104 protein-coding genes, 3 tRNA genes and 8 pseudogenes (2 of these 115 cut by a window edge) are annotated in these 115,343 nt (G+C 43.9%); 74 read left to right on the top strand and 41 right to left on the bottom strand.

Annotation, left to right across the window (positions count from 1 at the left end; translation table 11 throughout):
* Nucleotides 1-1,760, top strand: the 3' portion of a protein-coding gene (locus tag AACL30_RS02975; protein WP_339057760.1) for a VENN motif pre-toxin domain-containing protein. The gene continues 88 nt to the left of window position 1, outside the view; 1,760 of the gene's 1,848 nt are visible here — the last part of the coding sequence; the start codon falls outside the window, past its left edge; its stop codon occupies nt 1,758-1,760.
* Nucleotides 1,761-1,763: 3 nt separating this feature from the next.
* Nucleotides 1,764-2,078, top strand: a complete 315-nt coding sequence (locus AACL30_RS02970; RefSeq protein ID WP_339057753.1) for a hypothetical protein — start codon at nt 1,764-1,766, stop codon at nt 2,076-2,078.
* A gap of 48 nt (nt 2,079-2,126) precedes the next feature.
* On the opposite strand, the gene AACL30_RS02965 is transcribed toward AACL30_RS02970, so the two are convergent.
* From AACL30_RS02965 to AACL30_RS02945, 5 genes are all read right to left on the bottom strand, one after another.
* Nucleotides 2,127-2,465: a hypothetical protein gene (locus AACL30_RS02965; RefSeq protein WP_339057752.1), complete on the bottom strand. Its 339-nt coding sequence runs from the start codon at nt 2,463-2,465 to the stop codon at nt 2,127-2,129.
* Between the two features lie 178 nt (nt 2,466-2,643).
* Nucleotides 2,644-3,441 carry an IS21-like element helper ATPase IstB gene (gene istB / locus AACL30_RS02960; RefSeq protein WP_339058365.1) on the bottom strand — a complete coding sequence of 266 codons (798 nt, stop codon included), beginning with the start codon at nt 3,439-3,441 and terminating at the stop codon, nt 2,644-2,646.
* Complete coding sequence (gene istA / locus AACL30_RS02955; RefSeq protein ID WP_339056344.1) at nt 3,438-4,616, bottom strand: IS21 family transposase; 1,179 nt, start codon at nt 4,614-4,616, stop codon at nt 3,438-3,440. Before istA (AACL30_RS02955) ends, istB (AACL30_RS02960) begins: the two co-directional genes overlap by 4 nt.
* A 75-nt stretch (nt 4,617-4,691) precedes the next feature.
* On the bottom strand, nt 4,692-4,940 hold the full coding sequence (locus tag AACL30_RS16305; protein ID WP_422389568.1) for a SymE family type I addiction module toxin: 249 nt from the start codon (nt 4,938-4,940) through the stop codon (nt 4,692-4,694).
* A gap of 77 nt (nt 4,941-5,017) precedes the next feature.
* Nucleotides 5,018-5,383, bottom strand: a complete 366-nt coding sequence (locus AACL30_RS02945) for a helix-turn-helix domain-containing protein (RefSeq protein WP_339057759.1) — start codon at nt 5,381-5,383, stop codon at nt 5,018-5,020.
* A gap of 149 nt (nt 5,384-5,532) precedes the next feature.
* On the opposite strand from AACL30_RS02945, the gene AACL30_RS02940 reads away from it, so the two are divergent.
* The 9 genes and pseudogenes from AACL30_RS02940 (at nt 5,533) to AACL30_RS02900 (ending at nt 13,812) form a co-directional block, all read left to right on the top strand.
* Nucleotides 5,533-8,382, top strand: a complete 2,850-nt coding sequence (locus AACL30_RS02940) for a CHC2 zinc finger domain-containing protein (protein ID WP_339057758.1) — start codon at nt 5,533-5,535, stop codon at nt 8,380-8,382.
* A complete protein-coding gene (locus tag AACL30_RS02935; protein WP_339057757.1) occupies nt 8,369-9,112 on the top strand; it encodes a tyrosine-type recombinase/integrase in 744 nt (247 codons plus the stop codon). Before AACL30_RS02940 ends, AACL30_RS02935 begins: the two co-directional genes overlap by 14 nt.
* Nucleotides 9,025-10,565 (top strand): IS3 family transposase gene (locus tag AACL30_RS02930; protein ID WP_339057458.1). Its coding sequence is split into 2 segments (ribosomal slippage): nt 9,025-9,499 and nt 9,499-10,565, totalling 1,542 coding nucleotides; the frame shifts between segments, so codons are not numbered across the junction. Before AACL30_RS02935 ends, AACL30_RS02930 begins: the two co-directional genes overlap by 88 nt.
* A 48-nt stretch (nt 10,566-10,613) precedes the next feature.
* Nucleotides 10,614-10,931: pseudogene (locus AACL30_RS02925) on the top strand (tyrosine-type recombinase/integrase); the annotation flags it as partial.
* Nucleotides 10,932-10,978: 47 nt separating this feature from the next.
* Nucleotides 10,979-11,239, top strand: a complete 261-nt coding sequence (locus tag AACL30_RS02920) for a type II toxin-antitoxin system ParD family antitoxin (protein ID WP_006707949.1) — start codon at nt 10,979-10,981, stop codon at nt 11,237-11,239.
* A 118-nt stretch (nt 11,240-11,357) separates the two neighbouring features.
* Nucleotides 11,358-11,600 carry a DUF4160 domain-containing protein gene (locus AACL30_RS02915; RefSeq protein WP_339057756.1) on the top strand — a complete coding sequence of 81 codons (243 nt, stop codon included), beginning with the start codon at nt 11,358-11,360 and terminating at the stop codon, nt 11,598-11,600.
* Nucleotides 11,584-11,832 (top strand): DUF2442 domain-containing protein, encoded by a 249-nt coding sequence (locus AACL30_RS02910; protein ID WP_339057755.1) that lies wholly within the window; start codon nt 11,584-11,586, stop codon nt 11,830-11,832. The genes AACL30_RS02915 and AACL30_RS02910 overlap by 17 nt, the downstream gene beginning before the upstream one ends.
* 126 nt (nt 11,833-11,958) lie before the next feature.
* Nucleotides 11,959-13,494: a VENN motif pre-toxin domain-containing protein gene (locus AACL30_RS02905; protein ID WP_339057754.1), complete on the top strand. Its 1,536-nt coding sequence runs from the start codon at nt 11,959-11,961 to the stop codon at nt 13,492-13,494.
* 3 nt (nt 13,495-13,497) lie between these two features.
* Nucleotides 13,498-13,812: a hypothetical protein gene (locus AACL30_RS02900; RefSeq protein ID WP_339057753.1), complete on the top strand. Its 315-nt coding sequence runs from the start codon at nt 13,498-13,500 to the stop codon at nt 13,810-13,812.
* A gap of 48 nt (nt 13,813-13,860) precedes the next feature.
* On the opposite strand, the gene AACL30_RS02895 is transcribed toward AACL30_RS02900, so the two are convergent.
* From AACL30_RS02895 to AACL30_RS02875, 5 genes are all read right to left on the bottom strand, one after another.
* Nucleotides 13,861-14,199 carry a hypothetical protein gene (locus tag AACL30_RS02895; protein WP_339057752.1) on the bottom strand — a complete coding sequence of 113 codons (339 nt, stop codon included), beginning with the start codon at nt 14,197-14,199 and terminating at the stop codon, nt 13,861-13,863.
* Between the two features lie 178 nt (nt 14,200-14,377).
* The gene (istB, locus tag AACL30_RS02890; RefSeq protein ID WP_339058365.1) at nt 14,378-15,175 is read right to left on the bottom strand and encodes an IS21-like element helper ATPase IstB; all 798 of its coding nucleotides are present in this window, start codon (nt 15,173-15,175) and stop codon (nt 14,378-14,380) included.
* Entirely contained in the window at nt 15,172-16,350 is a 1,179-nt protein-coding gene (gene istA / locus AACL30_RS02885; RefSeq protein ID WP_339056344.1) for an IS21 family transposase, read from the bottom strand. Before istA (AACL30_RS02885) ends, istB (AACL30_RS02890) begins: the two co-directional genes overlap by 4 nt.
* A 236-nt stretch (nt 16,351-16,586) precedes the next feature.
* Nucleotides 16,587-16,709 (bottom strand): hypothetical protein, encoded by a 123-nt coding sequence (locus AACL30_RS02880; RefSeq protein ID WP_339057048.1) that lies wholly within the window; start codon nt 16,707-16,709, stop codon nt 16,587-16,589.
* Between the two features lie 209 nt (nt 16,710-16,918).
* A complete protein-coding gene (locus AACL30_RS02875; protein WP_339057751.1) occupies nt 16,919-17,587 on the bottom strand; it encodes a hypothetical protein in 669 nt (222 codons plus the stop codon).
* On the opposite strand from AACL30_RS02875, the gene istA (AACL30_RS02870) reads away from it, so the two are divergent.
* The 4 genes and pseudogenes from istA (AACL30_RS02870) to ltrA (AACL30_RS02855) all read left to right on the top strand — a co-directional run bounded on the left by istA (AACL30_RS02870) (nt 17,586) and on the right by ltrA (AACL30_RS02855) (nt 22,008).
* Nucleotides 17,586-18,764: an IS21 family transposase gene (istA, locus tag AACL30_RS02870; protein WP_339056344.1), complete on the top strand. Its 1,179-nt coding sequence runs from the start codon at nt 17,586-17,588 to the stop codon at nt 18,762-18,764. The two genes, AACL30_RS02875 and istA (AACL30_RS02870), sit on opposite strands and share 2 nt — an antisense overlap.
* Complete coding sequence (istB, locus tag AACL30_RS02865) at nt 18,761-19,558, top strand: IS21-like element helper ATPase IstB (protein WP_339058365.1); 798 nt, start codon at nt 18,761-18,763, stop codon at nt 19,556-19,558. The genes istA (AACL30_RS02870) and istB (AACL30_RS02865) overlap by 4 nt, the downstream gene beginning before the upstream one ends.
* 58 nt (nt 19,559-19,616) lie before the next feature.
* Nucleotides 19,617-20,090: pseudogene (locus tag AACL30_RS02860) on the top strand (recombinase family protein); the annotation flags it as partial.
* A 586-nt stretch (nt 20,091-20,676) separates the two neighbouring features.
* Nucleotides 20,677-22,008 (top strand): group II intron reverse transcriptase/maturase, encoded by a 1,332-nt coding sequence (gene ltrA, locus AACL30_RS02855; protein WP_339057662.1) that lies wholly within the window; start codon nt 20,677-20,679, stop codon nt 22,006-22,008.
* A 1,136-nt stretch (nt 22,009-23,144) separates the two neighbouring features.
* Here ltrA (AACL30_RS02855) and AACL30_RS02850 read toward each other — a convergent pair.
* Together AACL30_RS02850 and AACL30_RS02845 are read right to left on the bottom strand one after the other, a co-directional pair.
* The gene (locus AACL30_RS02850; RefSeq protein ID WP_422389567.1) at nt 23,145-23,594 is read right to left on the bottom strand and encodes a helix-turn-helix domain-containing protein; all 450 of its coding nucleotides are present in this window, start codon (nt 23,592-23,594) and stop codon (nt 23,145-23,147) included.
* Nucleotides 23,591-23,902 carry a type II toxin-antitoxin system HigB family toxin gene (locus tag AACL30_RS02845; RefSeq protein ID WP_339057750.1) on the bottom strand — a complete coding sequence of 104 codons (312 nt, stop codon included), beginning with the start codon at nt 23,900-23,902 and terminating at the stop codon, nt 23,591-23,593. Before AACL30_RS02845 ends, AACL30_RS02850 begins: the two co-directional genes overlap by 4 nt.
* A gap of 1,099 nt (nt 23,903-25,001) precedes the next feature.
* Here AACL30_RS02845 and AACL30_RS02840 point away from each other — a divergent pair.
* The 6 genes from AACL30_RS02840 to AACL30_RS02815 all read left to right on the top strand — a co-directional run bounded on the left by AACL30_RS02840 (nt 25,002) and on the right by AACL30_RS02815 (nt 29,081).
* Nucleotides 25,002-25,175 carry a hypothetical protein gene (locus AACL30_RS02840; protein WP_339057749.1) on the top strand — a complete coding sequence of 58 codons (174 nt, stop codon included), beginning with the start codon at nt 25,002-25,004 and terminating at the stop codon, nt 25,173-25,175.
* Nucleotides 25,172-25,933, top strand: a complete 762-nt coding sequence (locus AACL30_RS02835; protein WP_339057748.1) for a replication initiator protein A — start codon at nt 25,172-25,174, stop codon at nt 25,931-25,933. The genes AACL30_RS02840 and AACL30_RS02835 overlap by 4 nt, the downstream gene beginning before the upstream one ends.
* Before the next feature lie 814 nt (nt 25,934-26,747).
* Nucleotides 26,748-27,311 (top strand): DNA distortion polypeptide 1, encoded by a 564-nt coding sequence (gene ddp1 / locus AACL30_RS02830; protein ID WP_339057747.1) that lies wholly within the window; start codon nt 26,748-26,750, stop codon nt 27,309-27,311.
* Entirely contained in the window at nt 27,292-28,455 is a 1,164-nt protein-coding gene (gene mobP1 / locus AACL30_RS02825; RefSeq protein WP_339057746.1) for a MobP1 family relaxase, read from the top strand. Before ddp1 ends, mobP1 begins: the two co-directional genes overlap by 20 nt.
* Nucleotides 28,456-28,537: 82 nt before the next feature.
* Nucleotides 28,538-28,768 (top strand): addiction module antitoxin, encoded by a 231-nt coding sequence (locus AACL30_RS02820; RefSeq protein WP_339057745.1) that lies wholly within the window; start codon nt 28,538-28,540, stop codon nt 28,766-28,768.
* Nucleotides 28,755-29,081: a type II toxin-antitoxin system PemK/MazF family toxin gene (locus tag AACL30_RS02815; RefSeq protein WP_176488728.1), complete on the top strand. Its 327-nt coding sequence runs from the start codon at nt 28,755-28,757 to the stop codon at nt 29,079-29,081. Before AACL30_RS02820 ends, AACL30_RS02815 begins: the two co-directional genes overlap by 14 nt.
* A gap of 181 nt (nt 29,082-29,262) precedes the next feature.
* On the opposite strand, the gene AACL30_RS02810 is transcribed toward AACL30_RS02815, so the two are convergent.
* Both AACL30_RS02810 and parA read right to left on the bottom strand, forming a co-directional pair.
* Complete coding sequence (locus tag AACL30_RS02810) at nt 29,263-29,496, bottom strand: plasmid partition protein ParG (protein ID WP_176488727.1); 234 nt, start codon at nt 29,494-29,496, stop codon at nt 29,263-29,265.
* Entirely contained in the window at nt 29,493-30,122 is a 630-nt protein-coding gene (parA, locus tag AACL30_RS02805) for a ParA family partition ATPase (protein ID WP_339057744.1), read from the bottom strand. The genes AACL30_RS02810 and parA overlap by 4 nt, the downstream gene beginning before the upstream one ends.
* Nucleotides 30,123-30,545: 423 nt before the next feature.
* On the opposite strand from parA, the gene AACL30_RS02800 reads away from it, so the two are divergent.
* Nucleotides 30,546-30,932 carry a hypothetical protein gene (locus tag AACL30_RS02800; protein ID WP_339057743.1) on the top strand — a complete coding sequence of 129 codons (387 nt, stop codon included), beginning with the start codon at nt 30,546-30,548 and terminating at the stop codon, nt 30,930-30,932.
* Between the two features lie 421 nt (nt 30,933-31,353).
* Here the strand turns inward: AACL30_RS02800 and AACL30_RS02795 are convergent, their stop codons facing one another.
* Nucleotides 31,354-39,987 carry a TcdA/TcdB pore-forming domain-containing protein gene (locus tag AACL30_RS02795; RefSeq protein WP_339057742.1) on the bottom strand — a complete coding sequence of 2,878 codons (8,634 nt, stop codon included), beginning with the start codon at nt 39,985-39,987 and terminating at the stop codon, nt 31,354-31,356.
* A 172-nt stretch (nt 39,988-40,159) separates the two neighbouring features.
* Between AACL30_RS02795 and AACL30_RS02790 the strand changes: the two genes are divergently transcribed.
* The 5 genes from AACL30_RS02790 to ltrA (AACL30_RS02770) all read left to right on the top strand — a co-directional run bounded on the left by AACL30_RS02790 (nt 40,160) and on the right by ltrA (AACL30_RS02770) (nt 44,598).
* Nucleotides 40,160-40,528 carry an IS630 transposase-related protein gene (locus tag AACL30_RS02790; protein WP_339057934.1) on the top strand — a complete coding sequence of 123 codons (369 nt, stop codon included), beginning with the start codon at nt 40,160-40,162 and terminating at the stop codon, nt 40,526-40,528.
* Nucleotides 40,437-40,985 (top strand): IS630 family transposase, encoded by a 549-nt coding sequence (locus AACL30_RS02785; RefSeq protein WP_339057741.1) that lies wholly within the window; start codon nt 40,437-40,439, stop codon nt 40,983-40,985. The genes AACL30_RS02790 and AACL30_RS02785 overlap by 92 nt, the downstream gene beginning before the upstream one ends.
* Complete coding sequence (locus AACL30_RS02780) at nt 40,986-41,843, top strand: IS5 family transposase (protein ID WP_339058383.1); 858 nt, start codon at nt 40,986-40,988, stop codon at nt 41,841-41,843.
* Between the two features lie 344 nt (nt 41,844-42,187).
* On the top strand, nt 42,188-42,343 hold the full coding sequence (locus AACL30_RS02775) for a hypothetical protein (RefSeq protein WP_162860129.1): 156 nt from the start codon (nt 42,188-42,190) through the stop codon (nt 42,341-42,343).
* A gap of 1,016 nt (nt 42,344-43,359) precedes the next feature.
* Nucleotides 43,360-44,598 (top strand): group II intron reverse transcriptase/maturase, encoded by a 1,239-nt coding sequence (gene ltrA, locus AACL30_RS02770; protein ID WP_339057740.1) that lies wholly within the window; start codon nt 43,360-43,362, stop codon nt 44,596-44,598.
* Between the two features lie 211 nt (nt 44,599-44,809).
* Here the strand turns inward: ltrA (AACL30_RS02770) and AACL30_RS02765 are convergent, their stop codons facing one another.
* The 3 genes from AACL30_RS02765 to AACL30_RS02755 form a co-directional block, all read right to left on the bottom strand.
* On the bottom strand, nt 44,810-45,454 hold the full coding sequence (locus AACL30_RS02765; protein WP_339058382.1) for a Qnr family pentapeptide repeat protein: 645 nt from the start codon (nt 45,452-45,454) through the stop codon (nt 44,810-44,812).
* Between the two features lie 312 nt (nt 45,455-45,766).
* Complete coding sequence (locus AACL30_RS02760; RefSeq protein ID WP_339057739.1) at nt 45,767-46,192, bottom strand: H-NS family nucleoid-associated regulatory protein; 426 nt, start codon at nt 46,190-46,192, stop codon at nt 45,767-45,769.
* A gap of 166 nt (nt 46,193-46,358) precedes the next feature.
* Nucleotides 46,359-46,664 carry a conjugal transfer protein gene (locus AACL30_RS02755; RefSeq protein ID WP_339057738.1) on the bottom strand — a complete coding sequence of 102 codons (306 nt, stop codon included), beginning with the start codon at nt 46,662-46,664 and terminating at the stop codon, nt 46,359-46,361.
* Nucleotides 46,665-46,915: 251 nt separating this feature from the next.
* Between AACL30_RS02755 and AACL30_RS02750 the strand changes: the two genes are divergently transcribed.
* A complete protein-coding gene (locus AACL30_RS02750) occupies nt 46,916-47,653 on the top strand; it encodes a hypothetical protein (RefSeq protein ID WP_339057737.1) in 738 nt (245 codons plus the stop codon).
* Between the two features lie 37 nt (nt 47,654-47,690).
* On the opposite strand, the gene AACL30_RS02745 is transcribed toward AACL30_RS02750, so the two are convergent.
* Genes AACL30_RS02745 through pilV form a run of 4 tightly spaced genes read right to left on the bottom strand, consistent with a single transcriptional unit; the run spans nt 47,691 to nt 50,578 of the window.
* A complete protein-coding gene (locus AACL30_RS02745; protein ID WP_422389566.1) occupies nt 47,691-48,197 on the bottom strand; it encodes a lytic transglycosylase domain-containing protein in 507 nt (168 codons plus the stop codon).
* Nucleotides 48,198-48,212: 15 nt separating this feature from the next.
* Complete coding sequence (locus AACL30_RS02740) at nt 48,213-48,839, bottom strand: prepilin peptidase (protein WP_339057736.1); 627 nt, start codon at nt 48,837-48,839, stop codon at nt 48,213-48,215.
* Nucleotides 48,836-49,267: a type IV pilus biogenesis protein PilM gene (pilM, locus tag AACL30_RS02735; protein ID WP_119797915.1), complete on the bottom strand. Its 432-nt coding sequence runs from the start codon at nt 49,265-49,267 to the stop codon at nt 48,836-48,838. Before pilM ends, AACL30_RS02740 begins: the two co-directional genes overlap by 4 nt.
* A gap of 39 nt (nt 49,268-49,306) precedes the next feature.
* Nucleotides 49,307-50,578 (bottom strand): shufflon system plasmid conjugative transfer pilus tip adhesin PilV, encoded by a 1,272-nt coding sequence (gene pilV / locus AACL30_RS02730; protein WP_339057735.1) that lies wholly within the window; start codon nt 50,576-50,578, stop codon nt 49,307-49,309.
* Nucleotides 50,579-50,647: 69 nt separating this feature from the next.
* Here pilV and AACL30_RS02725 point away from each other — a divergent pair, with 69 nt between their 5' ends.
* Nucleotides 50,648-50,938, top strand: a complete 291-nt coding sequence (locus AACL30_RS02725) for a CopG family ribbon-helix-helix protein (RefSeq protein WP_339056803.1) — start codon at nt 50,648-50,650, stop codon at nt 50,936-50,938.
* Nucleotides 50,926-51,225: a type II toxin-antitoxin system RelE/ParE family toxin gene (locus AACL30_RS02720; protein ID WP_339056802.1), complete on the top strand. Its 300-nt coding sequence runs from the start codon at nt 50,926-50,928 to the stop codon at nt 51,223-51,225. Before AACL30_RS02725 ends, AACL30_RS02720 begins: the two co-directional genes overlap by 13 nt.
* Before the next feature lie 288 nt (nt 51,226-51,513).
* Here the strand turns inward: AACL30_RS02720 and ltrA (AACL30_RS02715) are convergent, their stop codons facing one another.
* Entirely contained in the window at nt 51,514-52,845 is a 1,332-nt protein-coding gene (gene ltrA / locus AACL30_RS02715; protein WP_339057662.1) for a group II intron reverse transcriptase/maturase, read from the bottom strand.
* Between the two features lie 625 nt (nt 52,846-53,470).
* Here ltrA (AACL30_RS02715) and AACL30_RS02710 point away from each other — a divergent pair.
* From AACL30_RS02710 to AACL30_RS02700, 3 genes and pseudogenes are all read left to right on the top strand, one after another.
* Entirely contained in the window at nt 53,471-53,992 is a 522-nt protein-coding gene (locus tag AACL30_RS02710; RefSeq protein WP_339057734.1) for a hypothetical protein, read from the top strand.
* 167 nt (nt 53,993-54,159) lie between these two features.
* Entirely contained in the window at nt 54,160-55,500 is a 1,341-nt protein-coding gene (locus AACL30_RS02705; RefSeq protein ID WP_339057663.1) for a Tn3 family transposase, read from the top strand.
* Between the two features lie 505 nt (nt 55,501-56,005).
* Nucleotides 56,006-56,542 (top strand): annotated as a pseudogene (locus tag AACL30_RS02700) (reverse transcriptase domain-containing protein); the annotation flags it as partial.
* 52 nt (nt 56,543-56,594) lie between these two features.
* Here the strand turns inward: AACL30_RS02700 and istB (AACL30_RS02695) are convergent.
* On the bottom strand, nt 56,595-57,392 hold the full coding sequence (gene istB / locus AACL30_RS02695) for an IS21-like element helper ATPase IstB (RefSeq protein ID WP_339058365.1): 798 nt from the start codon (nt 57,390-57,392) through the stop codon (nt 56,595-56,597).
* Nucleotides 57,389-58,567, bottom strand: a complete 1,179-nt coding sequence (istA, locus tag AACL30_RS02690) for an IS21 family transposase (RefSeq protein ID WP_339056344.1) — start codon at nt 58,565-58,567, stop codon at nt 57,389-57,391. The genes istB (AACL30_RS02695) and istA (AACL30_RS02690) overlap by 4 nt, the downstream gene beginning before the upstream one ends.
* On the opposite strand from istA (AACL30_RS02690), the gene pilO2 reads away from it, so the two are divergent.
* Genes pilO2 through AACL30_RS02675 form a run of 3 tightly spaced genes read left to right on the top strand, consistent with a single transcriptional unit; the run spans nt 58,566 to nt 60,779 of the window.
* A complete protein-coding gene (gene pilO2, locus AACL30_RS02685; RefSeq protein ID WP_339057733.1) occupies nt 58,566-59,243 on the top strand; it encodes a type 4b pilus protein PilO2 in 678 nt (225 codons plus the stop codon). The two genes, istA (AACL30_RS02690) and pilO2, sit on opposite strands and share 2 nt — an antisense overlap.
* Nucleotides 59,230-59,673, top strand: coding sequence for a type IV pilus biogenesis protein PilP (gene pilP, locus AACL30_RS02680; protein WP_339057732.1), 444 nt, complete (start codon nt 59,230-59,232; stop codon nt 59,671-59,673). Before pilO2 ends, pilP begins: the two co-directional genes overlap by 14 nt.
* Nucleotides 59,670-60,779 (top strand): ATPase, T2SS/T4P/T4SS family, encoded by a 1,110-nt coding sequence (locus AACL30_RS02675; protein ID WP_339057731.1) that lies wholly within the window; start codon nt 59,670-59,672, stop codon nt 60,777-60,779. Before pilP ends, AACL30_RS02675 begins: the two co-directional genes overlap by 4 nt.
* On the opposite strand, the gene AACL30_RS02670 is transcribed toward AACL30_RS02675, so the two are convergent.
* A complete protein-coding gene (locus tag AACL30_RS02670; protein ID WP_339057730.1) occupies nt 60,744-60,872 on the bottom strand; it encodes a hypothetical protein in 129 nt (42 codons plus the stop codon). The genes AACL30_RS02675 and AACL30_RS02670 overlap by 36 nt on opposite strands.
* Here AACL30_RS02670 and istA (AACL30_RS02665) point away from each other — a divergent pair.
* The 3 genes and pseudogenes from istA (AACL30_RS02665) (at nt 60,871) to AACL30_RS02655 (ending at nt 64,208) form a co-directional block, all read left to right on the top strand.
* On the top strand, nt 60,871-62,049 hold the full coding sequence (gene istA, locus AACL30_RS02665; protein WP_339056344.1) for an IS21 family transposase: 1,179 nt from the start codon (nt 60,871-60,873) through the stop codon (nt 62,047-62,049). The two genes, AACL30_RS02670 and istA (AACL30_RS02665), sit on opposite strands and share 2 nt — an antisense overlap.
* Nucleotides 62,046-62,579: pseudogene (locus tag AACL30_RS02660) on the top strand (ATP-binding protein); the annotation flags it as partial. The gene istA (AACL30_RS02665) and the pseudogene AACL30_RS02660, both read left to right, overlap by 4 nt.
* A complete protein-coding gene (locus tag AACL30_RS02655) occupies nt 62,559-64,208 on the top strand; it encodes a calcium-binding protein (RefSeq protein ID WP_339058380.1) in 1,650 nt (549 codons plus the stop codon). The pseudogene AACL30_RS02660 and the gene AACL30_RS02655, both read left to right, overlap by 21 nt.
* Nucleotides 64,209-64,317: 109 nt before the next feature.
* Here AACL30_RS02655 and AACL30_RS02650 read toward each other — a convergent pair whose 3' ends face one another.
* Both AACL30_RS02650 and AACL30_RS02645 read right to left on the bottom strand, forming a co-directional pair.
* Nucleotides 64,318-64,446 (bottom strand): hypothetical protein, encoded by a 129-nt coding sequence (locus AACL30_RS02650; RefSeq protein ID WP_339057729.1) that lies wholly within the window; start codon nt 64,444-64,446, stop codon nt 64,318-64,320.
* Nucleotides 64,447-64,468: 22 nt separating this feature from the next.
* A complete protein-coding gene (locus AACL30_RS02645; RefSeq protein WP_339057728.1) occupies nt 64,469-67,045 on the bottom strand; it encodes a class I adenylate cyclase in 2,577 nt (858 codons plus the stop codon).
* Nucleotides 67,046-67,139: 94 nt separating this feature from the next.
* Between AACL30_RS02645 and AACL30_RS02640 the strand changes: the two genes are divergently transcribed.
* The 10 genes and pseudogenes from AACL30_RS02640 to AACL30_RS02595 all read left to right on the top strand — a co-directional run.
* Nucleotides 67,140-67,346, top strand: coding sequence for a hypothetical protein (locus AACL30_RS02640; RefSeq protein ID WP_339057727.1), 207 nt, complete (start codon nt 67,140-67,142; stop codon nt 67,344-67,346).
* Between the two features lie 173 nt (nt 67,347-67,519).
* Nucleotides 67,520-68,458: a hydroxymethylbilane synthase gene (gene hemC / locus AACL30_RS02635; protein ID WP_339057726.1), complete on the top strand. Its 939-nt coding sequence runs from the start codon at nt 67,520-67,522 to the stop codon at nt 68,456-68,458.
* Entirely contained in the window at nt 68,455-69,234 is a 780-nt protein-coding gene (gene hemD / locus AACL30_RS02630; RefSeq protein ID WP_339057725.1) for a uroporphyrinogen-III synthase, read from the top strand. The genes hemC and hemD overlap by 4 nt, the downstream gene beginning before the upstream one ends.
* Nucleotides 69,235-69,328: 94 nt before the next feature.
* Entirely contained in the window at nt 69,329-70,450 is a 1,122-nt protein-coding gene (gene hemX / locus AACL30_RS02625; RefSeq protein WP_339057724.1) for a uroporphyrinogen-III C-methyltransferase, read from the top strand.
* 2 nt (nt 70,451-70,452) lie between these two features.
* On the top strand, nt 70,453-71,646 hold the full coding sequence (gene hemY / locus AACL30_RS02620; RefSeq protein WP_339057723.1) for a protoheme IX biogenesis protein HemY: 1,194 nt from the start codon (nt 70,453-70,455) through the stop codon (nt 71,644-71,646).
* 211 nt (nt 71,647-71,857) lie between these two features.
* Nucleotides 71,858-73,357 (top strand): inorganic phosphate transporter PitA, encoded by a 1,500-nt coding sequence (gene pitA, locus AACL30_RS02615; protein WP_339057722.1) that lies wholly within the window; start codon nt 71,858-71,860, stop codon nt 73,355-73,357.
* A gap of 36 nt (nt 73,358-73,393) precedes the next feature.
* Nucleotides 73,394-73,840 (top strand): universal stress protein UspA, encoded by a 447-nt coding sequence (uspA, locus tag AACL30_RS02610; protein WP_006704916.1) that lies wholly within the window; start codon nt 73,394-73,396, stop codon nt 73,838-73,840.
* 21 nt (nt 73,841-73,861) lie between these two features.
* Nucleotides 73,862-74,818, top strand: a complete 957-nt coding sequence (gene rfaD, locus AACL30_RS02605) for an ADP-glyceromanno-heptose 6-epimerase (protein ID WP_339057721.1) — start codon at nt 73,862-73,864, stop codon at nt 74,816-74,818.
* Nucleotides 74,819-75,088: 270 nt separating this feature from the next.
* Entirely contained in the window at nt 75,089-76,144 is a 1,056-nt protein-coding gene (rfaF, locus tag AACL30_RS02600; protein WP_339057720.1) for an ADP-heptose--LPS heptosyltransferase RfaF, read from the top strand.
* 543 nt (nt 76,145-76,687) lie between these two features.
* Nucleotides 76,688-76,981: pseudogene (locus AACL30_RS02595) on the top strand (TolC family protein); the annotation flags it as partial.
* A 77-nt stretch (nt 76,982-77,058) separates the two neighbouring features.
* Here AACL30_RS02595 and AACL30_RS02590 read toward each other — a convergent pair.
* Nucleotides 77,059-77,772, bottom strand: coding sequence for a hypothetical protein (locus AACL30_RS02590; RefSeq protein ID WP_339057719.1), 714 nt, complete (start codon nt 77,770-77,772; stop codon nt 77,059-77,061).
* 272 nt (nt 77,773-78,044) lie between these two features.
* Between AACL30_RS02590 and ampC the strand changes: the two genes are divergently transcribed.
* From ampC to AACL30_RS02570, 4 genes are all read left to right on the top strand, one after another.
* A complete protein-coding gene (ampC, locus tag AACL30_RS02585) occupies nt 78,045-79,232 on the top strand; it encodes a class C beta-lactamase (RefSeq protein WP_422389589.1) in 1,188 nt (395 codons plus the stop codon).
* Complete coding sequence (locus AACL30_RS02580; protein WP_339057717.1) at nt 79,229-80,239, top strand: putative mucin/carbohydrate-binding domain-containing protein; 1,011 nt, start codon at nt 79,229-79,231, stop codon at nt 80,237-80,239. Before ampC ends, AACL30_RS02580 begins: the two co-directional genes overlap by 4 nt.
* A gap of 198 nt (nt 80,240-80,437) precedes the next feature.
* A tRNA-Val gene (locus AACL30_RS02575) sits at nt 80,438-80,513 on the top strand.
* 26 nt (nt 80,514-80,539) lie between these two features.
* A tRNA-Lys gene (locus tag AACL30_RS02570) sits at nt 80,540-80,615 on the top strand.
* An 82-nt stretch (nt 80,616-80,697) separates the two neighbouring features.
* Here the strand turns inward: AACL30_RS02570 and speD are convergent.
* A pseudogene (gene speD, locus AACL30_RS02565) lies at nt 80,698-81,249 on the bottom strand (adenosylmethionine decarboxylase); the annotation flags it as partial.
* 104 nt (nt 81,250-81,353) lie between these two features.
* On the opposite strand from speD, the gene istA (AACL30_RS02560) reads away from it, so the two are divergent.
* Nucleotides 81,354-82,532 (top strand): IS21 family transposase, encoded by a 1,179-nt coding sequence (gene istA, locus AACL30_RS02560; RefSeq protein ID WP_339056693.1) that lies wholly within the window; start codon nt 81,354-81,356, stop codon nt 82,530-82,532.
* On the top strand, nt 82,529-83,326 hold the full coding sequence (istB, locus tag AACL30_RS02555) for an IS21-like element helper ATPase IstB (RefSeq protein ID WP_339058365.1): 798 nt from the start codon (nt 82,529-82,531) through the stop codon (nt 83,324-83,326). Before istA (AACL30_RS02560) ends, istB (AACL30_RS02555) begins: the two co-directional genes overlap by 4 nt.
* A 57-nt stretch (nt 83,327-83,383) precedes the next feature.
* Here istB (AACL30_RS02555) and AACL30_RS02550 read toward each other — a convergent pair.
* The 4 genes and pseudogenes from AACL30_RS02550 to ubiD form a co-directional block, all read right to left on the bottom strand.
* Nucleotides 83,384-83,590, bottom strand: a pseudogene (locus AACL30_RS02550) (S-adenosylmethionine decarboxylase); the annotation flags it as partial.
* Between the two features lie 168 nt (nt 83,591-83,758).
* Complete coding sequence (gene speE / locus AACL30_RS02545) at nt 83,759-84,625, bottom strand: polyamine aminopropyltransferase (protein ID WP_339057716.1); 867 nt, start codon at nt 84,623-84,625, stop codon at nt 83,759-83,761.
* Between the two features lie 307 nt (nt 84,626-84,932).
* Nucleotides 84,933-85,634: an NAD(P)H-flavin reductase gene (fre, locus tag AACL30_RS02540; protein ID WP_339057715.1), complete on the bottom strand. Its 702-nt coding sequence runs from the start codon at nt 85,632-85,634 to the stop codon at nt 84,933-84,935.
* Nucleotides 85,635-85,649: 15 nt separating this feature from the next.
* A complete protein-coding gene (gene ubiD / locus AACL30_RS02535; protein WP_339057714.1) occupies nt 85,650-87,134 on the bottom strand; it encodes a 4-hydroxy-3-polyprenylbenzoate decarboxylase in 1,485 nt (494 codons plus the stop codon).
* Nucleotides 87,135-87,398: 264 nt separating this feature from the next.
* Between ubiD and AACL30_RS02530 the strand changes: the two genes are divergently transcribed.
* The 7 genes from AACL30_RS02530 (at nt 87,399) to smrB (ending at nt 95,282) form a co-directional block, all read left to right on the top strand.
* Nucleotides 87,399-87,851 carry a hypothetical protein gene (locus AACL30_RS02530; protein ID WP_339057713.1) on the top strand — a complete coding sequence of 151 codons (453 nt, stop codon included), beginning with the start codon at nt 87,399-87,401 and terminating at the stop codon, nt 87,849-87,851.
* 419 nt (nt 87,852-88,270) lie between these two features.
* On the top strand, nt 88,271-88,540 hold the full coding sequence (gene rpsO, locus AACL30_RS02525) for a 30S ribosomal protein S15 (protein ID WP_006704872.1): 270 nt from the start codon (nt 88,271-88,273) through the stop codon (nt 88,538-88,540).
* 179 nt (nt 88,541-88,719) lie between these two features.
* The gene (pnp, locus tag AACL30_RS02520; RefSeq protein WP_339057712.1) at nt 88,720-90,816 is read left to right on the top strand and encodes a polyribonucleotide nucleotidyltransferase; all 2,097 of its coding nucleotides are present in this window, start codon (nt 88,720-88,722) and stop codon (nt 90,814-90,816) included.
* Nucleotides 90,817-90,992: 176 nt separating this feature from the next.
* The gene (nlpI, locus tag AACL30_RS02515) at nt 90,993-91,874 is read left to right on the top strand and encodes a lipoprotein NlpI (protein ID WP_339057711.1); all 882 of its coding nucleotides are present in this window, start codon (nt 90,993-90,995) and stop codon (nt 91,872-91,874) included.
* A 508-nt stretch (nt 91,875-92,382) separates the two neighbouring features.
* Nucleotides 92,383-92,463 carry a protein YrbN gene (gene yrbN / locus AACL30_RS16300; protein WP_141553643.1) on the top strand — a complete coding sequence of 27 codons (81 nt, stop codon included), beginning with the start codon at nt 92,383-92,385 and terminating at the stop codon, nt 92,461-92,463.
* The gene (locus tag AACL30_RS02510; protein WP_422389565.1) at nt 92,438-94,342 is read left to right on the top strand and encodes a DEAD/DEAH family ATP-dependent RNA helicase; all 1,905 of its coding nucleotides are present in this window, start codon (nt 92,438-92,440) and stop codon (nt 94,340-94,342) included. The genes yrbN and AACL30_RS02510 overlap by 26 nt, the downstream gene beginning before the upstream one ends.
* A gap of 394 nt (nt 94,343-94,736) precedes the next feature.
* Nucleotides 94,737-95,282, top strand: a complete 546-nt coding sequence (gene smrB, locus AACL30_RS02505) for an endonuclease SmrB (RefSeq protein ID WP_339057709.1) — start codon at nt 94,737-94,739, stop codon at nt 95,280-95,282.
* A 151-nt stretch (nt 95,283-95,433) separates the two neighbouring features.
* Here smrB and tcdA read toward each other — a convergent pair whose 3' ends face one another.
* Nucleotides 95,434-96,273, bottom strand: a complete 840-nt coding sequence (gene tcdA / locus AACL30_RS02500) for a tRNA cyclic N6-threonylcarbamoyladenosine(37) synthase TcdA (protein ID WP_339057708.1) — start codon at nt 96,271-96,273, stop codon at nt 95,434-95,436.
* Between the two features lie 87 nt (nt 96,274-96,360).
* Nucleotides 96,361-97,443: a hypothetical protein gene (locus AACL30_RS02495; RefSeq protein WP_339057707.1), complete on the bottom strand. Its 1,083-nt coding sequence runs from the start codon at nt 97,441-97,443 to the stop codon at nt 96,361-96,363.
* Between the two features lie 291 nt (nt 97,444-97,734).
* Between AACL30_RS02495 and AACL30_RS02490 the strand changes: the two genes are divergently transcribed.
* Nucleotides 97,735-97,811 (top strand) — tRNA-Met (locus tag AACL30_RS02490).
* 64 nt (nt 97,812-97,875) lie between these two features.
* On the opposite strand, the gene amiC is transcribed toward AACL30_RS02490, so the two are convergent.
* The 3 genes from amiC to aroQ all read right to left on the bottom strand — a co-directional run bounded on the left by amiC (nt 97,876) and on the right by aroQ (nt 99,927).
* Complete coding sequence (gene amiC, locus AACL30_RS02485) at nt 97,876-99,102, bottom strand: N-acetylmuramoyl-L-alanine amidase AmiC (protein ID WP_339058379.1); 1,227 nt, start codon at nt 99,100-99,102, stop codon at nt 97,876-97,878.
* A 139-nt stretch (nt 99,103-99,241) separates the two neighbouring features.
* Nucleotides 99,242-99,379 carry a hypothetical protein gene (locus tag AACL30_RS02480; RefSeq protein WP_339057706.1) on the bottom strand — a complete coding sequence of 46 codons (138 nt, stop codon included), beginning with the start codon at nt 99,377-99,379 and terminating at the stop codon, nt 99,242-99,244.
* Complete coding sequence (gene aroQ, locus AACL30_RS02475) at nt 99,376-99,927, bottom strand: gamma subclass chorismate mutase AroQ (protein ID WP_339057705.1); 552 nt, start codon at nt 99,925-99,927, stop codon at nt 99,376-99,378. The genes AACL30_RS02480 and aroQ overlap by 4 nt, the downstream gene beginning before the upstream one ends.
* A 162-nt stretch (nt 99,928-100,089) precedes the next feature.
* On the opposite strand from aroQ, the gene AACL30_RS16295 reads away from it, so the two are divergent.
* Genes AACL30_RS16295 through AACL30_RS02460 form a run of 3 tightly spaced genes read left to right on the top strand, consistent with a single transcriptional unit; the run spans nt 100,090 to nt 101,923 of the window.
* A complete protein-coding gene (locus tag AACL30_RS16295; RefSeq protein WP_422389564.1) occupies nt 100,090-100,584 on the top strand; it encodes an ArsC family reductase in 495 nt (164 codons plus the stop codon).
* A 1-nt stretch (nt 100,585) separates the two neighbouring features.
* The gene (gene dapE / locus AACL30_RS02465) at nt 100,586-101,716 is read left to right on the top strand and encodes a succinyl-diaminopimelate desuccinylase (protein WP_339057704.1); all 1,131 of its coding nucleotides are present in this window, start codon (nt 100,586-100,588) and stop codon (nt 101,714-101,716) included.
* A 21-nt stretch (nt 101,717-101,737) separates the two neighbouring features.
* Nucleotides 101,738-101,923 (top strand): YpfN family protein, encoded by a 186-nt coding sequence (locus tag AACL30_RS02460; RefSeq protein WP_006704907.1) that lies wholly within the window; start codon nt 101,738-101,740, stop codon nt 101,921-101,923.
* A 77-nt stretch (nt 101,924-102,000) separates the two neighbouring features.
* On the opposite strand, the gene AACL30_RS02455 is transcribed toward AACL30_RS02460, so the two are convergent.
* A complete protein-coding gene (locus AACL30_RS02455) occupies nt 102,001-103,050 on the bottom strand; it encodes a leucine-rich repeat domain-containing protein (RefSeq protein ID WP_339057703.1) in 1,050 nt (349 codons plus the stop codon).
* A gap of 263 nt (nt 103,051-103,313) precedes the next feature.
* Between AACL30_RS02455 and carA the strand changes: the two genes are divergently transcribed.
* The 8 genes from carA (at nt 103,314) to sthA (ending at nt 115,024) form a co-directional block, all read left to right on the top strand.
* Complete coding sequence (carA, locus tag AACL30_RS02450; RefSeq protein ID WP_039907695.1) at nt 103,314-104,486, top strand: glutamine-hydrolyzing carbamoyl-phosphate synthase small subunit; 1,173 nt, start codon at nt 103,314-103,316, stop codon at nt 104,484-104,486.
* Nucleotides 104,487-104,519: 33 nt separating this feature from the next.
* A complete protein-coding gene (gene carB, locus AACL30_RS02445) occupies nt 104,520-107,771 on the top strand; it encodes a carbamoyl-phosphate synthase large subunit (RefSeq protein ID WP_339057702.1) in 3,252 nt (1,083 codons plus the stop codon).
* Nucleotides 107,768-108,250 (top strand): type 3 dihydrofolate reductase, encoded by a 483-nt coding sequence (gene folA, locus AACL30_RS02440; RefSeq protein WP_339057701.1) that lies wholly within the window; start codon nt 107,768-107,770, stop codon nt 108,248-108,250. Before carB ends, folA begins: the two co-directional genes overlap by 4 nt.
* Nucleotides 108,251-108,598: 348 nt before the next feature.
* Entirely contained in the window at nt 108,599-110,887 is a 2,289-nt protein-coding gene (gene nrdA, locus AACL30_RS02435) for a class 1a ribonucleoside-diphosphate reductase subunit alpha (protein WP_339057700.1), read from the top strand.
* A 15-nt stretch (nt 110,888-110,902) separates the two neighbouring features.
* Nucleotides 110,903-112,033, top strand: a complete 1,131-nt coding sequence (nrdB, locus tag AACL30_RS02430) for a class Ia ribonucleoside-diphosphate reductase subunit beta (RefSeq protein ID WP_339057699.1) — start codon at nt 110,903-110,905, stop codon at nt 112,031-112,033.
* Nucleotides 112,034-112,036: 3 nt separating this feature from the next.
* The gene (gene yfaE, locus AACL30_RS02425; protein WP_339057698.1) at nt 112,037-112,297 is read left to right on the top strand and encodes a class I ribonucleotide reductase maintenance protein YfaE; all 261 of its coding nucleotides are present in this window, start codon (nt 112,037-112,039) and stop codon (nt 112,295-112,297) included.
* Between the two features lie 132 nt (nt 112,298-112,429).
* Nucleotides 112,430-113,599, top strand: coding sequence for an IscS subfamily cysteine desulfurase (locus tag AACL30_RS02420; RefSeq protein WP_339057697.1), 1,170 nt, complete (start codon nt 112,430-112,432; stop codon nt 113,597-113,599).
* Nucleotides 113,600-113,620: 21 nt separating this feature from the next.
* Nucleotides 113,621-115,024, top strand: coding sequence for a Si-specific NAD(P)(+) transhydrogenase (gene sthA, locus AACL30_RS02415; RefSeq protein ID WP_339057696.1), 1,404 nt, complete (start codon nt 113,621-113,623; stop codon nt 115,022-115,024).
* Nucleotides 115,025-115,181: 157 nt separating this feature from the next.
* Here the strand turns inward: sthA and rcsB are convergent.
* Nucleotides 115,182-115,343: pseudogene (gene rcsB, locus AACL30_RS02410) on the bottom strand (response regulator transcription factor RcsB) (its annotated part continues 465 nt past the right edge of the window); the annotation flags it as partial.

Raw genomic sequence — 115,343 nt, 5'->3', positions numbered from 1 at the left:
CAGAAAAAATATTGTGCGCCGAGACTGTACCGGAGGAAAATACGGTCTTACAGCCTTTGCCACGACTGGAAAATAACTGTTTTTTGACGAAAGGTTTATCGGATACTCGCTATCAGTTCGCCGGCAATATGGCCAATAACCTGCTGAGCAATCAGAATAACCAAGGGCATGCGCGTTCAACGACGCAAGCGGCGTTGAGTGAAGGGGCGTTGATTATCCGCAATCAAGATAAGCAACAACAAAACCTGGCTGAATTACGTCGTGATGTGGAACAGGCTAACCCGCATCTCAGCGCGATCTTCGATAAAGAGAAAGAGCAGCAGGGGTTAAAAACCGCGCAGCTACTCGGGGAGATTGGCAATCAAGCGAGCGACATTGCTCGCACGGAAGGAGCGATAGCAGCAGAAAAAGCGCAGAGAAATCCGCAAGCACGTGAGACAGCAAAAGCCGCGTTGGTTGCAAAAGGCAATCACTCCCCTACGGAGAGACAAATCACCGAACAAGCCCGTCATACCGCGATGGCCGATTACGGCACCGGCAGTGCGCTTCAGCAAGGCATGCAAGCCGCGACGGCTGCAATACAAGGGCTAGCAGGGGGAGACTTGAAATCGGCCATTGCAGGCGGCTCAGCGCCCTACTTGGCCGAGGTGATTAAAAAGACCACACCAGATGAACCCAGTCGAGTGATGGCGCATGCGGTGGTAGCAGGGGCACTGGCGCAGATGCAGGGGAATAACCCTGTTGCAGGCGCTGCCGGTGCCGCAACGGGAGAAATCGCTGCCAGCGTGATCAAAGCGCAGCTGTATCCTGATAAAAAAGTCAGCGCGCTCAGCGAAAGTGAAAAACAAACCGTTAGTACCCTATCTACTTTAGCCTCTGGGCTGGCGGGCGGCATTGCAGGCGACAGTACTGCCAGCGCGGTTGCCGGGGCGCAGGCGGGTAAAACGGTGGTGGAGAATAATTATCTGAGCAATGCTCAGCAATCTCAGAAAGCAAAAGAACTTGCCGAATGCCAAACACTGGCTTGTAAAGCCGGTGCTCAGGCGAAATGGACAGCGATAAACCTCGGTCAGGATGGCAGTTTTGCGGCAGGCATGGTAACGGGTGTCCCCGCGGCGCTGTATGAGGCAGTGGATGGCATAGTGAAAGCGGGAGCGAGTCCGTTGGAAACCTACACCTCCCTAAAAGCCCTGTTTAACAGCGGTGATGTGTTAGGTAATGTCTCTGAAGCGGTGAAGACATCGTATATTGCACGCATTGATAAAATGGAAGCGGAATATCAAAAAGCCGGTGCCAGCGGTTCATTTAATGCCGGTGTTGAAGGTGGTAAGCTGGTCGCGGATGTTGCCTCTTTAGTTGCCGGGGGGGCTGGAATTGTCAAAGGCGGTGCGGCACTGACGGAGAAAATTGCGGCTACCATTACTAATAAGCAGATTATTAAAGCGGCTGAGAAGATATCAACGGCGAAACCGGGTAAACAGTTTACGGCACCGAGGGATCTGAATGAGCAGATATTCTGGAAGCAAACTCAGTCAAATCCTAAAAGTGGTAATAAACTGGATGGTATGAATAATGATCCTCGATTCCCTAAATCAGCTGGATTCCAGAAAATGGAAGCGACTCATAAATTACCTGATGGCTCAGCGATTAGTATCCATTATCAATACAACTCAAATACTGGTAAGGCCTATGATATGAAAATCATTACTCCGCAACGCAATTCATTGCAGCCAGGGGCTTCTATTACTGAGGGAAGATAAAAAATGAGAATACAAGAAAGTGATGGTGAACTTGTTGATATATATGCAGTATACATTATCGACGGGGATGCTATGTGTTTAGGTCTTCCAAAGAATTATGGAGGTCTCCGCTCTTATAAAATGAAAAATGTCACAGTTATTGATCCTGCTCTATCAGGTGACTTTATTTATTTCCATAATAATGGCTATGGTATTTATCATTTGGCACTTATCAAAGAAAGACTACTTGATGATCTATTAGAACTTGATGAAACGGCTTACCAACGCTTCCTTGAGATCTTAAAAGCAGAAGGTCGTATAGAAGCGGATTTTTATTAACTCTAAATTGTTAGTCTGACAATCCCGGCTCTCGCCGGGATCACTATTTTAAGCCAACAACGTCACCCCTTTACACTCTACTTTAATCACCCCCGGAGCAGCTGCGGTGATTTCCACGTGTTCGGCTTGGGTGATGCCTATATCAGTTAGCCAGCTGCCGCTAATAACCATCTCTCCCTTGTCGCGCACCCAGTCAGCGCCCAGTTCTGGCTCGTTGGCTTCGCAGAGTGCATTCCATGTTTCGTTATTACCGATGTGAGTGATCCAAAGTGCCTTGTCTTGTATTAGCAGCTTAATCCGTGTTTTTGATTTAAAGCCATGCTGTGCCAGTGTTTTGCCAGAGAGAATCAGCTCAGGAAAAGCGCCAGAGGTAAAATGTCGTTTCATCTTAACCCCCAATTTTTATGTCTTTCTGATGATAATCCCCCAGCTGCTCACGCAGTAGCATTGCTTCAATCATGATGGCTAACTCTTGCTGTCTCTCTTCAGAGAGTTGTTCTGCTGTTTGCTGTCAACGCTACTTTAGATTGACCACTTTTTGCTACTTTAAAATGTCCAGTTTTTGCTAATTTTCCTGTTGGGTTTCTATTCCAGGCGCCTGGATAATATCAGTCGTTTTTATAGGCAACATGCCTGCTTTGCGTTTATTTTTGAGTCGATAGCTTTCTCCTTTAATATTCAATGTGGTTGAATGATGTAAAAGCCTGTCTAAAATCGCAGTTGCTAAAATGTGATCACCGAATACGTCCCCCCAATCAGTAAAACTTTTATTTGATGTGAGAATGATGCTCGCCTTTTCATAACGACGGCTCAATAACCTGAAAAATAGGCTAGCTTCTTCGCGATTCATCGGTAAATACCCGATTTCATCCAGTATTAATACCCTGGCATAGCACAGTTGCTGAAGTTGGCGTTCCAGACGGTTTTCTTGCTTTGCCTTCATTAAGGTACAGCAGAGTCTATCCAGAGGCATAAACAATACCCGATGCCCAGCTGTAGCTGCCTTGACAGCCAGCGCTATCGCCAAATGCGTTTTCCCTACCCCAGGTGGGCCTAACAAAATGACGTTTTCATGATGTTCGACAAACCTCAGCCCCGCCAGCTCGCGGATAATTTTCCTGTCTATACTTGGTTGGAAAGTAAAGTCAAATTGCTCCAAGGTTTTTATCCACGGCAAACGTGCTTGTTTTAACCGCGATTCCAAGCCTTTTTGGTGACGCCCGTTCCATTCCTGGGCTAATGCCTGCTGGAGAAATTCACGGTAGTTCAGTGCTTTCTTGGTGGCTTCTTCACATAAACTCTCCAACGCATCGCCCAGGTAATCCATTTTTAACCGTATCAACAAGTTTTCCATTTCCATCAGAGTAGCTCCTCATACACACTGAGCGAACGAGACGCTACTCGATTGACCTGTTGCCAAAGGGCTTGATGATGTTCTGGCACCTTTTGCCAGCCCTGCGTTACCTCCTGCAAGAGATGCGTCGCGAGCAGTTGCTCATCGCCGTAAATACGTAGCGTATTATCTAAACCGATACGAATATTAACCGCACGACCACACCAGAATGAAGGCACGCTATAGCGATTACCTCTGACATCGATATAGCTGTCCCATGCCACTTGTCGTAGGTCGAAGTAGCTGGTATCGAAATCAGTCGCAGGGAGTGGCATCAAGGCTATTTTTTCCTCAGCAAAACGATTTTCCGGTGTCTGCTTGAATTGACGAAGATGACGCTGGTCTGCCACTTTCGCCAGCCACATCGCTAGCAGTTGATTAACATGAGCGAAACTCTCAAACTGACGGTAGCGAGTGAAAAAATTGTGTTTAACATAGCCCACCATCCGTTCGGTTTTGCCTTTCGTTTGCGGTCGATAAGGCTTACAGGCGCGAGGGCTAAACCCATAGTGATTAGCCAGTTGCAGGAAGCCCGCATTGAACTCGATGTGGCCATTTTGTCCATGTTTGATAACAGCGGCTTTTTGGTTATCTACCAAGACATTTTTTACGCTGCCACCGAAGTAATTGAAGCTGCGAACCAGCGATTCATACGTGTGCTCAGCATCTTGCTTAGGGGCAGCAAAGACATGAAAGCGACGCGAAAAACCGAGCGTATTAACGGCAAAATTAACCGTACAGGCAGAGCCTGCCACCTCAACGATGATTTCTCCCCAATCGTGTTGAAGTTGATAACCGGGGAGGGTTTCAAAGCGTACCGTGTTTTTCGAGGCCCTGAGCGGACGTTTGGGATGTATATAACGTCGGAGCATCGCACTCCCACCCCGGTAGCCTTTTTCACGGATTTCCTCAAAAATAACCGCCGCATTCCAAACCTGTTCACTCAACCTTGAATCGATGTAGTCTTTAAAGGGCTCGAGTTTAGCAACCTGTTTTTTACCGCGTTTTGCTGTTGGCGGCGCAGGATAGCTAATGTGCCGTCTCACCGTTTTTTCTGAACACCCTATCTGATGGGCAATATCAACAATAAATGCCCCCTGTTGATGGCGTTGTTTTATCATGTAGTGGTCCTCTCTTCTTAGCATGCTTATTTCCCTCATGGCTTTGTCACCACAAAGGAAACTGCATTCTGGCTTGAGTGGACAAATTAAATTAGCAATTTACGGTCTTTTATCATTAGCGCTGACATTTGCAGCATTGTCCATCAACGAAGGCTGTGAAGTAATGACTAAACAGCCGTCCATGACTCTGACGGTCAGGGGTGTACCGGTGGTAAATCCCGCCTGTTCAAGCCATTTTCCCTTAAGCTTAATCTGCGGATAACGGTAGGTATCTGGAACGTAACCCACAATACTCTGGCGCAAGGCTTGGGGTGTGGTGGGTTTTGACTTAAAATGCGTGCTAGCCATAATCAACTGCTCCGTAGTTGGTGGTGGTTAGCGGTGGTTATGGGCTGCAATCCCTTAACCGCCGCGTTAAATGTCAGTTAGTTACGTGAATTATTGATCATTGCACCTAACATCTCCGAAATTATCTTCTGCTTTGTTTTTGGCAAGCTGTCTATCTCTTCTATCTGCTGTTGCCACTTCGGTACAGGTCCGCGCTTACTCTTTATTTTTTCTGGCGCTTCACCAAATAGCTCTTCCAGCGAAATCGTGAAAATCTGTGCCACAGAGGGAAGAGAAGAAACCTTAATCCTTCTTCTTCCTGCCTCCCATGCTTGTACGGTCTGTTGCGAAACTTTCAACTTCTCGGCCATTTCTGTCTGTGTTATGCCGTTTTTTTTACGCAACTGAGTAATACGTTCACCCAGTGCAATGAAGAAATCACGTTCTTCGTTGCTGATAGCCATAGCTGTTACCGATGTTGAATGTAATAGGACAGCCATAATTTACCTCACGTTTTACTACAATATGTTGTATATACTACAATAAGTAGTATATTGGTGTCGAGTTATTTTTATTAAAACCCTATTGACAAGGTTTTTAAAGGAACAGTTTTATGCCCCGTATACCAAACCATGAATTGGAACGCCTAAAATGTGATGTCAGCTTGCTCGCACTGGTTGAATCCCAAGGGCATAAGTTACGCAAGCAGGGCAAGGATTACGTGATGCTGTGTCCGTTCCATCAGGAGAAAACACCGTCACTGGTGATCAGCCCGGTTAAAAATCTGTATCACTGTTTTGGCTGTGGGGCGGCGGGGTCGGTGATTGATTGGCTGATGAAGACACAATCGCTGTCATTGCCGCAGGCGGTGAAGGTGCTTCAGGGGGAGGGGGTGGTATCAACTTCTTCTTTAGCGGCTGCGGTGCCTCAGCCGCGGTTGCTGGATGTCGATGAATCCGGCCAGGCACTGTTGAATCAGATTGTTGATCATTATCACCAACACCTTCTTTCCTCGCCGGAAGTCTTAGCCTGGCTGGAAAAGCGCGGGTTAACGCACCCTGAAATGATCCGTTATTTTAAGCTCGGTTATTCCAATCAGACGTTGCCGCAATTACTGCCCTCCCCCTCGAGCAAAGACGGAAAGGCATTGCGTGAGCGGCTGGTGAGCGTAGGGGTGCTGCGGGAGACAACCAAACAAGAGCATCTGCGCGGTTGTTTTGTGGTGCCGGTGATTGGCAGCGCGGAAAGTCATGCGGTAGCCCAACGTGGCCGGGTATTGCAACTTTACGGGCGGCGGATAGGGGTGGATAGCCAAATTAGAAAGGGCAGCGCTAAGCATCTGTACCTGCCTTCGCCGCTCAGTGGGGTGTGGAACGAGGCGGCGTTAGCGGGCTGCGATGAAATTATTTTATGCGAAGCGCTGATCGATGCCTTGACCTTTTGGTGTGCAGGTTATCGTAATGTGATCAGCAGCTACGGGGTGCAGGGTTTTAATTCGGATCATCTGGCGGTGTTGCAATCTCACGGCATTAAAAAGGTGTTGATCGCTTATGATCGCGATGAAGCCGGTGATACGGCGGCACAAAAATTAGCGCCTGAGTTGCTGGAGCGGGGTATCGAGGCCTGGCGAGTACAATTCCCAAAGGGATTAGATGCCAATGACTATGCGGTCAAAAGCGGCAATGCCGAGCATGCGTTAGGGCTGGCGTTGCAACAGGCATTGTGGATGGGGCAGGGCAGTGAGCCGAATGGGGTGTTCGCCCATGAAAAACCGATGGTAGCAGCCACTTCTTCTTTAGCTGCCTTGCCAGAGGTGGCCGCAGAACAAACGGCCAGCGGAGAAGTGATTATCCCCTTTGGGCTGCGAATATGGCGAATACGCGGCTGGCAGAAAAATCATTCGTCTGAAGTGATGAAAGTTAACGTGCAGGTCAGGGATAACGGCAGCGGGGCGTTCCATGTGGATCAGCTGGATATGTATGCTGCCAAGCAGCGCGGGGTTTATATCAAAACAGCGGCGCTGGAGCTGAGTTGTGATGAAGCGATCATCAAACGTGATCTGGGCCGTGTGTTGCTAAAACTGGAGCAGTTACAGGATGCGGCGTTACAGGCGGCATTAGCCCCCCAAAATAGCACGGTGGCGGTATCGGCTGAGGATGAATCGTCGGCGCTGGCACTGCTTAAATCGCCTGATCTCATTGATCGGGTGGTGAGTGATTTAGCTTCCTGCGGCGTGGTGGGCGAATCCAGTAATTTACTGGCTGGTTATTTAGCGGCAGTCTCGCGCAAATTAGAAAGACCACTGGCAGTGCTAATCCAATCTTCTTCAGCAGCAGGAAAATCGAGCTTAATGGAGGCAGTGCTAGGCTTAATCCCAGAAGAAAAGTGGGTGCAATACTCAGCAATGACCGGGCAGCGCCTGTACTACTTAGGTGAAACCAATCTGCAACATAAAATCTTAGCCATCGCCGAAGAAGAAGGGGTGCGCCAAGCGGCTTATGCGTTGAAATTATTGCAATCGGATGGCGAGTTAAAAATCGCCTCGACCGGTAAAGATGAAGCCAGCGGTGATTTAATCACCCGTGAATATACCGTCAAAGACCCAGTGATGCTGATGCTCACTACCACCGCCATCGATGTAGACGAAGAGTTGCTAAATCGTTGCCTGGTCTTATCGGTGAATGAATCACGCGAGCAAACCCAGGCCATTCATGCGTTGCAACGGCATAAGCAAACGCTGGCAGGGCTGTTGACTGGAAAAGAGCACGATTATGTTAAAAATCTGCATCAAAATGCCCAACGGCTGCTTAAGCCGCTCAATGTGGTGAATCCCTTTGCTAGCCAGCTCACTTTCCTGAGTGATAAAACACGAACCCGCCGTGATCATATGAAATACCTGACGTTGATCCAATCGATCACCTTGCTGCATCAATATCAGCGGCAAGTCAAAAGGGTAAATCACCGTGGCAAGCCGTTGGAGTATATCGAAGTAGAGCGATCTGATATCGCGCTGGCTAATCGGCTAGCGCACGAAATATTAGGCCGTACGCTGGACGAGATGCCGCCGCAGACAAGGAAATTGTTGGTGTTGATACAAGCAATGGTGAAAGAGCAGGCTGGGGTGCAAAGCTGCTTGGCGAATGAGGTACGGTTCACGCGGCGGGATATCCGTGAATTTACCCACTGGAGCGACAGCCAGTTGAAGAATCACTGTCTGCGGCTGGTTGAAATGGAATATCTGTTGGTACATGGCGGGAGTCGGGGTCATCTATTGCAATATCAGCTGCTGTATGATGGCTTTGCGCCAAAGGGCGTACATTTATGCGGATTATTAGACGTGGAAAATACTGTTGATAATGAGGGCAATGAAAGCAAGTCTGGCTCTGATGAATGCAAGTCTAGGTTAGCCGCCGCCCTGCCTCAAGAAAACAATCACAGAGAGGTGAAGCATGGGATTGCGTGATAAACGGCGGGAGGAGCAGGTTATCGGCGATGCCACTGATCCGCGGGGATTTTATCAACGGATGCAGCATTATCTTGAATGGCAGCGAGAGCGTAACGGCACGGCCCAGACGTTGCGTAACAGGGAAAATCAGTTGCGTCATTTCCTGATCTGGTGCGATGAGCGTGGGTTGAATCGTCCAGATGAGGTGAGCTTAGGTGCGCTGGAGCGCTATCAACGCCATCTCTATCATAGCCGTAAACCGAATGGCGAACCGCTGAGCGTCAGTACTCAGTGTAATCGACTGGATGCGCTAAAAAGCTTTTTCCGTTGGCTGACTCGCCGCCATTATCTCCCGTCTAATCCGGCAGCGGATCTTGAATTGCCGAAGAGGGGGCAATGCTTGCCGAAAGATGTGCTGAGTGTGGCCGAGGTGGAGACCCTGCTGGCGTGGCCGCCAATCCATCGGACCAAAGGGCTGCGTGACCGTGCGATATTGGAAGTGCTGTACAGCACCGGTATGCGCCGTGCCGAGCTGGTCGGGTTAACGCTACAGAGTATTCATCATGAACGGGGTACCGATTGCATATTATCATCAAGAAGATCGCTCAATAACCCCCTGTGTCAGCATAGTTGTCGCCTGTTAATATTAAGGAGAACACCATGCCGGCAAACCCCGTGCCTATCAATATCAAGCAACAAGGGTTGCTCTGGCTTCAACCTCCGTATAATTGGTCTCACCGGCAAATAGCGAAGAAGCTAGACGTGAGCCCTTCGGTTGTTTCAAGATGGAGAAACGAGTTAATGAGTGATGGCCTGTTATGTGAAGATGAGCAGTTTTTAAAGAATAACGAAGGTTGGTCGCCCGAACAGCGTTTTGCGGTGGTCATTGAAAGCGCAGTGATGTCTGAAATTGAGCTGGCCGAATACTGTCGGCACAAAGGATTGTTTGTTGAACAGGTAAAGGAATGGCGAACGGCTTCGCTCCGGGCTCATGAGCCGAAAGCCTTGAATAATCATAAAGTTGATAAAGTCGTCAAAGAATACAGACAAAAGATCCGTGAACTTGAAAAAGAACTCACCAGAAAAGAAAAGGCGCTGGCGGAAACCGCAGCGCTACTGGTATTAAGGGAAAAGTTCAATGCCCTCTGGGACAACAGCGAGGACGTCTAATACCTCTCCCGGAGCGGCTTAATATAGTTGATATGCTTAGGAATGCGATGAAACAGGGGGCTCGTAAGGCGCAAGCCTGCCAGGTCATTGGGATTTCAGTCAGAACACTGCAACGCTGGCGCAACAATTGTCACAACGCTCCCCTGGCCGACAAACGGTCAACGGCCGTTCGCAATGCCCCCAGCAACAAATTGTCTGATGCTGAACGACAGCGGATCATGGAAATCTGTAACTCACCAGAGTTTTCAAGTTTCCCTCCGAATGTCATCGTTCCGACGCTGGCTGATAGGGGAATTTATATCGCCTCTGAGTCTACGTTTTATCGCGTGCTCAAAGCGAACAAACTGTTAACACCTAGACGTCGAGAGAGAAGTTATAAACGTCCAGGCGCACAAAAAACGACAGCACCGAATCAGGTATGGTCCTGGGATAGTAGTTATTTGCCAACACCTATAAAAGGTCGGCATCTTTACCTCTACATGATGATGGACATTTTCAGTCGGAAAATTGTGGGGGCAGACGTTTTTGAACAAGAATCCGGCGAACAGGCTGCAGAGCTACTGCAACGATGCATCTGGAAAGAAAAATGCGCGGGCAAAAAAATCATTCTTCATTCAGATAATGGTGGCCCCATGCGTAGTTATACCCTGTTGGCGAAAATGTACGATCTGGGGGGAATCAGTTCATATTCTCGCCCACGAGTCAGCAATGATAACCCTTATTCCGAATCCTTGTTTCGAACGGTGAAATATTGTCCCCAGTGGCCAGCCGAGGGGTTTACTTTACTCAATGATGCCAGAGCCTGGGTAGCTCAGTTTGTGAACGGGTACAACCTTGAACATAAACACAGTGGTATCAAGTACGTTACTCCAGATGAACGTCATAGGGAGGCAGATAAAGAAATATTAGCTAAACGGAAAGCCATCTATGAATTAGCTCGAGCTAAAAAACCCGAACGTTGGAGCAAAGGCTGTCGTAACTGGAATTTTATTCATGAAGTGATGCTGAATCCGGAAGTAAGTGCTGCATAAAACAGTTTCAAGCGACAACTACATTGACAAACACCGCCGGAAAGTGATGCGCTGTTTTTGGCGAAAGACGGTCAAGGGTTCAGTCTGGACGGCTTGAGCAGCCATATTGGCAAGCTGATCCGCGAGTCCGGTGTGCGAAAAGCGGGGAGTTGTCACTTACTGCGCCATAGCATGGCCACCCAGATGTTAGAGAATGGGGCAGATACCCGCTGGATACAGGCGATGTTGGGTCATTCTGATATGAGCACCACGCAAATCTATGCAAGGGTAAGTATTCGGGCGTTAAAAGAAATTCATACGGCAACCCATCAGGCAAGGCGGGTGCAATCTCTGGAAGCTGATCTTGACAGTAAAGAGGAAAACTAAAATACTAACTATTATTAATAGATAGTAACTTAATCAGGAGCATTGCTATGCCAACCAGTGTTGCACTCAGTCCTCACTTCGAAGAATTTATTCAGAAACAAATCAATAGTGGTCGCTATAACAATGTCAGCGAAGTTATCCGAGCAGGGTTACGTGAATTGGAAGACCAAGCACAGGCGAAAAAACTAGAAGCACTTCAGTCAGCGGTTACACGAGGTATTAATAGCGGTGAAGGGGTTCCTGCAGAAGAAGTATTCAAACAGCTTCGTCATAAATATCAGCAAATGTCAGAAAATGGACGGAAATAATGGCAATGAGGGTGTGGGCTGCTATGATGTGGCGATAAGCGTAGAGTGAGCGACAGAATCAGAACATCGGGCTTGGTAATGCAGATTGACAGCGTTGTCATATGGGGTAAGCAATAGTATGCCGGTAATACTACGATTTAAGGGTTATAAGTTTTTTTTCTATTCAAATGAGGGTTATCCACTGGAGCCGATTCATATTCATGTCAGGAATTCGGGTAATGAAGCGAAGTTTTGGTTAGTACCTATGGTTCAATTGGCTCGTAATGACGGTTTCAGCGCCCGCGAGTTAAAAGAGTTGAGCTATGTGATAGAGGAAAATAAGGTGTTGTTAGAGGAGGCTTGGAATGATTATTTCTGCTAAAACAGTACGATTTGATGAATATCATCTGTGGGTTGAGTTGAGTGATGCGCGTACATTGGGCGTTCCTTTGTCATGGTTTCCAAAGTTATTGAATGCCAGTGATACAGAGCGTAATCAGTTTGAGTTGAGCGCCAGAGGGATACACTGGGAAAATCTGGACGAAGACATTTCCATTGTAGGTTTGTTAAATGGGCAGGGAGACATTACCCATCGGCCTCACCACGCCGCCTAATTTAGAGTGGGTGACAAGATGCTACAGAGTGAAAAAGTGCGTCCGGCAAAAAAATGCCGATCGACAATGAACTTAGAGGAAATTCAGTGCATAACGCCTTGTTTCATCTTAGAAAATTGTTATCCAATGAATAAGCAACAACAAAACCTGGCTAAATTACGTCGTGATGTGGAACAGGCTAACCCGCATCTCAGCGCGATCTTCGATAAAGAGAAAGAGCAGCAGCGGTTAAAAACCGCGCAGCTACTCGGGGAGATTGGCAATCAGGCGAGCGACATTGCCTGCACGGAAGGAGCGATAGCAGCAGAAAAAGCGCAGCGCAATCCGCAAGCACGTGAGACAGCAAAAGCCGCGTTGGTTGCAAAAGGCAATCTGTCCCCTACGGAGAGACAAATCACCGAACAAGCCCGTCATACCGCGATGGCTGATTACGGCACCGGCAGTGCGCTTCAGCAAGGCATGCAAGCCGCCACTGCTGCAATACAGGGGTTAGCAGGGGGAGACTTGAAATCGGCCATTGCAGGCGGCTCAGCGCCCTACTTGGCCGAGGTGATTAAAAAAAGCACGCCAGATGAAAGCAGCCGTGTGATGGCGCATGCGGTGGTAGCAGGGGCATTGGCGCAGATGCAAGGGAATAACCCTGTTGCAGGCGCTGCCGGTGCCGCAACGGGAGAAATCGCTGCCAGCGTGATCAAAGCGCAGCTGTATCCTGATAAAAAAGTCAGCGCGCTCAGCGAAAGTGAAAAACAAACCGTTAGTACCCTATCTACTTTAGCCTCTGGGCTGGCGGGCGGCATTGCAGGCGACAGTACTGCCAGCGCGGTTGCCGGGGCGCAGGCGGGTAAAACGGTGGTGGAGAATAATTATCTGAGCAATGCTCAGCAATCTCAGAAAGCAAAAGAACTTGCCGAATGCCAAACACTGGCTTGTAAAGCCGGTGCTCAGGCGAAATGGACAGCGATAAACCTCGGTCAGGATGGCAGTTTTGCGGCAGGCATGGTAACGGGTGTCCCCGCGGCGCTGTATGAGGCAGTGGATGGCATAGTGAAAGCGGGAGCGAGTCCGTTGGAAACCTACACCTCCCTAAAAGCCCTGTTTAACAGCGGTGATGTGTTAGGTAATGTCTCTGAAGCGGTGAAGACATCGTATATTGCACGCATTGATAAAATGGAAGCGGAATATCAAAAAGCCGGTGCCAGCGGTTCATTTAATGCCGGTGTTGAAGGTGGTAAGCTGGTCGCGGATGTTGCCTCTTTAGTTGCCGGGGGGGCTGGAATTGTCAAAGGCGGTGCGGCACTGACGGAGAAAATTGCGGCTACCATTACTAATAAGCAGATTATTAAAGCGGCTGAGAAGATATCAACGGCGAAACCGGGTAAACAGTTTACGGCACCGAGGGATCTGAATGAGCAGATATTCTGGAAGCAAACTCAGTCAAATCCTAAAAGTGGTAATAAACTGGATGGTATGAATAATGATCCTCGATTCCCTAAATCAGCTGGATTCCAGAAAATGGAAGCGACTCATAAATTACCTGATGGCTCAGCGATTAGTATCCATTATCAATACAACTCAAATACTGGTAAGGCCTATGATATGAAAATCATTACTCCGCAACGCAATTCATTGCAGCCAGGGGCTTCTATTACTGAGGGAAGATAAAAAATGAGAATACAAGAAAGTGATGGTGAACTTGTTGATATATATGCAGTATACATTATCGACGGGGATGCTATGTGTTTAGGTCTTCCAAAGAATTATGGAGGTCTCCGCTCTTATAAAATGAAAAATGTCACAGTTATTGATCCTGCTCTATCAGGTGACTTTATTTATTTCCATAATAATGGCTATGGTATTTATCATTTGGCACTTATCAAAGAAAGACTACTTGATGATCTATTAGAACTTGATGAAACGGCTTACCAACGCTTCCTTGAGATCTTAAAAGCAGAAGGTCGTATAGAAGCGGATTTTTATTAACTCTAAATTGTTAGTCTGACAATCCCGGCTCTCGCCGGGATCACTATTTTAAGCCAACAACGTCACCCCTTTACACTCTACTTTAATCACCCCCGGAGCAGCTGCGGTGATTTCCACGTGTTCGGCTTGGGTGATGCCTATATCAGTTAGCCAGCTGCCGCTAATAACCATCTCTCCCTTGTCGCGCACCCAGTCAGCGCCCAGTTCTGGCTCGTTGGCTTCGCAGAGTGCATTCCATGTTTCGTTATTACCGATGTGAGTGATCCAAAGTGCCTTGTCTTGTATTAGCAGCTTAATCCGTGTTTTTGATTTAAAGCCATGCTGTGCCAGTGTTTTGCCAGAGAGAATCAGCTCAGGAAAAGCGCCAGAGGTAAAATGTCGTTTCATCTTAACCCCCAATTTTTATGTCTTTCTGATGATAATCCCCCAGCTGCTCACGCAGTAGCATTGCTTCAATCATGATGGCTAACTCTTGCTGTCTCTCTTCAGAGAGTTGTTCTGCTGTTTGCTGTCAACGCTACTTTAGATTGACCACTTTTTGCTACTTTAAAATGTCCAGTTTTTGCTAATTTTCCTGTTGGGTTTCTATTCCAGGCGCCTGGATAATATCAGTCGTTTTTATAGGCAACATGCCTGCTTTGCGTTTATTTTTGAGTCGATAGCTTTCTCCTTTAATATTCAATGTGGTTGAATGATGTAAAAGCCTGTCTAAAATCGCAGTTGCTAAAATGTGATCACCGAATACGTCCCCCCAATCAGTAAAACTTTTATTTGATGTGAGAATGATGCTCGCCTTTTCATAACGACGGCTCAATAACCTGAAAAATAGGCTAGCTTCTTCGCGATTCATCGGTAAATACCCGATTTCATCCAGTATTAATACCCTGGCATAGCACAGTTGCTGAAGTTGGCGTTCCAGACGGTTTTCTTGCTTTGCCTTCATTAAGGTACAGCAGAGTCTATCCAGAGGCATAAACAATACCCGATGCCCAGCTGTAGCTGCCTTGACAGCCAGCGCTATCGCCAAATGCGTTTTCCCTACCCCAGGTGGGCCTAACAAAATGACGTTTTCATGATGTTCGACAAACCTCAGCCCCGCCAGCTCGCGGATAATTTTCCTGTCTATACTTGGTTGGAAAGTAAAGTCAAATTGCTCCAAGGTTTTTATCCACGGCAAACGTGCTTGTTTTAACCGCGATTCCAAGCCTTTTTGGTGACGCCCGTTCCATTCCTGGGCTAATGCCTGCTGGAGAAATTCACGGTAGTTCAGTGCTTTCTTGGTGGCTTCTTCACATAAACTCTCCAACGCATCGCCCAGGTAATCCATTTTTAACCGTATCAACAAGTTTTCCATTTCCATCAGAGTAGCTCCTCATACACACTGAGCGAACGAGACGCTACTCGATTGACCTGTTGCCAAAGGGCTTGATGATGTTCTGGCACCTTTTGCCAGCCCTGCGTTACCTCCTGCAAGAGATGCGTCGCGAGCAGTTGCTCATCGCCGTAAATACGTAGCGTATTATCTAAACCGATACGAATATTAACCGCACGACCACACCAGAATGAAGGCACGCTATAGCGATTACCTCTGACATCGATATAGCTGTCCCATGCCACTTGTCGTAGGTCGAAGTAGCTGGTATCGAAATCAGTCGCAGGGAGTGGCATCAAGGCTATTTTTTCCTCAGCAAAACGATTTTCCGGTGTCTGCTTGAATTGACGAAGATGACGCTGGTCTGCCACTTTCGCCAGCCACATCGCTAGCAGTTGATTAACATGAGCGAAACTCTCAAACTGACGGTAGCGAGTGAAAAAATTGTGTTTAACATAGCCCACCATCCGTTCGGTTTTGCCTTTCGTTTGCGGTCGATAAGGCTTACAGGCGCGAGGGCTAAACCCATAGTGATTAGCCAGTTGCAGGAAGCCCGCATTGAACTCGATGTGGCCATTTTGTCCATGTTTGATAACAGCGGCTTTTTGGTTATCTACCAAGACATTTTTTACGCTGCCACCGAAGTAATTGAAGCTGCGAACCAGCGATTCATACGTGTGCTCAGCATCTTGCTTAGGGGCAGCAAAGACATGAAAGCGACGCGAAAAACCGAGCGTATTAACGGCAAAATTAACCGTACAGGCAGAGCCTGCCACCTCAACGATGATTTCTCCCCAATCGTGTTGAAGTTGATAACCGGGGAGGGTTTCAAAGCGTACCGTGTTTTTCGAGGCCCTGAGCGGACGTTTGGGATGTATATAACGTCGGAGCATCGCACTCCCACCCCGGTAGCCTTTTTCACGGATTTCCTCAAAAATAACCGCCGCATTCCAAACCTGTTCACTCAACCTTGAATCGATGTAGTCTTTAAAGGGCTCGAGTTTAGCAACCTGTTTTTTACCGCGTTTTGCTGTTGGCGGCGCAGGATAGCTAATGTGCCGTCTCACCGTTTTTTCTGAACACCCTATCTGATGGGCAATATCAACAATAAATGCCCCCTGTTGATGGCGTTGTTTTATCATGTAGTGGTCCTCTCTTCTTAGCATGCTTATTTCCCTCATGGCTTTGTCACCACAAAGGAAACTGCATTCTGGCTTGAGTGGACAAATTAAATTAGCAATTTACGGTCTTTTATCATTAGCGCTGACAGAGTAACGGTAAATTCCCGCGCCAACAGGTTGGGTACGATAGAATGATTATGAGCGCTGTCCGTTGTTATCTTATGGCGTTTTGGATAACGGGCAAAGGTAGGTCTTCTTTTGCTCACGAATAAACTGAAATCTTATCCGTTTTCTTTCGCAAAGAAGACCGCCGCTTTTTTTAATATTTCACGCTCCATTAACAAGTTATTGCGCTCTTTGCGCAGACGAAGTAATTCTTCACGCTCGGCCAAACTAAGACTCACCTGTTCAGAGCCTACCGGGGAAACTCCCCCCCTTTCAGCCTTGACCCAGCTTTTTATCGCACTTAATGAAACCCCTAAACTCTCTGACGCTTGTTTGCACGTATACGCTTTTTACAGGACTCACTTTGCTGCGTCTTGTTTAAACTCCAGCGTAAATGTCAATGGCTTCTTTTTACTTTTCATTTTATACACCTCTGATTTGCAGTTTATTACAGCTCTTCAAAAGTGGCCGGAAACATTAGACCATTACAGCGCGCCAAAATATCGAGCGCATCCAAGGTCTTGACTCCCGCCCGCAGCAAGGCCGCCATATTGAGTAAAAAAGCCACCCCCTGAAAGTCTTTGTAGACTGACCAGGGTATCAGCCAGTCCAACCCTCGGCGACAGCGCCCGGTCAGATGGCTAAATGACCAGCTGATCCAGGCGGTGGCTAACATCAGCATCAACGACAACAAGATGCCGTGATCCACGACAAAATCAGCGGTCGTCCCCAACCACCAGATCCCCCCTTGCCAGGTTTCACGCGGCACCATTTTCGCCAGTTGCGGGATAAAATGCTGGCTGACCAACACCATTATTCCCACCACCGTGCCAATGAGCGCCATCGGGTAGCCCAGGGTGCTTAATACGGAGGATTTCATTTCATCGATGCCTTGTACCACCGTCATCGCCCGCCGTAACGCCTCAGGCACCCGCCCTTCCATCACCCCGGCGCTGATAATGGCCGCTTCCTGACAGGGTACCCACCGCTTCAGGGCGACATCCAGCGAGTGTGTCAGCGCTAATGATAAAAGACCGTAAATTGCTAATTTAATTTGTCCACTCAAGCCAGAATGCAGTTTCCTTTGTGGTGACAAAGCCATGAGGGAAATAAGCATGCTAAGAAGAGAGGACCACTACATGATAAAACAACGCCATCAACAGGGGGCATTTATTGTTGATATTGCCCATCAGATAGGGTGTTCAGAAAAAACGGTGAGACGGCACATTAGCTATCCTGCGCCGCCAACAGCAAAACGCGGTAAAAAACAGGTTGCTAAACTCGAGCCCTTTAAAGACTACATCGATTCAAGGTTGAGTGAACAGGTTTGGAATGCGGCGGTTATTTTTGAGGAAATCCGTGAAAAAGGCTACCGGGGTGGGAGTGCGATGCTCCGACGTTATATACATCCCAAACGTCCGCTCAGGGCCTCGAAAAACACGGTACGCTTTGAAACCCTCCCCGGTTATCAACTTCAACACGATTGGGGAGAAATCATCGTTGAGGTGGCAGGCTCTGCCTGTACGGTTAATTTTGCCGTTAATACGCTCGGTTTTTCGCGTCGCTTTCATGTCTTTGCTGCCCCTAAGCAAGATGCTGAGCACACGTATGAATCGCTGGTTCGCAGCTTCAATTACTTCGGTGGCAGCGTAAAAAATGTCTTGGTAGATAACCAAAAAGCCGCTGTTATCAAACATGGACAAAATGGCCACATCGAGTTCAATGCGGGCTTCCTGCAACTGGCTAATCACTATGGGTTTAGCCCTCGCGCCTGTAAGCCTTATCGACCGCAAACGAAAGGCAAAACCGAACGGATGGTGGGCTATGTTAAACACAATTTTTTCACTCGCTACCGTCAGTTTGAGAGTTTCGCTCATGTTAATCAACTGCTAGCGATGTGGCTGGCGAAAGTGGCAGACCAGCGTCATCTTCGTCAATTCAAGCAGACACCGGAAAATCGTTTTGCTGAGGAAAAAATAGCCTTGATGCCACTCCCTGCGACTGATTTCGATACCAGCTACTTCGACCTACGACAAGTGGCATGGGACAGCTATATCGATGTCAGAGGTAATCGCTATAGCGTGCCTTCATTCTGGTGTGGTCGTGCGGTTAATATTCGTATCGGTTTAGATAATACGCTACGTATTTACGGCGATGAGCAACTGCTCGCGACGCATCTCTTGCAGGAGGTAACGCAGGGCTGGCAAAAGGTGCCAGAACATCATCAAGCCCTTTGGCAACAGGTCAATCGAGTAGCGTCTCGTTCGCTCAGTGTGTATGAGGAGCTACTCTGATGGAAATGGAAAACTTGTTGATACGGTTAAAAATGGATTACCTGGGCGATGCGTTGGAGAGTTTATGTGAAGAAGCCACCAAGAAAGCACTGAACTACCGTGAATTTCTCCAGCAGGCATTAGCCCAGGAATGGAACGGGCGTCACCAAAAAGGCTTGGAATCGCGGTTAAAACAAGCACGTTTGCCGTGGATAAAAACCTTGGAGCAATTTGACTTTACTTTCCAACCAAGTATAGACAGGAAAATTATCCGCGAGCTGGCGGGGCTGAGGTTTGTCGAACATCATGAAAACGTCATTTTGTTAGGCCCACCTGGGGTAGGGAAAACGCATTTGGCGATAGCGCTGGCTGTCAAGGCAGCTACAGCTGGGCATCGGGTATTGTTTATGCCTCTGGATAGACTCTGCTGTACCTTAATGAAGGCAAAGCAAGAAAACCGTCTGGAACGCCAACTTCAGCAACTGTGCTATGCCAGGGTATTAATACTGGATGAAATCGGGTATTTACCGATGAATCGCGAAGAAGCTAGCCTATTTTTCAGGTTATTGAGCCGTCGTTATGAAAAGGCGAGCATCATTCTCACATCAAATAAAAGTTTTACTGATTGGGGGGACGTATTCGGTGATCACATTTTAGCAACTGCGATTTTAGACAGGCTTTTACATCATTCAACCACATTGAATATTAAAGGAGAAAGCTATCGACTCAAAAATAAACGCAAAGCAGGCATGTTGCCTATAAAAACGACTGATATTATCCAGGCGCCTGGAATAGAAACCCAACAGGAAAATTAGCAAAAACTGGACATTTTAAAGTAGCAAAAAGTGGTCAATCTAAAGTAGCGTTGACAAAATAGCAAGTGGTGCAAAAACAGCAAGACCTGTTCTTGATGAAATCATGAGAAATTTAAGAGAAGAAGACACCTTGGTTGTATGGAAGTTGGATCGCTTAGGCAGAAATTTGGCGCACCTGATTCATCTCGCGACCCAGCTTCTCGAAAAAAAAGTGGGCTTAATCAGCTTAAATGATCCGATTGATACCACTACCGCGCAGGGCCGATTGATTTTTGGTATTTTCGCCTCATTGGCTGAATTTGAACGTGAACTTATTAGAGAGCGTACGCAGGCGGGATTAAAGTCAGCACGCGCGCGTGGGCGAAAGGGGGGACGACCTAAAGGAATGACCCCAACGGCAATAGAAAAAGCGGCTATCGCTGAAGCACTTTATAAAAATGGGACTATCCCTGTTAAAAAAATTGCTGAACAATTAGCGATTTCAAAAACGACGTTGTATTTGTACTTACGCTCCAGAGGGGTTGTTATTGGTGAAAAAACAGAGCAGGTTGTTATACGTTGAGCATTATTAGATTGCATTGGGATAAATTTAATTTTTAATTCATAGTGTTAACTCAGAACGAACACTTTTGGGGGTTCCTCCAGTGCGCTGGGCAAAGCTGCACTGTTCCTGCAGGTGGAAGTCCTGCCGTAGAAGGTTAGCTAGATCACTACGTAGCGAGTCTTGCGCTACCAGAGGTAACGAAGGTGGTGAAGCGTAGACAGTGAAACATTCGAGCCGAAATCAACAGATGAACGCGATAACTCCGAAATCCCCGAGTGGTGCTGTGCCGATGGCCTTGGAGGGTCAGCAGGCCAAGGTTTCTCGATGGTTACACTAGCGAAATCCATCATGAAACACACACCGGAGTCGCAGGCGTCGGCGAGTTTGTAGAGAACAGTGTGGAACCCCGGAGATCCAGAAGGTTCTCAATGGAATGAGTATTTTAAGCACAAGTGCCAAACACGAGGCTTAAAAGAAGGCCTTCTGGAAGTCGGAGCCAGCCATAGTAGCGAAGAAGCGAGTAATGATCGTGGAGCGAAGGGCGGGCAGATAGATCGCGCGTAAGAGGGAAACAATGACCGTACTCAGCAACGACGGAACAACATGGTTAACTAAACTTGAGCGCATAGGTGAGAGAGCAGCATGTGATAAACAGCTCGTGTTCAACAACTTAGGACATTTGCTAAACAACAACATGCTGTGTGGACAATTCTATCGGCTAGATGGGAATAAAGCCGTAGGGATTGATCGCGTGACAAAGGCGGCATACGGAGAAAACCTCGACGAGAATGTTATGAATCTCGTCAAGCGGATACGCAAGGGGACATACCAACCCAAGCCAGCCAGAATAACGGAGATCCCAAAAGAAGACGGCAGTAAACGGCCATTAGCGATTTCCTGTGTGGAAGATAAGCTGGTACAGCGTGCTGTCAGCGATATTTTGAGCAGGATATACGAACCGCTATTTCTGCCCTGTTCTTACGGTTTTCGCCCGAAATTAAATTGTCATGATGCATTAAAGGCGCTACAACAACAAACCTTCCGTAACTGGAACGGGGCTATTGTAGAAATCGATATCCGTAAGTATTTCAACAGAATACCTCATAGGGAATTAATGGAATTACTGCGGAGAAAGATATCAGATAGGCGCTTCCTAAGATTGATCGAGGTGCTGATAACTGCGCCAGTAATAGCAGGTAAACAATTATCCAGCAACGAGCAAGGCTGTCCGCAAGGGTCAATTCTGTCGCCCATTCTTGCCAATATATACCTACACCATGTGCTCGATAAATGGTTTGATGAAATCAGCCGTTCATCTCTTCCTGGACGTGTGGAGATGGTGAGATATGCTGACGACATGATATTTACCTTTCAGATTCAAAGAGAAGCGGAACGCTTCTACAGAGTCTTGCCGAAACGATTGAATAAATATGGTTTGGCACTGCATGATGATAAATCGCAACTATTACCTGCGGGGCATATTGCAGCGCTAAAAGCCAGCCAGTCCGGAGAACGTCTACCGACGTTCAACTTTCTGGGATTTACCTGCTATTGGGGGAAAACGCGAAAGGGATATTGGCGGCTGAAATTTACCAGTCGAAAAGACCGCTTTGCGGCCAAACTTAAAGGACTAAGAGACTTTCTCTGGAAGAATCTGACCTCAAATAAAAGGCAAACCCTGAATACCGTCATTAGCGTTGTCCGAGGCTGGGTAAACTATCACGGCATTTCGGACAATCAAAGACGGGTTGGCCAGTTTATACACCAGAGTCGCCGTATTATCTTCAGGTGGTTTAACCGCAAAGGTGGGCGACGTCGCCTGACATGGGAAAAGCTCGCTCTGATCCTGAAAATGCTGGGTTATCCAACAAAATGGAGAACCCGATCACTGTTTCAATCTCACTAAATAGGTGTGGGGACACTGATCTATCGGGAGCCGGATGCGGTAGTTCCGCAAGTCCGGTTCTGAGGAGGGTTCGGCTGGAGTGATCTAGCCGTTCTACTCACCCACGACCCCTAGAGTGATATTTTTTATATTACAGCCCATGACAGCTAAAATGGTGGGGGATAGACTTTGCCGTGCTAAGAAGACGATAGAAAATAACCTAAGGGTCATATATGATAAAGCAGGTGTCAGTTCTTTAAAAGATTTCAGAGAATGGTGTGGAACGATAGGTTTAGATCTATATATTCCCCCTGAATTTGTAAAACCCAGAGTACAGTCTCAATCTTTTTGAGTATTTCCGCTCATTCATACACATGAAAAACTAACTTTAGGCGTTTCGATGCATCTAACTTTCTCAGCACGCTCTTAGCCATCGTTGTGTTCCTGTTGGTGAAGCTACTTCTTAGTTACTACGATCTTTTCAACTAAGATGAAGTGACGAAATTTCCGGCGGTTCCCAAGCGTATGTCTATCACATCTATTTATTAATAATAAAACGTGATGCAGATCACAGATATTGATGGCTACTGAAGTTTAGTTGTGCCTGTCTTCGCTAAATAAAATTTAAATCCTCATAAACGCCCAGGCGTGACTTTAACGTTAAAGCTTTAGGTTGGTATGGATAATAAGCTTACGGCTCTTTCAGGTGCTTTAGAGAGAAGATTATCGCTGTATTGAATGGATATCTATCTTGTTAAGTTTCTTTATTTTTTGCAATTTAAAAGAATTTTTAGCAAAACAGGTTTGTTAGACTGGCAACGCTCGCCGCAAGAATGGCCTGAGCAGAGCGAAGGCGGTTCGAGGAAGCGGAATATCATCTGGTGCTGAATAGGAACTTGGTCACTCTTTAGTTGAATAATACTCGGATGAAAATTTTGAGTTATCCACAAGAACAAGTCAGTAGATTGCAGTTAAAAGGAGTTAAAGGAAAAAATCGATGTAACCGTTTGTTAAATGGTTTTTTTTACTACCAATGTGTAAATCCCAGTTGCTTTATGTTTACAAGCTAATTGTGGAAGTCGCACAACCCCTTGTATAACGCTTTCCTAAATCTTTCATTTCTAACAGAATCAGAGTAAATGACCTACTCTTAGCAGTTAACCAATGAACATTTCGGCGGGAACATGAAAACGTTCAGACAATGCTTTAATGTGATGGACGGTTAGAGCACGGCGACCATTCAGTATATTGCTCACATTAGATTTAGATCCCAATTCTGATTCAAGATCTGCGGCTTTCAAACTATATTGATCCATAATGGTTCGAAGTACCGCGATACTACCATCCGATACATTTTCTAGCAGGCAATTAAATTCTTTAAACTTTGGTGCTGTATTTTCATATTCGGTTATTTTTGCGGTAAGAGGCTCAAATAGTGGGTTCTCTAGATCGTTTTGGTCTACTAGATATTCTATTAGCTCAAGAGCTTTTTTATACTCAGCTTCGCTATGCCCGCCACTAAGTAAGGGGATAGATTTTGCCACTTTCGAGAAAGCATTGATTATTGTATCAAGGTGCATATTATGCTTCATCGTTGCTGTAGTCATTCTTTGTACTCCCGATAATATTTTGTCAGTTTATCGTATTCAGCATGAGTGGAAATGTGTTTAACAAAAATTTTGCGTAACCGAAAATCAATGTAAGTGATTAGTCTTAATGTATTACCTGATACATCAATTACCCACCACTTATTACGATAACGGAAATTATCCAGTGACGGAATTAGCTTCTTCATTTCATCTGGACTACTGAATTGTCCTTTTTCGAGAGATCTCAACAAATCAGCAAGAGCTATAGCACAATTTGGAAATTTTCCAGCGGCTTCATTAAACGGTTGTCTGCTGATAACGTGCAATATTATTGTCTCCAAAATCTTTTTGTTTTCATCTTAAAAAGATTGTAATGCACTCCTATAAAGTTTTCAATTTGAAAACTTAAATTCAGTATATTTTTCGACGTTTACATTATCTGTCTTTGTGTTCATCTATTTTTCATCTAGATATGAAATCCTTACAGGTTTCAACGGTCAAATTTTTATAAGTGGCAAAATCGCTTTCATTGTTCGTAACGAGTGTAACTCCCAGCGCAATTGCATGTACGCCGATAAGTTTGTTGAGGTGATCTGATTTTCTCTCTCGGGTGGCAGCATCGAACAAACATACTTCGAAAAATTCAATTAACGCATCGAGATTCTGGCGCTCTCGTTGTGGATTTGAGTAAACTGATAGGCCAAACTCCAATTCAACAAATGTGATGGCAGAAATGACTACATGACTAGCTCAAATTTAAAAGCCTCATAAACGCTCAGGAGTGATTTTAACGTTGAAGCCTTAGGTTGGTATGGATAATAAGTTTACGGCTCTTATAGGCGCCTTAGAGAGAAGATTATCGCTGCATTGAATGGATATCTATCCTGTTAAGTTTTTTTATTTTTGCAATTTAAAAAAATTTCTAGCAAAACGAGTTTGTTAGATTGGTAACGCTCGCCGCAAGAATGGCCTGAGCAGAGCGAAGGCGGTTCGAGGAAGCGGAATATCATCTGGTGCTGAATAGGAACTTGGTCACTCTTTAGTTGAATAATACTCGGATGAAAATTTTGAGTTATCCACAAGAACAAGTCAGTAGATTGCAGTTAAAAGATTAGTTATGTATGAGTTAAAAGAAGTTAAAGGGAAAAAAATCGATTTAACCTTTTGTTAAATAGTTGTTTTTTTTACTGTCGATGTGTAAATCCCAGTTTTTTATGTGTAAATCCCACTACTTCATGTGTAAATCCCACTACTTCATGTGTAAATCCCACTACTTTATGTGTAAATCCCATTATTGAATGTAATCTTCAAAATGTTCTTACTGATAAATCCCAGAAAAAACACGTGTAAATAGCGAGCCAGCCAGGTGCTTCTAACACCTGGCTGGCTCTAACCCATAACCCTAGCGTAGATAGGATTCAGGCTATGGCCGATTATAATGGCAAATCGAGAGTAAACAACTTGAAAACGTTAAGACCCCGTAAACATCAGCAGATTGATTTTTTCATTGCTGATGAAGTTGATATCGTCACCTTCCGTGATGAACTGGCGAGTATGGAACATCCATTTTTTGCCCTGAAAGGTGGTATACAAGGGTGAGAGAATACAAAAATAAAAATGTTACCGTAACGGTGCGGCCTGCTGTTGAAATTGGCATAGCGACCATTTTTGATAAAGATGTTTGGATTTACACGATTTCTAAATTGCAGGAAGCAATCAATAACAACCAGCCCATTAGCCGCACAGTCTGTTTCACCCCTTATGATTACTTTATTACGACAAATAGAGAGATAGGGGGACGAACCTATAAGGAGCTGGAAAAAGCTTTAGACAGACTGCGGGGTACATCTATCACAACCAATATTTACCATTCACAGGATAAACAGGAATCAAGGGGATTTGGTTTGATTGATAGTTGGCGAATGGTGGAAGAAAAAAAAGGTAAGTTGGATATAGGGATGGTTGAAGTGACGTTACCCAATTGGCTCTATCAGGCTGTCACCAACACCAAAGTGTTGCAAATCAGTCCAGACTATTTTCGCATTCGTAAAGCGATAGACCGCCGCCTGTATGAAATTTCTCGAAAACATTGCGGTAAACAGCATGAGTGGGTGATTTCGTTGGAATTGCTGCATTTAAAAACTGGGAGCACGGCAAGTAAAGCGGAGTTTAAACGATCAATAAAAAATTTAGTTAAAACTAATGAATTACCGGATTATGAAATAGCTTATGAAGCGGAAAAAGATTATGTGATTTTTACCAATCGTAATCAAGACAGTGAAGCGGCACAAAAATCAAAACTGCGGGAAGGAGGAAAAAAAGCGATTTATGGACTGAAAAAGAAATATGGTTTTTAATAAAATAATAAAATAAAAAAATAGGAGAATTGAAAAGTGGCGAAGGTCTATCAATTTCCCCAAGGTAAAAATCGTCAGATGATGAAAAAAATGTTCAGGATTACCAAAAGAAAAATGCTTTTTAAACAGATTTTTTCTTTAATGGGAAGGTTTTTTTTCTGGTTATTTATTTGGTCTCGCCGGATAGTGGCGAGCGTGCTGCATATGTCCGTTTATTTTAGTTTATCTCTCCTTCATGTACTCCGCTATTTTCTATTTTTGTTAGGCGGGTTTTATTGCCTGATCCATTACAACCAAATCCACGGTTGGTATACGGTCAATGACTACAGTGTTGTTATCGTAGCAATTTGTATTATTACTTCTCTGGTCGCAGAGGGTCTGGTGTCCTGGTTAGACAATGCGTCACCTTTTCACCGACTTCTATTTGTACGAAAAAATGGATACGTAGAGACAGAAGGAGAAAGATAAAAAATCATATGGTGCCTCGTGCACTTGTTTACATTTTCGATGAATTAATACAATGAAAAACATAATGGTTTTTTGTTGAAAAAACCTGCAATCCTTAGTTTAATGGTGTATCTGTGATAAAAAGTAAAAATGGTAACGCGTTGATATTTCATTGACTTAAAAATGATTAAATTAATCGCATGACTAATGCGCAAAACAGGCACGTGAAGATATTGGTTTTCTATCCTAATTTATTACACTGATGTAACAGATTAAACACATGATGTAGGATAGGCAAGTTGACCCCATTTGACGTCACTTTGTTCCTAAATGTTTTCATCTTACCACGCTTCCGGAGGCTCTCGAAGTGAGTAAAGGACAAAGAAAAATTCAAATAAGAATCACAGATGATGATTTTCTAACACTGGAAAAAAAATCAACCTCTTTAGGATTAAAACCCGCTTCTTTATTGAAAAAGATAGCGGTATCTATTATTAACGGCAATGCCGTATCCGATAAGATAAAACCGTATTATTCTACCTGTTACAATAAAAAATTGAGTACAAAATTAAATGATGAACTGAGTGAAGCGCTAAAAAAAGAAGCAGCAAAAAATGGTTGGTCTTTATCTAAAGAAATGCGGTTTCGTCTCGCTTCTTCTTTGGTGGATGACCCCTCATTTTATCCCGATGAAGTGAAGGAGCTTAGAGCAGCCAGAAATGCCATTGATGTGTTAGGGCGAAACTTACATTATATTATTGTACAAAAACAAATGTTAACCATCAATGATAAGAATTTTCATGATGATGTAAAACGTCTTACTTTACTGATTGAACAGTTAAAAAATAGCCTTGAAGACCTGACAACATTTAGTATCAATCGTAAAAATTTTAGATCGAGAGGGAAGGTGGATGGAGATAAAGAAAGATAAGGAGTGGCGGATCAGGAAGGACAGAAGCGCCAGAGCCTCTAGGTCAACTCTTGCTTATAAATTTAAACAAAGTAAAGGAACATTCTCTATTCAGAGTAAATCAAGTAAAGCGATAAGGAATTATGCTAGTAAAGAAGTGATGGTGAAAATAACAGCAGGGGCGAAAACGGCAAGAGGGATAAAGAATACCATTGACTACATTAGTCGTGGATCGGAGTTGACCTTGCAAGATGATTTGGGTAAAGACTATCAAAGTAAGAAAGATAATGCTGAATTGTACGACTATATGACCACAAAATCAGATAAGCTGCGTCTCGATGGTTATGAGTTAAAATTAACTCATAACATGATGTTCTCGTCTCCTAAAATAGCGAGTGTTTCCAGTGATGTTATGCTTGATACTGTTAGAAAAACATTAAAGGAAAAATACCCGGATAATCGATTTTTTTTAGCGTATCATCAAGATATGAAAAATCCCCATGTTTATGCCGTATTACGGATCCCTGATAATCAGGGAGAAAGAATTAATATCAGAAAAAACGATTTGCGTGAAATGAGAACGCATTTTGCTGCGAAGTTACAAGCATTGGGGTATGACGTTAAAGCAACACATAAACAGGATTTTTCTTTGAAAAATTTAATTAAAAGTGAGCCTGATAACCTGAGAAACCGGTATGAGGTGGTTGATTTTGGGAAAACCAATTATCAATTTGATATCAAAAATAAAGAAGTGCCATTTATCAAGTATCGGACGTTGAAAAGTCAGAAAGAGGTCACTATTTGGGGTAAAGAGCTACAGCAAGAAATGATTCGTGAGCGCATTATGAAAGGAAGTTTGATTAAAATAAAAAAGGGAGGGGTCACTAAAGTAAAAGTCCCTATTTTTAGCGAGGAGGGTTCAATTTTAGGTTATAAGGAAGCGAAAAAAAATCAATGGAAATTAGAAAATTTAGAGATAACTGGTATTGATAGAAATGTTATACGGGAAAAAGAAGAGATACTTTTTGATACTAACCGTCAAAGCACGCAGCTAAACAAGAAGAGGGAATTTACGAAAAATAAGGCTGTTATTTTAAAGAATGCGATCAATCAGGATGAAGAAAAACGGCGATTTGGCTTAGGTTTTAGCTTTGGTAAGCGATGAAAATTTAATCTTGTATTCAATGGTCTGTAGCAGAGTAGTGTGTGTTAGTATACGCTATACGTATAACGTATTTGGAGGTATCATGCATAAGAAAATGACGATCACTTTAGATGAAGAGGTATACGAAGGATTGTATAGGACGATTGGGAGAGGTCGGATGAGTCAATTTATTGAAGGCTTAGTCCGGCCTCTCGTATTGGATACGGTATTAGATGATGGCTACAAGGCAATGGCCGCAGATAAAGGCCGTGAAGCTGAGGCACAAGAGTGGTGTAACGCTCTCGTAAAGGACATGGTCGATGAAAAGAGGTGAAGTTTGGTGGGTAGAATTCGATCCAGCTTTGGGTAGCGAAATTCGTAAAACTCGCCCTGCGATTGTTGTCAGTAATAATGCTGCCAACCGGCATTTAACAAGAGTTGTCGTCGTGCCAATGACCAGTAACATTGACCGCCAGTATCCTGGTGAAGCCTTAGTGACAGTAAAAGGAAAACTTGGAAAAGTTATGGTTGATCAAATTATGGCAGCAGACAAAGTCCGATTAAAAAATCAGATAGGTAGCTTGTCAAAATCAGATGTACTTTTGGTAGAAGAAGCTATTAAAGTACATTTAGGATTGGCAAAATAAATATCCATAATATATTTATTGAATATATTATGGATATCTGTTGAGGTTCACAGTCCAGTGGACGAAAATGGGCTCCGTTTGGGAAACGGAAAATATTGTACTATAAGGGCTTCCCCGTTGATTAGTGCTCTAATTTCATGCGCTAAGTGATAAATGTAATAACCTGCCCTTAAAAGCGTAATTACGATTTAACGTATTTACTGATAAGTAGCTCCCTTACCTCATCAGCAATTTTTGTACCGCGCATGGCACATTCAGCTTTGATCGCACGATGTAGGCTTTCTGTGACATCAATAGTAAGCCGTTTCATTTTTTCTTTTTCGGGTAATTCTCTGTTTTTAACCCACTCGTCTGATTTGTCTGGTAAGATTTTTGTTGATGGGCGGATTCCAAAAGAAATTTTTTTTCCAGTCATTGCGTAAACTCCTTAATTTCATTAACCAGATTATCGATTTCTTTTGCAGCAGGCCCTTGAGCATCCATCTCATAAACAGCACAGCCTTTCGCCGCTGCTTCAGCAAAGATTACCCGCTGAGTGACACAACCTCGTAATACAGGAGTATTATACTCTGACAATGCCTCACCGACATCACGTCCAATGGCTGTATTTGCGATTTTACGATTAACCACAAATGCAGATTTCAGTTTTTCTTTATAAATCCGCGCTTCATTTATAAGGGTAACTACTTCCTCCGCTGCCCATACATCATAGGGGCTTGGCTGTACCGGAATTAGCACAAGATCGGCTGCCATAATGGCAGAGCGAGCCAGATCAGTTACTCGAGGGGGGCCATCAATAATAACGTAGTCAAAACCTTTGCTGATTTCTGCTACTTCCTTATGAATAGTTTTTCTAGGCAACCCAATGACAGTAAATAATGGTTTATCTTCTCTTGCTGTAGCCCAATTTAGTGAACTACCTTGAGGATCGGCATCAATAAGCAGTACACGATTGTCCATGCGTGTAAGACTTGCTGAAATATTGACACTTAGTGTTGTCTTGCCCACGCCTCCTTTTTGATTCAAAACAGAAATTATCATTTGGCGACTCCTTGTGTGCGGAAGATATAAAAAAATACAGAATTCAGTATATACGATAAAACACTTTTACTCTTATGTGTTTGTACGATTTTACGATTATTTTTAATTACTGCATTAAGGCTTTGACGCTGAGTAGTACTGAAAAACACTATAAGTCAGCACTGGCCTGCTTTTTTATTTGGAGAGCATAAAAAAGTGTGGGGCAATCATCCAAATCATTCCCCATTGACGATAAAATCACTGACATTATTTTAATGCATCTCAAGATACTCTTGATCTACTTCAAACACAGTTTCATGGTGAGCTAAAAGAGTTATTCAGATCTAAAAATCGATGAAAGCACTGGATTAGTGGGATAGGATTGCCCCACACTTTTTTATGCTCTCCGTTTTATGGGGTATTGATGGTAATTTTGATTTCTCAGTGAAAATGGCTGGAGAGATATTTAGAACAACAGACCATTGTGGCTCAATAAAAATTGAGCATGAAGATGTAAATCCAATGTTTGTTTATTACTCTCTGCATGCTATAAGAGAAGAGAATAGACTTGATCGTGAATTAAGAGCAAATCTAAAGAATATTCAAAAATTTAATATTAGATTTCCTATTAAAGTTGATGAAAATAAAAAACCTGTAATTGTAACCTTGAAGAATAAAAAAACTGGCAAAATGGAAGAATTCAATGTATTAGATTCTGAATTGCAGCAGAAAATAGTTGAATATTACACGGAGTTTGAAGAAGTGAAGGCTGAGATTTATCGTTCTGCTCTGCATATTAATGGCTTGGAAATGGAAACTATTAAAGATTGATTATTATTAGTCTGGCCGAGTACCTAGACACACTCGGCCAGACTAGAGTAGTCTTGGCAGGAATTATAATCGGGTCAGAAGTTTAAATTTATGCATTCTGGTATGGGGTCAAAAATGAGGTCTTTTTTGTAAATAAAAGTAATTTAATCATTCTATATCAAGGAATTAACTTGCTTTTGTGAGTCCGGCCTTCGCACCACTCAATAGCAGAATAGTAAAATAGTAAAATAGAGCTTTGTCGAAAATTTCATAAAAAGTTAATGGCGTCAGGTAGTTAGGCTGATAACGAATAAAACGGTTTCTAGGTTGGCATCTCTCTTGCCTTTTTCTAGCTGTCTTTTTTTTAAGCATCCGATTTTTTATCCCACCGACTACAATACCTTTTATTTTGCTTAAAGCGCCAGACAACTCCAAGCAACGTTCATGAAAACGCCCGGAGCGGGTGATTGGATGCAACTAATGGTTGATAGGGACTCGGCGCGCGGGAAGCCGAGTGATTCAGTGATGGCAATCTTTCCGTCGATTGAAAAGACGCCATTGCGGCGGTGAGTTGATCAACACGGCCTAATTGATCGTCTTTGGCTTGTATAGTGTCTATGCCACGCTCTCCAAATCTTGCTCGGCTGATACCGCTGGACACATTAAATAGCTGGAGTTGACCTTGTTGGTCCACTATCAGCTGCCAGCCATTATCAGCGGGGCTTAATGCTGTCTGTGTGGCGATCTCTTTAAGCAATACACTTAAAGCTTGTGGAGAGGATCCCGCGATTTGTAGCTTCATTCCACGTTGAGCAGTGGCCTCAATATTATCGATCTGTAAGCCAGAGCCTGATTGAGTATCATAAAGCACCCATGCGTGACCACTGTGTTGTAATGACAAGCCCGTTTCATTCACAGAATCAAGCCAAATAACGGCATCATTCGCCTGATCATCGATCACGATCTGCGAGTAATGACGCAGGAGTGTGTCGCTGAGCCGATAGCGCTGCTGGGCAGCTGAGCGATTTTGGATAATTAGGCTGTGACCCCCCTCTACTTGTGGCAGCCCAATTTCACCTGACGCACTGCCCTTACTCACCTCTAGCAGCAAATTGCCTTGCTCTAAGTGGATAAAATCATAATTTCCTATTTGAGTGGTGTTGTTATCCTGTACTGACCAAAGCACACCCGTCGTCTGGTCATGGATATATCGGGCGGTTTGCCCAGCAACCTGCCCCACGTCGTTGAGAATATGCAGGGCGTTAAGTGCCGGGGCGCGGAGAATTTTTTGCTCTTTACTGAGGTACCACGCGGGGGCCTGGTCGGCTCTGGCCAATAATCTGGTGACCGGAGACAGCTGATAATCGCGTCTCATCGCTTCCATTATCGCGCTGATTTCGGTATCTTGGCGCCCATTGATCTGCAAGGTGGCCACCGTCGGTTTATCCTGAAGCCGAGCATTTATCGGTAATATTACTGTAGCACCATCAGCCGTTTCCAAGCGAAGCGTATCGTCCACTCGCACTGCACCAGTATATTTATGGATTGAAGGCAGCATCGTTGCATTTTCTGCCGGTGTTAAGGGCACTAATTGTTCATTTAACGTCAACACGGCGTCGGAGACAGGCTGACGATATAATCTTTGGCTATCCATATCAAAAAGCCATGCTTGACGTGAGTCATGCGTTAATCCGAGATAATGTAGTCTATGCTTCGCGTCAACATTCGAGCCGCTCTGTACTACCCGGCCAGCCACGCTGTCGTACCATGCTATCACGGGGTAGCCAGCGCTGTCTTGTATGCCTGGTAGTAATAGGTTGTTCAATTTGTGCGGAGTAGAACCGCTTAACTGTTCCAATCGTGCCATTAACTCTTGCCGATGAAGGTGCAGCCACTCTGGCATCAATCCCGCTAATTGTGCACTACCTTGATTGTTAAGCAACCACAGCACGCCCTCATCAGTGAGGGCAAAAGCCTGCTGATTTTGTTTGAAGACGGATTTAATATTGTCTATATCCACCAAGGTCGCTGGCGTGCCCGAGAGCCCATTATTTTCTTGAAAATAGAGATGGTGGGCTGATTGACTATAAAAATAGTAGCCAGAGTTATCTGTAGGGGTCACGAAAGCCAGCTCGATATCCTGTAACATTACCGGTAAATTAGCGATGACGGCGGCTTGCAATCCCTGTTCGCCGACGAATAACCAGCAGCGTTGCTCCCGGTTATTCTGCTTGCCAGAAACACTTACCACTGGGCCGATTACACCTTTAATCTGATGCTCAGTGGTGATGAATTTTTCTGATGGCGCGAACCACCCATGGTCAGCCAGTTGAGCGGATAGCTGCTCAAGACTTTGTTGGCTCATATTTTCCAATGGTGCATTACTTGCAACCTCGAGCAGTTTCAGCGCGGTGGCTTCAACCCGATAGGTGTACTTTATGTGGTAGTCACCTTTTGGCTGCTCAATCGCCAAGTAAAGCTGACCATTACTGTCCTGCCACATGCGACTCTTGAGCTGATTTCCCTGACTTTTTTGATGTTGATCAAAGTTCATCGGCAAGTACTGCTGCACTATTTTTCCATCGGCGATATTCACTTGCCAAATATCGGTGCCGCGGTAAAACCACGCTTTATCACCTGACACCTTCGACAATTCAGCCGTACTGAGAAACTCACTGGCCTCGGGGTTATTGGTATAAATAAAGCGATCGTGGCTGACATCATAAAAAGCGCGGCCTACCTGATGTGTTGTCGATTCTGAAGCGGCGGGACGATAATGCTCTACCGGGATCAGTGATGTATTCGCCGTGCCATCTGAGTGATGCGTCAATAATTTGAGACGCTGATGTAAATCTTGCCAGTCAGCCATGTGACTCTCATCGATTTTCAGCAGTGTTTTTTTCTTGTTTGCCAAATCAATAACAAAGCAGGTATTGTTATTGTCTATCACCGAAATCATGCCTTTCAGTTGCGAGTCGAGAGTAATGCGTACGTCTCCAATCTGGAGATGATCGTCGTAGATATCGATATTAACCGCACCATCCTCAGCACCACGCAGTGCACGCGCATCCAGTCGCCAGCGGGTGGCCGGATTGTCTGACTGTAAAGAGAACGCACACCCTTTCTGCAGGCTAACACGGTATTCAGCGCCATCACCCATCAGCTGATAAGACAATGTCCCGTGAATGGCATCTGGCAACAGCGGCATAATAATATCGCGATCCTGGGCATCTAAAATAACTTTAATCGGCGTGCTGACAAATTCGGGGGTAATTTTATAAATAATTCGCTCGGAGGGGAAAGCATAAAAGTCATAGTCGAATCGCCCGTCTTTCTCTAACCGACGCAGAACATCAAAACCACGGTCATGGCGGCCAGTGCAAAAAGGCAGGAACATATAGTCATAACCGATGAATGATTTGGGTGTCATCGGTAAAATCAAGAAGCCGTTATCTGGCGTAAAGCTGACCTGGGCTATGGTATAGCCAATGCCTTCCCGGATATTGACCGCCTGCATTTTATCACTATTGTAGGATCGTCCTGGCCACCAGGCAAAATAATTACTTTCCCCTGAACCAACAGATAATTTAGGATCGTTGCGATAAAAATATTGGCTATCAAAGGTAAGCTGCTTATTTTTCAAATCCAAGGTTTGGATCACCGCACCAGGTATGGGCTCTAACAAAGAAGAGGTGCTACCGTTAGTCAATTTTTTTTCTACCCGACGGTAGCCCCCCTGTTTATAGGCCGCATCCAGGTCGGCAAAATAATTACCTACCGCCTCCGCTTTAGCGGCAACTTTACCAAAGGCTTCAGCTAATCCAGTAAAACCAATGCCTAAACCGGCCAGCGGTACCGCTAACGCTCCGGCGACCCCTCCCACGGTCGCCGCTCCGGCTACGCCGGCATCAGCGGCGATGCCCGAACCGATACCGACTGTACTGCTGGTAAAACCGGCTACATCAAAAGCTAACTGCGTGCCAAAAACCGCTTTTTGTGCAGCATTTTGTGCATGCGCCAGTTCAGTACCGTCAAGTACCACACTGCCCAAATTTAACACTATCCCCACTCCACTGCTAATCTTGCCCAGCGATGACACCCCACTGCTTACAGCTTTACGTTCACTGACCACGGCCTGATACAGCTTGGAGATTTTGGCCATATCTTCTAGCGCGCCATGCGCCATTTGCGTCAACCCCACATAAGTGTGCAATTGCAAGGCGGTATTCAGTGTACTCGGCATGGCATCACCGGCGACAGCAGTACGGCTTTTGTTAGCAAACCAAGGGATCAGCGTTTTGACGATAATCCCGGCATTCAGGCCATCAATCGCCTCAACATGAGTGAAATCTGCAGACGAGGCGTCTTTCTCTTTGCTCGCTTGATATTGCTGACTGACGCTGGCCAATTCTCTATCATAATGCTTAATGAAATCGATGATCCTGGAGTCATTGAAAGTAAGTTTACGGGTTTGATTGCCGGTTTGACTTACCACCTCTATCGAATAGCTTTTCGGGCTTGCCGCTAATGATTTTCTGTTCCTATCCCTTTCTGTTAGGCTACTCAATACTGGCAACCATTTATCGGCCTGCAAATGGTTACTACGATATAGATTTGTCATCGCTTGTTGAAAATTTTCTGCCAACTCAATAGAGTTCAGTAACTCATTTTTTTCATTTAATATATTGGTATTATAGTCTTGTCCTAGTACCTTTCCTTGCTTATCCCAGCGTAGAACCACCTTATCTGTGCTAATTTTACGCTGCCAGTTGCCTTGATGATCCTCGGTGATTTTTTCGCCATACTGATTCACATCTACCCGCACGTGGCGAGCACCAATATCGGCACGGATCCCCTGTTGACTGAGCGCCGTGCCGAATTGGTAGGCATAACCGCGTTGGTTATCCTGATCGGTCAAGGAACAGCCAACCAAACTGACGTAGGTCGGATCCAGATCCTGGCTCAGGCCAGCATGATTGATACGCAAAGCAGCACTTAATTGCTTGATGTTCACAGCCAACTCACTCGCCGTACGCCCACCCAGTGTCTGGTGATTACGCTCACCTTCACCACCCCGACCATGACCCACCACTTGCCAGCGCAGCTTGCCTTGCAGCCGGGAGGGGTCGCCATATACCACTCGAGGGTGGCTCTTTGCATCAAGCTGCACGATGACGGAGAGCTTAGGGTGTTTACCCGCCAGCCCTTGCGCAGCAGCCAATACTTGCACATCATCTTCCAATTGCAGAATTATTTGGCCAGCAAAGTCCATCGTGCCACCGTCTTGCTGGATGGTCATATCAGGTATGACCCATTCGTTGACAGGCCGTTGATTGACTTCCGGCACCGCGGAACTTAACCCCATCTCGTCGCGGAGAGAAAGGGAAACCTCATTTAAGCGTTCACGTTGCAATTGGTATAGATACTGTTTATCAGCGTATTTATCCAACATCAGCATTTCAACTAACTGTTCCTGTCCATCGGCATTGGCTGCCTGAACCACCTGCTTTACTAAATCGATCACGGCCTTCACCTGAGGGTGAGCGGCGGATAAATCGATTAATTGTTGATAGGTATAGCCTAGGTGCAATGATTGCGTGGCTTCATTGAGGAAGGCATTAACTAACATACCGGATGCCTGCGCCTGTAACAGCAAAGCCTGAAGTGGATGATATTGCTCACCGAGTGAGATATGGAAAGTCGGCTCAAAGCTGAGATTATCCACTGTTGGGCCGTTAAAACCTTGCAGGGATCGGCAGTAGGAATCATTTTTTAGCTTACTGAGCATAGACTCTGTAAAAAGTGATCTTATATCGGAATCTTGTGCGGCTATTTTCAGGTAAAAAAAGGCCCCTAATTCTGGTTGATTTTTCATCCATTCTTGTAATCGATTAGTCAAATCATGCTCCGCGGAAAGGAAGAAATATTTAAAGAGCGCATTATTAATGCTTTTATCCAACCCTAAAAATACCTTATAAGCGGGTAAATCACGCGTAACACCGCCTAAAACTCCGATATCATGACTTAAGCGCATAGCCGCAGCTATACGATTTTCAGGGGTAGCCGATTCATCTTTTACTGTATCAAGAAATTTCATTGAATCTTCTAATATCCCCGTTTCATCAGCAGCCGTTCTCGGCCACAGCTGTCTCTGCAGTGATATTGCGGCAGGTATTTCATTTTTCGACATCAGATCACAAAATAGAACCAATCGAATCATTTCCTCATCTTTCCGCTGGATGGCCGTTGTTAATAATTGGTTTAGCATCCGTAACCGGATTATGAATTGAGAACCATCACGATAATGCATTCCCATTCCTATTTTTCTTTTCGTGATATCCAGTAGAGCACGCTTAACATCGATAGATAAACGGGGTATTTCATTAAGCATCCGATAAAGATCCGGGTCATTTTGAGCTTGAAACCCCGCGGCATAAGTGTTGATATACTGCAACGCACCTTCACTACCCATTTTTTCTAACCATTGGCCAACCTGACGGGGAAGGACTTTATGTAACAAAATAGCTGCTGGGATGGAAGATAACTGTTTTGCAGAAAGCGTTGAAATAAAAGAGATAAATCGATTAACAGTATATTTACATTTAACGAACCACTCATGATGTGCTTTAGCGAAGTCAAATGCTTGTGAAGCATCAAACTTAGCAAAAAATGTCTCTAACTGATCTTGGCTCATCCGCTGCAAATAAAAAACGTCGGTTTTAAGGAGAGTGTCTATGGAAAGAGGCAGAAGGTAATCGAGCAATGGGTTAACATTAAGTCGATTGAACCAAATGACGTGGGATTGAGCATAATCCATCCTCAACTTAAGAGACCCCATACGCTGGAAAAAAAGAGTCAGTTCTGGATCCGTTATCCGATATAACAAATCGGGAGGATTTTCCGTCAATGATTCGCCAGAAAGCTGCAAAATATGCGGTAGCAATGGATTATCCGGGAAATCAGACAATAACCACTTGAAGAATTCCACATTCTTTTGGGCGTATTGCAACGCTTTTTCAGAGCCTAATTTGGCAATAAAAGTGTCCAAATCGGCGCGATACATGTTTTTCAAAAAAGTTGAAGGCACGTTAACCAGCTGGTCGCTGGGCAGCTGTAACGAAAAGGCGACCAAGGGATTGGGATGAAGATCTTCAAACCAATCAGCATAATGCTCGATATAGCGAGTGATCGTGTTAATATTAGCCATCTTAGTAAAAAAATTGACTAATTCATGGTCACTTATCCAACCCAATAACCTGGGATTAATCTCCGCTAATTGGTCGCCAGAAAACGTTAAGATATAAGGCAACAATGGATTCCGCCGTTGATTTTCCAGCAGATTTTCGAACCATAGTTCGTGTGATTCACAGTACGTTATCACCCGTTTTAATTCGCCCATCCCCTCAAAAAATTGTTGCAAATGGGAGTAGGTCATGAGACGCAAAAAATCGGGCAGGATGTCTGTCCGTTCATCCCCTTTCAGACGCAAAATAGCCGGTGTGAGAAAATTAGTTTTTAATAATACCTCACCGCTGTTTTTAAACCACTCTTTATGTGTTTTTACATAGCGCAGCAGCTGATCGCCCCCCCCCAGTTTGGCGGTGAAAGCGTGCAGCTGGCTTCCATTCATCCGGTACAATAACCTAGAATCAATCTGGGCCAATTGATCATCGGGTAAGGCGAGGAGAGTGGCGATTAAAGGATTGTGGTCTAATTTAGAGAACCCATCGGGATGAGCCTTGGCATAAGTAATGCCGTTATCATAACCCAGCTTTGCAAACAAGGCTGTCATCTGTGCCGAGTTTGCTGCCTGTAATTGCTCAGGCTTAATCCGCTGAAAGAAGGCCTTAAAGTCGTCGTTAGCGGGTGCTTGCTCAAGCAGGCGGATAAGTTGGCCAGATGCCATCTGATCGAAAGAGATAGGCTCAGGAAAATCCTGAATACGGGGCTCACTGGTAATTGTTGCTGAAGGGATGTTGGGATCTTTCTTTTCCAACCAAAAGAGATCACCGATCTGCTGTAATTTATTATTTTTACCCTCTTCCTCAGTGAGCGTTGGTATTGCCCAGTTGATGGGCCAGCTGCTGCCTAACGGTATCTCGTTAGCGAGTTTTTTGGCTATCGCCACCTGCAGTAGAGTAGGATCCTGCCGTATCTGCCAACTTACATCGTCGTCATCAAACGATATCACCGCATTCATAACGTTTCCGTAGATCGCTTCTTGCGAATCTATCGCATCGGTTACCAGTTTATGGTCATTTGTATTCTCGCCGACAATTTCACGCAAATTATTTTGATATTTTTCCGCCAAGTGTGCGGTAATGCTATAGGGCGTCAACGCCTCATGTAGGGTTTTCTCAATGGCCGCATGATCGGTAGTACTCACGGAAATATTGTCTACATACTGATCAGGTTGATGAGGAATATTTAATAGCTCACTAAACAGATTCATATACATTGCGACAACGTGCACACTATTGTTTTCGCTAAAATTTTCTAGAAAATCATACTGTTGGTTGATACTTTCACGGTTATCCCATACATACTGGGTGATAGCTAGCTCAGCCAGTTGCTGTTTGACCACTTGCATTCTTTCTGATAGCGTCCCGACGTTCCCACTCAGCTGGAGCCTCGTCTTGACAATGTATGAACAAGCACCATCAGAGCACTGCAAAATATTGGTTGCCAGCTCACGCAGGGATGTAATTTTGTTCTCCTTGCTAGTTTCTTTGCCCTCTAGAAGCTGGGCAATCTTCTCCACGGCTTGTTTTGCCTGGTAGTAAAGATGACTATCATGATCGAGGGTATTGCTTTTAAATATCTTTTCTTTAAATGAAATAAACTGTTCTTTTGCGGCAACATCAGTCCCATCATTTACCGAATAGACAATGTTATTTTCATCCGAAAAAGCAATCAGTTGATCGATAGCCCGCTCATATTGCTCTTTAAATAGCCCATAATCTGTCGATTTTTTAAACGCCGTTACTTCACTTTGATTTTTTTTCTGATAATAGACTGCATCAATCTTTACCTTAGTGGAAGTCGAAGCCACCGGCTCTTCATTATGATTTGGCATCACAGTTATCCTAAATTTTAATAATATTAAAAAATATATTTAAACTATGTATGTTTTTTTGATTTTTGCAAATACAGGGTCAATAATTGAGAGCTTATTATTCAGAATAACGATTTTATCACGCCTTATTATTGTATGGCATAGGTGGTATAAATTGATGTATAATACTGAGATGACCTATCCATTAAAATTTCGCCAACATGTCTTGGCTATTAAAACGCAAGAAAAGCTCACTTATGCCCAAACAGCGACACGTTTTTGTGTGGGGACAGCGAGCCTGATGCGCTGGGCTAAACGCATAGAACCTTGCCTGACTCGAGATAAACCCGCTACCAAAATAAACCAAGCGGCGTTAATCCTTGACGTAGAAACCTATCCTGACGCGTCTCAATACGAACGCGCTCAACGTATGGGGGTTAGTGCTCGAGGTATCTGTGATGCGTTAAAACGTGCCGGGTTTAGCTATAAAAAAAACATTTTATCATCCCAAAATCGACGTCCAAGCGCGAAAAGATTTCCAAAACAAGCTCCAGGCCTATGAAGCCTGTGATACCCCGATAATTTACGTGGATGAAAGCGGTTTTGCCCATGATATGCCACGTCTTTATGGTGATTCAATGAAAGGTAAGCGCTGTTACGGCCAACACGATTGGCATGCCAAAGCACGTACTAACGTTATTGGTGCCCAGCTTAACGGAAAATTAACCACCGTTTGTACCTTCGATTGCCATATCAACAGCGATATTTTTCATGCCTGGGTCATGCAAGACTTACTACCAAAATCTCCCCAAGGGGCTGTCATCGTAATGGATAATGTCAGCTTCCATAAACGTCAAGACACCCAGGCTGCTATACAGAAAGCCGGCTTTATTCTCGAATATCTTCCCACTTATTCTCCTGATATGAACCCCATTGAGCATAAATGGGCTCAAGCAAAAGCCCTTCGCAGAAAGCGCCAATGTGATATCCATACCTTGTTTTCTGCACCTTTATTTTAAATCAATTTATACCGCTTATGCCATAAGCCAACAGCCAAAGGGGGAAGACCGGCAAAACCTTTAGAGGTGATGCTGCGGATTTATTTTTTACAAAATGGGTTTAATTACGCTGATTTATCGATGGAAGAAGCGTTATATGACATCCCCTTACTACGTCAATTTACCGGTGTCTCCGTCGATGCGATTCCCTCCGATCCCACCATTCTGCATTTTCGACACTGGCTGGAAAAACATCATTTAAGCGAATCATTGTTTGAAGAGGTCAATGCGCATTTAGCTTCGTGTGGGCTGTTTATCAAACGGGGTAGTATTGTTGATGCTACGATCATTCATGCACCCAGTTCAACTCAAAACCGGCAAAATGGCCGCGATCCTGAAATGAAAGCCACCCGTAAAGGCAATCAGTGTTACTTTGGTATGAAAGCGCATATTGGTGTGGATGCACAGACGGGTCTGGTGCATTCCCTGGTAGGAACCTCGGCGAATGTAGCCGAGGTAACGCAAGTTCATCACCTTCTTCACGGCCAAGAAGAGGTTGTCCATGGTGATGCCGGTTATAAAGGCGTGATGCGACGCAGTGAACATCAACATCGTGCGGTCATCTGGCACATCCCCCGACGGAGGGTATTGGCCTTGCCCGGGCAGGAGCAGCAGGTATGGGAGAAACATCGGCATCGGCAAAGTCTTATTGCGAAAATCCGGGCTAAGGTTGAACATCCCTTTCGGGTGTTAAAATGTCAGTTCAACTTTAGAAAAGTGCGCTACAAGGGCTTGGCAAAAAATACCGCGCAGTTATTCAGCTTATTTGCTTTGACCAATCTCTTTCTCGCTAGAAAAATCCTGCTCTGTAACCCCTGATTTTCCATTGATACTGAAAAAAAGTGTATCCGCCGTCTCTTATACCGTAAAAAAAGAGTGCATTGATTTTCTTTTTTATTACATGACTTTAAGAATTAACGCTATTAGCTCAAAATATAGCATTCATTATCGGTTTTTCAGGGCTTCCATAAGGAGATCGCGAGGAAACTTTCTCGCTCTCATCGAACGATAGAAAATAATTTATGCAGGATGTACCAAAAATCGGCAGTCAGTTCCTTGAAAGAATTTAGAAAATTTTGCCAGAAAACCGGATTTGATCGTTATATTCCACCTGAATTTATCCCGCTTGGTATCCAGTTTATTGAAAATAGGGAGGCGTCATTATGAGCAATCGACAAAGTAGAGCGAGAAACCGAGAATTAAGATATAAGATATTAGATAAAAAGAGAAATGAAAATAAAAAATTATTTTATAAATTAATAAATTGGCTAAAGAAAAAAAGAAAGCCAGAAAATCGCTATTTACCAAATATAAAATAAAACGCCTTTCCTAGAGGTATAATAAATTATTCACTGTTCGTGATGAATATAGAAAAGAGAAAAAAAGAATAAGTGCTGAAAATTTGCGATGCGCTTCGCAGATTATAAAAGGGATGAAGGATTTATTTTAATAATAAGATATAACGTGAAGCAGTCATGCGCTGCACGGGAAATCCTTGCCGTTTTATTACATGAAGACATTTTTATTATTTATTCGTGTTTAACGCAGGGCTTTGTATTGGGGTCATTTGACGAAAGGGGTAGAGTCGAGATGTGGCGCGGTAACTGGGGTGCGTTTGGGAAACGGAGCCCATACAAGAGGACTGGAGCTTATCAGACATATGTCACCCGTGGCATGGCAACATATCCTGTTAAACGGCCATTACACATTTATCAGTGACGGGAAAAAAATTGACCTGGATGCAATGATAGCGGGACTTAAGCTGGGGTGACAAAATTTCCGGCGGTTCCGGCGTACGTGTGCCACGAATGCACCCGGTGGCCAATAAAGGGTGCAATGCTGTGTGAGAGATGAGGGTCGGCCCCTCGGAGGCGGTGACCAGACGCAGCCTTCAAACTACCCTGAGCTGCTGCCGTTAAGAGCGGTGGTGGTGAGCGTCAGGGAAAAGGCGCAGTCTGATGCGTCATGTGAGTGTTGTGAAGATGAACGAGAGTGAACTGTAGATGCAGTGTCGAAAGGAACTAGATGATGTCAAAAGCGCGCTTTCTACGCGGCGCGTGATAAATCCAGCGGTTATCTGGCTACTGGCTGGGTGGCATCCGGCATATAGACAGCATGAGCACAACACAGGCTCTGACATGGAACGTGGGAACCTGTCGTCCCGATGTGAAGGGAGCGGCGTCAAGCAGAGATCCTGCAAGCGCCTGAGTACCGATGCGGGTCACAGGGGCAGATGGCTCCGTAGTAGTGATGAAGCGTCTGTAATGGACGTGGAGCGAAGGGGGTCAGTCGTTGGGGCTGTATTACGGGTCAACCGCACAAGTGGGAGGAACCTGTGAGCCAGTCCAAACCGTTTGCGTTATCCAAACTGGCTGTCTGGAGAGCGTACAAGAAGGTAAAAGCCAACAGAGGCGGCGCTGGTGTCGATAGTCAATCGATTGAGGAATTTGAGAAGAACCTCGTGGGGAACTTGTACAAACTCTGGAATCGAATGGCCTCGGGCAGCTACATGCCGGCAGCGGTGCGGCGTGTCGATATACCAAAAGCGACGGGCGGAACGAGGCCGCTGGGGATACCCACGGTAGCAGATCGCATCGCGCAAATGGTGGTCAAAGACATGCTGGAGCCGCTTCTGGAGCCACACTTTCATGTTGACTCCTATGGCTACCGGCCGCATAAATCCGCGCACGATGCTCTAAGGGTAGCCCGGCAACGATGCTGGCGTACCCACTGGGTGCTAGACGTGGACATCAAGGGGTTCTTCGGTAACATTGACCATGAACTCCTGATGAGAGCGGTGCGCAGGCACACGGGTTGCAAGTGGGTGCTGCTCTACGTTGAGCGATGGCTAACCGCGTCGGTACACATGCCGGATGGAACGGTGAAAATAAGGGACAAGGGTACGCCGCAAGGTGGGGTAATTTCACCCCTGCTCTCAAATCTGTTCCTGCACTATGCATTTGACATGTGGATGAAACGGGAATTTCCTGTCATCCGGTTTGAGCGATACGCTGATGATATAGTCATCCACTGCAAGAGCCATGTACAAGCAACTATGTTGCACGGCAGGCTCAGAAAACGCCTGGCTGAATGTCAGCTGGAAATGAGTCCGGGCAAGACGAAAGTCGTCTACTGCAAGGACAGGGAAAGAACGGAGGAATATCCTGAAATCAGCTTCAACTTTTTGGGCTACACGTTCAGGCCAAGAAAGTCGGTCTCGAAAGAGGGAGAACTTTCGGTGAATTTCCTGCCAGCGATGAGTGGCAGTGCAGCCAGGGCAATCCGTCAGACAGTGCGGGGCTGGGATTTGAGCCAGAAGACACCGCTATCGCTGGAAGCAATGGCACGATGGCTCAATCCCACTTTACGAGGCTGGTTTAAGTACTATGGGCGCTTTTATCGATCAGCAATGGACTGTGTAGCCAGACATGTCGATTTGCACCTTGCTAAATGGGTTACCCGCAAATACAAGCGGGTACACGGTAGTCTGGTTCAGGCGTATGAATGGTTAGACAGGATACGGAGCGTTAAGCCTAGTCTGTTTGCACACTGGGAAAGTTGTACGCGGCGCTAACGGTCAACGACAAGAGCCGGATGACGGGAGACTGTCACGTCCGGTTCCGTGGGAGCGCAGGGGGGAAGTTCCCTTGCGCGACCCGATAACCCCTAATTTTTAGATTTTTGCGTCAGGGCGCAAGTTTCGGAGCGCTAGGCTGATTAGCGGGATAGGATTGCCCCGCACTTTTTTATGCTCTCTGCTATAATCCCTAACTTGGTTTTGCCAATCATTCTATAACGATGATTCCGAGACGTGCCATTATCCCTGATACCTGACAAATATCTAGTTTGACTCCCTCCAAATCTGTACTGCAAATATCGAGTTCATCTATAGCAGAATTGGTCAGATCGCAATGCGTGAAAGTAGCTGAACGCCAGTCAAAGGAGGAAAATTTACCACCAGATAAATCAGATCCACTGAAAATTGCCCCTAGAACATTTGTATCAACCCAACTGTTTTCCCATAATTCACATTTTTCTAGGACAACCTTTGAGAAATTTGCATAATTTAAATTGCTTTTGGTTATATATGCACTACAAAACCAAGTCCGTGCGCTGATCTTGTTCATAAAACTTGCACCACGAAAATCAGCGCCTTGCGCTCTACACTCTCTGATTTCTATGCCTAATGCATTAATAAATTTAAAATTATTCATCATTAAATCGCAGTTTTTAAAACTGGCGTCTTTTAAAGTTGCACAATTAAAGTTACATCCTATCTGATTTTCTTGATCATAAAATTGGCACTCCCAAAATTGGGTGTCAGTCAAATCGTTACCAGAAAAATCACAATTAATAAACTTACAGTTTTTCACGACGTTTCCAGTAAAATGATCAGTGTCGAACTTTTCACTACGGTATATCGATGACATCATTATAATACCTGTATATCTGATGGGTTTTCTTTATTGTTGTGATTAATTGTGATTCGTTTTAATCGTAAAAAGTGAATACCACGATAGCTGTACCATCGGCCTATACCAGCCAGCAATGTCCAAAGCTGAAGTGATCTAGCCGTTCTACTCAACCACGACCCTTTATAGCAGGGGATACACAGATATCGGATAATACGCCGAGTGTGCGAGAAGCGGCAATAAGCGACACATAAAAAGCCACAAATGCTAGCAGGGGGGGAGCGGTAAACCCAATCCCTAGAAAAAACGCCTAAATGGTCATCAGGTGGGTTATTTGATCAAAAAATCATCCAATGAACCACCTGCTTTAATCGCTTTTTTAATGGGATTGGGTTGACGCCCGATACCCGCCCAATATTGGGTTTTTCCGTTTTCGGTAAATTGGTATTTAGGCTCACGGATAATCGAGGGGGATTTGCTTTTTTTCTTTTTTTGTCCGGTGGTGACAGGAATCGCTAAGGTGGAGATATCAAATCCTTCTTCTTTAACCAATTTGATTAATTCCAGGCGCTTTTTTTCACGTTCTGCCAACTGGGATTTTTCGGCTTCATAGTCTGCTCGGCATTCTTCCAACGCCACTCCCAGCTTAGCGTGGCCTTCTTCTAACATTTCAAAATCGCTTTCACGCACAAAGGTTCGTAGTGATCGAATGTTAGAAAAAATTCTTCTCATTTCTGCGTATATTTTTTCACTCATTTTTTATCTTTTTTCCTTAAATCCAAATCCGATTTTTCCACTCGCTTTATCTTGCAAAAATTAACCCCGTAAATCAAGATAAAACCCAAGTGGACGAAACAGTAACCTTTTTATTTCTTCATCCTTCCCTGACCAGTGATAAATAGGGTTTTAATATGACAGTGTATTACCCCCGGATACGGCCAAACTGATTTAAAACCTGGGAAACGGTTTCCGGATCGGCGTCGATACACTCACCCAAAAATGCCTGGCGCAGAGCAAAGGTTTTAGCTGGATTAAAATGCTCTCTTTTCTTAAAGGCATTGAGACTAAAAAATTGCTTTTCTGCTGAGTGGCATCCAGCTCCGCCACTAGTCTCTGTCATTTTTCCAAATAAACAAATGACAACTTTACAAGCATTATCGGCTTGTGCAGGCACAGAAACGCTGGCAGTGATGCACAAGCAAATCGCCAGTAATATAGGCTGTTTCATTTTAATCACTCCTGATTAATAAAAGGTTAAAAATAAAAAATTTCGTGAATGATTCGTTCAAATTTATAAGAAAATTTTTTTCAAAAATAGCGCCTTTTTCATAAGGCACTTAGCAAAATTACTCAAAGATAGGCGCTGATATAAGCTTTTTCTATAGTAATTTTATGTTTTTGATCTAGTATTAATTTATGAAAAATGCTCACACTGACCTTTATAAAGGCATTAGCACCAACTTTAAATGAAGAGATACTATGCCAAAGATACATTCATCTGTGGATCATGTTATAATTTCACCCGATGCTAGACATACCATGACTCTACATGAAAAAAAATGTAAAATTAAAAAAATAAGTCATAAATTAGAATCAGCTCCTGAAAATTTATCAAAAGATGAGCGTATATCCTTTAGATCTGATCTTCTTTATTTTAGCAAATTATATCGTTTTGAAACAAATGTTGATTTCAAAAAAGATTTTGAATCGATAATAGTAAAATGTTATTTAAAAACTATTAATTATGATCCAAAAACAAAAGATGAATTGAAAAACGAAGAAGAAAAATTTATTTTTATAGAAAAATTTTCTGTTAAAAAAAGATTTAATCCTAATATGGTTCTTCCAGGAAGTGGTATTCAATCTTATAAGGATACACTTTATCATAATTATGCCTTTCATTTGATTAATTCTGTATCAGTTGCATCAGAAATCGCAGATGAGGCTCATGAAATTTATAATAAAGTCATTCATAAAGACGAGTCTATTATAGCCATCATTGAAAAATTACAGTCAAGTTTTCAAAAATTAGAAGAAGCAAATCAACAAATGATGAAAAATAAAAGTATCTCAGTAGACATAACGTCATTGGAGAAAGATTTTAATGATTTGATCGCAAAAAATGAAATTGATATTGATTGTAGAGTTACTGAAAATATTAAGTCTCTTAAAAAATATTCTCATTTAGAAGAGATTTTAAAACAACTCGATGCGTAATGATTTCTTCATCTACTTGAGGATTTTTTACCCATAGTTATATGCGCTCACCTCGGCTTGCCCTTTCAATAATTACCTCTCTATTACCACTTAACAAATCACGGTATTTGCGATACACCTTTTTGGCGTACTTCAGTCTGTTTTTCTCATTGGCCTGTTTAAAGCCGGCATTGTAAGCGCCGACAGACGTCCAGTTAACGCCATGACGGGAGAGTTTTTTAGCAAGAATATAGGCACCGACATACAAATTTTGGCAGGCGTTATTGAGCAGTGTTTTTCTTGTGATACCAAAAGAATGGCTTAATTGGGGCAACCAAGAAGAATTAATTTGCATCAGGCCAATATCTTCTGTTTTTACGACGCCGTTCTTTTTGTTAAGTCCGATAGCCTTGGGATTCATGCTACTTTCTACCTCCGCTATCGCTATCAGTAATAGCGGATCGATTTGATACATTTTTCCTGCTGCTAAAAAACAAAAAGCTTTGCCGCTAAAGGGAGTAAATAAAATCATAATTAGCAGTAAAAGAGAGAAGGGGAATTTCATGTGCTTACCAAAGAATTAAATCACGCCGCAGATTAAGAATGAAAAAAGCATAAAGGGAATAAAGGATAAATTATTTTTACCCAAGACTGACCCATACAATAACGCCAGTAAAATGGAAGCGCCTGCGACCACGACAGCGGAGGCGTTATCCAACCACAAACCCATTGATAGCGCGATATAGATATCACCGGCGGCAAAGACAAAAACGCCACATTTTATCCAACTGGCACCGTTAATTAATATAAAGGGAATAACAAAAAATAACGCTGAAATGATCGCATCCTCTGGCGATTCCCCCAGCCGCCCTGATGCGGCACAATAGACGCTGTACCCACTTAACAAAAAAAGTAAACTGTCCGGCACCCAACGCCGGACGATATCGATATAGCTGGCTATCGCCAGCAAAAAAATAAAAAGGGATAACTCAATTTCTTCTGAGTGAAAAAAATAAAACAACGGGGCAACATTAAGCAACAGGATAGCGGCAATAAAATTAACCGGCGTGGTTGTTTCTGCTGCTGTTTTGATTTCTTTATGTTGTGCCAGGATATTTCGTTCAACCCGAGCGACAATGTTTGGCAGATAAACCGCCATCACCAAGGCGCTTAGCGACGACAATAAAAATAACAGGAAAATATTCATCTTAAATACACGATGTAATCTTTGGGGATAAATGACGGTTTACTGATTGCCTCCGTCGGCGTGATTAACTGGCGGGCATTGGTCACTCCCAGTCGGGACGAGTTTTCCGTTGCCATCATTAACGATTGATAGAGACTGGGTTTGCTGGGCATATAAACATAACCGATTCCATGATGGATAGACGTCTTTATCTCAGGATTTTTCGCTAACCAACGGGGTAAGGGCAGTTGAGTCGTTACTGCGCCAGTATACAAGGGATGATTTTTTTTAAAGGTCGCCAAACTGTCTGCGTAAAGTATAAAGGTCGTGGTTAACAGATTGTCCGCTACCTGTGATGTCACCTCGGCGTCTTTTTCCTTTATAACATTCAATAGATGCGATCCCAGAAAAATAAAAAAAACCACTAACACGCTATTGAGATTAAGCACAATATTTCCCCATTATCCAACAAGGTCTCGAATAACACGTTAATTACACGCGGTGGCAGACCAGGTTTGCGAGTAAACCATGTGGCATTTCTCCCAATTCACACAGCTCTCGCAGGAAGGGTGAGTGACCCCCGCCCAGCCCGTCTGTAAGTGACAATAGTTACCATAATTACTGCCGCCTGCCTGAGTCCAGTAGCGTGCTATCGGGATTTTATTTGCCGGACAAGCGGGGTTGGTGCCATGAACAATGTCCATTTTTCCACTCGCGCCCCATACACCGGATTGACAAGACAAGGTGGCTCCCGTTTTATCCCGACTCAGTAAACCATTCTCGTTACATTTGGCTCCCGCCACCGAGATGTTATCGAGTTTCACATAGCCGCCCCGCACAGTGCCCTCGGTGTAAATCGATTTGCCATTAAAGGCTTTGATCCAGGTTTTATCGTTCATATGCCAGCCCCCTTGCCCTTTTTCAGAATACCAGCCTTCATTCCCCTTGGTGACGAACCAACCGTCCGTTGTGATATTGCCTTTGGCTGAAAGGGTTTTGGCGGTGGTGATGGCACCGCCAGCATGGAGGTTACCATTAATGTGAGCCGCCCCGGTGGTATGCAACGTTTTGGTTTTTACTGTGTTGGCATTGAGGGCATTAACTTCGTCAACGTTATTCCTGCCCATATTGAGTGCGGTTCTCATGGTATTTAATTCGCCTTGACCCGGCACCGCGTGGCGATACAAATAATCGTTTTTTCCTGCACCTTGCGAAAAAAAACCAGCAATCACTACCTTGCCGTCACCGGGGTTATAGCCGCCGAAGGTGGAAAGATTTTCCGTCCAACCACCCATCACGCCTTTTGCGACGGTGCCTTCAATGTAACCGCCGCTGCCACCAATCCGGGTCGCTATTTTTCGAGCTGCACTGAGACTGAGCGGGACGCCACCGGCCAGAAAAATCATATGATGAAATTTCAAGGCGCTAGGTTGATAAATTCGCGTGTGATAACGACTGGAAAAATTATTGGCCGCGGAAAAACCCGCTGGTAAATAACCCGCCTTAATCAGCATCGGCACATCGAGGATATAAGGGGAGGTCGCGGTAGCATGTTTTCCGATCATCAAAGCGTTGTCAGTAATGTATTTGTTAGTGGCTTTTTCTACTCGCCGGGCATGGCTGGCCGCGGTGCTGTATTGCTGATCTTTGTTAAACGCATACACCAGGGGTGCCACGATAAGCGCAAAGCAAAACAGCCCGACCCCCAAGCCGGTGGAAGCATCGGAGATGTGCCAGATGCCTTTTTTTAAATATTTCATTTTGATGCCCTTCTTTATAAAAATATGATAGTGTTATTGGTGTTACCAATGATATAAAAGGATCACTTTATGCAACTCAACGAACGGCAGACCACCACACTTCGACTTGAAAAAAATCTCAAAGAAAGAGTCAAATATTTGGCAGGTGATAAGCGGAGTTCTTCTCATGCGCTGATGCTAGAAGCGATTAATCAATATGTTGAAAGAGAAGAAAAACAAAGTGATTACCGTAAAAATGCGTTATCTGCTTGGCATGAATACCAAGAAACAGGCGAGCATATTACCGCAGAGGAAACACTTAACTGGCTTGATACCTGGGGTACATCAAACGAGAAAAGTGCACCAACATGCCACAAGTAATTCTTCAGAAACGGGCTCAAGAAGATCTAATTCGTTTACAAGCCTTCCTTAAAAGAAAAAATCCATTAGCGGCGAGAAAAGCGGCAAATGCCATTTCAAATAGCATTAAATTGTTAATAAACACGCCATCAATAGGACGCCCCGTTGAGTCATTGAATATTGAGTTCCGAGAACTCGTGATCAATTTTGGCAGCAGCGGGTATGTTTTATTGTATCGCGATGACCAAGAACTTGATCGTGTAGTCATTTTATCAATTAAGCATCAAAAAGAATCAGGCTACCAGTAAGGTAGCTATCCAGAAGGTTGTCTCAATCTCTGCTGATCAATACTGTTGAAATCATCGATAAGTGAACCAAAGTTGCCGTCTTTAATTTTTGCCTTAATGGTTGCCACAGATTGAATGTGATCCCCCTCCAAGCTAACGTTACATAAAATAGTCGCATTCCAATAATGCTACCTTATTGGGGTCGTGGGTGAGTAGAACGGCTAGATCACTCCAGCCGAACCCTCCTCAGAACCGGACTTGCGGAACTACCGCATCCGGCTCCCGATAGATCAGTGTCCCCACACCTATTTAGTGAGATTGAAACAGTGATCGGGTTCTCCATTTTGTTGGATAACCCAGCATTTTCAGGATCAGAGCGAGCTTTTCCCATGTCAGGCGACGTCGCCCACCTTTGCGGTTAAACCACCTGAAGATAATACGGCGACTCTGGTGTATAAACTGGCCAACCCGTCTTTGATTGTCCGAAATGCCGTGATAGTTTACCCAGCCTCGGACAACGCTAATGACGGTATTCAGGGTTTGCCTTTTATTTGAGGTCAGATTCTTCCAGAGAAAGTCTCTTAGTCCTTTAAGTTTGGCCGCAAAGCGGTCTTTTCGACTGGTAAATTTCAGCCGCCAATATCCCTTTCGCGTTTTCCCCCAATAGCAGGTAAATCCCAGAAAGTTGAACGTCGGTAGACGTTCTCCGGACTGGCTGGCTTTTAGCGCTGCAATATGCCCCGCAGGTAATAGTTGCGATTTATCATCATGCAGTGCCAAACCATATTTATTCAATCGTTTCGGCAAGACTCTGTAGAAGCGTTCCGCTTCTCTTTGAATCTGAAAGGTAAATATCATGTCGTCAGCATATCTCACCATCTCCACACGTCCAGGAAGAGATGAACGGCTGATTTCATCAAACCATTTATCGAGCACATGGTGTAGGTATATATTGGCAAGAATGGGCGACAGAATTGACCCTTGCGGACAGCCTTGCTCGTTGCTGGATAATTGTTTACCTGCTATTACTGGCGCAGTTATCAGCACCTCGATCAATCTTAGGAAGCGCCTATCTGATATCTTTCTCCGCAGTAATTCCATTAATTCCCTATGAGGTATTCTGTTGAAATACTTACGGATATCGATTTCTACAATAGCCCCGTTCCAGTTACGGAAGGTTTGTTGTTGTAGCGCCTTTAATGCATCATGACAATTTAATTTCGGGCGAAAACCGTAAGAACAGGGCAGAAATAGCGGTTCGTATATCCTGCTCAAAATATCGCTGACAGCACGCTGTACCAGCTTATCTTCCACACAGGAAATCGCTAATGGCCGTTTACTGCCGTCTTCTTTTGGGATCTCCGTTATTCTGGCTGGCTTGGGTTGGTATGTCCCCTTGCGTATCCGCTTGACGAGATTCATAACATTCTCGTCGAGGTTTTCTCCGTATGCCGCCTTTGTCACGCGATCAATCCCTACGGCTTTATTCCCATCTAGCCGATAGAATTGTCCACACAGCATGTTGTTGTTTAGCAAATGTCCTAAGTTGTTGAACACGAGCTGTTTATCACATGCTGCTCTCTCACCTATGCGCTCAAGTTTAGTTAACCATGTTGTTCCGTCGTTGCTGAGTACGGTCATTGTTTCCCTCTTACGCGCGATCTATCTGCCCGCCCTTCGCTCCACGATCATTACTCGCTTCTTCGCTACTATGGCTGGCTCCGACTTCCAGAAGGCCTTCTTTTAAGCCTCGTGTTTGGCACTTGTGCTTAAAATACTCATTCCATTGAGAACCTTCTGGATCTCCGGGGTTCCACACTGTTCTCTACAAACTCGCCGACGCCTGCGACTCCGGTGTGTGTTTCATGATGGATTTCGCTAGTGTAACCATCGAGAAACCTTGGCCTGCTGACCCTCCAAGGCCATCGGCACAGCACCACTCGGGGATTTCGGAGTTATCGCGTTCATCTGTTGATTTCGGCTCGAATGTTTCACTGTCTACGCTTCACCACCTTCGTTACCTCTGGTAGCGCAAGACTCGCTACGTAGTGATCTAGCTAACCTTCTACGGCAGGACTTCCACCTGCAAGAACAGTGCAGCTTTGCCCAGCGCACTGGAGGAACCCCCAAAAGTGTTCGTTCTGAGTTAACACTATGAATTAAAAATTAAATTTAATGGTTGCAAACCATTTGTTTTATTTATCATCGTTATCAACAAATTATGGATAATTTAATCACCAGCTTCATGTATCATGTAAGGCGTATTATGGCGGAAGCCAAAGCTTATGCCGATAAGAAAAAAACTGAATACCATTCCGAACTGGTTGTTGATTTGCCTAAACTCGCTAAATTTCTCACGTGGTTTCCCAAACGAAAATTCAGTCTGAATCATGATGAATTAAATCAGGCGGCTTATAAAATCCTGCCAGAAGAGCAATTCCCCGTTCTAGCGCAATTTTTACAGGGAAGCACCTTTGATACAAAAGCAGCAATGCGTGAATTTTATTTAAAATCATCACGCTTATTCGCACTTTATCTGAGGCCAATCGTGCTAACCGTTCCATTTGTATTTTATAAAGAAAAAAATGAGGTTATCGCGCTGATTGATTTAATAAAAAAGCACTATGGTAGCGGAAAGGATCCATCAACATTGATATTACCAGAAGCGCTTAAAGACGCTATATCCAGAACACAGCTCGCTTATTTGAAGAAAAAATCCAGTGAGGAACAGGTCGATCCCCATTTATTTGAATGCTTTGTTTACCATAAGATGATGTTGAAAAAATAGCGCAATAATTTGGTTATCCAAAAATCCCAAATTATTGCGACCAACGCTTGGATGATGCCCTTTTGATGCTGGACACCACATGGGATAAAACGACAAAACGGATAAACCATCGAGAAAATACAGGGTTCAGTATAAAAGAAACCAAAACGGGCAGACAAGACTGGCGCTTGGATTATGATAGCAAGACGCCTCTTGATGACGCTTTTTTCAGCACCCTGCCTCAGGTAGAAATACCCGACCTCATGCTGTATATGGGGGAGCGGATTAACATGTGGAGTTCTTTTACCCACATAAGAACACGCTACAATAAAAAAAAGGAACCCCCGCCGCTGGCCATTATCGCCTGTATTCTATCGGAGGCCTTTGGCATTAGCATAGAAAAGATGGCAGAAATGTCTGATCTAAACCCTAACCTAATGCGCTCAACTCAAGAAGATTTTATACGCACAGGAACGGTATGCGCAGCGAATGACACAGTGGCTAACTTTATCCACTCACTGCCTATTTTTAAGCAATGGAATTTATTAGATGAAAAATTGTTAGCAGATGCGGATGGGCAAAAACTTCCGACCAGTGAAAGTACTATCCAGTCACGGTATTCAAAAAAACATCTTGGGAAATCTCCTGGGCTATCCATTTATACATTGATAGCCAATTTTGTTGCCGTTAATGCCAAGAACATTGGGCTTAATGAATATGAAGGGCATTCTCTTTATGACGTCATTCATGGTAATAAAACAGACATTACTATCGACAGGGTAACGGGTGATAATCACTCTCTGAATAAGCTCAATTTTGTTATATTGGATTCTATTGACGTTGATTATGTGCCTGGCATTAAAGATATAAGAGAAGCAGCGAATGACCTGTATTCCGTCAAAACACCGGATAATTACACAGGGATTATTCGCCCCAAAGGGAGTATCGATAAAAATCTGATTAAAGCACAAAAGAGAGGAATATTACGGGTATTACTGTCTTTATTACTGCAAGAAAATACGCAAAGTCACATTGTTAGAAAACTAAATTCCTTTGCGCGTTACGCTGGATTAAAAAGAGCACTGATTGAATATAATACCCTCTTTAAAAGCACACATGTATTGAATTTAATCGATAATATGACGCTTCGAAAGGCTATCCGAACGGCCAGAAATCGAACAGAGGCCTATCACCAGTTACAAGGTCTCATCAGGAAAATTTATCACGGGGTTTTTAAAGGAAAAAAGAGAATAACTAATCAGGTCAGCGCGCATGCAGTAAGACTGGTTGCAAATTCTATCATTGCCTACAACGCTATTATTTTAAATACCCTTTATGAAAAAATGCAAGCAGAGGGAGTTAGCCAGACAATTATTGATGAGTTTGTCAGGATTTCTCCTATTGCCTGGGCGCACATTGCCTTTACTGGTAAGTACAATTTTAAAAAGAGCAAGAGTGATTTTAATCTGGATACGATGATCAATGAGCTTGAAAAACATTTAAAACGATGCTTCTGGAAAGCCGCTTAACTCAGAACGAACACTTTTGGGGGTTCCTCCAGTGCGCTGGGCAAAGCTGCACTGTTCTTGCAGGTGGAAGTCCTGCCGTAGAAGGTTAGCTAGATCACTACGTAGCGAGTCTTGCGCTACCAGAGGTAACGAAGGTGGTGAAGCGTAGACAGTGAAACATTCGAGCCGAAATCAACAGATGAACGCGATAACTCCGAAATCCCCGAGTGGTGCTGTGCCGATGGCCTTGGAGGGTCAGCAGGCCAAGGTTTCTCGATGGTTACACTAGCGAAATCCATCATGAAACACACACCGGAGTCGCAGGCGTCGGCGAGTTTGTAGAGAACAGTGTGGAACCCCGGAGATCCAGAAGGTTCTCAATGGAATGAGTATTTTAAGCACAAGTGCCAAACACGAGGCTTAAAAGAAGGCCTTCTGGAAGTCGGAGCCAGCCATAGTAGCGAAGAAGCGAGTAATGATCGTGGAGCGAAGGGCGGGCAGATAGATCGCGCGTAAGAGGGAAACAATGACCGTACTCAGCAACGACGGAACAACATGGTTAACTAAACTTGAGCGCATAGGTGAGAGAGCAGCATGTGATAAACAGCTCGTGTTCAACAACTTAGGACATTTGCTAAACAACAACATGCTGTGTGGACAATTCTATCGGCTAGATGGGAATAAAGCCGTAGGGATTGATCGCGTGACAAAGGCGGCATACGGAGAAAACCTCGACGAGAATGTTATGAATCTCGTCAAGCGGATACGCAAGGGGACATACCAACCCAAGCCAGCCAGAATAACGGAGATCCCAAAAGAAGACGGCAGTAAACGGCCATTAGCGATTTCCTGTGTGGAAGATAAGCTGGTACAGCGTGCTGTCAGCGATATTTTGAGCAGGATATACGAACCGCTATTTCTGCCCTGTTCTTACGGTTTTCGCCCGAAATTAAATTGTCATGATGCATTAAAGGCGCTACAACAACAAACCTTCCGTAACTGGAACGGGGCTATTGTAGAAATCGATATCCGTAAGTATTTCAACAGAATACCTCATAGTGTCAACGCTACTTTAGATTGACCACTTTTTGCTACTTTAAAATGTCCAGTTTTTGCTAATTTTCCTGTTGGGTTTCTATTCCAGGCGCCTGGATAATATCAGTCGTTTTTATAGGCAACATGCCTGCTTTGCGTTTATTTTTGAGTCGATAGCTTTCTCCTTTAATATTCAATGTGGTTGAATGATGTAAAAGCCTGTCTAAAATCGCAGTTGCTAAAATGTGATCACCGAATACGTCCCCCCAATCAGTAAAACTTTTATTTGATGTGAGAATGATGCTCGCCTTTTCATAACGACGGCTCAATAACCTGAAAAATAGGCTAGCTTCTTCGCGATTCATCGGTAAATACCCGATTTCATCCAGTATTAATACCCTGGCATAGCACAGTTGCTGAAGTTGGCGTTCCAGACGGTTTTCTTGCTTTGCCTTCATTAAGGTACAGCAGAGTCTATCCAGAGGCATAAACAATACCCGATGCCCAGCTGTAGCTGCCTTGACAGCCAGCGCTATCGCCAAATGCGTTTTCCCTACCCCAGGTGGGCCTAACAAAATGACGTTTTCATGATGTTCGACAAACCTCAGCCCCGCCAGCTCGCGGATAATTTTCCTGTCTATACTTGGTTGGAAAGTAAAGTCAAATTGCTCCAAGGTTTTTATCCACGGCAAACGTGCTTGTTTTAACCGCGATTCCAAGCCTTTTTGGTGACGCCCGTTCCATTCCTGGGCTAATGCCTGCTGGAGAAATTCACGGTAGTTCAGTGCTTTCTTGGTGGCTTCTTCACATAAACTCTCCAACGCATCGCCCAGGTAATCCATTTTTAACCGTATCAACAAGTTTTCCATTTCCATCAGAGTAGCTCCTCATACACACTGAGCGAACGAGACGCTACTCGATTGACCTGTTGCCAAAGGGCTTGATGATGTTCTGGCACCTTTTGCCAGCCCTGCGTTACCTCCTGCAAGAGATGCGTCGCGAGCAGTTGCTCATCGCCGTAAATACGTAGCGTATTATCTAAACCGATACGAATATTAACCGCACGACCACACCAGAATGAAGGCACGCTATAGCGATTACCTCTGACATCGATATAGCTGTCCCATGCCACTTGTCGTAGGTCGAAGTAGCTGGTATCGAAATCAGTCGCAGGGAGTGGCATCAAGGCTATTTTTTCCTCAGCAAAACGATTTTCCGGTGTCTGCTTGAATTGACGAAGATGACGCTGGTCTGCCACTTTCGCCAGCCACATCGCTAGCAGTTGATTAACATGAGCGAAACTCTCAAACTGACGGTAGCGAGTGAAAAAATTGTGTTTAACATAGCCCACCATCCGTTCGGTTTTGCCTTTCGTTTGCGGTCGATAAGGCTTACAGGCGCGAGGGCTAAACCCATAGTGATTAGCCAGTTGCAGGAAGCCCGCATTGAACTCGATGTGGCCATTTTGTCCATGTTTGATAACAGCGGCTTTTTGGTTATCTACCAAGACATTTTTTACGCTGCCACCGAAGTAATTGAAGCTGCGAACCAGCGATTCATACGTGTGCTCAGCATCTTGCTTAGGGGCAGCAAAGACATGAAAGCGACGCGAAAAACCGAGCGTATTAACGGCAAAATTAACCGTACAGGCAGAGCCTGCCACCTCAACGATGATTTCTCCCCAATCGTGTTGAAGTTGATAACCGGGGAGGGTTTCAAAGCGTACCGTGTTTTTCGAGGCCCTGAGCGGACGTTTGGGATGTATATAACGTCGGAGCATCGCACTCCCACCCCGGTAGCCTTTTTCACGGATTTCCTCAAAAATAACCGCCGCATTCCAAACCTGTTCACTCAACCTTGAATCGATGTAGTCTTTAAAGGGCTCGAGTTTAGCAACCTGTTTTTTACCGCGTTTTGCTGTTGGCGGCGCAGGATAGCTAATGTGCCGTCTCACCGTTTTTTCTGAACACCCTATCTGATGGGCAATATCAACAATAAATGCCCCCTGTTGATGGCGTTGTTTTATCATGTAGTGGTCCTCTCTTCTTAGCATGCTTATTTCCCTCATGGCTTTGTCACCACAAAGGAAACTGCATTCTGGCTTGAGTGGACAAATTAAATTAGCAATTTACGGTCTTTTATCATTAGCGCTGACAAAACCCTCTATCCAACATTTTATCCAACGTTGTGATCAAACCCTACAGCAAATCCCGCTGTCATTGGGGGGATGGATACCGACGCAGATCGATTGTTTTCATGATAAGGCGGAAATACTTTTTGCCCGGTTGGAGGGCTCTGCCGTCGGTGCAAGTGATTTCAAATCCGGTGTAGAAAAACACTTTTCGGTTACCCCTGCTTTTAATGTGAAGCAACCCGATGCCGCGGTGTTCTTTGTTCCTATCAAGCCGGTACCGGAAGGCGATGACCCGTTACTGCCACTGTCACATCAGTTAGACAAACTGATTACGTTATTACAACGCCACAATGTGACCTTTACGTTAACGGACGTCCCGCCGCCGGAAAAGAAAACGGATGAGCCAGGCTTCGAACATCCTCTACCGCATTGGCGTGAAATGAATTTCAGTTATGACAGCAGGGTGACACCCCGCCTGATTTTTAAAAATGAAGCGATGCGTGGCATGAGAATAACAGCAATCGCCTTTGTGATTAATCAAGACAGTGCCGACATAAAATATAACGTCCAAGGGGTTATTTATGGCAAACCGTAATAGGGTAAACGTGATCAAAATCTTTCTCTTTTTCTCTTCCTTTTTCCCCTTATTAGTCCGCGCCAATCCTGAAATAAAAACCGTCGGTGAATTGGATGCCTTGCAAAGTCAAACCACGTATTACAAAGCGCTGGCGGCACGAAACAAAGCCAAAGAGGAGGTGGGATTAATCACACCGCATCAGACAGGTAGGTTAATAGAGACGCCTTCACGTGTGCGTCATCGTGATCCACTTCCTTACATTAGCAAAATCATTGGTAATGGCAAAACGATTGATGTGCGCTTGCGTTTTGCCGATGGCACCGAAATGACCCGAAAAAAAGGCGATCTTATTCCCGGTGGTTTTACCCTCAGTCAGGTTTCCTTGGATGAGGTAATTATCACCAACGCGGCGGGAAATAAAATACTGTTAAGTGAGGTCGCTCCATGAAAGTGATCAGTTTATCCGGTAGACATGCCGTACCGGATTACCGTTTACCGCCAAAATTAAATGATGCGATCTGTTTAGTGAAAGGCGATGACGGCGCTTTGACATTAAAAGTCGCCCTGCCCTTTATTGATTGTCTTGAGGTGATGGATTATGAGCGCCGGTTAAAAGTCAATAACGTTCAATTCACGTTAATGTCCTGTGCATTATCGGACATTGTCGAGTTGAAAAAATCGGCTGAGTCGGACGGGGAGAATGAGGAGGATAAATCGACAAAAACCATACAAAAAAGAATCATCAAAATCCTCAGTGACGCGGTAGAAAAAAGAGCCTCCGATGTGCATATCCGTTTGGAAAAAATCTTCTGCAAAGTGTATTTCCGGATTGACGGAAAGTTGGCTTATTACGGTGAATATGCGGCGGCTGAAGGCAGTCGGTATATCAATTGTCTCTACAACACCATGTGCATTAACCAAAGTCATGCTTCCGTCTCTTATTCTGAATCCTCCGATGCCAAAGTGAGGGAAGAATATGTGCAAGCACTGGGACTCACCGGCGGGCGTTTTGGTAGTCGCGCCAGTGGGGAGGGATTGGCGGTGGCGATCCGTTTAATCGCCCGGCGCGATAAAGCCTTGGCGATGCGAGAATTGGGGCTCACCGCGCAACAGGAAGACACACTGGAAAGGGCGATTTCTAAACCGTCGGGCATGATTTTTTTCACCGGTAACACTGGATCAGGAAAAAGCACCCTGGTTCAAGTGATCAGTGAACTTATCACCGCCAGAGACCCCGGCATTAATTTGATGACGGTTGAGGATCCGATAGAATCGCCGATCAAAGGGGCGGTGCAAACCGCACTGGGGGCGAAAGAAGCCTGGTGGCAAGCGATAAAAAGCCTGATGCGGCTCGATATTGACTGGATCGTGATGGGAGAAGTGCGTGATTCGCTTTCCGCCCTCGCGGCCATACAGGCAGCGCAAACGGGGCATTTTGTCTTAACCACCCTGCATACCAGCCATCCCATTGATACCCTCACACGACTGAAAGGGCTTAATGTCGACAGTGACTTACTGTCAGATGCCTCGCTCATCACCTGTTGTCAGCGCTAATGATAAAAGACCGTAAATTGCTAATTTAATTTGTCCACTCAAGCCAGAATGCAGTTTCCTTTGTGGTGACAAAGCCATGAGGGAAATAAGCATGCTAAGAAGAGAGGACCACTACATGATAAAACAACGCCATCAACAGGGGGCATTTATTGTTGATATTGCCCATCAGATAGGGTGTTCAGAAAAAACGGTGAGACGGCACATTAGCTATCCTGCGCCGCCAACAGCAAAACGCGGTAAAAAACAGGTTGCTAAACTCGAGCCCTTTAAAGACTACATCGATTCAAGGTTGAGTGAACAGGTTTGGAATGCGGCGGTTATTTTTGAGGAAATCCGTGAAAAAGGCTACCGGGGTGGGAGTGCGATGCTCCGACGTTATATACATCCCAAACGTCCGCTCAGGGCCTCGAAAAACACGGTACGCTTTGAAACCCTCCCCGGTTATCAACTTCAACACGATTGGGGAGAAATCATCGTTGAGGTGGCAGGCTCTGCCTGTACGGTTAATTTTGCCGTTAATACGCTCGGTTTTTCGCGTCGCTTTCATGTCTTTGCTGCCCCTAAGCAAGATGCTGAGCACACGTATGAATCGCTGGTTCGCAGCTTCAATTACTTCGGTGGCAGCGTAAAAAATGTCTTGGTAGATAACCAAAAAGCCGCTGTTATCAAACATGGACAAAATGGCCACATCGAGTTCAATGCGGGCTTCCTGCAACTGGCTAATCACTATGGGTTTAGCCCTCGCGCCTGTAAGCCTTATCGACCGCAAACGAAAGGCAAAACCGAACGGATGGTGGGCTATGTTAAACACAATTTTTTCACTCGCTACCGTCAGTTTGAGAGTTTCGCTCATGTTAATCAACTGCTAGCGATGTGGCTGGCGAAAGTGGCAGACCAGCGTCATCTTCGTCAATTCAAGCAGACACCGGAAAATCGTTTTGCTGAGGAAAAAATAGCCTTGATGCCACTCCCTGCGACTGATTTCGATACCAGCTACTTCGACCTACGACAAGTGGCATGGGACAGCTATATCGATGTCAGAGGTAATCGCTATAGCGTGCCTTCATTCTGGTGTGGTCGTGCGGTTAATATTCGTATCGGTTTAGATAATACGCTACGTATTTACGGCGATGAGCAACTGCTCGCGACGCATCTCTTGCAGGAGGTAACGCAGGGCTGGCAAAAGGTGCCAGAACATCATCAAGCCCTTTGGCAACAGGTCAATCGAGTAGCGTCTCGTTCGCTCAGTGTGTATGAGGAGCTACTCTGATGGAAATGGAAAACTTGTTGATACGGTTAAAAATGGATTACCTGGGCGATGCGTTGGAGAGTTTATGTGAAGAAGCCACCAAGAAAGCACTGAACTACCGTGAATTTCTCCAGCAGGCATTAGCCCAGGAATGGAACGGGCGTCACCAAAAAGGCTTGGAATCGCGGTTAAAACAAGCACGTTTGCCGTGGATAAAAACCTTGGAGCAATTTGACTTTACTTTCCAACCAAGTATAGACAGGAAAATTATCCGCGAGCTGGCGGGGCTGAGGTTTGTCGAACATCATGAAAACGTCATTTTGTTAGGCCCACCTGGGGTAGGGAAAACGCATTTGGCGATAGCGCTGGCTGTCAAGGCAGCTACAGCTGGGCATCGGGTATTGTTTATGCCTCTGGATAGACTCTGCTGTACCTTAATGAAGGCAAAGCAAGAAAACCGTCTGGAACGCCAACTTCAGCAACTGTGCTATGCCAGGGTATTAATACTGGATGAAATCGGGTATTTACCGATGAATCGCGAAGAAGCTAGCACTGGACATTTTAAAGTAGCAAAAAGTGGTCAATCTAAAGTAGCGTTGACATCAGAAGACAGCAATATTATCCTAGATTATGACGTTCAGAATATTGATTCTATCGAACTGAGCCTGAATTCACACAAGATAATATGCCTACTCAAGAATCCCAATGGCAGTAAAACCACCCTTTACTTAAACGACGCTTATACGCTTTCTGCTGATGGCAAAGAGCTGATATTAAAAAATAAATACAGCCTGCTCACCCACGATGGGGTATTACTCGATGCGGATAGCTGGCCGCCAAGCATCAAACAGCAAAATGGCCGCTGGGTGCTTCCGCCTCTGCCAGTACGCTACGTTTCTAGCTATGATCGCAGCGGGGAGGTGCTAAAGAATCCTGACTCCGAACAAAATTTCATTCAACTACAGCAAGAAAGCGGGATCATTACCGTTAATGGCCACCAACGGGTGCTGCCGAAATCGATGCGACTGTTATTAATCGACACTGGTTTTAACGACAGCTTAGAGGGGGATAACACGGATAATATGCTTTACAGCTTTGGCAGGGGTGACCGCTTGAAAGGGAGCGGAGGCAGTGATATCTATCATCTTTATCATGCTCAGCAAACGGATAGAAAAATCGTTATAGACAATGAAGACCCTAGGAAAATGTTGGATTTTTTACAACTTAATTCCGTCACTATTGATAAATTGAACCACATTAGTAAAGAAAATAACGATATTATTTTATCCTCTGCGATACGAGATCCGCGTATCGGGAGTGTAGACATCCGCATTAAAAACTTTTACCTTCACGATAATTATCGCCATGTTGCTATCTCGGATAAAGAAAGTGATCGCTATTTATTGGATATCGATTCCGAGGATAACCAGGTTTATTTTTATCGTTTACATTTTGATGAAAAACAGGGCAAATTTTATTGCGGGCAAAAACAAGTTAACCCACAAGCGACGACAGGCAATGACATTCTCGCCTTATCCGGTGCCATTACACTCCTCGATAATACGTTCAACGCCTTGGCCGGCAATGATGAAATCATCGACCAAAGTCACGGTGATCGTACGCTACGTGGCGGTGAAGGTAATGATATTTTGCTCGCAGGCTACCAACAAAATGGCGTAAAAACATTCTATGGTGACCAGGGAAACGACCAGCTTTACGGGGGGAGGGAAAACGATAAACTGTTTGGCGGTGCTGGCAAGGACACGCTCAAGGGCAATGGCGGTGATGATGATCTCGACGGGGGCGAAGGAGATGATAGCTACCTGTACCTGCGCGGTGATGGCCGTGATTTTATCACCGACAGCGGCGGCACAGATAAATTGATATTGCTCGGCGAGATAGCGGAAAGCGATGTACAGCTAGAAATAGATGGCCAGGATCTGCGCCTGACAATTACACCTGATCATCTTCACAGTGAAGGCAGTATCTCGTTTTCTAATCAAATCGAGCAAATAAAGGTGGGGCAAACGATTTACAACACCGCTCAACTTATACAGGCCGTATCTGCCTTTCGCACGGAAAGAAGATCAGCCTATTCCATCAGTTTGAATGAATTAATCACTTATCGCCCTGGTCAATGGTTAACAGCACCTCCTATGGAAACATTGAAAAACTCATAAATTTGCCAGACGGGCTGTAATATAGCCGAATCAGTTTAATTTTATTCAAGGCGGAGAAGCGCAGACAGTACAAAAAAAGTACGGCAAGCGACCAGGACACAGAATCAAATTAAACTGATTTGGCTATATACCGTTCGCCTTTGAAGCCGCCGCGTTGTTGGCTGTGGGTGCTCGCCGAATCACGTAGTATGTCTACGCTCATCGGTCTCACCCCCTGGCCGCCTAGCGGCAACTTCAAAGGCAAACGGTATAGATCAACACTAGTGCACCCGGCACGGTTGCCTTATGGGTGGCTCAATGCAGGCTGTATTGATACATACATGAGGTAAGGCGGTGGAACGGTAAAAAGGAACAACCTGATAGCGGCCATTTAATTGCACGATATGGTAAAACAACGGCAGATTAAAATTAACTAGACTCGAGCCATAGACAAAACGATCATAAGAGGATGAATAAAAATGACTGATATCACGCACTAAATCTTCTCTGTTGCCTTGGCAATGATGATAAACTTCGACCTGATTTTTTTCATCAAGAATATAAATATTAAAACCAGCTTTATTATTGTTATTGCGGCTCCCTTCAAAGAAAAACTGTATCACCCCCTCGCTGGCAAAACTATCAACCACGGGAGGCAAATGTACTTGGTGCGATGCCATTTTTATCGCTAAACCATGCAATTTATTGCGAGAAATGGCGCGATAAAAATCAATGCCGTTCTCTAATTTCTGCACCGAAACCTTCAAACGTTCGAAAAACACCCCCCAGATTTGCTCTGCCACTCTAATGGCTTTAAAACGCGCCAAATTTTGACGGCGGCTAGACAAGCGTAACTCAATGCATTCCTCTACCAACTGCTGAATACCTGTGCGGATCGCACTGCGCCACTGTTGACTGTAGCAAAAAACATTGACTAATTTGGGAGGGGCAGCATCTTGATGCATCTTGCCCAAAATATTTTTCAAGGCCTCCAACAGGGCTTGTTCACCGCTAAAATGTAATGTGCGTACTTCATTCCATGAGTTACGATAAAGTAAATCTATGCTACCCACTAAACACTGCTTCTGTTGGCCAAAGCTCAACACATCCCGTTGACGCAAATCAACATTGTTTGCTTGAGGATCGATAGTCTCAGTAGGATCTTGTTCTAAGTTAACCATGATGGCAAGGTGACGGATTTCACAGGGACTACACAGTGCCTGCGGACTGGGCGCGGGTAAATAGAGCGGAAAGTGCTGTGAAACGTCCGCCATCAATTTTTGCAATTTTGCCTTGTTGTATAAATGGAGACTTCTTATATGTACATGGGTCTGAGCAGTCAGTAATCCATTGAAGTAAGCCCAGGCAACTAATTTACTCAGATGGCGATGATATTCCAATGGCCGATGGCTAATGATAGTTTCCACTAAAGGGGCTTGGTCGTATAAATACCAACCGGGAGCATTGACCCGATCAGAAGAAACCTGAATAAAAGTTAAGTTTTTTTCGGATAAATCAGATGAAATTTGTGTATTAAACAGGGTGATTTTTTCCGGTAGGACTTCAAAAGTAGCGTATAACTTCCGCGTGAGTACGCCAATATCTTGTGGGCTGGCACTCATACTCAAATTATTTCGGCGCGCAAAGTGAATCAAATGGTGATAGCTTTGCATCATCGCATCGAGCAGCTCGTTGTGCGCCTCTCGTACTCTTTTAATCTTCCAATTAGCACGGTTATTGAGGATAGAGAGATGCTCATTACTCCACCCCCATTGACTCACTAATTGATGGATAATCTGCTGCCGCCATTGGTTCCCTTCTTCATTGTCCGCCAATTTTTCACATACTTTTAAATAAAAACAACGCCGTACCAAATCTAATCGAATAGGATCATTAATCTGAATAAGGTAACGGCTGACACGCTCCAGCATCATGCAATAGGCGTCAAAGGAAGACGCTAAAATAGGGCGATGACGCTGTAAATCATCGTGTAAATATTGTTTGCTTTCCAGCGCCAACAGTTGTGTATTAGGGTATTCCCATGAATAGGCTTCCAATAATAATGTTTTCAGCACAGCTTTGTAGGGTGAATCGATACTTTTATATAGTTGCCATAAACTTGCACCAAAATATTCTTCCGCAGAAAGTGCACTTAACCCACCAAAATCTACCCATTCGTTAGCATTTATTACACCCTGTGCATACAGGGATAATACATAATTATCATAATTTTTTTCCTCTATGACCGGCACAATATTCCATAGAATAGCTTTACCAGCCAAACGCACCGCACTGCGATAAAATTCATCGAGTAATAAAATATGCTGTGTGGAGCCGCAATCTTCGTTGCCTAAATTACCGCTGACTTGATGGCGAAAACGATTTTCATCAACCAAAAAAAAGCTGACTTCTACTCCTTGCTCTGCTGCCCATTGTTCTAATAAACGACATTTTTGCTGGAGAAGGTAACGTTGTTCTTGATTTAATGTTGTTTGATGACAAACCCAAATATCGAGATCAGAAGTACTCTCTTGCGCTATAGAAGAAGTACTGCCCATCGAATAAATACCTACAATGGGCAATTCATTTTTTATTGAAGGTTGTCGCGGATCCTCCCCGTCGGCGGTAAACTGTGCTAAATGCTGTTTTTGTATTTCATTGGCGGTAAAAGAGCATACACCGTGTGGCACTTTACTGTTGAGATAACCGGGCATCGAAGGGTGGTGGTAATGCAAGAAGGCGGGTAGTAAATGATAGATTTTTTGGCAGCTTGGATTCATCGCGATTAAGGCCCTATCGACCCGTAATCGATTTATCGTATCCAATCGTCGTTTTAATGTATCTATATAGAGATGCAAGACGTTTCGCCTGATTTCTAGTGCTAAGAGTTTGTTCGAAATGGTAGAACAGATTTTTCAATTCATATCAAACGTAACCTAATATCACAATCAAGTGACTTTACGCAGATTGGGTCAATGTAACATTTTGTTTATTGATGGTAAAGGTAGCAATATTGATAATATACCCTTCGCCTTTCAAGTTGCCTTCGGCTGCCAGGGCGACCGACCGATGAGTGTATACCCAATGAATTTCGAGTTACGGCAAGGCGGCAATCAAGCGAATCCCAGGAGTGTACAAGTAGTACATGACAGAGGATGAGTGATCGCTGCCAACGCAGCCGTAACTTGAAAGACGAAGGGTATAGACACATACTACGTGATTCGGCGAATACCCGCAGCCAACATCAAAGGCGAAGGGTATAACTTCTTTCAACACTGACAGCGTGACTGTGTCAATGCTAGAATGGCGGCAAATTATAACAGAGAAGCAATATGTCGGAAAAAGTGATCCGCATCGCCACACGACAAAGTCCCCTTGCATTATGGCAAGCTGATTATGTGCGGAAAAGTTTAGAATCCCATCATCCTGATTTACAGGTAAAATTAGTTCCCATCACAACACGTGGTGACACTCTGTTGCATACACCTTTGGCCAAAATAGGCGGAAAAGGATTATTCGTTAAAGAACTCGAACAGGCATTATTGGAAAATTGCGCTGATATTGCTGTTCACTCAATCAAAGATGTACCTATCCATTTTCCCGCTGGACTCGGGCTCGTGGTAATTTGCCAAAGAGGTGATCCACATGATGCTTTTGTGTCAAAAAATTATAAGCATCTTACGCAATTACCGCCGGGCAGTATCGTCGGTACATCGAGCCTCCGCCGTCAATGCCAAATTCGTAAAAAGTACCCGCACCTTATCGTCCGTGATTTACGTGGCAATGTAGGCACTCGCCTGAATAAACTTGATCAAGGAGCCTACCAGGCTATTATCTTAGCAGTAGCGGGGTTGCAACGTTTGGACTTGCAATCTCGCATCCAGCATGTGATGAGTCCAGAAGAATCGTTGCCGGCCGCAGGACAAGGAGCGATTGGTATTGAATGCCGCTTAGAAGATGATGTGACCCGACAGCTATTAGCGCCATTGAACCATTTTCCAACGGAACGACGCATTTGTGCTGAACGGGCACTGAATATTCGCCTGGAAGGCGGTTGCCAGGTGCCTATTGGTAGCTATGCTGAATTAGAAGGCGATAACTTACGGCTAAGAGCGTTTGTCAGCACACCAGACGGGAGCCAAATGATTTACGGTGAACAATGCGGGCTGGCGATACAGGCTGAACAAATTGGATTGGATTTGGCCACCGAGCTGATTGCAAAGGGCGCTGACAAGATCCTATCTGCGATTTATCAAGAACCACCACGATGATAACGGAGTCAGCTAAAATTATTTTAGTCATGCGTCCGTCTCCTACGGGTGAACAGTTAGTGAATCGACTGCGAGCCTTAGGTTTAGTGGCGTATCATACTCCATTGATCCATTTTTCGGCGGGGAGTGAATTAAAAAAACTTCCTGGATTGTTACAAACAATGCGGGCGGGAGATTTGGTTTTTATACTCTCACAAAACGTTATTCGTTATGTTAATCCACTGCTGCATAGCAATAAACGATTATGGCCCTCTGAATTATTGTATTACGCTATTGGTCGCCACACTGCATCTGTATTTCAAGCTGTCAGCCATTTACCCGTGACTTATCCAACCATAGCAACGAGTGAGGAATTACTGACAATGACGGATTTGCAGCAGCTCAGTGGTAAAAAAGCGCTTCTGTTGCGTGGTAATGGTGGCCGAGAATTACTGGGTAAAACCTTAATGCAACGGGGAGCCGAAGTGAGCTACTGTGAATGCTATCGGCGCAATCCAATTCATTATGATGCGAGTCAACAAATAAATGACTGGCGACGTTTAGGAATTAATACGCTTGTTGTTACTAGTGGTGAAATGTTACAACAACTTCATACTTTAGTTTCGCCTGATTTTTGTTCTTTTTGGCTACTAGATTGTCGCATGATAGTGGTTAGTGAACGTTTAGCCCTATTAGCAAAACAGTTAGGCTGGCACGACATTCAAGTCGCCAAAAATGCCGATAACGATGCTCTGATCCATGAATTATACCCGAAGCCAACAACGCGGCAGCTTTAAAGGCAAAGGGTATAGTACGGCAAGCGACGACAACACAGCATCAAATTAAAATGATTTGGCTATATACCATTAACCTGACTATGGGATCCCCAATATGACGGAACAAAACATGACCTCTCTTCCCGCGCAAGGAGCCACAGCGGCAAGATCCGCACCGCCGACAGCCATACGCAAAAACCGCTCAGGATTACTCTGGGTTACCTTCACCATGGCATTGGTAATGGCATTAGGGGCAGGGGGGCTTTATTTTCATCAACACGTTCAACAACAGCAATTTCAACAACAAGCTACCAATCAATCACTGCATCAGCAGTTAACAGAACTAAAGCAACATCAATTAAAAGAAAAAACACAGTTAGCTTCGTTATTGCTAGAACACAATAAAGCGTTAGAAACGGCAAATCGTCAACAAGATGCTTTAATGCAGCAATTGAACGCGCTACAGGAAAAAGTGGCGACTATCTCAAGTAGTGACACTAAAATCTGGTTATTGGCGCAAGCGGATTTCCTGGTAAAAATGGCAGAACGTAAATTATGGAACGACCAAGACGCTACTAGCGCCGTTATCTTATTGAAAAATGCGGACACTAGCCTGGCAGATATGCATGATGCCAGTTTAATCGAAATACGGCGCGCGATTATAGAAGATATCGGCACCTTATCTACTCTGAGCCAAATTGATTTTGATGGAATTATTCTTAAACTCAATCAACTATCAAACCAAGTGGATAATCTTCGCTTGGCAGATAATAGTATCGAGGATCCATCAATAGAGGATGGCAACAACCAACTTTCCAGCTCTCTTTCTCAATGGCGGCAAAATTTGTATAAAAGCTGGCATAATTTTATTGCAGATTTTATTACTATCCGTCGTAGAGATAACAGCGCTGAACCACTATTAGCACCTAATCAAGATATTTATTTACGCGAAAATATTCGCGCACGCCTATTGATAGCAGCGCAAGCAATACCTCGTCATCAGGATGAAGTCTATAAACAAGCCTTAGAAACCAGCGCTACTTGGATCAGAGCCTATTTTGATGTGAACGATGCCAATACGAAAAGCTTTCTTGTAGACCTCGATAGCCTGAGCCAGCAATCAATCTCAATGAATATGCCTGATCAGTTAAAAAGTCCGCCGATATTAGAAAATTTGACTAAAATCCGCACGCGCCACTTACTGACATCCACCTCAGATACCCATCAGGAGCAATAACCATGTTACGTGTCTTGCTATTATTCTTGATTTTACTGGCTGGGATAATACTTGGTCCCATGTTAGCGGGGCATCAAGGTTATGTATTAATTCAGACTGATAATTACAATATTGAAACCAGTGTTACCGCCATGATTATTATCTTGGTGCTGGTATTTGTTGCATTATTAATCATTGAATGGATACTGCGTCGCATTTTTCGTACCGGTTATTATACCCGAGGCTGGTTTATTGGGCGAAAACGTAACCGCGCTAGCAAACAGACAAAGGCCGCTTTGATTAAGCTAGCAGAAGGCGATTTTAAACAAGTAGAAAAATTGCTGACCTGCAATGCTGATCATGCAGAACAACCGATGGTCAACTATCTGCTAGCAGCTGAAGCGGCGCAACAACGTGGAGATGAGCGGCGCACTAACCAGTATTTGGAACGTGCCGCTGAAGTAGCAGATACCAACCAGTTACCCGTCGATATCACTCGTGTACGTATCCAGCTCGCGCAAGGACAAATTCATGCTGCCCGCCATGGTGTTGACCGTCTTCTTGGTCAGGCCTCGCAACATCCGGAAGTCTTACGTTTGGCCGAACAAGCCTTTTTATCAACGGGTGCTCACAATGCATTACTCGATATCTTACCCACGATGAAGAAAATGCGTCTTCATAGTGAAGCGGAGATAAAAACACTAGAACTTCAAGCCTATATTGGCATTATGAACCAATGTATGGCAGAAGAAGGCAGTGAAGGTCTCAAACGCTGGTGGCAATCACAACCCGGAAAAATTCGCCGTGAAAGCGCCCTACAAGCGGCGCTGGTGGAGCATCTCATCGAATGTGACGATCATCAAATCGCCCAGCAGATTATTCTCACCGGACTAAAACGCCAGTATGACGAGCGATTGATATCACTCATGCCGTTACTAAAATCAGAAGATGCTAAGTCGCTGGAAAAATCCTTACGTTTACAGATCAAACAACAAGGGGCAACGCCACTACTTAACAGCACTTTAGGTCAGCTGCTGTTAAAACAAGGCGAGTGGGAGCAGGCCAGTGAAGCCTTCCGTGCCGCTTTACAACAACGACCTGATGGCCACGATTATGCTTTGCTGGCCGATACCTTGGATAAACTCCATCGTCCTAAAGACGCCGCTGAAGTCAGACACCAAGGTTTATTGTTGACACTGAAAAAAAATGCTTTGTAGCAGTAGAGATATACTCTTCGCGGCGGCGGCTTCAAAGGCGAAGGGTATAAATGCACAAAAAATTACGTAACTGGCTGATATAAATTATTTATCTTTAAAATAAAATGTCGCGAGGGAGTGATATTACAAAAAAAGGTGATATTTTGCCTTTCCCCATGTCCTATTGTCGCGGATAATAGGCCGCGTTGATGTCCAAAAATGGCGTAACATTATGCTGCATCTTTTTGCTGGCCTTGATTTCCATACTGGCCTAATGTTGGTTCTTGCTCTTTTTTTTGTGTTGTTTTATGAAGCGATTAATGGCTTTCATGATACCGCTAACGCTGTTGCGACTGTGATCTATACTCGTGCTATGCGCTCGCAAACGGCGGTTGTTACTGCTGGAATATTTAATTTTCTTGGCGTTATGTTGGGCGGTTTGAGCGTAGCCTACGCTATTGTTCATTTGCTCCCTACAGATCTGATCTTCAATGTGGGCTCTGCCCACGGGCTAGCGATGGTCTTTTCTATGCTACTGGCGGCAATTATTTGGAATCTCGGTACCTGGTATTTTGGCATTCCGGCTTCCAGCTCACATACTCTCATTGGCTCTATCATCGGCATAGGATTAACGAATGCTCTTATAACCAGCACCTCGCTGGTTGACGCATTAAACATTCCTAAAATGATACAGATATTTCTGTCCTTGATTTTATCTCCCCTGGTGGGATTGGTTATTGCAGGTTTGATGGTATTTTTGTTACGCCGCTATTGGCAAGGAACGAAAAAGCGTCAACGTATCCACCTAACCCCCGCGGAACGAGAAAAAAAAGACGGTAAACGTAAGCCTCCATTTTGGACACGTATCCTGTTGATTTTGTCTGCCATCGGTGTCAGTTTTTCTCATGGTGCCAATGATGGTCAAAAAGGGATTGGCCTGATTATGCTGGTATTAATTGGAATTGCTCCCGCGGGTTTTATCATAGACATGAGTGCTAGCAGTTATGATATCGCTCGGACTCGTAATGCTATAACAAATATACAGCAGTATTATAAGCAACATAATGATATGCTACTTGCCGCTAATAGCAGCCGTCCTACCTCTATGCCTGAATACGATGCTACAGGGGATGCCACACAGCAATTTCATTGCCACCCTTCCGTTGCTACCTCAGTAATTGATCAAGCCGCCGCTTTACTCAATAACTTACAAAGCTACTATGACCTGAACACAGATCAACGTAGTCATATGCGTCGTTTGCTGGCATGTGCAGCAGAAATCACCACTACTGTTGCCAAACTACCGGAGACCAGCGCTGAGGATCGGCATTTTTTATATAATCTCCGTAAAGATCTGCTAGAGACAGTAGAGTATGCACCCACCTGGATTATCGTGGCTGTCGCCTTGGCGCTTTCTTTGGGAACCATGATTGGCTGGAAAAGGGTGGCCGTTACTATCGGCGAAAAAATTGGTAAAAAAGGCATGACTTACGCTCAAGGGATGTCTGCACAAATGACCGCTGCTGTTTCTATTGGGGTTGCCAGTTATACCGGTATGCCTGTTTCTACCACTCAGGTTCTTTCTTCTGCTGTTGCCGGTACGATGTTAGTTGATGGCGGAGGCTTACAGAATAAAACAGTGAAAAACATTACGCTGGCTTGGATCTTGACGCTACCGATCTGCATTGTGCTTTCCGGCACCTTGTATTGGATAGCATTGCGCTTTATTTAACGCGAGTACAAGAAATTTCGAGAAGGAAACAGACCAATGGCTTACAAGCATATCCTAGTCGCAGTAGATCTTTCTCCTGAAAGTAACATACTGGTGGAAAAAGCGGTTTCTATGGCGAGACCCTATAATGCAAAAGTTTCCCTCATCCATGTAGATGTTAACTATTCAGCGCCCTACACTGGCTTAATTGACGTTAATCTTGGCGATATGCAAAAACGTATTCCTGAAGAAACTGATCAGGCGCTCACAGAATTATCAGAAAATACGGATTATCATATTAATGAAATATTAAGCGATACGGGGGATTTAGCGCCTGTTTTGATTGATGCGATTAAAAACCATCAGGTAGATTTAGTACTCTTTGGCCATCATCAGGATTTTTGGAGCAAACTGATATCTTCGGCTCGTGAGCTAATCAATACGTTGCATGTCGATATGTTAATCGTACCGCTCCGTGATGATAAAAAAATTGAAAAAGATTAACTATTAATAAGGATAAACGCGATGATTATCGTCACTGGCGGAGCCGGTTTTATTGGTAGCAATATCGTAAGAGCGTTAGTTAATTTAGAAAAAAAAGATATTTTAGTGGTAGATGATCTAACCGAGGGCGCCAAATTTGTTAATTTGCTCGGTCTAGATATCGGTGATTATATGGATAAGGACGACTTTATAGCCAGTATTATTGCCGGTGATGATATTGGTGATATTGAAGCCGTTTTCCATCAAGGTGCTTGTTCTTCAACCACCGAATGGAACGGAAAATTCATGTTGGAGAATAATTATCAATATTCTAAAGATGTTCTGCATTTTTGTTTAGATCGTGAGATCCCTTTTTTATACGCTTCTTCTGCCGCCATTTACGGTAGTTGTGATAAGAATTTTATTGAAGCGCCTGAATATGAAAGACCGCTTAATGTATACGGTTATTCAAAGCTCCTCTTTGATCAATATGTTCGTAAAATGATCCCGGATGCGGATTCGCAAATTTGTGGTCTGCGTTATTTTAATGTTTATGGCCCCGGTGAAAACCATAAAGGCAATATGGCCAGTGTGGCTTTTCATTTAAATAACCAAATCAATGCGGGCACTAATCCTAAGTTATTTTCCAATAGCCAAAATTTTAAACGCGATTTTATCCATGTGGATGATGTGGTTGCCGTTAATTTATGGGCTTGGAATAATAATATCTCTGGTATTTATAATTGCGGAACAGGCCAGGCGGCATCATTTCAAACGTTAGCAAATGCCGTAGTGGAATATCACTGTAATAATAAGGGAAAAAATCCAACAGTAGAATATATCGATTTCCCCGAAACATTAAAAAATCATTATCAAAAATTTACTCAAGCTGATCTAAGCAAACTGCGAGCGGATGGTTATGATAAAACATTTAAGAATGTCGAGCAGGGAGTGAAAGAATATATGGGTTGGTTAAATAGACCTCTTTGGAAACCGTAGTTCGTTATGCGAAGTCAAGACGCCCGGCGCACAGCAATCTTCGTTAACATAAAGTACATGAGGATTGCGCGCACCGGACAACGCAGGATCCGTATCACGCAGTAGGTTTCCGAAGAGGTCTAATGAAACAGCTTAAGAATCTACTATACCCGATGAATTCCGAGTTACGGCAAGGCGGCCAGGGCGACCGACCGATGAGCGTAGACATACCATGAGGGCGAGAGCTGACAGCCAACAACGCGGCAGCTTCAAAGGCGAAGGGTATATAGCATGAAAATATTGGTGATTGGTCCTTCATGGGTGGGCGACATGGTAATGTCGCAAAGTCTTTATCGTACTTTAAAAGCCAAACACGTGACAGCAAGCATTGATGTAATGGCGCCCCAATGGTGCCTTCCATTACTCAACCGAATGCCTGAAGTTAATCAAGCATTACTTATGCCTTTAGGCCATGGCCGTTTGGCTCTCGGTCAGCGTCGGCGTTTAGGGATTGCTTTGCGTGAAAAAAATTATGATCGTGCTTATGTATTGCCTAATTCGTTTAAATCAGCGCTGATACCTTTTTTTGCTGCTATTCCTCAGCGTATCGGCTGGCGAGGGGAAATACGTTACGGTTTACTTAACGATATAAGGATTTTAAATACATTAGCTTTTCCGATGATGGTGCAACGCTATGTCGCACTGGCTTATGATAAACAGGCTATTTCTTCTTCCGCAGATCTTTCACCATTACTCAGGCCACAATTGCATGTCAGCAATGCTGAGCAAATCGCAATCAGTCATACCTTCGCGTTAAACCCTCATCGGTCGATCATCGGTTTATGCCCCGGTGCCGAGTTTGGCCCTGCCAAACGTTGGCCGCATTACCATTATGCCGCCCTTGCCCAACAGCTCATTAATGATGGTTATCAAATCATTTTATTAGGCTCGCCAAAAGATCACCAAGTCGCTCAGGAGATTTGCTTGGCATTGGATGAAAATAATCGTGATTACTGCTTCAACTTGGCAGGTCAGACCTCTCTTGAACAAGTGGTAATACTGATCGCAGCTTGTCATGCTATCGTCAGTAATGATTCAGGGTTAATGCATATTGCAGCGGCTCTAGATAAGCCATTGATTGCATTGTATGGCCCAAGCAATCCAGAATTCACTCCGCCATTGTCTGACAAAGCCGTGGTGATCCGATTGATTAAGGGCTACCAGAGAATACGTAGAGGTGATGCCGATCAGGGCTACCATCAGAGTTTGATTGACATCAAACCCGAACAGGTGGTGACGGCACTTTATCAACAGCTATTCGCAAATAGTTACAGTAAGGAAAAATAACCCATTAAAAACAAATAAATAAAATATTTTCGCCTATATAATAGGCAACAAAGCACGACAAAACACAACTTTTCAGTCATTATTTATCAATAAGTTACCTATTCATTTCGACCTGTTATTTATGCCATTGTACGTCAATATTATCCTTTGTTTTCATTTCCACCCAACAGTGATCGCTGATTTTACGCATAGTGAATGCAGCGGGCTCTCCTTCTGCTAGTCTTTTATATAATGCCAAATAAGGACTAGACTCATCTCAGTACAAAAACCAGTTTTCATGAGTTGCTTGCTGTCGTAATTGAAGCGGTGGTGAGCGTCAAGTTAGCGAGCAGGATAAAGTGCGCTTTGTCGATGTATTAACCCCTTCAGCATTGCCTTTATCATGATGATGCGTGCACGTAAAGATGTACTCCGGCCGTCGTGGCGATAACATATTTTTTAAGGGAGCCACAATAATGAAAAAAACCAGAGGGCTGGCTTATTTTCTGGGTATCCTGTTATTCGGGCTCGCTGGCGGCTCACTGGTGCAGGCAGCCAAGATTGAGGGTTGGTACCCGTACTATTCTTGATGTGCTCAATGTAACCACTACGCTCTATAATGCTAAACAGCAGTTGGCCAATGCGCGTTATGATTATTTAATCAATTAATTAAAAATAAAATCAGCATTGGGTGTCTTAAACCCAAACGATCTAACTGCCTTCAATGAAATATTAGATACACCTATTGCGACCTCCAGCCTGGTTCTAACAACGGGAAGAAATAGCACCTACTTCAAATCAACAGGATACACCAACCGATGCAGCGCCTATATTCATCGATACTTCCCAAAAAAATGAAGGTAATCCATTTCGTAGTTAGTGATTAAGGGATAAAAAAGTGATGTCGGACGCTGATGTTAGCGCCCGATTTATTTTTAGGCGAGATCTAACAAAAATTTTCTTTCTGCTTGATCCGACGTTTCTACGGTTATCTTGTTAAGATCTCCTAGTCTTTCTAGTCTTTTTATTATTTGGTCGGCGATTTCCTTACTGGCGACAGTGATAGATTGTAGATTTGGAAAGGCCTCTTTGTTGCTGAGAAGCGGCATTCCATGTCCGATAAAATTGGACTGTGCAAACGTTATATGTTTTGCGGGTAACCCGCCGAACCAGAATTTTGCAACGCTCACCATAGAATATAGCGTCACAGGGCTATCATCATTACGGAGGATGCTGCGAAATAATGTTAAGAAATCCTCCACCCTCGTCGTTGGAAAACCATTAGGGTGTTCTTTATGAGAAAAATTCAGATAGAGTGGGATATCGCTGGGGCTCACTGGCTTACCATCTAACCGCTTACCCCCCTTTTCTACTATAGAAAGCAGGTTGTCATACATTTCTTGAATTTGCTTCTTCTGATCTTCAGTGGCACCTATTCCGACTGCATATGCCGCAATAAACTGCTCTCCACTGAGAATACCTTTCTTTATCAGTTCCACGAAACTCTTCATAGAAGTATCGCTTCCCTTTCTCCCTCTTTTTGTGAGATTCTCTGCCCACTGCTTAACTTCCTGTTGTTCAGGTGTAAACTGCTCTTCCTGATTAACTATTTGTGTATAATCATTGGCAATACAAATTAGATATGTCATCTGGTATTTTCCTTATTAAAAATAATTAGCGCGTTAATTAATAATAATGAATTATTTATATTCAATCAAGATGGCTCTGTGAAAAGAGTAATTTTTGGTAACATTGCTATTTTTGATCATTATTTGAAATAAGAAAAAAACCGAACGATATTTTTTAAGTAGATTAGCCTCCTAATCGAACCTCATTCAGGGATCTCAGGCGAAGCTTGTAATTCAAAAATATTCCAAGATAAGAAGTCAATGTTATGCATCAAAAATCTCCGTTTAAAAAAATGTTTAAAGTGAAATTCATGTCAGCTTTATTGTGCTTATTTATCAGCACAACTACAGGTAGTAGTTATGCCACCAGTAACTCGGCTCAGTCTAGAATTCAAAGCAGTGTGGACGAGGTTATAAAACCATTGATACAAAAATACAGTATCCCAGGTATTGCAATTGGCATCACCGTAGAGGGTAAAAATTACTTTTACAATTATGGCGTGGCGTCAAAGGAAACCAAGCAAGCTGTTACTAATACGACCAATTTCGAGATTGGGTCGCTGAGTAAAACATTGACTGCAACTTTGGCGTCTTATGCTCAGATAAATGGTCAGCTTTCATTGTCGGACAGTGTCAGTAAATATTTACCTGTTTTACGTGGTAGTAACTTTGACAACATTAGTTTACTCAACTTGGGTACACATACTGCGGGCGATTTCCCTTTGCAAATACCGGATAATGTCACCAATTATGATGAGTTAATGACGTATTACAAAAATTGGAAGCCAACTTACGCCGCTGATACGCACAGAAATTACTCCAATCCGGGCATTGGCTTGCTTGGTATCGTGACAGCTAAGCGCATGAATATGTCTTTTGAAGATGCAATGGAAAAGATATTGTTTCCTAAACTGGGAATGAAGAACAGTTACATCAATGTACCAGAAGAGCAGATGAATAATTACGCTCAAGGTTATAACAAAACAGATGAGCCGGTCCGAGTCAGCCCTGCTGTTTTAGCATCTGAAGCCTATGGCGTGAAAACCAATACGACTGATTTAATTCGTTTTATTGATGTCAACATGAAACTCATTAAACTTGACGAAAAATTGCAGCGTGCAGTAATGGATACGCACACTGGATACTTTACGTCGAGAGAAATAACGCAAGATTTAATCTGGGAACAATATCCCAACACGGCGCTGTTGCAACCGCTGTTGGCAGGTAATTCATATGACATGATTTATAAAGGTGTTACTGTCACTAAGATTGTCCCTCCGTTGCCGCCACAGGAAAATGTATGGCTTAACAAAACTGGATCAACGAACGGTTTTGGTGCCTATGCACTCTATAATCCAGCAAATAAAGTCGGTATTGTGATACTGGCGAATAAAAATTATCCCATTGATGAGAGAGTGACTGCGGCATATACCATACTGACTCAATTAAAAAGGTCAGATGGCATTGAAAAAATAATGTGAGGCCAACTTTTTTACCACTGATCGCAGGGGAACAGGCCAGGGCAAAGATGTGGGCAAGGATAAAGGAAGAGGTAACGCTAGGAGACTATTGGAAAAAGTCACTTTTACGTGCGGGGGATACCGATATTGCTCTCGTTTCTATTGACAAAATACACAGCATGCTATGTGTTGATGTGCACGGTGGAGCAACAGGAGCCCATGATTATTTCAAGGATAAAACCTATGCTGAGATCAGGATAAGAAATCATGCAGGCAAGGTTATTTTTGAAAAAAAAATAAAAAGCACAGGTAGGGTGTCTCCACGTGAAGAGATCCCATTTACTGAGGGCTATCAACTGGAAATTTATCATGCTGAGGCAGAAACCAGTTTACTGTTCGCCTCAGATATCCAGGGTGCATCGATGCCCAATGCCAAAACAAACCGTTTCGTCATGACAAAAACTGGGCTGAAAAGGCTAATACCGGCTCATCAAATGACCCTGCTGGACAGGAATAATTATGCATTTGCTTCCCTTTCTGTCGATGCCGTTGCCAGGCAGCTGGAGATTGATATCAGTAAACCCCTGGCTGATGAGCATGCTCAGGACTCCGTTTACGCAAGCATTAAAGTAATCAATAAAAAAGGCCGGGTATTTTTTAAAAAAGAGATCAAAGGCAGTGATACCGGAATGTTACGTACCCGGGTTTTGTTTTCTGAAGGCGATAAACTGGAGATATATCATGCGCAGGCAGAAGAACGTTTAAAAATTTTCTCTTCTGGTGTCAAGGTTGATGTTGCCGTAGCTGCAAAAACCACGACCTTTATCATAACATCGAGAGGTCTGGAAAAAATTCTGTTTTCACTTCAGCCAACACAGGGCGATACAGCAGACAAGATGGCTCAGGCAATGTCTGGTTTTACCCCTCTCTCTTTAGACGCCGTTTCCTGTCAGCAAGATAACAGGCTAACACCATCCGAATTTTTCAGTGCTTTGGTCAGCGCAGGGTCATATGCCCTTCGTCTTTGAAGTTGCCGCTAGGCGGCGGCCAGGGGGGTGAGACCGATGAGCGTAGACATACCATGAGAGCGAGCACCCGCAGACAACAAAGCCGTAACTTGAAAGGCGAAGGGTATAGTGGCTAAATTTGCTGCGGACGATAGATTTTAGTTTAAAAAACATTGACTCACTTGAAACTATCCCTATAATTCGTTTCCACAATACGACGGGCGATTAGCTCAGTTGGTAGAGCATCTCCCTTACAAGGAGGGGGTCATCAGTTCGAATCTGGTATCGCCCACCACTTTTTGCTATTACCTACTATTTTTCGGGTCGTTAGCTCAGTCGGTAGAGCAGTTGACTTTTAATCAATTGGTCGCTGGTTCGAATCCAGCACGACCCACCAAATTACTTCATCAGTACGTAAAAAATGCTAAAGCCCATTCAAAATCGCTAGAGACTTTGAATGGGCTTTTTGTTTGGTTTTATCACAGTTTAGATAGATTACGTCCGTAATAAATTTCTTTTATTTCGTCATGTAATTTACAGATAATATCTTCTTTTTCTTCGTGATTGAATTGTTCAGGTTTTGTGTCAAACAGGTGGTGTTCGAGGTCAAGATCTTTCAGCATCATTTTTGTATGAAAAATATTTTCCTGATAAACGTTCACATCCATCATGTCATAACGCTGTTTCATATCCTTAGATATAAAGTTCTGAATCGAATTGATTTCATGATCGATATAATGTTTGATGCCCTTAGCATCACGGGTGAAACCTCTTACGCGGTAATCTATCGTAACAATATCTGATTTTAGCTGTTCGATGAGATAATCCAGTGCGTTTAACGGTGAGATAAGGCCACAAGTAGAAACTTCGATGTCAGCCCGAAAGGTACATAATCCATCGGTAGGATGACATTCGGGATAAGTATGTACACAAATATGGCTTTTATCCAAATGCGCGACTATTGAATTTGGCGAAGGGTTAATCTCTTCTTCACTGATTAAGATTGTGACGCTGGCGCCTTGAGGGTCATAGTGTCAGCGCTAATGATAAAAGACCGTAAATTGCTAATTTAATTTGTCCACTCAAGCCAGAATGCAGTTTCCTTTGTGGTGACAAAGCCATGAGGGAAATAAGCATGCTAAGAAGAGAGGACCACTACATGATAAAACAACGCCATCAACAGGGGGCATTTATTGTTGATATTGCCCATCAGATAGGGTGTTCAGAAAAGACGGTGAGACGGCACATTAGCTATCCTGCGCCGCCAACAGCAAAATGCGGTAAAAAACAGGTTGCTAAACTCGAGCCCTTTAAAGACTACATCGATTCAAGGTTGAGTGAACAGGTTTGGAATGCGGCGGTTATTTTTGAGGAAATCCGTGAAAAAGGCTACCGCGGCGGGAGTGCGATGCTCCGACGTTATATTCATCCGAAGCGTCCACTCAGGGCCTCGAAAAACACGGTACGCTTTGAAACCCTCCCCGGTTATCAACTTCAACACGATTGGGGAGAAATCATCGTTGAGGTGGCAGGCTCTGCCTGTACGGTTAATTTTGCCGTTAATACGCTCGGTTTTTCGCGTCGCTTTCATGTCTTTGCTGCCCCTAAGCAAGATGCTGAGCACACGTATGAATCGCTGGTTCGCAGCTTCAATTACTTCGGTGGCAGCGTAAAAAATGTCTTGGTAGATAACCAAAAAGCCGCTGTTATCAAACATGGACAAAATGGCCACATCGAGTTCAATGCAGGCTTCCTGCAACTGGCTAATCACTATGGGTTTAGTCCTCGCGCCTGTAAGCCCTATCGACCGCAAACGAAAGGCAAAACCGAACGGATGGTGGGCTATGTTAAACACAATTTTTTCACTCGCTACCGTCAGTTTGAGAGTTTCGCTCATGTTAATCAACTGCTAGCGATGTGGCTGGCGAAAGTGGCAGACCAGCGTCATCTTCGTCAATTCAAGCAGACACCGGAAAATCGTTTTGCTGAGGAAAAAATAGCTTTGATGCCACTCCCTGCGACTGATTTCGATACCAGCTACTTCGACCTACGACAAGTGGCATGGGACAGCTATATCGATGTCAGAGGTAATCGCTATAGCGTGCCTTCATTCTGGTGTGGTCGTGCGGTTAATATTCGTATCGGTTTAGATAATACGCTACGTATTTACGGCGATGAGCAACTGCTCGCGACGCATCTCTTGCAGGAGGTAACGCAGGGCTGGCAAAAGGTGCCAGAACATCATCAAGCCCTTTGGCAACAGGTCAATCGAGTAGCGTCTCGTTCGCTCAGTGTGTATGAGGAGCTACTCTGATGGAAATGGAAAACTTGTTGATACGGTTAAAAATGGATTACCTGGGCGATGCGTTGGAGAGTTTATGTGAAGAAGCCACCAAGAAAGCACTGAACTACCGTGAATTTCTCCAGCAGGCATTAGCCCAGGAATGGAACGGGCGTCACCAAAAAGGCTTGGAATCGCGGTTAAAACAAGCACGTTTGCCGTGGATAAAAACCTTGGAGCAATTTGACTTTACTTTCCAACCAAGTATAGACAGGAAAATTATCCGCGAGCTGGCGGGGCTGAGGTTTGTCGAACATCATGAAAACGTCATTTTGTTAGGCCCACCTGGGGTAGGGAAAACGCATTTGGCGATAGCGCTGGCTGTCAAGGCAGCTACAGCTGGGCATCGGGTATTGTTTATGCCTCTGGATAGACTCTGCTGTACCTTAATGAAGGCAAAGCAAGAAAACCGTCTGGAACGCCAACTTCAGCAACTGTGCTATGCCAGGGTATTAATACTGGATGAAATCGGGTATTTACCGATGAATCGCGAAGAAGCTAGCCTATTTTTCAGGTTATTGAGCCGTCGTTATGAAAAGGCGAGCATCATTCTCACATCAAATAAAAGTTTTACTGATTGGGGGGACGTATTCGGTGATCACATTTTAGCAACTGCGATTTTAGACAGGCTTTTACATCATTCAACCACATTGAATATTAAAGGAGAAAGCTACCGACTCAAAAATAAACGCAAAGCAGGCATGTTGCCTATAAAAACGACTGATATTATCCAGGCGCCTGGAATAGAAACCCAACAGGAAAATTAGCAAAAACTGGACATTTTAAAGTAGCAAAAAGTGGTCAATCTAAAGTAGCGTTGACACATAGTCCTGTCTGGCAATATTTAAAATGTTGGCACCAATAATCGAGCAAGTTTTGGTTAATATTTCGCTCAGCCGATCAGCGTTGTATTGTTCGTCAATGTGGCTGATATAGTTTTCTCGATTATTTTTAGCATAACGAATATCGTAAATACAAAAACTCAAGCTTTTAGTTAAATTGTTGAAACCGTGTAATTTAAGCTTATGCAATTTAATTCACCTCCTCATCTATTGGTGTTTAAATTTCATTAAAAATTCATTTATACCCTTGCCGCCGCGTTGTTGTCTGCGGGTGCTCGCTTTCATCAGGTAGTCTATCTATGCTCATCGGTCGGTCGCCCTGGCAGCCGAAGGCAACTTCAAAGGCCAAGGGTATATTTAAAGCACTAACGCCTCGAGCAAATATTGTGGTAAAGCAAAACTATTAAGATGAATGGTGGGATTGTAGTAACGACAGCTGAATTGAGCTTCTTTAAAGCGATCTTTTAAGACAGTGAGATCTAACTGACGTAAATCCGGATTGTTCGTCGCCCAAGCAAAGGTCATAATACCACCATAGTAGCTTGGAATAGCCGCCTGATAAAAACTGACATCCCTGAAATGTTTTTTAAGCTTCTTATTACTCTCTATGACTTCCTGTTGCTGCAAAAAACACACGCCATTCTGTGCAACTAGGATCCCACCCGGATTTAAACAGTTAGCGCAGCTTTGATAAAATTCGGATTTAAATAAATTTTCACCTGGACCAATGGGATCGGTGCAATCAGAAATAATAATGTCGAATTTTTCTTTAGTGTGTTCGACAAAATGCGCACCATCATCAATCACCAGTTTTAAACGTGGATCTTGATAAACCTTCCCTTCACGATTATGTTTTGGTAAAAATTCTTTGCAAAATTCCACTACACCGCGATCTATTTCTACCATAACGATTTGTTCTACAGTGGTATGACGGCAAACTTCACGTAACATAGCACCATCACCGCCGCCGATAATCAGCACTTTTTTTTTGGCGTTTCCATGGGCGAATAATGGAACATGAGCCATCATCTCATGGTAAATAAATTCGTCACGTTCAGTGGTTTGTACTACACCATCGAGTGCCATCACTCTACCAAATTCCGTATTTTGGAAAATCACCAGCTCCTGATGTTCTGTTTTTTTATTGAACAATACCTTTTCAACTGAAAAATATTGACCAAAATCACTATGCAGGGTTTCATGCCAGCGCTCTTTTTGTGACATACTCAACTCCTATCGGAGAGCCTATTCGAAATCTTCTTTGAGCTGTGCTCAATTGAGAAAAAAATAAGCGAAAAAGCGCAGTTTACATAAAGTAAATGAGCATTTTGAGCTTATTTTTGATGAAGTATCAGCGAGCACAAGAGATTTCGAATAGGCTCTGGGGTGGACATAAAAATAAGCGCCATATCATAGCGAACTATGGCACTGTGAACAAAGCTATTTTTGAGACAAGATGCGTGTTTTGTGGGGTGGCTAAAGTCGCAGCAGGTAATTGACCTTGGCGTACCCTGTTGGTAACTTTCACAGTTTAAATAAAGGCAAAAGCATCACTATAAATATGGGATTTTTGTGCAGCGCGCTCACTACAGAATAGTTCGCGCGCGATTTTAGCCATTTCAAAACGCCCGGCGATGTAAATATCTTGTTTAGCTAAGGATTGATAGTCTTGTAACACAGCACTCAACACGGTACCCGTTTTACCATCCCAGTTATCAGCCGGTTGTTCGACGACAGGGACTATGCGCAATTGTGGGTATTTAACTATGAGCGCTTTTAGTTCATCTAAATCGTACAAATGTTTGGCTTCACGTCCACCCCAGTAAAGTGACACTTCTCGATGGGGTTGTTCCGCCAATGCCGCCAGTAAAATAGAACGTGTATATGAGAAACCAGTACCTCCTGCGATTAATAATAGCGGACGCTGGCTATTTTCACGAAACCAAGCTTCTCCATGCGGGATGTCAATATCCAATCTTCTATTTTTTACGATAGCGTCCATCACCGCCATTGCGTATAAATTTAGCTCTGACGCCCCAATATGGAGTTCAATGTATTGCCTTTGTGTTGGTGTTGATGCTATCGAAAATGGGCGTTTATCACGTTCACTCATTATCACCATGAGATATTGACCGGCTCGAAAGGAAAATGGCACAGAGGGAACCAATTTCACTCGATATACAGTATCAGTAATGGTCTCCACAGAGGCGACTTTACAGCTCAATGTTGTCATGCGTTCCTTTTTTTATTAGCGTTTGGGTGACGGGCTGAATATCGCCAACTCATCCCAAATCTCATCGATACGAGTGCAAACTCTTTGATCCATCGTAATAGGGCGACCCCATTCACGAGAAGTTTCTCCTGGCCATTTATTCGTCGCATCAAGCCCCATTTTCGATCCAAGCCCAGAGACGGGTGAAGCGAAATCTAAATAATCGATAGGGGTATTTTCTATCAATAACGTGTCACGTGCAGGATCCATTCTGGTTGTAATCGCCCAAATAACATCATTCCAATCTCGAGCATTGATGTCTTGATCACAGACAATAACAAATTTGGTGTACATAAATTGCCGTAAAAATGACCATACTCCCATCATTACTCGTTTGGCATGGCCTGCATACTGCTTTTTAATCGTCACTATAGCAAGGCGGTAGGAGCACCCCTCTGCGGGTAGATAAAAATCAATAATTTCTGGAAATTGTTTTTGCAAAATGGGAACAAATACTTCATTTAATGCGACCCCCAGCACTGCAGGTTCATCGGGAGGGCGCCCAGTATAGGTTGAATGATAGATAGCATCTCGACGCTGAGTAATACAGGTCACGGTAAAAACAGGAAATTTTTCTACTTCATTATAATAGCCAGTGTGGTCACCATAGGGTCCTTCTGATTCCATCTCATCTTGTTCAATATATCCCTCCAATATGATTTCTGCACTGGCAGGCACTTTAAGATCACTGGTAAGACATTTAACGACTTCTGTTTTATTCCCACGTAGCAAACCGGCAAAAGCATACTCAGATAACGTGTCTGGCACTGGCGTGACGGCCGCTAAAATAGTGGCGGGATCTGCGCCTAATGCAACCGCTACAGGAAAACGTTTTTTAGGATATTTGACACACCAGTCTTGATAATCTAATGCGCCGCCCCGATGAGATAACCAGCGCATAATGAGCTTGTTTTTTGCTAACCGTTGTTGACGGTAGATGCCTAAATTTTGTCGTTCTTTATATGGCCCGCGGGTAATGGTTAATCCCCAAGACACCAGCGGAGCTACATCATCTGGCCAGCAATGCATTATTGGAATACGGCTAAGATCGACATCTTCTTCTCGCCAAATTTGTTCTTGGCAGGGGGCGGAACCTATACATTTTGTTGGCATATTCAGTACTTGCTTGAATTTTGGCCATTGCTGACACAAATCAAGAAAACCTTGAGGGGGATCAGGCTCTTTCAAAAAAGCCAGTAATCGGCCGACATCGCGTAGCGCAGTGACATCTTTTTGCCCCATTCCCATGGCAACTCGTTTGGCAGAGCCAAACAAATTGCAGAGTACCGGCATAGAATACCCTTTTGGATTTTCAAACAATAATGCGGGTCCACCGGCTCGTAGGGTGCGATCAGCAATTTCTGTCATTTCCAAATAGGGATCAATTGACTGGCTAATACGTTTAAGTTCCCCTTTTTGTTCAAGTAATGAGAGGAATTCACGTAGATCTTTGTATTTCATATTAATCACTTTAACCTTTCAAAGGTGCTCCATTATAAGCTGTCTTGATATCGGTTGCTGTTTTTTTGTTAGCGCCTATTCCACATATTTTTCTCTCCTCGCCCTCCTTGACTAAAAATGACACCTAACACTTCAATTGTTAAAATAATGCGATTATTTATTAATGTTTTTGTAAAAATTAATTGACTATTTATTAACATAAATGTACAAACAGAGGACGATCCGCTTAAAAAATAATCTTATTAGATCGGTTTGTGGTGTTTATTGGCTAAAAACGGAGTAGAGAATAATAGCGAGGCAACATTCCGTTGTCAGTGCAGACAAAAAAATTTACCAGGAGAATATATGACACTCATAACAACACCTTCAACATCACCCCTAATAGCACCCCTAAGTTTTAGCGAAATGTTTGACAAAGTGGATGATAGTTTTGAGGTACAACGAGGAACGACAGCACTAGTAGCATCAGCGGGAGCAGTATTAGCAGTAGGAGCAATAGGAAGAGAACTAAGAGATGTACGTAATGTTAACATGCTAAGGATTTCAAATTACATATTCTGTGCTTCGGCAGCTATTGATGCTGGCAACCGTTACTTAAGAAATGTTTGTTGTGATAGAGAAAGTATATGTCTCCCCTATAGTTATAATACGGTTAATTTAGCTGGCACTCTTACTATGGTGGCTGCCGCACTGTTGTCCGTGATGGCTCGGAGGTGAGAAATTCTAGTAAGTTGAGATCTTAAATAACGAGAATGTAATAGCCGAGATTTATTCCAGATCTCTCGCGCTCACCGATAAAAAATACGGTTAAAAATAAATGATGTAGCGAAAAAATGGCGCTGATAATAGCGCTCTTTGTTTTTTTAGCACCTTATCACGTGATATCCAGCGAAAATAGCGCTAACGGGCTGTCTTGCGATTGATGATATCAAAGAGTAGAATGAGCCGTTTTATCTATTAAACTCTAGCAAAACGGGTTAGGTAAAGTGAGCGCTGTATTACTAAGCATAAGAGGTTTCGTTAGAGACGAACTAAGCTTGGCTTTACGTCACTGGCTGCGGTTTTGTGGAGAATTTATGGGGTTGCTGAATTAGAGATTGGCGCCCATCTTATTTTTAATTATTCGGAGTATTATAATGTCTCTAAGTGTTGAAGTGAAAGCTAAAATTATTGCTGATTTCGGTCGTAATGCTAATGATACTGGCTCTAGCGAAGTTCAAATCGCGTTACTCACTGCTCAAATTAACCATTTGCAGGGTCATTTCTCTGAACACAAAAAAGATCACCATAGCCGCCGTGGTTTACTACGCATGGTATCTTCACGTCGTAAGCTGTTAGACTATTTAAAACGCACAAAAATAGAGTCTTACTCTGATCTGATCAAACGTTTAGGTTTGCGTCGCTGATTGACTTAATTTTGTAAAAAAGGGGCCCCAAATTGGCCCCTTTCTTCTTAATTTAAAAAAATATATTAAGTTTAGCTATATAAATTAAGAGACTCGATGATAGATATAAATCGCTGGTGAACCTTTATCATCTCACGAATCATTATCACACTTATTAAAGTAATAAAAAGGATACTATTTTGCTAAATCCGATCGTCCATAAGTTCCAATATGGCCAACATACCGTAACGATAGAAACAGGTATGATGGCACGCCAAGCAAACTCAGCTGTAATGGTATCTGTTGATGATACTGCCGTATTTGTTACTGTGGTGGGTCAAAAACAAGCCAAGCCCGGTCAAAATTTCTTCCCTTTAACCGTGAATTATCAAGAGCGCAGTTATGCCGCGGGACGTATTCCTGGAAATTTTTTCCGCCGTGAAGGTCGCCCAAGCGAAGGGGAAACATTAGTTTCACGTCTCATCGATAGGCCAATACGTCCGCTATTTCCGGCAGGTTTTTTAAATGAAGTCCAGATTATTGCAACGGTTGTTTCTATAAATAAAGAAGTTAATCCAGATATCGTTGCCATGATTGGGGCTTCCGCCGCTCTTAGCCTTTCTGATATTCCCTTTAATGGCCCTATTGGTGCGGCTCGTGTTGGTTTCATTAACGATCAATATATACTTAATCCAACAACGACAGAATTGATAGAAAGTCGTCTCGATTTAGTCGTTGCCGGCACTAATGCCGCGGTATTGATGGTGGAATCAGAAGCCAAGATGCTAAGCGAAGAACAAATGCTAGGAGCGGTCGCATTCGGCCATGAACAGCAGCAGATCGTGATTAACAATATCAATGAATTGGTCGAAAAGGCAGGCAAAACTAAATGGGATTGGCGCCCAGAAGAAGTGAATCAAAAGCTTTATACTATGGTCACTGAGCTCGCTGAAACTCCTCTAGGGGATGCATACTGTATTACTGAAAAACAAGAACGTTACGCTAAAATTAACGCTATAAAGGCGGATATCACACAAACGTTATTAGATAAAAATGAAATTTCAAATGCAGCGGAAATACAAGATATATTGAGTCATACTGAAAAAAAATTGGTGCGAGGTAGAGTCTTAGAAGGTAAACCTCGCATTGATGACCGTGGAGAAGACACAATACGTAGCCTGGATATACGTACTGGGGTGTTACCTCGTACTCATGGTTCTGCATTATTTACCCGTGGTGAAACGCAAGCGTTGGTTACCACTACTTTAGGTACCGCCCGTGATGCACAGTCTCTTGACGAATTGATCGGTGAGCGTACCGACAGATTCTTACTGCATTATAATTTCCCTCCCTATTCTGTCGGTGAAACCGGCATGGTCGGCTCGCCAAAACGTCGTGAGATTGGTCATGGACGGTTAGCGAAACGTGCGCTATTAGCCGTTATGCCATCCCTTGATGATTGTCCTTATACTGTGCGTATAGTTTCGGAGATTACTGAGTCTAATGGTTCTTCTTCTATGGCATCTGTCTGTGGGGCTTCTTTAGCCTTGATGGATGCTGGAGTCCCCATAAAAGAGCACGTAGCGGGGATTGCTATGGGGCTAGTAAAAGAAGGAGACAATTTTGTTGTGTTGTCTGATATTCTGGGTGATGAAGATCATCTTGGTGATATGGACTTTAAAGTAGCAGGAAGCCATACCGGTATCACCGCGCTGCAAATGGACATTAAAATTGAAGGTATCACCAAGGAAATTATGCAAAAAGCACTCAATCAAGCAAAAGCGGCACGCTTGCATATTTTGGGGATAATGGAGCAGGTAATCAAAAGACCCCGTAGTGATATTTCTCAATATGCGCCCCGTATTCACACCATTAAGATTAACCCTGATAAAATTAAAGATGTGATAGGTAAAGGTGGTGCAGTAATCCGCGCATTAACTGAAGAAACTGGTACCACTATTGAAATCGAGGATGATGGTACTATCAAGATTGCAGCGGAAGACAATGAAAAAGTAATCTACACTATCCGGCGTATCCAAGAAATTACAGTTGATCCAGAGCCTGGAAAAATCTATTTAGGTAAAGTAACACGCATTACTGATTTTGGTGCATTTGTTTCCTGTGTGGGAGGTAGAGAAGGTCTAGTTCATATTTCTCAAATTGCTGAAAAGCGGGTAGAAAATATACCGGATTATTTGCACATCGGGCAAGAAGTCCAGGTTAAAATTGTAGAAATTGATCGTCAAGGCCGAATTCGCCTCAGTATGAAAGATGCTGCTGATTTACCATTGAGCTAAACGAAGACGAAAAAAATCGGCGTAATATGCACTTTGACAAAGTATTTGCGAACACAAGAGACGTTAAATAAGTATTTAATAAATAATACCCGGCTTTATTTACAGAATAAAATGGCTGAATCGAGGCAAAAGGACGGAAAAATATTGGTGCTATGTTTATATTTTAGAGTTAAAAAATGAAACTTTGTTTACGCTTATGTTACATCTTGCTGGTGTTCATTCTGGCGGGATGTATCAATAATGATTGGCGTAAAGAGCAGATTTTAGCCATCCCTGTGCAAGCTACATTACAGCAAGAAGTCATTTTGGCGCGCATAGAACAAATTTTCTTGACCCGAATTTTGACCGATGATGAACGCGCGCGCCTTTTATATGAACGAGGAGTACTGTATGATAGTCTAGGATTGCGAGCGTTGGCGCAAAATGATTTTTCACAAGCGCTGACTATTTGTCCTGATATGCCAGAGATTTTTAACTATCTAGGTGTTTATCTAACGCAGGCGGGCGATTTTAATGCGGCCTACGAAGCCTTTGATTCTGTATTAGAGCTCGATCCAAATTACAACTATGCGTATTTAAATCGAGGCATTTCCCTGTATTATGGTGGTCGTTTCCTGCTAGCACAGGATGATTTGAAGAAATTTTATCAAGACGACCCCAATGATCCTTTCCGCTTGTTATGGCTATATTTGGTGGAAAGAGAAATAAATGCCAAGGCTGCAAAAGTAGCGCTGAAACAGCGTTATGAAAAGTCGAATAGAGAGCAATGGGGATGGAATATTATCGAGTTCTACCTGGGTAAAATCAGCATAAAAACGTTGATGAAGCATCTGGTAGTGGACGCGGTAGATAACACTTCTCTCGCTGAACATCTCAGTGAAGCCAACTTCTATTTAGGTAAATATTACCTAAGTCTGGGGGATAAGGAAGCCGCTTCTGCGTTGTTTAAACTGACGGTAGCTAATAATATTCACAATTTTGTTGAGCATCGCTTCGCATTGTTGGAATTAGCGCTTTTAGGTCACGAACAAGGCGAGTTAGCGGAATCAGACCAATAGTAATCTCTTTTCGAAATCTTAAATGAAGATACCCACAGTCCTTCAAGTTGCCTTCGGCTGCCAGGGCGTGAGACCGATGAGCGTATACCCAATGAATTTCGAGTTACGGCAAGGCGGCAGTCAATCGAATCCCAGGAGTGTACAGATAGTACATGACAGAGGATGAGTGGGAGACGCCAACGTCGCCGTAACTTGAAAGGTGAAGGGTTATATACCCACAGTCTTTGAAGTTGTCGCTAGGCGGCTAGGGCGTGCGACCCGATGAGCGTAGACCTACTACGTGATTCGGGCGAATGTCCTCAGCCAACAACGCGGCGGCCTCAAAGGCAAAGGGTATGTATAGATATACTACGTGATTCGGGCGAACCCCCGTAGCCAAAAACACGGCAGCTTCAAAGGCGAAGGGTATACAGCATTGTTAAGGCGTGCCAGGCTAAGCATGGCGCTCTTGACAGATGTTGACTTTGTTGTTTTTTATCATCTAATTTAAGCCGGTTCACATTTTTCAATGAAAATCATAGAAAATTTTCTCGACGAGTTATGTAGACTGGCTGCCATTGTTAATGAGGCACATTTACATGACTACTGAGCTTGAAACTTCTTTTACTAATTTAGGGTTATCTGCCCCTATTCTTAATGCATTAACCAATTTAGGATACAAAAAACCCTCTCCAATCCAGTTGGAATGTATCCCACACTTATTAAACGGCTGTGATGTCCTTGGTATGGCACAAACAGGGAGCGGTAAAACCGCCGCTTTCGGATTACCTTTATTGCATAATATTAAGGCAGAAATTAAATCTCCACAGATATTGGTTTTAGCGCCTACACGTGAATTAGCTGTTCAGGTTGCTGAAGCATTAACCAATTTTTCTAAATATATAAAAGGCGTTAATGTTGTGGCGCTCTACGGTGGGCAACGTTACGATCTTCAGCTAAGTGCCCTGCGCAAAGGACCACAGGTTGTCGTTGGTACTCCAGGTCGTCTGCTAGATCACCTGAAGCGCGGCACTCTTAACCTATCCAAACTAAGCGGGTTGGTATTAGACGAAGCGGATGAGATGCTACGCATGGGTTTTATCGAAGACGTAGAAAACATTATGAAGCAGATACCCGCGGTACATCAAACAGCACTATTTTCTGCCACCATGCCAGAAGCCATTCGTCGTATTACCCGTCGCTTTATGAAAGAACCGCAAGAAATTCGTATTCAGTCTAGTATGACCACTCGCCCAGATATTAGCCAAAGTTATTGGATGGTGGATGGAGTGCGTAAAAACGAAGCTTTGGTGCGTTTTTTGGAATCTGAAGATTTTGATGCGGCTATTATTTTTGTGCGCACCAAGAATTTAACATTAGAAGTCGCTGAAGCGTTAGAGCGCAATGGCTACAATAGTGCTGCATTAAACGGTGATATGAACCAGGCCTTACGTGAAAGTACGTTAGAACGCTTAAAAGACGGGCGTTTAAATATATTGATTGCCACTGATGTCGCGGCGCGAGGCTTGGATGTGGATCGTATTAGTTTAGTCGTGAACTATGATATTCCTATGGATTCAGAATCTTATGTTCACCGCATTGGCCGTACCGGTCGAGCGGGTCGAGCGGGTCGTGCCTTGCTGTTTGTTGAGCGCCGTGAATACCGCCTGCTAAAGAATATTGAACGGACGATGAAATTAACGATTCCTGAAGTTAAACTCCCTAATTCAGAATTACTTAGTCAACGTCGCTTAACGAAATTTTCTACCAAAGTTAGCAAACAGTTAGAAAGCCATGATTTGGATGTATATCGTGCTCTACTGACCAAATTGCAACCGGAAGAGGGCTTTGATATGGAAACCCTCGCTGCGGTGTTATTGAAAATGGCGCAGGGTGAACGGCCGCTTATTATGCCGCCTGATCCAGTGCCACGCCCTATGACGATGTATAATAATAGTGAGCGACGCCGTATAAACGGTGAACGTCCAGTAAGGCGTGAGCGCCGTGACGTTGGTGATATGGAATTATACCGTATTGAAGTAGGTCGGGACGATGGTGTTGAAGTTCGTCATATCGTGGGCGCTATTGCTAACGAAGGGGATATTAGCAGCCGTTGTATAGGTAATATTAAATTATTTTCCTCTTACTCAACTATCGAGCTACCAAAAGCAATGCCAAGAGAGATCCTGTCGCATTTCACTCGTACTCGCATTTTGAATAAACCAATGAATATGCAGCTGTTAGGTGACGCGCAGCCATTTGAATCACGTGGTGGACGAGGTTATGCGAATGAACGGCGAAGTGGGGGGCGTTTAGGGACTGAAAATACAGCGCCGCGCCGCTCTTTCGGTGGTGATAAACGTGGTGAAGGAAACAGCAACAATCATCGCCGTGCGAGTAAGATTAGCCGCGATACTTTACGTTTTACTCCTCGGGGTGATGATGCCGCGGTTTCTACTGCGGCCAGGCCTCGTTTTGGAGAAGCATAATTATTTAAATTAGCTGAAATAATAAAAACTGGCTTTTGAGCCAGTTTTTATTGATTGTTAATATTCCATATAGATTTTTAGAGCTTATTCGAAATCTTTTTTGACAAAAGACTGCTTGTAAAACCGTAGCAGTAGGTTATGCAGGCAGTCTAAAGTATTAACGAGTACAAGAGATTTCGAATAAACTTTCAGAAAACAGGGTTCAGAAAAGGAGAAACGGGGCAGGGATACTGGAGTAGATATACCCTTCGCCCTTGAAGTTGCCTTCGGCTGCCAGGGCGTGAGACCGATGAGTGTGGATATACCATGAGGGCAAGGGATCGCAGCCAACAACGTGGCAGCTTCAAGGGCGAGGGGTATAGACGGCAGCAAAAAGTGTAGTGAATTAAGTACGATGAAAATAGAATCGAAAGAAAAATATCAACTGAGTGATGAAGAGTTACAACTTTTTGAGGCGTCGATTAGTGGCACCAAAAAATTGAAACAAGACAAGATAATGCATCACTATCATCAAAAAAATCATCAAAGAGTAACTTCTGTTAAGTTTTCGCAAAAAAGAGAACAAAAACAGAGAGAGATTAGCTGTTATTTTTCTGATGACTTTCATCCACAACTGAATAGTGAAGATCCCATTCGCTATATTCGTCAAGATGTAGAGACTATTGAAATAAGAAAACTTCGCCGCGGGGATTACTTACCTGACATATTTCTTGATTTACATGGCTTCACCCAAAGGCAAGCCAAACAACAACTCGTTGAAATGTTTGCTGTTTGTAAATCAGAACATATTTATTGTGCCAGTATTATGCATGGCCATGGCAGAGATGTTTTAAAAAAGCAGATACCACTGTGGCTAGCGCAGCATCCTGACGTATTGGCTTTCCATCAAGCCCCCAAAAAATGGGGTGGAACTGCTGCCTTGCTGGTGTTGATTGAATAGAAATCTATTAGACCTCTTTCCAAACCTACTACGTGACACGAATCCTGCGTTGCCCGGTGCTCGCAATCCTCATGTACTACATGTTAACGAAGGTTGCTGTGCGCCGCGGGCACCTTGACTTAGCATAACGAACTACGGTTTGGAAAGAGGTCTATTGCCTATTATCTAAAACCTGGCTCGCGGTGGCTTTCGCTATCATTTTTTTTAAAGTATGTGCCACAGCAATAAAACCAAATGTCGCAGTTACCATCGTAACCGCGCCAAAGCCAGAGGCGCAATCCATCCGTTTTGATCCTTCAGTAGTGCAGCCTGATCTAGACAGGTTACCCTCGATCTGAGGGTACATCAGTGGTTCACTAGAAGACACACAATCAATACGTAATTTTCCTTTACTATTTTTCACTACACCAAAATCACGTCTCAATCTTTCTCGCACGCTAGCAGCTAAAGGATCTTGAACCGTTTTAGCCAGATCAAGAACGGCTATACGAGTAGGATCAATTTGTCCTCCTGCGCCTCCTACTGTAATAACGGGGATCGCATAACGCCGACAATAAGCCAACAAAGCCGCTTTAGGGCGCACACTATCTATAGTATCAATAACATAACTAAAATTTTGATCCAACATCTCAACCACATTTTCGGGTGTGATAAAGTCATCAATACATTTCACCTGGCAATGAGGATTAATGGCTAAAATACGCTGTTCCATCACCGCTATCTTGGCTTGCCCAATATTTTCACGGACAGCATGGTTTTGTCGATTAGTATTGGTCACACAAACATCATCCATATCTATCAGGGTGATAGCACCAATACCCGTGCGCGCTAACGCCTCAACAGCCCATGATCCTACCCCACCCATGCCAATGACACAGATATGGGCGCGTGAAAATAATATTTGCGCTTGATGGCCATACAAACGCGCAATTCCGCCAAATCGTTGTTGATCAATTCCGTGGTGGTTTTTTGTATTAGAACATTTAGTCATTACATAGGGGTCTCTGTTTTTTAGAGCGAGCACGATAACAAATCACGGTGAGCAAAGGAATTAGAAAAGAAAAAATATCAAGCCGTTTTAGGGGTATTGTTGGTAGGTAGGCTTAGCACTGACTTCCCGTTGAATTGTAATACCGTTCCATTTTTCTCCGGTAAATTTTTCACCCTTGACAAGCAACGTCGTATTGCCATTACAAATGATTGTCACCTTTTCAGGCATGAGGGTTAATTCTATTTCATTGATCGAGCAGCCGCTTACATCAAGCTTTATTAGTTCAGCGGGAAGAGCCTGATAATCCAAACCCTCCAGCTCAGGATTGCCACTTATATTGAGTGACCTTAGTGAATTAGGAAGAGTATTTTGCTTAATCCCTGTTGGGTAATAAGGATTCAAAAACAGTGTATGCAGATTATTGTTACTGAGATCGAGAGACTCGATATGATCTAGTTCGGTAATAGCTGTCGGTATTTTGTAGAACTGGTTGCCATTGGCGTTTAATATTTCTATTTTTTTTGATAAGACATCTAGAGCCGACAGATTGTTGTGAGATATATTCAATTCAGTTGCTTGCAGTGAAGCTAACAATTCCGGTAGCGAACTCAAGCCATATCCGGAGATATCCAGGTGTGGCGAGGCGTTTTTAGCGTTCTCTTCTTTAAATTTTTTTCTGATTAGTAATCCTGCCTCTTCACGCTGCTCATTCTCTACGAGCTCCTCCACCCACAGATGCAATTGTAAAATCATGATCAACATAGGAAACATAAGGATCGCGTTATCTTTTGTAGACGCAATCTGTAGCCTATTTCCCATTTCATACGTTTCGTCAGTAGATAATCCCTGTTTCATTAATTTGTTATATAGCCGCCCAAGCCCTTGGTCGTCAAACGGCAACGTATGTATGTCAGCCATAAACGCATCGTTTTTAAGAAGATCAATAACTGAGCGCTCATCTCCCGCCTTTATAACTTTCATATTAAGCAAACAGTCTTTTATTTCCTGTATTGCGGCAGCTTTTGGAGATAAACCAGTAGGCGGTGATGTTGCTTGATACGATACAGGAGACATTGATTGAGCTGAATTAGCTGAAGTAATGGTCATATTGATATTTTTCCTAATGAAGGTGAAAAAGAGAGCAGTTACTATATAAGTGATAATAAGCAACCTACTCTCAACCTAACCTCACTCGCTGAGAAATATCATTTATCCCCTTCGCCTTTGAAGCCGCCGCGTTGTTGGCTGCGGATGCCGCCCTCTCATCGTAACTCGAAATTCATTAGGTATATGTGACAAGTTTTTCCTACAGTGTTCTTCAACCTCTGACAACTTTGCGCCGTATACGCATAAAAAAAAGACAAAAAGGCGATAAAAACCACAATCAAAAATTTTATATCAATTTAAATGCTAAAAGCACTTGCAACAAAAATAATCCAAGGTATAGTGCGCTCAATCAGACGCGGGATGGAGCAGTCTGGTAGCTCGTCGGGCTCATAACCCGAAGGTCGTCGGTTCAAATCCGGCTCCCGCAACCAACGATGTCCGACCCCTCTCATCTCTTCAATCAAAAAAGCGCTCAAAGAAGATTTCAAATAAGCTCTAAGAAAAATAAGCCTTAATACCAGCAAACACTGCCTTAGCTATCTGTTGTTGAAAATGGGGAGTGCGTAACTTTTTTTCTTCTTCAAGATTACTAATAAATGCGGTTTCAACTAAAACTGACGGGATATCGGGTGCTTTTAATACGGCAAAACCGGCTTGCTCGACCCGATTTTTGTGTAATTTGTTAATCTTACTGATCCGGCTAAGCACTTCCTTCCCAAATTTTAAACTATCGTTAATAGTTGCCGTTTGTAGCAAATCAATCATCGTGTGATCCAAATAGCGATCACCACTCTTACTAATCCCCCCTATCTGATCGGCTTCATTCTGGGTTTGCGCTAAAAAATAAGCAGCAGCACTGGTGGCGCTTTTGGTTGAAAGTGCAAACACTGATGATCCTTTAGCTGCGCGGTCGGTGAAAGCATCTGCGTGGATAGAAACAAAAAGATCAGCCCTTAACTTACGTGCTTTGGCCACCCGAACTTTTAACGGAATAAAAACATCTTCATTGCGTGTCATATGAACTCGCATATTCGATTCACGCTGGATGAGAGCTCGTAAGCGCCGAGCTATTTGCAACACCACATCTTTTTCGCAGGTTTTATTTTTTCCGATGGCACCAGGATCTTCTCCCCCATGCCCAGGATCTAGCACTATGATAATAGGCCGATCACGGCCAGCTTTACCTGCTGATGGCGCCTTTGTAGGGAGTGTGCGCTCTAAATGGCCTTTATTATAATCCTCTAGCAAGGCGAGTAGCGGATCATCTTTTGTCGCAGTATCACCGACTGTCGGATAGAGGTCTACCACCAAACGATGATGAAATTTAGCGATGGGTTTTAAAGTAAAAAGTTGTGGATGACTCAGTTGCTTAAGTTCGAACACTATCCGTACGGTTTTTTTATCGAATTGTCCTACTCGCACTTGCTTGAGATGAGGATCAGTTGCTTGAACTTGGCGAGTCATTTCCCTTAGTACTTCATTTAAATGGACATCTTCGATATCAACTACGATGCGATCGGGTTTAGATAAAGTGAATTGACGGTATTTAAGCGGAAGATTGGATTCTAATGTGATCCGGGTATAGGTTGAAGCAGGCCAGACCCGAATAGCAACAATTTGTACCGATGTAGCAAACCCAATTTTGCTGACACTCAGCATCCAACTGGCTGCTATAGCTTGCAATAAAAGGCGGCGATGGGAATTGTGCATTGGGTCTGAGATACTCCAAAATCATTATTAGACCTCTTCGGAAACCTACCGAGTGACGCGAATCCTGCGTTGCCAGGTGCGCGCAATCCTCATGTACTTCATGTTAACGAAGGTTGCTGTGCGCCGGGGCGCCTTGACTTCGCATAACGAACTACGGTTTGGAAAGAGGTCTATACCCTTCGCCTTTCAAGTTACGGCTTTGTTGTCTGCGGGCGCTCGCCGAATCACGTAGTATGTCTACGCTCATCGGTCTCACCCCCTTGCCGCCTTGCCGTAACTCGAAATTCATTGGGTATATTGCTTTAATTTTACCGCTCTTAAAGCCGTAAAAATAAGTTCCTTATCGATATTACTTAGTTCTGGTTGATCGATAATTTTTATCAATTTTTCACGTGAAGTTTCATCAAATCCAACCCCTGAATGTAATATTTGGTATAACGCTTTGATTAATAAATCGCTTGACTCAGCAATCTCTAAACGAATTTTAGCCAATGTTTTAACAGGCGAATCACCTGCTTTTTGTGTCATATCCAAGTGATTTTTCTGATAACGATATTGGATTATTTTAGCCGTCTCCATCAATGCACTGAAAAGGGGTTTAACAGAATCAGGATCTAATCCATTATTTTTCGCCGTCACCATTGCTTTTTGTAATACTTTTTTTTCTTGCTCAAGATCCTCAATCGCTAAATGCGCTTTAGCCTTGTTAACCGCTACCTCCTGCATATAAGATAATCGCTGATTGATCAATGAAAAAACCTTATCCCATTCCGCGGCACTGGCGGCAAAAATTGTCATACTACTAACCAACACTCCAACTTTGATAATCGCTAACATGATTTTCCTTAAATTATATAATCTACTCCATTACGCGAGCAGCCAGTTTACCTCATGTTCTGTCGTCGCACGAAAAAAATCACAGTATCGCACGCTAGATTCATCCTTTATTTTCGCGCATTATGCACTATTTATTCCCCTATTTTTTATTAAGGTATTCTTATGACAAAAACGCAATTTAGCCTCTATGGTATTAGCAATTGTACTAGCGTCAAAAAAGCACGTGATTGGTTGGCTGCACACAGTATAGTTTATCGTTTCCATGATTATCGTGTTGATGGATTGACCGCTGACTGTCTACAAGATTTTATCGACACACTGGGGTGGGAATCATTGCTTAATACGCGCAGTACCACTTGGCGAAAATTGAATGAGCAAGAACGTATCGCAGTGACCAACGTCACTAGTGCTAAAGCCTTAATGTTAGAACAACCGTCGATAATTAAGCGGCCACTGTTGAAGGAGTGCTTAGGTATACCCACAGTCCTTGAAGTTGCCTTCGGCTGCCAGGGCGACCGACCGATGAGCGTGGACATACTACCTGATGAGGCGAACACCTGCAGCCAACAACGCGGTGGCTTCAAAGGCGAAGGGTATAAAATGCTACTTGGCTTTGATCCTCTGGATTATCAACAATTTTTTCACAAGGCACTATAGTATGACTTGTCCGGTAATTAAACTTGCCAAACAGTTAATTAAACGGCCTTCAGTGAGTCCAGCCGATGAAGGTTGTCAGGAGATACTGACTCAGCGTTTGAAAGCTATCGGTTTTACTATCGAACCGATGAATTTTGCTGATACCAAGAATTTTTGCGCCTGGCGAGGTGAAGGGAAGACATTAGCCTTTGCTGGGCATACTGACGTAGTCCCCCCCGGTGATGAAAACCATTGGGACTTTCCCCCTTTCGAACCCACCATCCGTAACGGTATGCTTTACGGCCGGGGCGCTGCTGATATGAAAGGTTCATTGGCTGCGATGGTGGTTGCTGCCGAGCGTTTTATCACTGTTAACCCCAATTATATCGGCCGATTGGCGTTTCTTATCACCTCTGACGAAGAAGCGAAAGCGACCAACGGTACGGTGAAAGTGGTTGAAGCGCTAAAGGCGCGTGAGGAACGGCTGGATTATTGCCTGGTTGGCGAGCCTTCTAGTAATAAATGTTTAGGAGATGTGGTTAAAAATGGCCGCCGGGGTTCAATGACGGCTAATTTATCTATCCATGGCGTGCAAGGACATGTCGCCTATCCCCACTTAGCCAAAAATCCGATTCATTGGGCGCTCCCCATGTTACAAGAACTTGTCTCCATTCAGTGGGATAAAGGCAATGTATCTTTTCCCTCTACCAGTATGCAAATTGCGAATATACAAGCCGGTACTGGCAGTAATAATGTGATTCCTGGCGAATTATTTGTCCAATTTAACTTTCGTTTTAGTACTGAATTAACGGAGAGCATGATTAAACAACGTGTTGAAACCTTACTGGAGCAGTATCGCTTGAATTACAGTATTGATTGGGTAGTATCTGGGCAGCCATTTCTAACCGAAAAAGGTGACTTAGTGGATGCGGTGATCAATGCGGTGCATTGCTATAACGGCATCACACCAGAACTGAGTACCGCAGGGGGGACGTCTGATGGTCGTTTTATTGCTTTGCTGGGTGCACAGGTGGTAGAACTGGGGCCAGTGAATGAAACTATCCATAAAGTGAATGAATGTGTAAAAGCCGCTGATCTCCAGTTATTAAGCCGTATTTATCAACGGATCATGGAACGTATTCTTAGGGGTTAAATCGTTAAAAAGAGTAAAAATATGCACTGGTTAGAAAATTGGCACGAATTAAAAGAATATTGGTGGCTTATCCTCATTTTCTTGGTGGGTATTTTTATCAACAGCATCAAAGCACTGTGTCGTTTAAATCATAAAGACTACTTAAAAAATAAACCCCAGATACCGCCTCATCGTGATAATAATGCGAAATGGGACGAAGATAATTGAAGTTCAAGCAGCCCAGAATACGATGGGCTGTGGTACAGGATTTAAAAAGGTAGATTTTCGCCTCCTTAGCAATCGTTTTAGAAGTATATGGAGGGAGTACTAATGTCTGCTTTATCTTGCAATTTAATATTTCCCCATCGTGCTCCGTTAAATTCTTTACCGTTGACAAGAAATCTCGTATTACCATCGTGGATGATGGTCATATTTTTAGGCATGAAGGTTAATTCTATTTTCTCAATCTCGCAGCCGCTTATATTAAGTGTCATTAAATTTTTAAATTCAGATAATCTTGGCAAATATTTCAGATTGGTGTTACTGACATCGAGCTCTTTTAAGGAAGGGGGAATTTCTTTAGGATCCAAGGTTCCTAGTTCACGATTGCCACTGAGATTGAGAGACGTTAGCGCCTTGAGTGAGGAAAGTGTATTCTCTGTCCCTGAAATATTACCGAGTTGCTTCTCTAATTCCTCAATACGTGGCATATTGGGCTCTGTGCCTGTATTGGCATATTTTAGCGCCATTAGTTCATTTACCAGTTTATTCACTTCTGGAGAGTTTACAGGCGTGGGAAGAATATGCAGTGTACCTAGATCATTGTTACTGAGATCGAGAGATGTAAGATTCGTTAGTACGGCAATAACTGGCGGGATTGTACGGAACTGGTTATCACTGAGGTCAAGTTCGTTTAGCGATAGCAGTACACTTGGATGATCAGGCAGAGATGTTAAACCCAACGCGGAGGCATTCAGATTAGAGACATTATTATTATCAAGTTGATTTTTAATCTGATTGATTATTTTGTCATGCCTAGACCACGGGAGTAGCTCACCTAACCAATTAAAATGAGTAACAATATCTTCTTTCTTTTCCTCTAACCCCTGCTCTGATGCCTCTTTTTTCATTTCCTTCATCTTGTTTATAAGATTACGATCTCCAAGAAGATTAGTAAGAACATGATCTTTCGATCTATCTTCTTCTGACATCAGACCAAGTTCTACCAAATAGCCCGACATTTTTTGGGTTATTTTGTCTCTCAGAGATAAATCCGTAGACGTGTCCTTATTTTGTGAAGCCGATGCAGAAGACACTGGAAGAGCTGAAGTAGCAGTGGGCATAGTAGTGTTCATATTGATATTTTTCCTAATTACGGTTAAAGAAAGATCACTATTTAAGTTAAGTTATAATAAGCAACCCATTCTCAACCCAACCTCACTAGGCGCTAAGAAATATCATTTTGATGAAAGGCGAGGCTATAAGTGGACAAATAGACTACTCGCCATTAAAATGCGCACAATTTGTCAAAAATTAGCAAAATTCGCGGTAAACCCTCACTCAATGCGGGCGGGGAGCAGTCACCTTGCAGGCAGTTTTCTATTCTTCGGAGGATGTTTTGATTAAGTCAGCGTTATTGGTTCTCGAAGACGGAACCCAATTCCACGGTCGCGCCATTGGCGCAGAGGGAGCGGCAGTGGGGGAAGTGGTCTTCAATACCTCAATGACCGGTTATCAAGAAATCCTTACTGATCCTTCCTACTCCCGCCAAATCGTCACCCTTACTTATCCCCACATCGGCAATACCGGCACCAACAGCATCGATGAAGAATCGGGCGCAGTACAGGTGCAAGGGCTGATTATCCGCGATTTGCCATTAATGACCAGTAGCTATCGTAGTGAAGAAAGCTTATCGCAGTATCTTAAACGTCATCATGTTGTTGCCATTGCCGATATTGATACACGTCAACTGACACGACTATTACGTGATAAAGGAGCCCAAAACGGTTGTATTATCACGGGTCAACCCTCGCCGGCCTTACTCGCCTCGGCATTAGAAAAAGCACAACAATTTCCCGGTTTAGTCGGGATGGATTTAGCAAAAGAAGTCAGTACCAAAGCAGCCTATCCTTGGTTACAAGGCAAATGGACGTTAGACAATGAACGCCCGCACGCTTGCAACACCGCTGATTTACCGTTCCACGTCGTGGTTTACGATTACGGTGTGAAGCATAATATTCTACGTTTGCTGGTCGAGCAGGGTTGTCGATTAACGGTAGTACCAGCACAAACACCGGCGGAAGACGTCTTAAAATTAAACCCAGACGGTGTTTTCTTATCCAATGGCCCGGGTGATCCCGCGCCCTGTGATTACGCGATCAGGGCGATTCAACGTCTGCTCGAAACAAAAATCCCCCTCTTTGGTATCTGCTTAGGCCATCAACTACTGGCATTAGCCAGCGGCGCTAAAACAGTAAAAATGAAATTCGGCCACCATGGTGCTAACCATCCGGTAAAAGATCTCGATACCCAATCAGTGATGATTAGCGCACAAAATCATGGTTTTTCCGTGGACGAAGCGAGTTTACCGCCCAATCTGCGTGCGACCCATCGTTCTTTATTCGATGGCTCATTACAAGGGATCCACCGTACGGACAGAGCGGCGTTTAGTTTTCAAGGCCACCCCGAAGCGAGTCCTGGCCCCCATGATGTCGCTCCACTGTTTAATCATTTTATTGCGTTGATCAAAGCGTATCGGATACAACCAAAAAGTCATATACCCACAGCCTAACTGTTAATAATCGAAAGTGAAAAAGCGAACATCATGCCAAAACGTACAGATATAAAAAGTATCCTGATTTTAGGTGCCGGTCCTATCGTTATCGGTCAAGCTTGTGAATTTGATTATTCAGGCGTCCAGGCTTGTAAAGCGCTGCGTGAAGAAGGTTATCGGGTGATCCTGGTTAATTCCAATCCCGCAACGATTATGACAGATCCCGACATGGCGGATGCCACCTATATTGAGCCGATTCATTGGGAAGTGGTGCGCAAAATTATTGAAAAAGAACGCCCAGACGCGGTATTGCCAACCATGGGGGGGCAAACCGCTTTGAACTGCGCTTTAGAACTAGAACGTAAAGGCGTGTTAGCGGAATTTGGTGTTGCCATGATAGGGGCAACGGCAGCGGCGATTGATAAAGCAGAAGATCGCCGTTTGTTTGATATCGCCATGAAAAAAATTGGCTTAGCAACCGCCCGTTCCGGTATTGCGCATAATATGGAAGAAGCGTTAGCGGTGGTAGCCGAAGTCGGTTTCCCTTGTATCATTCGCCCCTCTTTTACTATGGGCGGTACAGGGGGTGGTATTGCTTATAACCATGAAGAGTTTCAAGAAATTTGCCAGCGTGGATTGGATTTATCGCCCACCAAAGAATTGTTGATTGATGAATCGCTGATCGGATGGAAAGAATATGAAATGGAAGTCGTTCGCGATAAAAACGACAACTGTATTATTGTCTGTTCGATTGAAAATTTTGATGCGATGGGGATCCACACCGGTGATTCTATTACGGTGGCACCCGCACAAACCTTGACCGATAAAGAATATCAAATTATGCGTAATGCTTCGATGGCGGTATTACGTGAAATTGGCGTCGAAACCGGGGGATCTAATGTCCAATTTGCGGTGAATCCTAAAAATGGCCGCTTGATTGTGATCGAGATGAACCCACGGGTATCGCGTTCTTCCGCATTAGCATCCAAAGCCACCGGTTTCCCGATTGCTAAAGTGGCTGCCAAGTTGGCAGTGGGTTATACGCTCGATGAATTAAGTAATGATATTACCGGAGGGCAGACCTCGATAAGTATCCCTGCTTCTTTTGAACCTGCTATTGATTACGTTGTGACTAAAATTCCGCGCTTTAATTTTGAAAAGTTCGCCGGGGCGAATGATCGCTTAACCACTCAGATGAAATCAGTCGGTGAAGTGATGGCTATTGGCCGTACACAGCAAGAATCATTACAAAAAGCGTTGCGCGGCTTAGAAGTGGGCGCAACTGGCTTGGATCCGAAAGTTAATTTGGATGATCCACAAGCGTTAAGCAAAATTCGGCGCGAATTGAAAGAGGCCGGCGCGGAACGTATTTGGTATATCGCTGATGCTTTTCGAGCTGGCATGTCGGTGGACGGGATTTTTAATCTGACCAATATTGACCGTTGGTTTTTAGTACAAATTGAAGAATTAGTGCGTTTGGAAGAAAAAGTTGCCGAATCGGGTATCAAGAGTCTCAACGCCAATTTTTTGCGACAACTTAAACGTAAAGGCTTTGCCGATGCACGTTTGGCGGCATTGGCCTCTGTAACCGAGAGCGAAATACGCCAATTACGCCATGATTTTAACTTACACCCGGTTTATAAGCGGGTAGACACCTGTGCGGCAGAATTTGCCACCGATACCGCTTATCTGTACTCAACCTACGAAGCAGAATGCGAATCCTATCCCAATCATGATCGTCGAAAAATTATGGTGCTAGGAGGCGGGCCAAATCGCATTGGGCAAGGAATTGAATTCGATTATTGCTGCGTTCATGCCGCACTGGCGCTGCGTGAAGATGGCTACGAAACCATTATGGTTAACTGTAATCCAGAAACCGTTTCAACCGATTACGACACCTCTGATCGCCTTTATTTTGAATCCGTCACCTTAGAAGACGTCTTAGAAATTGTACGTATCGAACAGCCCGAGGGGGTGATCGTACAATACGGTGGTCAAACACCGCTGAAATTGGCGCGTGAATTAGAAGCGGCGGGTGTGCCCATTATTGGCACCCGTCCTGATGCGATTGATAGCGCAGAAGATCGTGGGCTTTTTCAGCAAGCGGTTAATGATTTGGGTTTAAAACAACCGGCTAATGCCACCGTTACTGCACTGGAAGACGCGGTTGCAAAAGCGAACATATTAGGCTACCCACTGGTGGTGCGTCCTTCCTATGTATTGGGAGGGAGAGCAATGGAAATCGTTTACGATGAAGTGGATTTGCGTTGTTATTTCCAATCGGCCGTGAATGTCTCTAACGATGCGCCGGTATTACTTGATCGCTTTCTCGACGATGCCGTTGAAGTGGATGTTGATGCCATTTGTGACGGTGAGAAAGTGCTGATTGGCGGCATTATGGAGCATATCGAGCAAGCCGGCGTTCACTCCGGTGATTCCGCCTGCTCACTGCCTGCTTATACGTTAAGTGAAAACATTCAAAATACCCTACGCCAGCAAGTAGAAAAATTGGCTTTTAAACTTAATGTCCGTGGTTTAATGAATGTACAATTTGCGGTAAAAGACCAAGATGTTTATTTGATTGAAGTTAACCCGCGTGCTGCTCGTACTGTTCCCTTCGTCTCTAAGGCCACCGGTGTGCCGCTGGCAAAAATTGCCGCCAGAGTGATGGTAGGTCAATCATTGACACAGCAAGGGGCATTAACCGAAGTGATCCCGCCTTATTATTCGGTAAAAAAAGTCGTGTTGCCCTTTAACAAATTCCCTGGCGTTGATCCTATTTTAGGTCCAGAAATGCGATCAACCGGTGAAGTCATGGGTGTAGGTCAAACTTTTGCCGAAGCTTTTTCTAAAGCCATGTTGGCTAGTCAATCAGGGATAGAAAAACGGGGGCGTGTGCTGTTATCTGTGCGAGAAGGGGATAAAGCACGGGTCGCTGATTTAGCAGCCCAATTGTTGCAACAGGGTTTTGAACTCGATGCAACGCATGGCACAGCCGTGGTCTTGGGCGAGGCGGGGATCAATCCACGTTTAGTCAATAAAGTGTATGAGGGGCGCCCTCATATTCAAGACAGAATTAAAAATGGCGAATATACTTATATCGTCAATACCACTGCCGGGCGTCAGGCCATTGAAGATTCTAAATTACTGCGCCGTAGTGCTTTACAATATAAAGTGCATTATGACACGACCTTAAATGGAGGCTTTGCCACTTCGATGGCATTAAATGCTGATCCCACCACCAGCGTCATTTCAGTACAGGAAATGCATGCTAAAATAAAACAAGCGCAGGCTCCAAAGTGATAATTAGTTTAATTGCTGCCCTGGCGCATAACCGGGTGATAGGCATGCAAAACCTGATGCCCTGGCATTTACCGGCTGATTTAGCCTGGTTTAAACGTAACACATTGGGTAAACCTATCATCATGGGACGTAAAACATTTGAATCGATAGGGCGCCCTCTTCCTGGTCGGTTAAATATCGTTCTTAGCCATCAACCGGAAGCGGATCAAGGTGTGACCTGGGTCAGTTCCATTGATCAGGCGTTAGCAACAGCAGTAAATGTGCCAGAAGTGATGATCATCGGCGGAGGAAATCTCTACACCCAGTTTTTGCCGTATGCTAACCGGCTGTATTTAACGCATATTTCGGCCATAGTTGAAGGTGATACCTACTTTCCAAATTATGCAAATGATGAATGGGATGAGTCATTTAAAGAATGCCATGAAGCCGACAATAACAACAGTTACCGCTATTGTTTTCAGATTCTTGAGCGGCGCTAAGAAAATCCTTAGCCAATTGTCTTTGTAACCGCCTGTAATCACATCGCTTACAGCAATTTATCCACATCATGCCCCTATTTTTCGCACTTGTAAAAAGGGTCAATACACATTATCTTGTTATCATATCAACTCATAACCACTATATGTTGTGTTTATATCCTACTCGCCTCTGCCTGGATTATCTGGGCAAAATCATAGGGTGTATACCCAATGAATTTCGAGCTACGGCAAGGCGGCCAGGGGGTGAGACCGATGAGCGTAGGCATACCATGAGGCGAGCACCCGCAGACAACAAAGCCGTAACTTGAAAGGCGAAGGGTATCAGCATATTTAAAGGCACCAAAACACATGAATCAAAGCTTACTTGTTACCAAACGTGATGGCCGTAAAGAACGCATTAATCTTGATAAGATCCATCGGGTAGTTGATTGGGCAGCAGAAGGCTTACACAATGTCTCTGTCTCTCAAGTAGAACTACGTTCCCATATTCAATTTTATGATGGCATCAAGACCGCTGATATTCATGAAACCATCATTAAAGCAGCAGCCGATCTGATCTCCACTGATGCGCCAGATTATCAATATTTGGCCGCCCGTTTGGCGGTTTTTCATTTGCGTAAAAAGGCCTATGGCCAATTTGAGCCCCCGCCACTGTTTGAACATGTGTCAAAAATGGTGGCGATGAAAAAGTACGATCAACATTTGTTGGCAGACTACAGCGCCGCCGAGTTCGCCGAGATGGAGAGTTTTATCGATCATTGGCGTGATCTCAATTTTTCCTACGCCGCGGTGAAACAGCTAGAAGGAAAATATTTGGTACAAAATCGGGTGACCGGTGAAATCTACGAAAGCGCCCAGTTTCTGTATATTCTTGTCGCTGCTTGTTTATTTTCTGGCTACCCACGTGAAAGCCGTCTCGATTACATAAAACGTTTTTATAATGCGATATCAACGTTCAAGATCTCGTTGCCAACCCCCATTATGGCAGGTGTAAGAACGCCAACACGTCAATTTAGCTCATGCGTATTGATTGAATGCGGTGATAGTCTGGATTCGATTAACGCCGCCTCCAGCGCCATCGTAAAATATGTTTCTCAACGGGCTGGGATTGGTATTAACGCAGGCCGTATTCGGGCAGTGGGTAGCCCTATTCGCGGCGGTGAAGCTTTCCATACCGGTTGCATTCCATTTTATAAATATTTTCAAACCGCGGTGAAATCTTGTTCTCAAGGGGGCGTACGCGGTGGAGCTGCCACCTTATTTTATCCGCTATGGCATTTAGAAGTAGAAAGTTTGTTGGTACTAAAAAATAACCGAGGGGTTGAGGATAACCGCGTACGCCATATGGATTATGGCGTGCAAATTAATAAATTAATGTATCAACGCCTGCTAAAAGGCGAAGATATCACGCTATTTAGCCCATCGGATGTGCCGGGGCTTTACGACGCTTTCTTTGCAGATCAGACGGAATTCGAGCGACTGTACATAAAATATGAGCAAGATCAAACGATTCGTCAGCAACGGATAAAAGCGGTTGATTTATTTTCTTTGATGATGCAAGAACGCGCGTCTACTGGGCGGATTTATATTCAAAATGTAGATCATTGTAATACCCATAGCCCATTTGATGCCAAGGTGGCACCCGTCCGTCAATCTAACCTGTGTTTAGAAATCGCGCTGCCCACCCAGCCGTTAAATGATATCAATGATGAAACCGGTGAAATCGCGCTCTGTACCTTATCTGCTTTTAATTTGGGCGCGATTGATCGTCTTGAGGAATTAGAAGAGTTAGCCACACTAGCCGTGCGCGCGCTCGATGCGCTACTCGATTATCAAGATTATCCCATTGCTGCCGCCCGTAATGGCTCGCTGGGACGGCGTACTTTAGGTATTGGCGTGATCAACTTAGCTTATTATTTAGCAAAAAACGGGGTCGGCTATTCCAACGCCGATCTCAAGAAGAATGCTAACTCTTTAACGCACCGCACCTTTGAAGCGATTCAGTACTATCTGTTAAAAGCATCGAACGATTTAGCACGTGAAAAAGGGGCTTGCCCATGGTTTGATCAAACTACTTATGCGCAAGGTCTGTTACCGATCGATACTTATAAAAAATACCTAGATGAAATTTGTAATGAACCCTTGCATCTTGATTGGGAAGGTTTGCGCCAGAATATTAAGCAATGGGGGCTACGTAATTCAACGCTTTCCGCCCTGATGCCTTCAGAAACATCATCACAGATCTCTAATGCCACTAACGGTATTGAGCCCCCGCGCGGTTACGTCAGTATCAAGGCGTCGAAAGACGGTATTTTGCGTCAGGTGGTGCCAGAATATGAACGACTAAAAGAGCATTATCAGCTGTTATGGGATATACCGAATAATGACGGTTATCTGCAATTGGTTGGCATCATGCAAAAATTTGTTGATCAGGCGATTTCGGCCAATACCAATTACGATCCCACACGTTTCTCCGACAATAAAGTGCCGATGAAACAATTATTAAAAGATCTGTTAACGGCTTATAAACTGGGGATAAAAACGCTTTATTATCACAACACTCGCGATGGTGCTGATGACGTACAGGGTGATATAACAACCCATGATGACTGCGAAAGCGGTGCCTGTAAGATTTAATTGCCAGAGGACATTATGGCCTACAGTACATTTTCACAAAATAAGAATGATCAACTAAAAGAGCCGATGTTTTTTGGTCAGTCGGTTAACGTGGCACGTTTCGATCAACAAAAATACGCTATTTTTGAGAAATTAATTGAACAGCAACTTTCTTTTTTTTGGCGCCCAGAAGAAATTGATGTCAGTCAGGATAGAACGGATTATCAAAAGCTACCACCTCACGAACAACACATTTTTATTAGCAATTTAAAATATCAAACTTTGCTCGATTCGATTCAGGGGCGTAGCCCCAATGTGGCTTTATTACCACTGGTTTCAATTCCTGAATTAGAAACTTGGATAGAAACTTGGTCATTTTCAGAAACCATCCACTCGCGATCTTACACCCATATCATCCGCAATATCGTTAACGATCCCTCGCTGATATTCGATGACATCGTCACCAATGAGGAGATCCTAAAACGCGCAGAAGATATCTCTGCCTATTATGATGATTTAATCAAAATGACCAGTTATTACCATCTATTAGGTGAGGGGACGCATCATATTAATAGTGAAACAATAACAGTAAATTTACGTGCGCTGAAAAAACAGCTTTATCTCTGCTTGATGAGTGTCAATGCTTTAGAAGCGATACGTTTTTATGTCAGTTTTGCCTGCTCTTTTGCTTTTGCAGAACGAAAGCTAATGGAAGGCAATGCCAAAATTATTAAATTGATTGCGCGTGATGAAGCGCTTCATCTCACTGGCACCCAACATATCATCAATTTGATGCGTGCAGGTAGCGATGATCCCGAAATGGCAAAAATTGCTAAAGAATGCCAAAACGATTGCTTTGAATTATTTAAAAAGGCCGCTGAGCAGGAAAAAGAATGGGCAACCTATTTGTTCCGTGATGGCTCAATGATTGGCCTTAATGAAGAGATCCTCTGCCAATATATCGAATATATTACCAATATTCGTATGCAGGCTGTGGGGCTGGATCTGCCTTTTAAAACACGCTCTAATCCTATCCCCTGGATCAATGCTTGGCTTTCCTCTGATAATGTACAGGTAGCACCACAAGAAGTGGAAGTGAGCTCTTATTTGGTAGGACAAATTGATGCTAAAGTCGATCAGAAGGATTTCCGCGATTTTGAGTTATGATCTATGAAAAAATCGACCATTAGCTTACGCAAACGCGACGTAAAACTAGATTATCCTGCTGATAGCAATAACCTGCTCGAAGTGTTAGAACAACATCAGATACCGGTCGAGTATCAATGTCGCTCGGGTTATTGTGGCTCATGTCGCCTCACATTGCTCAAAGGCGAAGTAGATTATTTAGTTTCCCCCCTCGCCTTTATTCAACATAACGAAATATTAGCCTGCTGTTGTTATCCACGCGGCGATATTGAGATTGATCTTTAATTCTAGCGCCCAGAGATTATACCCTTTGTCTTTGAAATTGCCTTCGGCTGCCAGGGCGGGCGACCGATGAGCGTAGACACACCATGAAGGCGAAGGGTATAGAAGTAAGATTTATTTATCGAGTCAATAGTAATGAAATTACCGATTTATTTAGATTATGCGGCTACTACACCTGTCGATCCACGTGTGGCTGAAAAAATGATGCAATGTTTAACCTTGGATGGGATCTTTGGTAACCCTGCTTCTCGATCACACCTTTTTGGTTGGCAAGCAGAAGAAGCCGTTGATATCGCACGTAACCAGATTGCTGCATTGGTGGGAGCCGATCCACGAGAAATCGTTTTTACTTCCGGCGCCACTGAATCCGATAATCTGGCGATTAAAGGGGCGGCACATTTTTATCAGACCAAGGGTAAGCACATTATTACCTGTCAGACTGAACATAAAGCGGTGCTAGATAGCTGTCATCAACTGGAACAGACTGGCTTTGAAGTGAGCTATTTAGCCCCACAAAGTGACGGCATGATAGATTTACAGCAGCTTAACGCGGTGATGCGCGCTGATACTATTTTGGTTTCTATTATGCACGTGAACAATGAGATTGGTGTGATACAGGACATTGCAGCGATAGGTGAACTATGCCGTAGTCGAGAAATCATTTTCCACGTTGATGCAACACAAAGTGTGGGAAAATTGCCGATTGATTTAACGCAGTTAAAAGTGGATTTAATGTCTTTTTCCGCGCATAAAATGTACGGGCCGATGGGGGTAGGTGCTCTGTTTGTGCGCCGTCATCCAAAAGTACAGATTAAAGCGCAACAACAAGGCGGGGGGCACGAACGTGGTATGCGCTCAGGAACACTGCCAGTGCATCAAATTGTCGGTATGGGAGAAGCCTGCCGTATTGCTCAGGAAGAAATGGCCGACGAATCGGCGCGCCTCACCAAGCTACGTGACCGCTTATGGCATGGCATCAAAGAAATAGCAGGTGTTTATTGTAATGGCGCGCTAACAAAACGGGCTCCTCACATTTTGAATGTCAGTTTTGATCATGTTAACGGTGAAACGCTAATGATCGCATTAAAAGATTTAGCCGTCTCCGCAGGCTCTGCCTGTACTTCGGCCAGTGTAGAGCCTTCACATGTCCTGAGTGCACTGGGTATCAGTAATACATTGGCTGACAGTACCCTGCGTTTTTCTCTTGGGCGTTTTACCACTGAAGAAGAAATTGACTATGCCATTGGGTTGTTGCAAGAGGTGATTCAACGTTTGAGACAAGGAAAAGTTACCATTAAACGATGATTTAATATCAAAGGTTTTCATATGCAATCATATCAATGTTTTGATGCCATCGTTATCGGCTCTGGGCCCGGAGGCGAAAGTGCGGCAATGGGGCTGGCTAAACAAGGTAAATCGGTAGCCATCATTGAACGTTATCACTGTGTTGGCGGCGGATGTACACACTGGGGCACCATTCCTTCTAAAGCGCTACGACACACCGTAAGCCGTATCACTGAATTCAGACAAAACCCTTTACTACATAATGATAATCTCTACACCATCAAACCTTCTTTTGCTGATATTTTGCATCATGCGGCGCGGGTGATCAAAGAACAAGTCCGTATGCGCCAAGATTTTTACCATCGTAACGGTTGCAAGATTTTATACGGCGAGGCTCGCTTTATTGATAGCAAAACGATCGCCGTACATCATGATGACAACAGCTCTGATATCCTCGAAGCGAAATTTATTATTATCGCCACCGGCTCTAAACCCTATCGCCCTGAAGCCGTTGATTTTACACATGCACGTATTTACGACAGTGACACTATTTTGCAACTAACTCAGCAACCTAAAAATATTATTATTTATGGCGCTGGGGTGATAGGTTGTGAGTATGCTTCTATCTTCCGTGGACTCAGTGTCAAAGTTGATTTGATCAATACCCGCTCTCACTTATTGGCCTTTCTCGATCAAGATATGTCAGACGCACTTTCCTGCCATTTTTCCAACGATGGTGTGATCATTCGTCATAATGAGGAGTTTGAAAGCATTGAAGGAACGGCAGACAAGGTGATCCTTCATCTAAAATCGGGTAAAAAGATGCAAGCGGATTGTTTACTGTACGCCAATGGTCGCACTGGGAATACACATGCTATCGGCCTGGAAAATATTGGTTTGCAAGCCGATGAACGTGGTTTTCTTAAGATCAACCACATGTATCAAACCACCCTGCCTCATATTTATGCCGTTGGTGATGTGGTGGGTTATCCCAGTTTAGCCTCCGCAGCTTATGATCAAGGGAGGATCGCCGCGCAAGCCATTATTTACGGTGAAGCTAGCGTTCATTTGATTGAGAACATCCCAACTGGGATTTACACTATCCCCGAGATCAGTTCCGTTGGTAAAACGGAACAACAGCTGACACAAATGAAAGTCCCCTACGAAGTTGGCCGAGCACAATTTAAACACCTGGCGAGAGCACAAATCGTTGGTATAAAAGAGGGCAGCTTAAAAATTTTATTTCATCGCGAAAATAAAAAGATTTTAGGTATTCACTGTTTTGGTGAACGAGCGGCTGAAATTATCCATATTGGCCAGGCGATTATGGAACAAAAAGGGCAAGGTAATAACATCGAATATTTTGTCAATACGACTTTTAATTACCCAACGATGGCAGAAGCGTATCGAGTAGCGGCGCTTAATGGTTTAAACCGTTTGTTTTAAGCGCCTATACCCTTCGCCTTGAATCAAATTAGACTGATTTGGCTATGTCTGTACACTCCGGTTGCTGTGCGCCGTGCGCCTTGACTTCGCATAACGAACTAGGGTTTGGAAAGAGGTCTATTGATTGCCGCCTTGCCGTAACGCGAAATTCATTGGGTATAGAACAAAGGTAATTCAGTAAGTCGATATCAGTATCGACACCCAACTTTGTCATTGCTGATTTTTTCTGACTACTAATTGTTTTTATACTACGGTTAAACTTTTTAGCAATCTCCGTCACAAGAAAACCATTAGCGAATAAACGTAAAACCTCACTTTC

Source organism: Candidatus Regiella endosymbiont of Tuberolachnus salignus (assembly GCF_964020115.1).
GTDB lineage: Bacteria > Pseudomonadota > Gammaproteobacteria > Enterobacterales > Enterobacteriaceae > Regiella > Regiella insecticola.
This window is presented reverse-complemented; position numbering and strand designations above follow the sequence as displayed.

Coding starts and splice junctions, on each gene's coding strand:
- AACL30_RS02970 (WP_339057753.1), top strand. CDS start 1,764: ATGAGAATACAAGAAAGTGATGGTGAACTTGTTGATATATATGCAGTA.
- AACL30_RS02965 (WP_339057752.1), bottom strand. CDS start 2,465: ATGAAACGACATTTTACCTCTGGCGCTTTTCCTGAGCTGATTCTCTCT.
- istA (WP_339056344.1), bottom strand. CDS start 4,616: ATGCTAAGAAGAGAGGACCACTACATGATAAAACAACGCCATCAACAG.
- AACL30_RS16305 (WP_422389568.1), bottom strand. CDS start 4,940: ATGGCTAGCACGCATTTTAAGTCAAAACCCACCACACCCCAAGCCTTG.
- AACL30_RS02945 (WP_339057759.1), bottom strand. CDS start 5,383: ATGGCTATCAGCAACGAAGAACGTGATTTCTTCATTGCACTGGGTGAA.
- AACL30_RS02940 (WP_339057758.1), top strand. CDS start 5,533: ATGCCCCGTATACCAAACCATGAATTGGAACGCCTAAAATGTGATGTC.
- AACL30_RS02935 (WP_339057757.1), top strand. CDS start 8,369: ATGGGATTGCGTGATAAACGGCGGGAGGAGCAGGTTATCGGCGATGCC.
- AACL30_RS02920 (WP_006707949.1), top strand. CDS start 10,979: ATGCCAACCAGTGTTGCACTCAGTCCTCACTTCGAAGAATTTATTCAG.
- AACL30_RS02915 (WP_339057756.1), top strand. CDS start 11,358: ATGCCGGTAATACTACGATTTAAGGGTTATAAGTTTTTTTTCTATTCA.
- AACL30_RS02910 (WP_339057755.1), top strand. CDS start 11,584: ATGATTATTTCTGCTAAAACAGTACGATTTGATGAATATCATCTGTGG.
- AACL30_RS02905 (WP_339057754.1), top strand. CDS start 11,959: ATGAATAAGCAACAACAAAACCTGGCTAAATTACGTCGTGATGTGGAA.
- AACL30_RS02900 (WP_339057753.1), top strand. CDS start 13,498: ATGAGAATACAAGAAAGTGATGGTGAACTTGTTGATATATATGCAGTA.
- AACL30_RS02895 (WP_339057752.1), bottom strand. CDS start 14,199: ATGAAACGACATTTTACCTCTGGCGCTTTTCCTGAGCTGATTCTCTCT.
- istA (WP_339056344.1), bottom strand. CDS start 16,350: ATGCTAAGAAGAGAGGACCACTACATGATAAAACAACGCCATCAACAG.
- istA (WP_339056344.1), top strand. CDS start 17,586: ATGCTAAGAAGAGAGGACCACTACATGATAAAACAACGCCATCAACAG.
- AACL30_RS02875 (WP_339057751.1), bottom strand. CDS start 17,587: ATGCTTATTTCCCTCATGGCTTTGTCACCACAAAGGAAACTGCATTCT.
- ltrA (WP_339057662.1), top strand. CDS start 20,677: ATGACCGTACTCAGCAACGACGGAACAACATGGTTAACTAAACTTGAG.
- AACL30_RS02850 (WP_422389567.1), bottom strand. CDS start 23,594: ATGACTACAGCAACGATGAAGCATAATATGCACCTTGATACAATAATC.
- AACL30_RS02840 (WP_339057749.1), top strand. CDS start 25,002: ATGGCCGATTATAATGGCAAATCGAGAGTAAACAACTTGAAAACGTTA.
- mobP1 (WP_339057746.1), top strand. CDS start 27,292: ATGGAGATAAAGAAAGATAAGGAGTGGCGGATCAGGAAGGACAGAAGC.
- AACL30_RS02820 (WP_339057745.1), top strand. CDS start 28,538: ATGCATAAGAAAATGACGATCACTTTAGATGAAGAGGTATACGAAGGA.
- AACL30_RS02815 (WP_176488728.1), top strand. CDS start 28,755: ATGAAAAGAGGTGAAGTTTGGTGGGTAGAATTCGATCCAGCTTTGGGT.
- AACL30_RS02810 (WP_176488727.1), bottom strand. CDS start 29,496: ATGACTGGAAAAAAAATTTCTTTTGGAATCCGCCCATCAACAAAAATC.
- parA (WP_339057744.1), bottom strand. CDS start 30,122: ATGATAATTTCTGTTTTGAATCAAAAAGGAGGCGTGGGCAAGACAACA.
- AACL30_RS02795 (WP_339057742.1), bottom strand. CDS start 39,987: ATGCCAAATCATAATGAAGAGCCGGTGGCTTCGACTTCCACTAAGGTA.
- AACL30_RS02790 (WP_339057934.1), top strand. CDS start 40,160: ATGACCTATCCATTAAAATTTCGCCAACATGTCTTGGCTATTAAAACG.
- AACL30_RS02775 (WP_162860129.1), top strand. CDS start 42,188: ATGAGCAATCGACAAAGTAGAGCGAGAAACCGAGAATTAAGATATAAG.
- AACL30_RS02765 (WP_339058382.1), bottom strand. CDS start 45,454: ATGTCATCGATATACCGTAGTGAAAAGTTCGACACTGATCATTTTACT.
- AACL30_RS02760 (WP_339057739.1), bottom strand. CDS start 46,192: ATGAGTGAAAAAATATACGCAGAAATGAGAAGAATTTTTTCTAACATT.
- AACL30_RS02755 (WP_339057738.1), bottom strand. CDS start 46,664: ATGAAACAGCCTATATTACTGGCGATTTGCTTGTGCATCACTGCCAGC.
- AACL30_RS02750 (WP_339057737.1), top strand. CDS start 46,916: ATGCCAAAGATACATTCATCTGTGGATCATGTTATAATTTCACCCGAT.
- AACL30_RS02745 (WP_422389566.1), bottom strand. CDS start 48,197: ATGAAATTCCCCTTCTCTCTTTTACTGCTAATTATGATTTTATTTACT.
- AACL30_RS02740 (WP_339057736.1), bottom strand. CDS start 48,839: ATGAATATTTTCCTGTTATTTTTATTGTCGTCGCTAAGCGCCTTGGTG.
- pilV (WP_339057735.1), bottom strand. CDS start 50,578: ATGAAATATTTAAAAAAAGGCATCTGGCACATCTCCGATGCTTCCACC.
- AACL30_RS02725 (WP_339056803.1), top strand. CDS start 50,648: ATGCAACTCAACGAACGGCAGACCACCACACTTCGACTTGAAAAAAAT.
- AACL30_RS02720 (WP_339056802.1), top strand. CDS start 50,926: ATGCCACAAGTAATTCTTCAGAAACGGGCTCAAGAAGATCTAATTCGT.
- ltrA (WP_339057662.1), bottom strand. CDS start 52,845: ATGACCGTACTCAGCAACGACGGAACAACATGGTTAACTAAACTTGAG.
- AACL30_RS02710 (WP_339057734.1), top strand. CDS start 53,471: ATGGCGGAAGCCAAAGCTTATGCCGATAAGAAAAAAACTGAATACCAT.
- pilO2 (WP_339057733.1), top strand. CDS start 58,566: ATGCTTATTTCCCTCATGGCTTTGTCACCACAAAGGAAACTGCATTCT.
- istA (WP_339056344.1), bottom strand. CDS start 58,567: ATGCTAAGAAGAGAGGACCACTACATGATAAAACAACGCCATCAACAG.
- pilP (WP_339057732.1), top strand. CDS start 59,230: ATGGCAAACCGTAATAGGGTAAACGTGATCAAAATCTTTCTCTTTTTC.
- AACL30_RS02675 (WP_339057731.1), top strand. CDS start 59,670: ATGAAAGTGATCAGTTTATCCGGTAGACATGCCGTACCGGATTACCGT.
- istA (WP_339056344.1), top strand. CDS start 60,871: ATGCTAAGAAGAGAGGACCACTACATGATAAAACAACGCCATCAACAG.
- AACL30_RS02670 (WP_339057730.1), bottom strand. CDS start 60,872: ATGCTTATTTCCCTCATGGCTTTGTCACCACAAAGGAAACTGCATTCT.
- AACL30_RS02655 (WP_339058380.1), top strand. CDS start 62,559: ATGAATCGCGAAGAAGCTAGCACTGGACATTTTAAAGTAGCAAAAAGT.
- hemC (WP_339057726.1), top strand. CDS start 67,520: ATGTCGGAAAAAGTGATCCGCATCGCCACACGACAAAGTCCCCTTGCA.
- hemD (WP_339057725.1), top strand. CDS start 68,455: ATGATAACGGAGTCAGCTAAAATTATTTTAGTCATGCGTCCGTCTCCT.
- hemX (WP_339057724.1), top strand. CDS start 69,329: ATGACGGAACAAAACATGACCTCTCTTCCCGCGCAAGGAGCCACAGCG.
- hemY (WP_339057723.1), top strand. CDS start 70,453: ATGTTACGTGTCTTGCTATTATTCTTGATTTTACTGGCTGGGATAATA.
- pitA (WP_339057722.1), top strand. CDS start 71,858: ATGCTGCATCTTTTTGCTGGCCTTGATTTCCATACTGGCCTAATGTTG.
- uspA (WP_006704916.1), top strand. CDS start 73,394: ATGGCTTACAAGCATATCCTAGTCGCAGTAGATCTTTCTCCTGAAAGT.
- rfaD (WP_339057721.1), top strand. CDS start 73,862: ATGATTATCGTCACTGGCGGAGCCGGTTTTATTGGTAGCAATATCGTA.
- rfaF (WP_339057720.1), top strand. CDS start 75,089: ATGAAAATATTGGTGATTGGTCCTTCATGGGTGGGCGACATGGTAATG.
- AACL30_RS02590 (WP_339057719.1), bottom strand. CDS start 77,772: ATGACATATCTAATTTGTATTGCCAATGATTATACACAAATAGTTAAT.
- ampC (WP_422389589.1), top strand. CDS start 78,045: ATGTTTAAAGTGAAATTCATGTCAGCTTTATTGTGCTTATTTATCAGC.
- istA (WP_339056693.1), top strand. CDS start 81,354: ATGCTAAGAAGAGAGGACCACTACATGATAAAACAACGCCATCAACAG.
- speE (WP_339057716.1), bottom strand. CDS start 84,625: ATGTCACAAAAAGAGCGCTGGCATGAAACCCTGCATAGTGATTTTGGT.
- fre (WP_339057715.1), bottom strand. CDS start 85,634: ATGACAACATTGAGCTGTAAAGTCGCCTCTGTGGAGACCATTACTGAT.
- ubiD (WP_339057714.1), bottom strand. CDS start 87,134: ATGAAATACAAAGATCTACGTGAATTCCTCTCATTACTTGAACAAAAA.
- rpsO (WP_006704872.1), top strand. CDS start 88,271: ATGTCTCTAAGTGTTGAAGTGAAAGCTAAAATTATTGCTGATTTCGGT.
- nlpI (WP_339057711.1), top strand. CDS start 90,993: ATGAAACTTTGTTTACGCTTATGTTACATCTTGCTGGTGTTCATTCTG.
- yrbN (WP_141553643.1), top strand. CDS start 92,383: ATGAAAATCATAGAAAATTTTCTCGACGAGTTATGTAGACTGGCTGCC.
- AACL30_RS02510 (WP_422389565.1), top strand. CDS start 92,438: ATGAGGCACATTTACATGACTACTGAGCTTGAAACTTCTTTTACTAAT.
- smrB (WP_339057709.1), top strand. CDS start 94,737: ATGAAAATAGAATCGAAAGAAAAATATCAACTGAGTGATGAAGAGTTA.
- tcdA (WP_339057708.1), bottom strand. CDS start 96,273: ATGACTAAATGTTCTAATACAAAAAACCACCACGGAATTGATCAACAA.
- AACL30_RS02480 (WP_339057706.1), bottom strand. CDS start 99,379: ATGAATTTCGAGTTACGGCAAGGCGGCAAGGGGGTGAGACCGATGAGC.
- aroQ (WP_339057705.1), bottom strand. CDS start 99,927: ATGTTAGCGATTATCAAAGTTGGAGTGTTGGTTAGTAGTATGACAATT.
- AACL30_RS16295 (WP_422389564.1), top strand. CDS start 100,090: ATGACAAAAACGCAATTTAGCCTCTATGGTATTAGCAATTGTACTAGC.
- dapE (WP_339057704.1), top strand. CDS start 100,586: ATGACTTGTCCGGTAATTAAACTTGCCAAACAGTTAATTAAACGGCCT.
- AACL30_RS02460 (WP_006704907.1), top strand. CDS start 101,738: ATGCACTGGTTAGAAAATTGGCACGAATTAAAAGAATATTGGTGGCTT.
- AACL30_RS02455 (WP_339057703.1), bottom strand. CDS start 103,050: ATGAACACTACTATGCCCACTGCTACTTCAGCTCTTCCAGTGTCTTCT.
- carB (WP_339057702.1), top strand. CDS start 104,520: ATGCCAAAACGTACAGATATAAAAAGTATCCTGATTTTAGGTGCCGGT.
- nrdA (WP_339057700.1), top strand. CDS start 108,599: ATGAATCAAAGCTTACTTGTTACCAAACGTGATGGCCGTAAAGAACGC.
- nrdB (WP_339057699.1), top strand. CDS start 110,903: ATGGCCTACAGTACATTTTCACAAAATAAGAATGATCAACTAAAAGAG.
- yfaE (WP_339057698.1), top strand. CDS start 112,037: ATGAAAAAATCGACCATTAGCTTACGCAAACGCGACGTAAAACTAGAT.
- AACL30_RS02420 (WP_339057697.1), top strand. CDS start 112,430: ATGAAATTACCGATTTATTTAGATTATGCGGCTACTACACCTGTCGAT.
- sthA (WP_339057696.1), top strand. CDS start 113,621: ATGCAATCATATCAATGTTTTGATGCCATCGTTATCGGCTCTGGGCCC.